This is a genomic window from Streptomyces sp. NPDC049837 (assembly GCF_040674455.1).
GTDB lineage: Bacteria > Actinomycetota > Actinomycetes > Streptomycetales > Streptomycetaceae > Streptomyces.
The window spans coordinates 1-115,343 of the sequence record NZ_JBFAMP010000003.1 but is presented as its reverse complement, the minus strand read 5'-3'; the positions used below and the strand labels follow the sequence as shown (position 1 = coordinate 115,343).

Sequence of the window (115,343 nt, the reverse complement as noted above, 5' to 3'; positions counted from 1 at the left end):
CGCGACGTGCCGGTGCCCCCCGTGCCCGGCCCGCCGCAGCGGTTCCTGGAGGAGCCGCGCGTCCACCAGCCGGGCGTCGAGCTGGTCGCCGACGCGCGGCTCGGCCCGCGCACCGACCCCTACCTGACCGGCCACCGGCTGGACGGCGTCGTCTGGCTGCCCGGCGTCCTCGGCCTGGAGGCCATGGCCCAGGCGGCCTCGGCCCTGGCGGGCGTCCCCCTCCGCGAGGCCCGCGACATCGCCTGGACGCGCCCGGTGACGGTACCGGACGAGGGCGTCCGGACCCTACGGGTGTGCGCGCTGCACCGGGGCGACCGCGTCGAGGCCGTGCTGCGCAGCGACGAGAGCGACTTCTGCGTGGACCACTTCCGCGCCGTCTTCCCGCTCGCCGCGCCCTCCCCGAACGGCCACCACCCACAGGCCGCGTCGAGCGACGCCGAGGAGCTGGGCGCCGACGAGCTGTACGGGCCGCTGTACTTCCACACCGGCCGCTTCCGGCGGGTACGCGGCCTGACGGCGCCCTCCGCGCGCACCTGCCTGGCCACCCTGGCGGCCGGGCGGCCCGTCCCGTGGTTCCCGCCGCCGCTCGCCGCGCCGCTGCTGGGCGACCCCTCCGCCAACGACGCCACGCTGCACGCGCTCCAGGCCTGTGTGCCGCACCGCAGACTGCTGCCGGTGGCCGCCGAGTCCCTGTCGGTCCGGCCGGGCGCGGGACCGGTGGAGCGCGTCCGGGGCACCGAACGCGCCGCCGTGGACGGCGAGTACACCTGGGACGCGGAGGGCCTGGACGCCACGGGCCGCCCCGTCATCCGGTGGCGCGGGCTGCGGCTCAAGGACGTCGGCCCGCTGCCGCGCGGGGAGCGCCCCTGGCCGGCACCGCTGCTGGGCGTCCTGCTGGAGCGGGCCACGACGGCACTCGGCCTGGGCGAGGAACTGCGCGTGACGGTCCGGCCCGGTGAACGGTCCGGGACCGCGCGACGCCCCGGCCCGGGCCTGTCCCGCAGCCACCTGGGCGGCCTGGTGCTCCAGGTCGGGAACGGTGCTCGCGGACCGGTGGCGTGCGACTGGGAGGCCGTGACGGCACGCGGCGAGGACGACTGGAAACGCGTCCTCGGTACGGAACGACTCGCCCTGACCGAGCTGCTGCTCCGGCAGAGCGGCGAGCCCTTCGACGTGGCGGCCACCCGGGTGTGGACGGCGCTGGAGTGCCTGGCCAAGGCGGGCCGGTCCCCCCGCGCGCCGCTCACCCTGGGCGGTGTCTTCGACGGCGGGTGGGTCCTGATGCGCTCCGGCGACGCCCTGATCGCCTCGGGGGTCCTGCGGGTGGAGCGGGTCGGGGAGCGGGTGGCGGTGGCGGTGCTCAGCGGTCCGGAGGAGGCCCCATGACGACGGTGACGACACCCACGTACACGTACGAGCACCTGGTCACGCTGGAGGAGACCAACCTCGTCGGGAACGTCTACTTCACCAACTACCTCCGCTGGCAGGGCCACTGCCGGGAGCGGTTCCTCGCGGAACGGGCGCCGGGGGTGCTGCGGGCGCTGAGCGGCGAGCTGGCCCTGGTGACCGTGGACTGCCACTGCGCGTACTTCAGCGAGCTGTACGCCATGGACCGGGTGGGCATCCGGATGTCGCTGACCGCGTCGGGCGACCACCAGGTGAGCATGGGCTTCGACTACTACCGCACCAACGCCCCCGTGCCCCAGCTCGTCGCGCGGGGCGGCCAGACCGTGGCGTGCATGCGCCGCACCGAGCAGGGTATGCGGCCGGTTCCGGTCCCGGACGAACTGCGCGCCGCGCTGGCGCCGTACCGGAGCGCGCGGTGACCCCCGAGGCGGACGCCTTCCGCGCCACGATGGCGCACATGCCCACGTGCGTCACGGTGGTCACCGCCGCCGCGTGCCACGGCCCCGTCGGCTGCACGGCCAGCGCCGTGCTGTCCCTCTCCCTCCACCCGCCCGGCCTGCTGGTCTCCCTGGCGGCGGCCGGCCGCACCGCCCGCGAGATCCGGCGCGTCGGTGCCTTCGCGGTCAACGTGCTGAGCTGGGAGCAGCGCGACCTGACGCGGCGGTTCGCGGAGGAGCCGCCGGGCCGGCGCTTCACCGGCGTGCCGTGGGCCGTCCAGGACGGCCAGCCGGTGCTGACGGGAGCGGTGGCCAGCGTCGTCTGCGCCGTCGACAGTTGCTATGACGTGTGGGACCACACGCTGCTGGTGGGACGGGTGGTGCACAGCGCCCATCACCCGGACCGTACGCCCCTGCTGTACCACCGCCGCACGCACGACCGCCCGGCGGCACTCGGGGTGCCACCGGGCGGCCGGTCATCCGCTCCCCGGCTTACGGGAAGGTCAGCTTGAAGCTGTTGATGTAGCCGGTGTCCTGCGCGGCCTTGTCCTGGACGCGGAGCTTCCAGCTCCCGTTGGCGACCTCGCTGGAGGCGTTCACCGTGTAGGTGGCCTTGACGTTGTCGGCCGAGTCGGAGGAGCTGAACGGCTTCAGGTTGTAGACCGAGCCGTCCGGGGCCACCAGGTCGACGACCAGGTCACCGCGCCAGGTGTGGACGATGTCCACGTCCGCCTTGAGCGTGGCGGGGGCGTTGCCGGCGATGCCGGTGACGTTCACCGTGGAGGTGACGGCGGCGCCGTTGTCCGGGATGGCGACGTCGGTGGTGTTCTCGAAGACCTTGCCGGTGCCGGGGTCGCCGCCGGGGCGGGAGCCGACGTTGATGCCGGCCCAGGCGTGCTCGACGGCCTTCACCTCGGCGCTGCCGGCGCCGTACAGCTCGGTGGCGACCGCGACGGTACCGGTGCGGGCGGCCGCGTAGTTGGTGGTGGAGGTGAACTTGGTGGTGAGCGCCTTGTACCAGATCAGCGCGGCCTTGTCGCGGCCGATGCCGGTGACGGGCAGGCCGTCGGAGGTCGGCGAGTCGTAGTTCACGCCGTTGACGGTCTTGGCGCCGCTGCCCTCGGAGAGCAGGTAGAACCAGTGGTTGGCCGGGCCGGAGGAGTAGTGCACGTCGATGCCGCCGATACCGGAGTACCAGTAGTCCTTCGACGAGCCGTCCTTGCTCGGCTTGTCCATGTAGCGCAGCGGAGTGCCGTTGCCCCGGATGTCGATCTTCTCGCCGACGAAGTAGTCGCCCTTGTCCTGGGCGTTGTTGGCGTAGAACTCGACGGCGGCGGCGAAGATGTCGGAGGTCGCCTCGTTGAGGCCGCCCGACTCGCCGCTGTAGACGAGCTTGGCGGTGTTGGAGGTGACGCCGTGGCTCATCTCGTGGGCGGCCACGTCGATGGACGTCAGCGGCTTGGCGTTGCCCGCGCCGTCGCCGTACGTCATGCAGAAGCAACTGTCCTGCCAGAACGCGTTGACGTACGCGTTGCCGTAGTGGACGCGGCTGTACGCGCCGACGCCGTCGCCCCTGATGCCCGAGCGGCCGTGGACGTTCTTGAAGTAGTCCCAGGTGACCCCGGCGCCGAAGTGGGCGTCGGCGCCGGCCGTCTCCAGGTTCTGCGGGGTGCCGTCGCCCCAGATGTCGTCGGGCCCGGAGAACAGCGTCCCGGTGCCGGAGGTGCCACGGTTGAGGTTGTACGTCTTGTGGTTGCCGCGGCCGGTGTCGGTCAGCGTGTACGAGGGCGCGGTGCCGAGCGTGACCTGGCCGCTGTACTGGGTGTTGCCGGTGCCGTTGTGGACGGCCTGCCACTCGAAGAGCTTGGCGCCCGTGGTGGCGTCGGTGACGACGTGCAGCTCGTTCGGGGTGCCGTCGTGCTGGAGGCCGCCGACGACGGTCTCGTACGCGAGGACCGGCTTGCCCTGCGCCAGCCAGACCACCTTGCGCGGCGCGCGCTCGGCGTCCGTCGCCTTGGAGCCCTCGGCGCGGGCGGCGCTCAGGGCCTGCTTCTCGGCGGCGGCCGGGGCGATGTCCGCCGTGGTGTCCACGCCCTTGAGCTCCGCCCGGGACGCCTTGCTGACCGCCTCGGTCCGCCCGGCCTTGGTCTCGGTGACGACGAGGTCGCCGCCGAGGACGGGAAGCCCGGCGTAGGTGCGCTCGTAGCGGGTGTGGGTGGTGCCGTCACGGTCCTGGGCGACATCGCGGACGGCGAGCTTCTCCTGGGCGCCGAGGCCGAGTTCCCTGGCCGTGTCGGCCTTGGTGGCCTCGGCCGCGCGTATCAGAGCGGTGCGCTGCGCGGGGGAGAGGTCGGCGGGCAGGGCGCCGGGGTCGGCCTTGCCGGCCGCCTGGGCCTTGGGGGCGGCGGTCCACGGGTCATCGGCGGCGGTGGCGGCACCGGTCTGCACGCCCACGGCGAGCATGGCGGCGGCGGCGATCAGAGCACCGGTCGCGGTGGCGCGACGGCTTGGCGTGGATCTCACGCAGACTCCTTATTGCGAGGGGGGTACCGGGCGGCTGGGTGGGCCGGCCGGGCGGAGCAGCCTGAACAAGCGCGGAACACGTGCGGAACGAACAAAGGAACACGCGTCGAACACGCGGTGCGGAGAACGGGGTAAGAGTGGCGCCCGCCAAGGCTCGCTGTCAGGAGCGCGTCAACAGATTGGCCGGAAATCGTCCGTTGCCCGAAAACCCGTGTTCGCTCAGCGGACGGATTCCGGCGGACGATTCCCGGCCCGGACGTTTCCCGGAGCGGAAGATTCCCGCGTGGGGCTACGCCTCCTCGTAGGGGAAGCGGGCGAGCGGGGCCTCGCGCTGGAAGAAGGTCTTGGCGCGGACCATCGCCCGCTCGTCGTTCCGCACCTGACCGGGCCGGGAGCCGTTGCCGAACAGCACCCCGCCGAAGCGCATCCCCATGTACGCCGCCGAGTTGTTCAGGGTCGTCACCAAGCCGTCGGCCACGGCCTCCTGCTCATGCGCCATGACCGTCACACCCCACAGCGTCCGGCCCGCCATCCGCTCCTTGAAGTCGGAGCCGGGCACTGTCAGCCAGCCCGACCAGTAGTCGAGGTAGCGCTTGGTCTGCGCGGAGACCGTGTACCAGTACAGGGGTGAGGCGATGACGACGTCGGTGGCGGCCAGGGTGGCCCGCCGCAGCTCCTCCTCGGTCTCCCCGGCCGACCAGGTGGTCTCGTGCCGCCCGTCCTGGAAGTCGGGCAGGGACAGCGTGTTGAGGTCCACCCAGTGCTGTGGGACGCCGGCGGGCAACTGCTCGGCGGCGGCCCGGGCCAGGATCTCGGTGTTGCCGTCGGCGCGGGAGCTGCCGAGGACGAAGAGGAACGAGCGGTCGGTGACAGGGGCGGTGTCGGTGGTCATGTCTGCTACCAACTCCATGCACGTGCACGGATATTCCGACGGGTGAACGACTCGGCTCACCCCACCAGGCTCTCCCGCCACGCCCGGTGCAGACCCGCGAACCTTCCCTTCCCCCCGGTCAGTTCGGCCGGCGAGCCGTCCTCCACGATCTTGCCGCCCTCCATCACCAGCACCCGGTCCGCGATCTCGACCGTGGAGAGCCGGTGCGCGATCACCACCGCCGTGCGGCCGTGCAGCACCGTGTCCATGGCGCGCTGCACGGCCCGTTCGCCCGGGACGTCCAGGGAGCTGGTCGCCTCGTCGAGGATCAGCACCGCCGGGTCGGCCAGCAGGGCCCGGGCGAAGGCGACCAACTGGCGCTGCCCGGCCGAGATACGGCCGCCCCGTTTGCGTACGTCGGTGTCGTAGCCGTCCGGGAGGCCGGCGATGAAGTCATGGGCGCCGATGGCCTTCGCGGCCCGCTCGATCTCCTCCCGGGTGGCGTCCGGCCGGCCGATCGCGATGTTCTCCGCGACCGTCCCGGAGAACAGGAACGCCTCCTGGGTCACCATCACCACCCCGCGCCGCAGCTCCGGCGTGGCCAGCTCCCGGAGGTCCACGCCGTCGAGCAGGACCCGGCCGCCGGTGGGGTCGTAGAACCGGGCCAGCAGCTTGGCCAGCGTCGACTTGCCCGCGCCCGTGGAACCGACCACCGCGACGGTCTGCCCCGCCGGGATCGTCAGCGAGAAGCGCGGCAGCACCTCGCCGCCCGTGCGGTACCCGAACCGGACATCCTCGAACACCACCTCGCGGCCCGGGCTCCCCGTGCGGGACGGGGGCAGGGCGCGGGGCACGGCGGGCTCCCGCACCGTCGGGGTCCGGGCCAGCAGCCCGGCGATCTTCTCCAGCGAGGCGGCCGCCGACTGGTAGGAGTTGAGGAACATCGCGAGCCGGTCGATCGGGTCGTACAGCCGCCGCATGTAGAGCACGGCCGCCGCCAGCACCCCGAGCGCCAGCGTCCCGGCCGCGACCCGGTAGGCACCCCACAGCACCATGCCGGCGACGGCCGTGTTCGCCACCAGCCGGGAGCCGACGACATAGCGGGCCATCTCCAGTATCGCGTCGCCGTTACGGCGCTCGTGGTCGTGGTTGAGCTCCTGGAACCGCACGTCGTTGGTCCGCTCCCGGCGGAACGCGCGCACCGGCCGGATGCCGTTCATGGTCTCGGCGAACTTCACGATGACGGCGGCGATGGCCGTCGACCGCGCGCTGAACGCGACGGCCGCGCGCCGCCGGTAGAGCCGTACGAGCAGGAACAGCGGGACGAAGGAGCCAACCGCCACTGCGCCGATGCCCGGGTCCAGCCAGAGCAGGAGCACGGAGATGGAGACGAACGAGAGGAACACCCCGATCAGCTCCTGGAGGCCCTCGCCGAGCAGCTCGCGCAACGACTCGACGTCCGTGGTGGAGCGCGAGATCAGCCGCCCGGAGGTGTAGCGCTCGTGGAAGTCGATGCTCAGCGCCTGCGCGTGCCGGAAGATCCGCCCGCGCAGGTCGAGCAGGACGTCCTGGTTGACGCGGGCGGCGGTGCGGACGAACGCGTACTGGAACAGCCCGGCGCCCGCCGCGCACACCGCGTACCCCACCGCCACGGCGACCAGCGGCCCGTGGTCGCCGCGCCGCAGGGCGGGCACGGCGCGGTCGATCGCGTACGCGACGAGCAGCGGCCCGGCCTGCACGGCGGCCTGCTGCAGCAGCAGCATCAGCGCGGCCGCCACCACCCGCCCCCACCGGGGCGCCAACAGCGACCCGAGCAACACCCGCGTGGCACCCTCCGCCACGGGCAACTCATCCCGGTCGAACACGTCCACCCCAGCCGCGCGGGAAGGCTCCCCCGGGCCGGCCGCCTCGCCCGGGCCGGCCGCCTCGCCCGCACCGGCGGCCTCGCCCGCGAGGGACGCCCCGCCCGTGTGGGACGCCTCGCCCGGTCGCGAGGGCTCGCCCCCGTCGGATGCCTCGCCCGCACCGGCCGCCCCGCCCGCACCGGCCGCCCCGCCCGTGTGGGACGCCTCGCCCGTGTGGGACGGCTTCACCGCGTCGGCCGTTCCGCCCCCGCCGCCCATTCCGCCCCCGTCGCCCGTTCCGCCCCCGCCGGCCGTCCCGCCCGCGTGGGACGGCTTTACCGCGCCGGGCGTTCCCGCCCGGCGGGAGGGCTCACCCTGGCGGGGACGACTGGTCGCACCGGCGACCTCGCCTGCACCGGGGGCCCCGCCGGCGCCGGACGTCCCACCCGAGTCGGCGGTCCCGCCATGCCCGGGAGCCTCGCCCGTGCCCGGCGCGCGGCCTTCGGCGGGCGCGCACCACTCCTGGGCGTCGTCCTGGGTCTGCGGGGGCGGGCCCCCGGCCGTGTTCGTCATCGTGTGCCCCCCGTCGTTTCGGCTCCCGACATGAGCCAGGCGTATTCCGCGCTGTCCCGGAGCAGTTCCTGATGGGTGCCCACCGCTGTGATGCGGCCCGCCGAGAGGAGGGCGACGCGGTCGGCCAGCATGACCGTGGACGGGCGGTGGGCCACGACCAGGGCGGTGGTGTCGCGCAGCACCTCACGCAGCGCGGCCTCGACCAGCGCCTCGGTGTGGACGTCCAGCGCCGACAGCGGGTCGTCCAGCACCAGGAACCTCGGCCGGCCCACCACCGCACGGGCCAGGGCCAGCCGCTGGCGCTGGCCGCCCGAGAGGCTCAGGCCCTGCTCGCCGACCTGGGTCGCGACCCCTTGCGGCAGGTTCCGGACGAACCCGGCCTGGGCGACCTCAAGGGCACGCCACAGCTCGGCCTCACCCGCGCCCCCGGGGCCGGCGCCCATCAGCACGTTCTCGCCGACGCTCGCCGAGAACAGCGTCGGCTCCTCGAAGGCCACCGACACCAGTTCGCGAAGCCGCTCCCTGGGCATGGCCGCCACGTCGGCCCCGTCCAGCAGGATGCGCCCGCCCGTCACCTCGTGCAGCCGCGGCACGAGCGCCGTCAGCGTCGTCTTGCCCGAACCGGTGGCACCGACCAGCGCCATGGTCTCGCCGGGGCGGACCACCAGGTCCACCCCGTCCAGCACCGGCGGCGCGCCCGCCGGCGCGTCCGGGTAGCGGAACGACACGTTCTCGAAGCGCAGCCCGCCGGAGGGAGACATGACCGCACCGCTCCCGCCCGCGTCCTCCTCCGCCTCGTCCATCACCTCGAAGAACCGCTCCACCGACGTCGCCGCCTCCTGGCTCATCGCCAGCAGGAACCCGATCGACTCCACCGGCCACCGCAGCGCCAGCGCCGTCGACAGGAACGCCACCAGCGTCCCGGCCGACAGGGCGCCGTCCGAGACCTGGACCGTGCCCAGCACCAGCGCCGCCCCGATGGCCAGCTCGGGCACGATCGTGATGACCGCCCAGATCCCGGCCAGCATCCGCGCCTTGGCCAGCTCGGTGCCCCGCAGCCGCTCCGCCAGCGCGCGGAAGCCCGCCATCTGGCTGCGGTGGCGGCCGAAGCCCTTGATGATCCGGATGCCGAGCACGCTCTCCTCGACGAGCGTCGTCACGTCACCGACCTGGTCCTGGGCCCGCCGCGCCACCAGCGAGTAGCGCGCCTCGAACAGGTGGCAGACCACGATCAGCGGCACCACCGGCACCAGGAGCACCAGCCCCAGCGTCCAGTCCTGCGCGAGCAGCAGCCCGCAGCCGGCCACCACCGTCACGCCGTTGACGAACAGGAACGTCATCGGGAAGGCCAGGAACATCCGGATCAGCGACAGGTCCGTCGTCGCCCGGGACAGCAACTGCCCCGACGGCCAACGGTCGTGGAACGCGACCGGCAGCCGCTGGAGATGCCGGTACAGGTCGGCCCGCATCGCCGCCTCGACACCCGCCAGCGGCCGCGCCACCAGCCACCGCCGCAGCCCGAACAGCGCCGCCTCCGCGAGCCCGAGCGCCAGCACCACCAGCGCCCCGAGCCACACCCCGCCCGGTTCCCGCCGGGCCACCGGCCCGTCCACGAGCCACTTCAGTACGAGCGGGATGACCAGGCCCAGGCAGGACGCCACGACGGCGACGACGGCCGCCGCCCCCACCCGGGCCCGCACCGGGCGCACGTACGGCCACAGCCGCAGCAGCGTGCGAACTACTGAACGTTCCTTGGTCGTTGCATCCTGTTCCGACATCAGCAGTGAGCCTACGGTTCGCCACTGACATCGCTCACGCGGTTTTCCGGAGCGGCGGCTAGGGTCTTTCGTTTGGATCAGGCTGGATCAGCGAGTGGCGCCTGGCGCCGTGCATCGCAAGGCGGAGGAGGGAGCCACTGCGGTGGGGGCACCTCCCGTGCCCGCAGGGCTACGGGGGACATTGGCGACCGACGACAACGCCGCGAGGTGCGGTGTCCAGGCGTCACGAGCCCAGCAAGATCCGAACGAGAGGCCCTAGTCCCGCACCCTCAGCAGCAGCACCGACCTCGCCGGCACCGTCACCACCTCCCCGCCCGGGTGCACCGTGCCCGGCGCACCGGACTGGTCCTCCCGCGCGGTGTCCACCACCAGCTCGTACGCCTCCGCCCACGGCGGGCCCGGCAGACGGAAGTCCACCGGCTCGGCGCCCGCGTGGAGCACCGCCAGGAAGCTGTCGTCCGTGACGGGCTCACCGCGCGCGTCCCGGCCCGGGATGTCCCGCCCCGACAGGTACATCCCGATCGTCGCGGTCCGGGCGTACCAGTCCGCCTCCGTCATCTCCGCGCCCGCCGCCGTGAACCACGCCAGGTCCCGCAGTCCGTCCGCGCCCTGGGGGCGGCCCGAGAAGAACGCCCGGCGGCGCAGCACCGGGTGGGCGTGGCGCAGTGCCAGCAGCCGGGACGTCAGGTCCAGCAGCCCGCGCGGCCCCGGCCGCTCCGGCAGCGACCAGTCGACCCAGCCGGTCTCGTTGTCCTGGCAGTAGGCGTTGTTGTTGCCGCCCTGGGTGCGGCCCATCTCGTCGCCCGCCACCAGCATCGGCACGCCCGTCGACAGCAGCAGGGTGGTGAGCAGGTTGCGCACCTGCCGCCGCCGCAGCGCGTTGATCTCCTCGTCGTCGGTCTCGCCCTCCGCGCCGCAGTTCCAGGACCGGTTGTCGTTCGTGCCGTCCCGGTTGCCCTCCCCGTTGGCCTCGTTGTGCTTGCGCTCGTACGACACGAGGTCCCGCAGCGTGAAGCCGTCGTGCGCGGTGATGAAGTTGACGGAGGCGTACGGCCGCCGGCCGCCCCACGCGTACAGGTCGCTGGACCCGGACAGCCGGTAGCCGAGGTCGCGTACGTCGGGCAGGGCGCCGCGCCAGAAGTCACGCACGGCGTCCCGGTAGCGGTCGTTCCACTCGGTCCACAGCGGCGGGAAGGCCCCCACCTGGTAGCCGCCGTTGCCCACGTCCCACGGCTCGGCGATGAGCTTCACCCGCCGCAGCACCGGGTCCTGGGCGATGGTGGCGAGGAACGGCGAGAGCATGTCGACGTCGTGCATCGAGCGGGCCAGCGCCGCCGCCAGGTCGAAGCGGAAGCCGTCGACGCCCATCTCCGTGACCCAGTACCGCAGCGAGTCGGTGATCAGGCGCAGCACGTGCGGCTGGACGACGTGCAGGGTGTTGCCGCAGCCCGTGTAGTCGGCGTACCGGCGGGCGTCGGCGGCCAGCCGGTAGTAGCCGCGGTTGTCGATGCCGCGCAGCGACAGCATGGGGCCCAGCTCGCTCGCCTCGGCCGTGTGGTTGTAGACCACGTCGAGGATCACCTCGATGCCCGCCGCGTGCAGCGCCTTCACCATCCGCTTGAACTCGCCCACCTGCTGCCCGGCCGTGCCCGACGCGCTGTACGCGGCGTGCGGCGCGAAGTAGCCGATGGAGTTGTAGCCCCAGTAGTTCCGCAGGCCCCGCCGCAGCAGGTGGTCCTCGTGCGCGAACTGGTGCACCGGCAGCAGCTCCACCGCCGTCACGCCGAGCGAGACGAGGTGCTCGATCGCGGCCGGGTGCGCGAGGCCCGCGTACGTACCGCGCAGCTCCTCCGGGATGCCCGGGTGGCGCTTGGTGAAGCCGCGGACGTGGACCTCGTAGATGACCGAGTCCGCCCACGGCGTCTTCGGCCGCCGGTCGTCGCACCAGTCGTCGGCATCGTGGACGACGACCCCCTTGGGCACGTACGGGGCAGAGTCGCGCGTGTCGCGCACGGTGTCGGCCACGTGCTGCTCGGGCCAGTCCCGCACGTGCCCGTACACCTCGGGCGGCAGAGTGAAGTCCCCGTCCACCGCGCGCGCGTACGGGTCGAGGAGCAGTTTGGCCGGGTTCCAGCGGGCGCCCGTCCACGGGTCCCAGCGGCCGTGCACCCGGTAGCCGTACCGCTGCCCCGGCCGTACGCCCGGCACGAAGCCGTGCCAGATCTCGTGCGTCAGCTCGGTCAGCGGCAGCCGGGTCTCGGTGCCGTCCTCGTCGAACAGGCACAGCTCGACCGCCTCCGCGCCGCCCGACCAGAGCGCGAAGTTCGTGCCCGTCGCCCCGCCCGGACCGGCCCGGAAACGGGCACCGAGCGGCGTGGGCGCGCCCGGCCATACGGGTGGGGCGGGCGTGTCGGGGTCCCTCTGGAGCCCGTTCAGCCCATGGCGCCGTGCCCCGGCGGGGGCGGGCCTCCCGTCCAGCAGTGCGTCACCCACCGCACGCTGCACTGCCTGCTGCTCGGCTGCGCTCGACACCTGCCGGCCTCCCGCGGCTCCCTTTTGCGGTGCCGTGGCGTCCCGGCCGCGGCCCCGCACATGGTCCTCCACCTGTTCTGCCCGGACTGCCCGGCTCCCAACATGACCCGCACTCACGTTTCCCCTGGAGGGTGGCAGTCGTTGGTCGCATCGTGAGACACGTACTGAAGCGGGCAGGGCTCTGCGTGGCCGCTGCCGTGACATGTGCAGGGCTGATGGCAGGGCTGGCCGGGTGCACCGGTGACGGCGGCCTGGACCTCGGCATGGGCGGCAAGGGGCGGTCGCCGGACGACACCATCCGGGTGACGCCGGAGGACGGGGCCAAGGGCGTGGCCCCGGACGGCGGGGTGGAGGTGCGGGTGCCCAGCGGGCGGCTGGAGCGGGTCAAGGTCGTGAAGGTCGAGGACGCGCAGCCGGTCCAGGTGCCGGGCGCGATCTCGGAGGACGGGCTGCGCTGGCGCCCGGCGCCGGGCGTCCGGCTCGCGCTGGCCGCCAAGTACAGCGTGGACGCGGTCGCGCTGGACGCGCACGGGCGGCGCTCGGCGCGGCACACCACGTTCACCACCGCGGTGCCCGAACACCGGTTCATCGGCTACTTCAAGCCGGAGAACCGCTCCACCGTCGGCACCGGAATGATCGTCTCCTTCTCCTTCAACCGGCCGATCGAGAACCGCGCGGCCGTCGAGCGCGCCATCCGCGTCACCTCCCGCCCGCCGGTGGAGGTGGTGGGCCACTGGTTCGGCAAGGAGCGCCTGGACTTCCGCCCGCGCGCGTACTGGAAGCCCGGCACCGAGGTCACCGTCGACCTGCGGCTGAGGGACGTGGAAGCGGCGCCGGGGGTGTACGGCATCCAGCACAAGACGATCGGCTTCACGGTCGGCCGCTCGCAGGTCTCCCGGGTGGACGCGGAGGAGCACACCATGGAGGTGCGGCGCGACGGCCGGCTCGTCACGACGCTGCCGATCACGGCGGGGGCGCCCAAGACCACCACGTACAACGGGAAGATGGTGGTGACCGAGCTGTTCGACGTGACGCGGATGAACGGCGCCACGGTCGGCTTCAAGAAGAAGGACGGCAAGGGCGAGTACGACATCAAGGACGTCCCGCACGCGATGCGGCTGACCGACTCGGGGACGTTCCTGCACGGCAACTACTGGGCGCCGGCGTCCACCTTCGGCTCGGCCAACGTCAGCCACGGGTGCGTGGGGCTGCGCGATGTGAAGGGCGGCGACCCGGAATCCCCGGCGGGCTGGTTCTTCGACCGGACGCTGATCGGGGACGTGGTGGAGGTGGTCAACTCGACCGACCGGAAGGTTTCTCCCGATAACGGTTTGGGCGGCTGGAACATGGAATGGAACCAGTGGAAGGCCGGTTCCGCCCTGCATTGACCCTCGCTGCCCCTCATTGTCCGTCGTTTGGGACTGAACGGTGACATGCGCGGGCGCTCGGGGGCGCCCGCGGTGTGATTATCTATCGCGGTGCACGCGCGAGTGGGGGCGTGCGGGGGTGCGGGCCGTGGCGGTGCCAGGCCGTGCGAGGGGAGAACAGCAAAGTGAACGTGCAGCCGATATCGGGTGCATCGGCCGGGGCGGGCAAGGGCCTGCTGGCTCTGGTGCTGGGGGCGTTGCTGCTGCTGGTGACGGCATGCGGGGGTTCCGGTTCCGCCGACGGCGGCAAGGGCGGGGACAAGGGCGCCAAGGGCGGCGGGAAGGTGGAGAACGCGGCCTCGCAGGCCGTCGTGACCATCACGCCCAAGGACGGCGCCGCGTCGGTCGCGACGAGCGGGGCCCTGAAGGTCACCGCCGAGAAGGGCAAACTGACGACGGTCACCGTCACCGACTCCAAGGGCAACCGGGTCGAGGGGAAGACGGCCGCCGACGGCACCAGTTGGGAGCCGGTGCGGCACCTGGCCGCCGCCACCAAGTACAAGGTGCACGCGGTCGCCAAGGACGCCGACGGGCGCGAGTCGGCGAAGGACACCACCTTCACCACCCTCGTACCGAAGAACACCTTCATCGGCCACTACACGCCGGAGGACGGCTCGACCGTCGGTGTCGGCATGCCGGTGTCGATCAACTTCACCCGTGGCATCACCAACCCGGAGGCCGTGGAGAAGGCCATCAAGGTGACCGCCGAGCCGTCCGTGCCCATCGAGGGCCACTGGTTCGGCAACGACCGCCTGGACTTCCGTCCCGAGAAGTACTGGGCCGCGGGCACCAAGGTGACCGTGCGGCTCGACCTGGACGGCGTCGAGGGCCGCCCGGGCGTGTACGGCAAGCAGGCCAAGACGGTGAAGTTCACCATCGGCCGCAGCCAGGTCTCCACGGTCGACGCGAGCGAGAAGACCATGAAGGTCGTCCGTGACGGGAAGCTGATCAAGACGATCCCGATCACCGCGGGCGCGCCGTCCACGACGACGTACAACGGCCAGATGGTCATCAGCGAGAAGTACAAGGTGACCCGGATGAACGGCGCCACCGTGGGCTTCGGCGGCGAGTACGACATCAAGGACGTGCCGCACGCGATGCGCCTGTCCACCTCGGGCACCTTCGTGCACGGCAACTACTGGGCGTCGAGCGGGACCTTCGGCTCGGCGAACGTCAGCCACGGCTGCGTGGGCCTGCGGGACGTGCGGGGCGCGTACGACGGCTCGACCCCGGCGGCCTGGTTCTACAACAACTCGATCATCGGTGACGTGGTGATCGTGAAGAACTCCAAGGACAAGCAGATCCAGCCGGAGAACGGTCTGAACGGCTGGAACATGGCCTGGTCGGAGTGGATCAAGTAACGCTCCCGGCGGACGGGCCCGGTGCTGTGAGGAACAGCACCGGGCCCGTTGTCGTTAACGCCTACTAACCTGCCTTCCATGACAGTCACTCTCGAAGTCTCCGAAGGCGTCGGCACCATCCGCCTGGACCGCCCGCCGATGAACGCGCTGGACATCGCCACCCAGGACCGGCTGCGCGAGCTCGCCGAGGAGGCGGCCCGCCGGGACGACGTCCGTGCCGTGGTGCTGTACGGCGGCGAGAAGGTGTTCGCGGCCGGCGCGGACATCAAGGAGATGCAGGCCATGGACCACGCGGCCATGGTGCTGCGCTCCAAGGCCCTCCAGGACTCGTTCACCGCCGTCGCCCGCATCCCCAAGCCCGTCGTCGCCGCCGTCACCGGGTACGCGCTGGGAGGCGGCTGCGAGCTGGCGCTGTGCGCCGACTTCCGGATCGCCGGCGAGAACGCCAAGCTGGGCCAGCCCGAGATCCTGCTCGGCCTCATCCCCGGCGCGGGCGGTACGCAGCGGCTGGCCCGCCTCGTCGGCCCGTCCAAGGCCAAGGACCTGATTTTCACGGGCCGTCACGTGAAGGCCGACGAGGCCCTCGCGATCGGGCTCGTCGACCGGGTCGTCCCGGCCGCCGAGGTGTACGAGCAGGCGCACGCGTGGGCCGCGAAGCTCGCCCAGGGGCCCGCGCTGGCGCTGCGCGCGGCCAAGGAGTCCATCGACGCGGGCCTGGAGACGGACATCGACACGGGCCTGACCGTGGAACGCAATTGGTTCGCCGGGCTGTTCGCCACCGAGGACCGGGAGCGCGGGATGCGCAGCTTCGTGGAGGAAGGCCCGGGCAAGGCCAAGTTCCTCTAACGAAAGGCGAGTTGTCAGCCGTGCGGGTGGTTTAGGGCAGCCTTAAAGAGACCTTAAGCGGTTCGGCTCGTATGGGCGGGGCACTCTTTCGTGTCTGTCGCGTCGCCGCAGGTCAGGTGCCCTTTTCCGGCCTCCTGGTGCCAGGGTCATATGCCGGGTGATGCCCCAGGAACCGTTCATTCCGGGGCATCGATTCCACCGGAACGGCCACGCGGAGGCCGCCGGGCGGCCATGATGGTGGGCATGGCGGGGCTGGAAGGTGTAGAGCAACCGGGGCAGCGCGGCAGCGCTACCGCCGCGCGGTGGGTACCCGCCGCGGATGACGAACAGGCGCTCAAGGCGCTGGAACTGTTCGGCAACCCGACGGAGGAGGAGGTGCGGCTGCCCTCCCGCCCCGAATCCGCCGCGACCGCCCGCCGGCTCACCCAGTGCGTGGTGCTCCGGCAGTGGGCGCTCACCCCGCAGATCGCCGAGCACGCGATCCTGCTGGTCTCCGAGCTCGTCGGCAACGCCGTCCGGCACACCGGCGCCCGGGTCTTCGGGCTGCGGATGCTGCGGCGCCGCGGCTGGATCCGGATCGAGGTGCGCGACCCCTCCCGGGGGCTGCCCTGCCTGATGCCGGTGCACGAGCTGGACACCAGCGGCCGCGGGCTCTTCCTGGTCGACAAGCTCTCCGACCGGTGGGGCGTGGACCTGCTGCCGCGCGGCAAGACCACCTGGTTCGAAATGCGGGTCTCCGACCGCTGAGCGCGAGCCCGACGCAAGGAAGCCCCCTGGCGCCGTGATGGGGCGCCCTCGGGGGCTTCCGTGTGGGGCGCCGTGGACTTGGGGGGTGTATCCACGGTCGCCGGAACGACCTGGCCCGGGTCAATGGGGGTCGTGTGTCTCCGACTATGGCAGACGGGGGGCCTTGCCACCAAAAGACCAAACCGGGACAGAATCAGCAAATCGGGCCAGCGGAGGAATGAATCGCAGGTGAGATGAGCCACGAGCCTCATAAACCATGAATAAATATGGGCTCTGGTGCGTGATTCATCGACCGGTCACGTTGTCCACGGGGACCGGCGGAGGCCGGGCCGAGCCGGCCGGGGAAGCGCGGCCGGGGGCCCGGCACCCTTAATGGGCGCGTGACCATGCCGCACCTGACGAAGCGATCGAAGAGCCTCCTCGCGGCCGCCGCCCTGCTCGCCACGGCGGCGGCGCTCCCGGGCTGCGGCAGCGGCGCCGACCGGCCCGAGGCGCGCGGCAGCCAGGCCGCCGTCCCCGTCTCCGTACCGAAGAAGGCCGCCCCGGCGGGCCTGCCGGGCATGCCGCCCGTCCTCGACCCCAAGGACGTCTACGCGGCCGACCGCCCCGGCAAGCTCTCCCCGGTGGTCAAGGGCTTCCCGTCCCGGGTGTACGTCCCCAACACCCTGTCCAACACCGTCTCGGTCATCGACCCCAAGACGTACAAGGTCATCGAGACCATCCCGGTCGGCGTCCAGCCGCAGCATGTCGTGCCGTCCTGGGACCTCAAGACGCTCTGGGTCAACAACAACCGGGGCCACACGCTCACGCCCATCGACCCCGCCACCGGCACCCGTGGCAAGGACGTCGAGGTGCACGACCCGTACAACCTGTACTTCACGCCCAACGGCAAGTACGCCGTCGTCATGGCCTCCCTCGACCGCGAGCTGGTCTTCCGTGACCCGCACACCATGGAGCGGCGCCACACCGAACCGGTCACCTGCTACGGCGTCAACCACGCCGACTTCTCCGCCGACGGCCGGTACTTCATCGTGAGCTGCGAGTTCTCCGGCGAACTGCTCAAGGTCGACACCGAGCGGATGAAGGTCGTCGGCCAGCAGAAACTGCCCTTCCAGGGCGCCATGCCGCAGGACGTGAAGGTCTCGCCCGACGGGAAGACCTTCTACGTCGCCGACATGATGGCGCACGGCGTGTGGGTGCTGGACGGCGACTCCTTCGCCATCCCCAGGCTCCTGCCCACCGGCAAGGGCGCCCACGGGCTGTACGTCTCGCGCGACTCCAAGGAGATGTACATCCCCAACCGGGGCGAGGGCTCCATCTCCGTGTTCGACTTCGCCCGGAACCGACTGACCAAGAAGTGGTGGCTGCCGGACGGCGGTTCACCCGACATGGGCGGAGTGTCCGCCGACGGCAAGGTGCTGTGGCTGTCGGGGCGGTACGACTCCGAGGTGTACGCGATCGACACGACGACCGGCAAGCAGTTGGCCCGCATCCCGGTCGGCGGCGGCCCGCACGGCCTCGCCGTCTACCCCCAGCCCGGCCGTTACTCGCTCGGCCACACCGGCGTCTTCCGCTGAGCGGACCATGGCCCCCGGACCGCGTCCACACCCCCTGCCGATAATCTGACCGGCGTCAGTTATGCACCAAGAAGGGGTGGACCAGTGGCGGACATCGAGGCGGCGCGCAAGGCGTTCGAGCGGTACGACGTGAACGGGGACGGGCTCATCTCGGCCGCCGAGTACAAGAGCGTCATGGCGCAGTTGGGCGACTTCAACGTCACGGAGACCGTCGCCCAGGCCGTGATCAACGCGCAGGACGGCAACGGCGACGGGCAGCTCACCTTCGACGAGTTCTGGGCGCACCTCAACAAGGCGTGACCGCGCACACCGACGGCGCTGCCCGGACCACCGGGCGGCGCCGTGGTCGTACCGCGCTCGTCGCCTGCGGGCTCGTGGCGGTGGCCGTGGCGCTGTCCGGCGCCGGGATCGCCATGCGTGGCACCGGGGAACTGCCCATCCCCGCGGCCGGCCCGACGACCGTGCTGCGCGCCGCCGTCTTCGCCGCCCTCGCCCTGCACGTGGGCGAACTCGCCGGTGCCCGGCTGGCCGGACCGGGACGCGTGCCCCGCCCCTGGGCCCTGTGGGCCGCCCTCGGCGGGGCCGCCGCCTCGGCCGGGCAGATCGTGCTGCTCGCCGAGGTCAGCGACCTGGACATCACCGCCACGTACGGGACGCGGGACGGCGCGCTGCTGCTGGCCACGGCCAACGGCTTCGCCCTGGCCGCCGGTTGCGTGGCGCTGGGGCGCCCGGGCTGGGCGGCCGGCCCGCTGGCGCTCGCCGTCGGCGCGGAGGCGCTGCGCGCCCACCCCGAGCCGTACACCCCGGAGTTGGGCACCGCCCTCACGGTCGTCCACCTGACGGCCGCCTCCCTGTGGGTGGGCGGGCTGCTGTACGTGCTGCGGACGGTGCGGCTGCGGCGCGGCGGCGGGGCGCGCGAGGTGCTGATGCGGTACGCCCGGCTCGCCGGCTGGCTGTACGCCGCGCTCGCCGTCACCGGCACCTGCTCGACGCTGCGCCGCCTCCCGGCCGAGGTGGTGTTCACGACGGCCTACGGCAGGGTCCTGATCGTCAAGCTGCTGCTGGTGGCCGTGGCGAGCGCGCTGGCCGTGACCGCCCGCCGGCGGCTGCGCCGGGGCGGGGACGCGACGGCCCCCGCCCGCACCGAGCTGGCGGTGCTGGCGGGGGTCGTCGTGGTGTCGGCGGTCCTGACGGTGGTGCCCGACCCCCACTGGCTCAGCGTGCACTCCGCGGTGCTCAGGTGACGGCCGAGGCCAGCACCGTCGCCGCACGGGCGACCAGGAGGTTGTCGGAGGGGGCGTCCCGCTCCGGCTTGGTGGTCAGGACGGCGAGGACGACCGGGGTGCCCTCCGGCGTCCAGGCGATGCCGACGTCGTTGTTCGTGCCGTACGAGCCGCCGCCCGTCTTGTCGGCCAGCCGCCAGTCCTCCGGCAGCCCCTCGCGGAACCGGTGGGTGCTGGTGGTGTTGCCCAGCAGCCAGCCGGTCAGCCGCTCCCGGTCGCCGCGGTTGAGCGCGTCACCGAGGACCAGCCGCTCGTAGGTGCCGGCGATGGCGGCGGGCGTGGTGGTGTCCTCGATACGCCAGGGCTCGGCGGTGTTCAGCTCGGGCTCCCAGCGGTCGAGCCGGGTCGCGGTGTCCCCGAGGGAGCGGCAGAACCGGGTGACGGCGGTGGGGCCGCCCAGCTCACGCAGCAGCAGGTTGGCGGCCGTGTTGTCGCTGAAGCGGATGGCGGCGTCGCACAGCTCGGCGACGGTCATGCCCGTGGCCAAGTGCTGCTCGCACGTGTCGGAGTTCTCCACGATGTCCGCCGCCGTGTAGCGGATGCGCTTGGCCAGCACCTCGCCGTGCCGGTCGAGGTCCCGCAGCACGGCCGCCGCCGCGAGCGTCTTGAACGTCGAGCACATGGGGAAGCGCTCGTCCGCCCGGTACAGCACCGTCGCGCCCGTGACCGTGTTGCGGGCGACCGCGCCCAGCCGGGCCCCGTGCCGCCGCTCCAGCGCCCGCAGCCGCCCGAAGGCGGCCGCGCGGGGCGCCCCGGCGCGAGGGGGAGCGGCAGAAGCGCCGGAAGCGCCCGTCGGCAGGAGCGCGGCGGCGCCCGCAGCGGCGGTCAGCAGGGTGCGGCGGGTGGCCCGGCCCCGTATCGTCGATGCGTTGTCGATCTCCGTCATGGGCCGAGCCCATCACGGGTGACACGCCGGAAGGAAACGTTCCGGCGGCGTGTCAGCACTCGATGATGTTGACCGCCAGGCCGCCGCGCGCGGTCTCCTTGTACTTCACGCTCATGTCGGCGCCCGTCTCCTTCATGGTCTTGATGACCTTGTCCAGGGAGACCTTGTGGCTGCCGTCGCCGCGCATGGCCATCCGCGCCGCCGTGACCGCCTTGACCGCCGCCATGCCGTTGCGCTCGATGCACGGGATCTGGACCAGGCCGCCGACCGGGTCGCAGGTCAGGCCCAGGTTGTGCTCCATGCCGATCTCGGCGGCGTTCTCCACCTGCTCCGGGCTGCCGCCCAGCACCTCGGCGAGCGCGCCGGCCGCCATCGAGCAGGCCGAGCCGACCTCGCCCTGGCAGCCGACCTCGGCGCCGGAGATGGAGGCGTTCTCCTTGAAGAGCATGCCGATCGCACCCGCGGCGAGCAGGAAGCGGACCACGCCCTCCTCGTCGGCGCCGGGCACGAAGTTCATGTAGTAGTGCAGGACCGCCGGGATGATGCCGGCGGCGCCGTTCGTCGGGGCGGTGACGACGCGGCCGCCCGCGGCGTTCTCCTCGTTCACGGCCATCGCGTAGAGCGTGATCCACTCCATGGAGAGGGCCAGCGGGTCGCCCTCGGAGCGCAGCTTGCGCGCGGTGTTCGCGGCACGGCGGCGGACCTTCAGGCCGCCCGGCAGGATGCCCTCGCGGGACATGCCGCGCGACACGCAGGCCTGCATGACCCGCCAGATGTCGAGGAGGCCCTCGCGGATCTCCTCCTCGGTGCGCCAGGCCTTCTCGTTCTCCAGCATCAGCGCGGAGATCGACAGCCCGGTCTCCTTGGTCAGGCGCAGCAGCTCGTCACCGGTGCGGAAGGGGTACTTCAGCACGGTGTCGTCGGGGACGATCGGGTTCTCGCCCGCCACCGCGTCCTCGTCCACGACGAACCCGCCACCGACCGAGTAGTACGTCTTCTCCAGCAGGGTGGCGCCCTCGGCGTCGTACGCCCACAGGGTCATGCCGTTGGCGTGGTACGGCAGCGCCTTGCGGCGGTGCAGGACCAGGTCCTCGTCGAAGTCGAAGCCGATCTCGTGCGCGCCCAGCAGGTTGATCCGCTTGGTGGCCTTGATCCGCTCGACCTGCTCGTCGGCGCTCTCGACGTCGACCGTGCGGGGCGAGTTGCCCTCCAGGCCCAGGAGGACGGCCTTGGGCGTGCCGTGGCCGTGGCCGGTCGCGCCCAGCGAGCCGTACAGCTCGGCGCGTATCGCGGCGGTCGGGGCCAGCAGGCCCTCGTTCTTCAGCCGGCGGGCGAACATCCGGGCGGCGCGCATGGGGCCGACCGTGTGGGAGCTGGACGGGCCGATGCCGATCGAGAACAGGTCGAAGACCGAGATGGCCACGGGGGAACTCCTTGGTTGGAAGACGTCGCTGTCTGCCGGGGTGGTGCAGGGGCAACGCGGGTGGGGCACGGGTGGTGCGGGGCGGGGCAAGGGACGGGGCACCGCACTCACTCTCCAGTGTGCGCGGTGCCCCGCATGTCGGTCTGTTACGTACGTAACGCCTGCGTACGTCCGTAATCCCTGCAGAGACTACAGACCAGGGTAAAGCGGGTGCTTCGCGGCCAGAGCCGACACCCGGGCCTTGAGCGCGTCGGCGTCGTACGACGGCTTCAGCGCCTCGGCGATGATGTCGGCGACCTCGGTGAAGTCCTCGGCCTGGAAGCCACGCGTGGCCAGGGCCGGGGTGCCGATCCGCAGGCCGGAGGTGACCATCGGGGGCCGCGGGTCGTTCGGGATCGCGTTGCGGTTGACGGTGATGCCGACCTCGTGGAGCCGGTCCTCGGCCTGCTGGCCGTCCAGCTCGCTGTTGCGCAGGTCGACCAGGACCAGGTGCACGTCGGTGCCGCCGGACAGCACGGACACGCCGTGCTCCTTGACGTCGTCCTTGACCAGGCGCTCGGCCAGGATGCGGGCGCCGTCCAGGGTGCGCTGCTGGCGCTCCTTGAACTCCTCGCTCGCCGCGACCTTGAAGGAGACCGCCTTGGCGGCGATCACGTGCTCCAGCGGGCCGCCCTGCTGGCCGGGGAAGACCGCGGAGTTGATCTTCTTGGCGAGCTCGGCCGTCGACAGGATCACGCCACCGCGCGGGCCGCCCAGCGTCTTGTGGGTCGTGGTGGTGACCACATGGGCGTGCGGCACCGGGTTGGGGTGCAGACCGGCGGCGACCAGGCCCGCGAAGTGCGCCATGTCGACCATCAGGTACGCGCCGACCTCGTCCGCGATACGGCGGAAGGCGGCGAAGTCGAGCTGGCGCGGGTAGGCGGACCAGCCGGCGACGATCAGCTTCGGCTTGGACTCCTTGGCCAGCCGCTCGACCTCGGCCATGTCGACCTGACCGGTCGCGTCGTCGACGTGGTAGGCGACGACGTTGTAGAGCTTGCCGGAGAAGTTGATCTTCATGCCGTGGGTCAGGTGCCCGCCGTGGGCGAGGTTCAGACCCATGATCGTGTCGCCGGGCTTCAGCAGCGCGAACATCGCGGCGGCGTTGGCCTGGGCACCCGAGTGCGGCTGGACGTTGGCGTGCTCGGCGCCGAAGAGGGCCTTGATGCGGTCGATGGCGATCTGCTCGACGACATCGACGTGCTCGCAGCCGCCGTAGTAGCGGCGGCCCGGGTAGCCCTCGGCGTACTTGTTGGTCAGGACGGAGCCCTGGGCCTCCATGACCGCGACCGGAGCGAAGTTCTCCGAGGCGATCATTTCGAGGGTGGACTGCTGACGGTGGAGCTCGGCGTCGACGGCGGCGGCGACGTCCGGGTCCAGCTCGTGGAGAGGGGTGTTCAGAAGCGACATCGGGGAGGGTCCTTAGCTGCCGGAGAACTCGGTGTACTCGTCGGCGGAGAGCAGGTCCTTCGGCTCCTCCGTGACGCGTACCTTGAACAGCCAGCCGCCCTCGAACGGGGCGGTGTTCACCAGCGACGGGTCGTCGACGACGTCCTGGTTCGCCTCGACGACCTCGCCGGTCACCGGGGAGTACAGGTCGCTGACGGACTTGGTCGACTCCAGCTCGCCGCAGGTCTCGCCCGCGCTCACCGTGTCACCGACCTCCGGGAGCTGGACGTACACCACGTCGCCGAGCGCGTTCGCCGCGTGCTCCGTGATGCCGACCGTCGACACGCCGTCCTCGGCGGCCGACAGCCACTCGTGCTCCTTGCTGTAGCGAAGCTGCTGGGGGTTGCTCATGACGGGAATTCTCCTGTACGCGGGGGAGTGGTGGTGAACGGGGTGGTGGTGCGGGAGGTCACTTCTGGCGCTTGTAGAACGGCAGCGCGACGACCTCATACGGCTCATGCGTACCGCGGATGTCGACGCCGACTCCCTCGGTACCCGGCGTGGCGTGCGCCGCGTCCACGTAGGCCATGGCGATCGGCTTGCCCAGCGTCGGCGACGGGGCGCCCGAGGTGACCTCGCCGACGACCTGGCCGCCGGCCACCACGGACATGCCGGCGCGCGGGACGCGGCGGCCCTGGGCGATCAGGCCGACGAGCTTGCGCGGCGGGGCGATCTGGGCCCGCTCGGCGGCGGCCGCCAGGGCCTCGCGGCCCACGAAGTCGCCCTCCTTCTCGAACTTGACCACCCGGCCCAGGCCCGCGTCGAACGGGGTCAGGGACGTGGTCAGCTCGTGGCCGTACAGCGGCATGCCCGCCTCCAGGCGCAGCGTGTCGCGGCAGGAGAGCCCGCAGGGGATCAGGCCCACCGGCGCCCCGGCCTCCAGCAGCGCCTGCCACAGCTTCTCGGCGTGCTGCGGCTCGACGAACAGCTCGAAGCCGTCCTCCCCGGTGTAGCCGGTGCGGGCGATCAGCGCGGGCACGCCGGCGACGGTGCCGGGCAGGCCCGCGTAGTACTTCAGCCCGTCCAGGTCGGCGTCCGTGAGCGACTTCAGGATGCCGGGGGACTCGGGGCCCTGGACGGCGAGCAGCGCGTACGCGTCGCGGTCGTCGCGCACCTCGGCGTCGAACCCGGCGGCGCGGGCGGTCAGCGCGTCGAGGACGATCTGCGCGTTGGAGGCGTTGGCGACGACCATGTACTCCCGCTCCTGGAGCCGGTACACGATCAGGTCGTCGAGGATGCCGCCGTCCTCCTGGCAGATCATCGTGTAGCGGGCGCGGCCGGTGCCGACGCTGCCGATGTTGCCGACGAGGGCGAAGTTCAGGAAGTCCGCGGCCTGCGGACCTGTGACGGTGATCTCACCCATGTGGGAGAGGTCGAAGAGTCCGGCCTTCGTGCGGACGGCGTTGTGCTCGTCGCGCTCGCTCCCGTACCGCAGCGGCATGTCCCAGCCCGCGAAGTCGGTCATGGTGGCGCCCAGCGCACGATGCACGGCATCGAGGGCGGTCAGGCGGGGGGCAGTGCTCATGGATGTGGCTCCCAGGGCATGGCTCGAAGACGATCCTCCCCATCTGTCATCGGAACCTGAGAGGTTCACCGTGACCGTACGGGGACGGCCTTCGGCTTGCACCTTGGGTGGAGCCGCCACGGCGGCCCGCTTTTCAGATCTGCCTCATCCACGCGGTACGGGGCCTGAGAGATTCAAGGGAGGAACTTGCTCCTTCGGCGCCCGGGCGGGACCCGGAACTCTCCCGCGCGGATTCAAGCGGCCGGTATGCGGTTGTGTACGCACATGGGTGCGTCGGCGGGCACATCATTGCACGCGGGGTCTCGTCGGCAAATCGCTTGTGGCTTATTACCCTTTCTTTACACTTCTTGGGCAAGGGTCGTCAGAAGCCGACCCAGGGACCCGCCGGGCCCTAGCAGGGGGAGTAGCGATGACGTTGCAGCGGACCGGGGCGTACGCGACGACCGCGGGAGTGCCCGCGCAGCCGGGCCTGCCCGCGCGGGGGCGGGCGGCGGCCGCCGCGCCCGCCCTGCCGGTCGTGCGCGACCTGCGGGACCGGGGCGGGCGCGGGCCCCGGGCGCTGACCTTCACGGACGGTGACCTGGTGGTCGTCTCGGGCCTGCCCGGCAGCGGCAAGTCGACCCTGATCGCCCGGACGGCCCAGGGGCGCGGCATCGACTCGCAGGACGCCCGGGAGCGCTGGGAGCGCCGGGTCCCCGGTTTCCTGCCGTACGCCGTCTACCGCCCCCTCGTCCGGCTCGCGCACTACGCGGGGCTGCGGCGGGCGCTGCGCGCCGGGCGGAGCGTCGTCGTCCACGACTGCGGTACGCAGGCCTGGGTGCGGCGCTGGCTGGCCCGCGAGGCGGCGCGGCGGGGCACGGCCCTGCACCTGTTCCTGCTGGACGTCACGCCCGGCACCGCCCGCGAGGGCCAGCGGGAGCGGGGCCGTGGCGTGTCCGGGTACGCCTTCGGGCGGCACCGCCGGGCGGTGAGCCGGCTGGTGCGGGACGCGGAGCGGGGCGTCGTGCCGCGCGGGTGCGCGTCCGCGATCCTGCTGGACCGGCCGGCGGCGTCCGCGCTGACGCGGATCACCTTCGACTGATCCGTACGGGCTGAATCCGTACGGGCGGGCCCGCGTTAGGGTGCTGCGGGCAGCGACAGCACGTACGCGCGGGAAGGACCGGAAGCACCAGTGGACACTGCATGGCCGGGCAACGAGCTCGAAGAGGTGCTCGCCGCCTCCCTCGGCAACCCCGCGGCCGGAGGCCGCCTCGTCGAGGTCCTGGGCCGCAGCCACGTCTGGGTGCCCCTGCCCAACGGCGGCGGCCCCGACAGCCCGAACCTGGACCTGCCCACCCTGGAGATCGATGGACAGGGGTACGTCCCGGTCTACAGCTCCGAGCAGCAGTTCACCCAGTGCGTCGGCGCCCACATGGCGTACGCCGTCGCCCCGGCCGTCGAGTTCGCCCGCGGCCTGCCGCCGCAGCTCGGCATCGCCGTGAACCCGGGCGGTGCCGTCGGCGCCCCGCTGCCGCCGCCCGCCGTGGCCGAACTGTGCCGGGCCGGACGCACCCCGCTGGACGGCCCCGCGAGCGGTGCCCGGGTGAAGCTGTTCGAGCCGGACTGGAAGGAGGACCCGGTCGACTTCCTGTCCGCCGCGGCCGCCGAGTTCGACGCCACCGCCACCGTCCTGACCGCCCGCCGCTGCCTCGCCAGCATCGAGGGGGACGCCCCCACCCTCTTCATCGGCGTCCAGCTCTCCTCCTGGGAGGGCGCCGACCGTAACGTACCGATGGACGCCCTCGGCCGGGCGCTGGGCCGCGTCCAGGTGCCGTGGCCGGTCAACATGGTCCTGCTCGACGTCGCGCAGGACCCGGTGGGCGACTGGATGCTGGAGAAGGTACGGCCCTTCTACCAGCGCGGGCACGCATAAGCTGGTCGGGTGGACGGAAGAGGGGCGGGACCCAGGGTGAGCGCGTCAGGCACCGCGGCGGCCGGAGCGGCGGCCGGGCAGGTCGAGCACCTGCTGAGCCAGGTGACGCCCGGACGCTACGACGCGTACGAGGCGCTCCTGCACGCCCTCGCCGAAGGACGGCTCTGGATGCTGCTCTGGCACGGCCAGGCCGGCTCGCCCGACGCCCAGTACGGGAACATGGAGGTCGACGGCCTCGGCTACGCCCCGTGCGTCACCTCCGCCCAGGAGCTCGCGGTCTCCGGCTGGAACCGCGCCCACGAGGTCATCGGCGGCCGGGACATCGCCCGCGCCCTCTACCCCGACCGCTGGGGCATCTGGCTCAATCCGCACGCCCCGGGCGGCGGCGTCGGCATCCCCTGGCCCGACCTGCGCCGCATCGCCACCGGCCTGGACCGGATGCCCGCCGGACCGCTCAAGCTGTCCGAACCGGCCATCCAGATCCCGCAGTTCTACGCCCTGCTCACGCAGAACGCCCACCGCACCCCCGCCGTCCGCTCGCTGCGCCGCGCCTGGGTCCAGCCCGCCCTCGGTACCCCGTACCTCGCCATCGGCCTGGACCTGTACGACACCGGCCAGGCGTCCGTCGACGCGGTCCGCGCGATGATGGCCCAGTCCGTCACCGCCGTCCCCGACGGCCTGCCCGTGTCGACGGTCGCGATGTCCGACGAGTACGACCCGGTGACGATGTGGCTGCGGGCCAACGCCCGCCCGTTCTACGACCGCGAGGCGCACGCCACCGCGCCCATCGTGCCCGGCACGGGGTACGGCTACCCGCCGCGAGGGTGACCGCGGGGGGACCGCTGGGGCGTCCCACGGAGTGACCGCGGGAGGTGTCCGTTTCGCTTCGATAGTGGCCGAGTTGGTCCGCTGAGGCGATCACTGCGTCCGGATAACGGAAGCCGACAACCCGCATCACGGTTGCGCAAACATTCCCGGTGAGGTCTGGCGGGTGATCGTGAACCCATTGAAGACTCCCCCCAACCAGGGGGCGTCGCACATGCGTGCAGCGCATTCGCGTACTCCCTGAACGGACCGTGCCGCAGACCCGGGCGGTTCGTCGAGCACTGCCGGCGACCGTCGGCACGGGCGAGCACGAGGGACGATGACCGCACCCATTGAGACCACCGGATCACAGGCCGAGGCGGCGCCTGAGGCCGTACTTGAAGGCGTCAAGTCCAAGCACATCGAGGGTCGTTCACTCGGTCAGATCGCCTGGACCCGCTTCAAGCGGGACAAAATGGCAGTGACCGGTGGAGTGATCGTCATCCTGCTCATCCTGGTCGCCATGCTCTCCCGGCCTCTCCAGGCGCTGCTCGGTCTGGACCCGAACGCCTTCCAGCAGGACCTGGTCGATCCCAACACCTCGCTCCCCAAGGGCGGGTTCGGCGGGATGAGCTGGGACCACCCGCTGGGCGTCGACCCGAAGTTCGGCCGCGACATCCTCGCCCGGATCCTGGAGGGCTCCTGGGTCTCGCTGGTCGTCGCCTTCGGCGCGACGGTCCTGTCCAACGTCATCGGCGTGGTGCTCGGCCTGATCGCCGGGTACTACGGCGGCCGTGTGGACACCTTCATCAGCCGGCTGATGGACACCTTCCTGGCGTTCCCGCTGCTGCTGTTCGCCATCGCCATCTCGGCGACCCTTCAGGGCGGTGCCTTCGGTCTGGAGGGCCTGCCCCTGCACATCGGCGTGCTGATCTTCGTCATCGGGTTCTTCAACTGGCCCTACATGGCACGTATCGTGCGCGGCCAGACCCTCGCCCTGAGGGAACGCGAGTTCATCGACGCCTCGCGCGGGATGGGGGCCCGTGGCCCGTACATCCTCTTCCGCGAGCTGCTGCCGAACCTCGTGGGGCCGATCACGGTCTACGCGACACTGCTCATTCCGACCAACATCATCTTCGAGGCGTCGCTCAGTTTCCTCGGCGTCGGAATCCAGCCACCGCAGGCTTCGTGGGGCGGCATGCTGAGGGAGGCGGTCAACTTCTTCCAGGTTGATCCGCAGTTCATGCTCGTCCCCGGCCTCGCGATCTTCATCACCGTACTGGCCTTCAACCTGCTCGGTGATGGCCTTCGGGACGCTCTCGACCCGCGCAGCCGCTGACGTCTGCCACGTCACCCACGGCGGCCGCACCACCGGACCGGGACCGTACCGACACGTTTCCGAAAACAAAGGGGAGTTCGACGAAAATGCGAAGGTCAGCAGTGGCCGCGATCGCGGTCGTCAGCAGTGCCAGCCTGCTTCTCGCGGGCTGCAGCAAGGCGGACGACGGCCAGAGCGCCAAGGGCAATGCCAAGGCGAACGCCGCGACGACCGGTGTCGTCAACGCCTCGGACAAGAAGGGCGGAACGGTCACCTACGCGATGGCCGACGCCCCCGAGTCGTTCGACCCGGGCAACACGTACTACTCCTTCATCTACAACTTCAGCCGCCTGTACGCGCGCCCGCTGACGACCTTCAAGCCGGGCCCCGGCGAGAAGGGCAACGAGCTCGTCGCCGACCTCGCCGAGGGCATGGGTACCCCCAGCGACGGCGGCAAGACCTGGACGTACAAGATCCGCAAGGGCGTCAAGTACTCCGACGGCACGCCGGTCACGGCCAAGGACGTCAAGTACGCCGTCGAGCGCTCCAACTTCGCGCGTGACGTGCTGTCCAACGGCCCGAACTACTTCCAGCAGCTCCTCGCCGACCCGGCCAAGTACAAGGGCCCGTACAAGGACAAGAGCGACAAGGGCCTGGAGTCCATCCAGACCCCGGACGACCACACCATCGTCTTCAAGCTCAACAAGCCGTTCGCGGACTTCGACTACCTGGTCAGCGCCCCGCAGACCGCCCCGGTGCCGAAGGCCAAGGACAAGGGCACGGACTACACCAAGTCCATCGTCTCCTCGGGCTCGTACAAGTTCGAGACCTACAAGGACGGCCAGCAGGTCGTCCTCGTCCGCAACGAGCACTGGGACGCCAAGACCGACCCGCTGCGCAAGCAGTACCCGGACAAGATCGTCCTGAACCTCAAGGTCAACCAGGCTACCATCGACAAGGACCTGATGTCGGGCGACATCATCGCCGACCTCAAGGGCGGTGGCGTCGACGCCCAGACGCAGGCGCAGGTCATGGCCAAGGAGGACCTGAAGGCCAACACCGACAACACCTACGGTGGCCGGCTCGTCTACACGGCGATCAACACCAAGGTGAAGCCGTTCGACAACGTCGAGTGCCGCAAGGCCGTGCAGTACGCCATCGACAAGGTCTCCGTGCAGACCGCGATGGGTGGCCCGATCCGCGGTGACATCGCCACCACCGTGATGCCGAACGACCTCCCCGGTCACCAGAAGTTCGACCTGTACCCCTCCGAGGGCAACAAGGGCGACGTCGCCAAGGCCAAGCAGCACCTGAAGGCCTGCGGCCAGGAGAAGATCTCCACCTTCATCTCCGCCCGCAGTGAGCGCCAGCCCGAGATCGACGCCGCCACCGCCGTCGTCGAGTCGCTGAAGAAGGTCGGCATCGACGCCAAGATCAAGCAGTACCCGGGCAGCAAGTACTTCAGCGACTACGCCGGTGTCCCGTCCTTCACCAAGAAGGAGAACATCGGTCTGATCATGATGCAGTGGGGTGCCGACTGGCCGACCGGCTACGGCTACCTCCAGCAGATCGTGCACGGCAAGGCCATCGGCCAGTCCGGCAACACCAACCTGTCGGAGCTGAACGACCCGGCGATCAACAAGTTGCTGGACGACGCCATCGCCAACACCGACGAGAACGCGCGCACCGCGGCGTACGTCGAGGTCGACAAGAAGGTCATGGAGCAGGCGGCCATCGTCCCGCTGTCGTACTTCAAGGTTCTGAACTACCGCTCGCCGCACGGCACCAACATGGTCGCCTCGGCGGCCTGGAGCGGTCAGTACGACTACCTCAACATCGGCACCACGAAGAAGTAGCCCCGGAAGGCAGGTGAAGGCATTGGTGCCCGCGGGCCCCCGCATCCACGGTGCGGCCCGCGGGCACCGGCGCCGGTCCCCGTGATCTCGTACATCATCCGCCGGCTGATCGCGGCAGTGATCCTGCTGCTGGTCGTCACGGCGGTCACCTTCGGCATCTTCTTCATCCTGCCGAAGCTGGCCGGCCAGACCGCCGATCAACTGGCCCAGCAGTACATCGGCAAGAACCCCACGCCCGCGGACATCGCGGCGGTCAAGCGGAATCTTGGCCTCGATGAACCGGTCTACGTCCAGTACTGGGACTTCATCAGGGGGATCGTCACCGGCGCCACCTATGAGCGGGGCCCCACCACCGTCCAGTGCGACGCGCCCTGCTTCGGCTACTCCTTCAAGACCAACCTGGAGGTCTGGCCGCAGCTCGTCGACCGGCTCCCGGTCACCATCTCCCTCGCCATCGGCGCGGCCGTGCTGTGGCTGGTCTCCGGCATCGTCGTCGGCGTCATCTCGGCCCTCAAGCCCGGCTCGTTCTTCGACCGGGCCGCCATGAGCGGCGCGCTCGCCGGCGTCTCCCTGCCCATCTTCTTCACCGCCCAGCTCTTCCTGCTGCTCTTCAGCTACGAGCTGGAGATCTTCGGCCGGACGTACGTCCCGTTCACCGAGAACCCCTCGCAGTGGGCCAACACCCTCTTCCTGCCGTGGTGTTCGCTGGCCCTGCTGTACGCGGCGATCTACGCCCGCCTCACCCGCTCCGGGATGCTGGAGGCGATGAGCGAGGACTTCATCCGCACCGCCCGCGCCAAGGGCATGCGCGAGCGGCGGGTCGTCGGCAAGCACGGTCTGCGGGCCGCGCTCACCCCGATCGTCACCGTCTTCGGCATGGACATCGGCCTGCTCCTCGGCGGCGCGGTGATCACCGAGTCGGTGTACTCGCTGCACGGCATCGGCGAGTACGCGGTGAAGTCGATCACCGACAACGACCTGCCGCCGATCCTCGGCGTCACACTGCTCGCGGCGTTCTTCGTCGTCTTCCTCAACCTCGTGGTTGACCTTCTGTACGCCGTCGTCGACCCGCGCGTGAGGGTGTCATGACCGAACTGTCCAAGACCGGCGCCGTGGTGGAGGACCGCCCCGGCACCTCCGAACCGCGCGCCTTCCTCGACGTACGCGACCTCAAGGTGCACTTCCCGACCGACGACGGCCTGGTCAAGTCGGTCGACGGGCTCTCCTTCCAGTTGGAGAAGGGCAAGACCCTCGGTGTCGTCGGCGAGTCCGGCTCCGGCAAGTCCGTCACCTCGCTCGCCATCATGGGCCTGCACCGGCTCGGCGCGCGCGGCAAGAACGTACGGGTGAGCGGCGAGATCTGGCTCGACGGCAAGGAGCTGGTGAGCGCCGACCCCGACGAGGTGCGGCGGCTCCGGGGCCGCGAGATGGCGATGATCTTCCAGGACCCGCTGTCCGCGATGCACCCGTACTACACCGTCGGCAACCAGATCGTGGAGGCGTACCGCATCCACAACAAGGTGCCGAAGAAGGTCGCCCGCGCCCGCGCCATCGAACTGCTGGACCGCGTCGGCATCCCCGAGCCCGGCAAGCGCGTGGACTCCTACCCGCACGAGTTCTCGGGCGGTATGCGCCAGCGCGCGATGATCGCCATGGCGCTGGTCAACAACCCCGAGCTGCTGATCGCCGACGAGCCGACGACCGCGCTGGACGTCACCGTCCAGGCGCAGATCCTCGACCTGATCCGGGACCTCCAGAAGGAGTTCGGCTCGGCGGTCGTCATCATCACGCACGACCTGGGCGTGGTGGCCGAGATCGCCGACGACATCCTGGTGATGTACGGCGGCCGGTGCGTGGAGCGCGGCCCGGTCGACAAGATCTTCTACGAGCCGCAGCACCCCTACACCTGGGGCCTGCTCGGGTCGATGCCCCGCATCGACCGGGACCAGACCGACCGGCTCATCCCGGTCAAGGGCCAGCCGCCGTCCCTCATCAACGTACCGAGCGGCTGCGCCTTCAACCCGCGCTGCCCGTACGCGGATGTGCCCAAGGGCGGGATCACCCGCACCGAGCGCCCGGAACTGCGTGAAGTGGGCTCCGGCCACTTCTCCGCCTGCCACATGGAGCAGGAAGAGCGCACGCGGATCTGGACCGAAGAGATTGCGCCGAAGCTGTGACCGACACCAAAGCCACGACGGATTCCGCCTCGTCCGAGACCCTGCTCAAGGTCGAGGGCCTGGTCAAACACTTCCCCATCAAGAAGGGCCTGCTCCAGCGGCAGGTCGGCGCCGTGAAGGCGGTCGACGGCATCGACTTCGAGGTGCGCCGGGGCGAGACCCTCGGCGTGGTCGGCGAGTCGGGCTGCGGCAAGTCGACGATGGGCCGGCTGATCACGCGCCTGCTGGAGCCGAGCGGCGGCAAGGTCGAGTTCGACGGCACCGACATCACGCACCTGAGCACGGGCGGGATGCGGCCGCTGCGGCGCGACATCCAGATGATCTTCCAGGACCCGTACGGTTCGCTGAACCCGCGGCACACGATCGGCTCGATCGTCTCCGCGCCGTTCCGGCTCCAGGGCGTCGAGCCGGAGGGCGGGGTCAAGAAGGAGGTCCAGGGCCTTCTGGAGCGGGTCGGGCTGAGCCCCGAGCACTACAACCGCTACCCGCACGAGTTCTCGGGCGGCCAGCGCCAGCGCATCGGCATCGCGCGCGCCCTGGCGCTGAAGCCGCGGCTCGTCGTCGCGGACGAGCCGGTCTCGGCGCTGGACGTGTCGATCCAGGCGCAGGTGGTGAACCTGCTGGACGACCTCCAGGACGAGCTGGGCCTCACCTACGTGATCATCGCGCACGACCTGTCGGTCATCCGGCACGTCTCGGACCGGATCGCGGTGATGTACCTGGGCAAGATCGTCGAGCTCTCGGACCGCACGTCGCTGTACGAGGCGCCGATGCACCCGTACACCAAGGCCCTGATGTCGGCGGTCCCGGTACCGGACCCGAGGCGGCGGGGGGCCAAGAGCGAGCGGATCCTGCTGAAGGGCGACGTGCCGTCGCCGATCGCCCCGCCGAGCGGGTGCCGCTTCCACACCCGCTGCTGGAAGGCCACGCAGGTGTGCCGTACCCAGGAGCCGCCCCTGCTGGAGCTGGCCCCGGGCCGCCGCGTCGCCTGCCACCACCCCGAGAACGCCCCGGACCAGGCCCCGGGCGACACGCCCCTGGCCTCGTCGGGCGAGGCGATCGAGATCGTGGCGGCGACGAAGCCGGCGGAGCCGGAGCCTTCCGCGGACGCCTCCGCCACGGCGGCGGAGCCGTCTCCGGAGACTTCCGCCCCGTCCTCGGAGGACGACGCCCCGAAGAAGCTCTGACCCGAGCGGGATGGTCCCTCGGGGCCGCCCCGCCGGTCCGGTTTCGGGGCGGGGGCTTCGGGGCGCACCGGCCCATGGGCGGGGGAAGGGGCCGGAGTGTGGGGGGTGCTCGGACGTAAAGGAGCGAAGCGACAGTCCGAGTGCTCCCCACCGGATGCCCTGGCTCCCGCCACCACACCACCGGCGCGAGCCCCCCGGGGCCGGCCCGCCACGGGGCCGCCCGCCACGGGGCCGGTGCGACGCGCGCGGGGGTAGCCGTCCGGCGGGGGCGGAGCCCCCGGGGGGAACCGGCACAATTGGGCGGTGCTCCAGGAATTCTTCACCCCCTCCGTGCAACACGCGCTCGACCTCGCGGGCATCTTCGTCTTCGCGATCTCGGGCGCCCTGCTCGCCGTACGCAAGAACTTCGACGTCTTCGGCATCGCCGTCCTCGCCGAGGTCACCGCCCTGGGCGGAGGGCTGTTCCGGGACCTGGTCATCGGCGCCGTACCGCCCGCCGCGTTCACCGACCTGGGGTACTTCCTCATGCCCCTCGTCGCGACCGTGCTCGTCTTCTTCCTCCACCCGGTCGTCGAGCGGACGCAGGCGGCCGTGAACGTCTTCGACGCCGCCGGGCTCGGGCTCTTCTGCGTCGCGGGCACGACCAAGGCGTACGAGCACGGCCTCGGCCTCACCTTCTCCGCCGTGCTCGGGCTGGCCACCGGCGTCGGCGGCGGCGTACTGCGCGACGTGCTGGCCAATGAGGTGCCGTCGCTGCTGCGCTGGGACCGCGACCTGTACGCCGTGCCGGCCATCGTGGGCGCCACCATGGTCGCGCTCTGCATCCGCTTCGAGATGCTGAACCCTTTCACCAGCGCCCTCGCCGCCCTGACCACGTTCCTGTTGCGCCTGCTGGCCATGCGCTTCCACTGGCGGGCGCCCCGGGCCTGGAACCGCCGCTCCGCCGCCTCCGAGGAGCAGCTCCCAGAGAAAGCTACCGCTTAGTAGTTTCCTGTTGTACTGTGCCGGGCATGGACAGCGAGTTCGACCGCGACACCGCGGTGACCCTCCGGGAGCCCGGCGTCTACGACGCGGAGCTCTCCGCCGGCTGGACGATCATCCAGGCCGTCAACGGCGGCTACCTCCTCGCCCTGCTCGGCCGCGCACTCGGCGACGCCCTGCCGCACCCCGACCCGTTCACGATCTCGGCGCACTATCTGACGCCGTCCGTGCCGGGCCCCGCCGTGATCCGCACCGAGACGGTGCGCACCGGCCGCACGCTCTCCACCGGTCAGGCCTCGCTCTTCCAGTACGCGGAGGACGGCACCGAGGTCGAGCGCATCCGGGTCCTCGCCTCCTACGGCGACCTCGACTCCCTGCCCGACGACGTACGGACGACGGCCAAGCCGCCCGCCATCCCGCCGCGCGAGCACTGCCTCGGCCCGTCCGACGGCCCGGCGCCCATCCCCGGCTCCTCCGCCATCACCGAGCGCCTCGACATCAAGCTCGACCCCACCACCCTGGGCTGGGCCGTCGGCGCCCCGTCGGGCAAGGGCGAGATGCGCGGCTGGTTCGGCCTGGCCGACGGCCGCGAGCCCGACCCGCTGTCCCTCTTGCTCACCGTGGACGCCCTGCCCCCGACCTCCTTCGAGCTCGGCCTCACCGGCTGGACGCCCACCGTCGAGCTCACCACCCACATACGGTGCCGCCCCGCCCCCGGACCGCTGCGGGTCTCCATCACCACCCGCAACCTCGCGGGCGGCTTCCTGGAGGAGGACGCCGAGGTCTGGGACAGCGCCGACCGTCTGGTCGCCCAGTCCCGTCAACTCGCGCGCGCACCACGGGGTTAATGTCCCTGGAGTGAAGTCCGACCGGCTGCTCTCCATCCTCCTGCTCCTCCAGACGCGGGGCCTCGTCCCCGCCACCGAGCTCGCCGAGCGCCTCGACGTCTCCGTACGCACCATCTACCGGGACGTCGAGGCGCTCTCCGCGTCCGGCGTGCCCGTCTACGCCGAGCGCGGCCGGCACGGCGGCATCGCCCTGCTGCCGGGGTTCCGGACGGACGTCACCGGGCTGACCGCCGACGAGTCGCGCGCCCTGTTCGTGCTCGCCGCCCACGGCACCCACGCCGCGCTGGGGCTCGACCGGGCCCTCGGCTCGGCGCTCCGCAAGGTGATGGCCGCGCTCCCGGAACCGCACCGCCCGGCCGCCGAGTTGACCAGCCGCCGCATCCTCGTCGACCCGGACCGCTGGCTGCGCGGGCCGAGTCCCGCTGTGGAGCTGGACGCCCTGCACGACGCCGTCTTCACGGACCGGCGGCTGCGGCTGCGGTACCGCCACAGTGGTACGGAGGAGGCGCGGACGTACACCGTCGACCCGTACGGGCTCGTGGCGAAGGCGGGTGTCTGGTACCTGGTCGCCGACCACCGCGGCGCACCCCGCCTCTACCGCGCCGACCGGATCCGGCGCGCGACGGTCACCGACCAGCGGGTGCGGCGGCGGGCCGGGGTGGAGCTCGCGGACGTGTGGGAGGTGCTGCGCCGACAGGTGGAGGAGCGCCCGGCGGGGCTGCGCGTACGGGCCAGGGTCCACCTGTCGCGCCTCGACCTCTTCATGCGCCTGCACGGCGGGCTGTTGACGGGCGAGCCGGAACCGGAGCCGGCGGGGGAGTGGGCCCAGGTCGGGCTCGCCTTCCCGGACGTGCCGCACACCCGCGCGCTGCTGGCCTTCGGGGCGAACCTGGAGGTCCTCGACCCGCCCGAGGTGCGCGCCGAACTGGCGCGGCGGGCGGCGCGGGTGCTCGCCCTGTACGCGGACGTCAGTCCAGCCAGTGACGGCGCCCCAGACTGACCAGCCGCAGTTGCCGCCGCGCGGTGCGCGCCACGCGGTCCCAGGCGTCGGGCGGTGTCGCCAGGAACGCCGAGGCGGTCATCACCATGTGGTCGACGTACAGCCCGGCGAGCATGAGCAGGTCGTCCCGCTCCCACCCCGTGCTCTCGGGGTGCCCGGCCAGCTCGTCGGCCACCTCCCGTGCGAACCGGTCGAGTTGGCCGCCGATCGCCTCGCGTACGGGTGCCACGCCTCCGTGCCGTTCGCGGGCGATGAACCGGACGTGGGCGGGGTACTCGCGTACGAGCCCGGCGATCAACTCGACGGTGGCGGCGATCCGTTCGTCGCTGTCGCCAGTCGCCGCGAGGGTCGTGCGGATCGTGCCGTGCAGACTGCCGAGGGCCTCGTCGACGAGGGCGACGCCGAGGTCCGCGGTGTCGCGGAAGTGCCGGTAGAAGGCCGCCGGGGCGACGCCGACCGCGCGGGTCACCTCACGCAGGCCGAGGCTGCTCAGGCTCTGGTCCTCCAGGAGCTGGAGGGCGGCGTCCAGGAGGGCCTGACGGGTTTTCTGTTTCTGGGCCTGCCGGATCCCGGAGGTGTGACTCATGCCATTCAGTAAACAACCGTTCTCCGGACCACTCCAGTGATGGCACTCGCTAGACTGGGTAGTCAGTGAACAACTGTTTTCCAATTCAACCCCACAGAGGACCGAGGGAGGTCATCGGATGTTCTTCATCGTCGCCGCCCTGCTCATGCTGGGTGTCGTCCTCGGGACCGCGGCCCACGTACCGGTCCCGGTCACTCTCGTCGCCGCCGCCGTCATCGGCGCCTGGCTGCTGATCTTCGCCATCCGGGAACGACAGCACCGCTGAGGAGACCGTCATGGAACTCGCCACCTCCACCCCGCGGCGCCGGAGCCGCACGTATGACGCCGACGGAATGGCCGTCGCGGCGTTCGTCCTGGGGCTGGTGGGCCTGCTGGTGATGAACATCCTGCTCGGGCCCATCGCCATCGGCCTCGCCGTCCTCGCACTGCGGCGCGGCACCACCCGCCGTGGGCGGGCCCTGCTCGGCCTCGGTCTCGGCATCGCCGACCTGGCCGTGCTCGCCACGCTGGTCACCCTGGACGGCACGGTCTCCTGGAGCATCGCCTGACGCCGGGTGCCATACGGCCGATACGGTGCTGATACTCCGTCCGCGGGGGGCTCGTAGAATCGTTGCACCATGGCTTACCTCGACCACGCCGCGACCACTCCGATGCTGCCGGAGGCGATCGAGGCGATGACCGCCCAGCTCGCCGTGACGGGCAACGCGTCCTCGCTGCACGCCGCCGGCCGCCGGGCCCGCCGTACCGTCGAGGAGGCCCGCGAGGCCCTCGCCGAGGCCCTGGGCGCACGGCCCAGCGAGGTCGTCCTGACCTCCGGCGGCACCGAGGCGGACAACCTCGCCGTCAAGGGCCTGTACTGGGCGCGCCGGGACGCCGACCCGCGCCGCGTCCGGGTGCTGGCCAGCCCCGTCGAGCACCACGCCGTCCTCGACGCCGTCCACTGGCTCGGCGAGCACGAGGGCGCCACCGTCGAGTACCTGCCCGTCGACCGCTACGGGCGCGTGCACCCCGAGGCGCTCCGGGAGGCCATCGAGCGCGACCCGTCGAACGTCGCCCTCGCCACCGTGATGTGGGCCAACAACGAGATCGGCACCGTCATGCCGGTCGCGGAACTGGCCGCCGTGGCCCGCGAGTTCGACGTACCGCTGCATTCCGACGCCGTCCAGGCCTTCGGCCAGGTCCCGGTCGGCTTCGCCGGCTCCGGCCTCGCCGCCATGACGGTTTCCAGCCACAAGATCGGCGGCCCGTACGGCATCGGGGCGCTGCTGCTGGGCCGCGAGTACAGCCCGGTGCCGGTGCTGCACGGCGGCGGCCAGGAGCGCCACGTCCGCTCCGGCACGCTCGACGTCCCCGCCGTCGCCGCCTTCGCGGTGGCGGGCCGGCTGGCCGCCGAGCGCCGCGAGGAGTACGCCCGCGAGATCGGCGCCCTGCGCGACGAGCTGGTCGAGGCCGTCCGCACGGCCGTCCCGGACGCGATCCTCGGCGGCGACCCGGCCCCGGAGGGGCGCCTGCCCGCCAACGCCCACTTCACCTTCCCCGGCTGCGAGGGCGACTCGCTGCTGCTGCTCCTGGACGCCCAGGGCATCGAGTGCTCCACCGGCTCGGCGTGCACCGCCGGCGTGGCCCAGCCCAGCCACGTCCTGCTGGCCACCGGAACCGACCCGGACCTGGCGCGCGGCACGCTGCGTTTCACGCTCGGCCACACCTCGACGCGCGCCGACGTCGAGGCGGTCGCCAAGGCCATCGGGCCGGCCGTGGAGCGGGCCCGGACGGCGGGCCTCAGCTAGCGGTCGGCCTCGCGGCCGTCCGCGGCGCCCGGGAGGCGTCCCGGACCAGCTTCATGTACCGGTCCCAGTCCCAGTGCGGCCCCGGATCGGTGTGGTCGGTCCCCTCCACCTCCACATGGCCGATGATGTGCTCCCGGTCCACCGGAATGCCGTACCGGGCGCATATCCCGGCCGTCAGCTTGGCGGACGACGCGTACATGGCGTCCGTGAAGTCCTGCGGCCGGTCCACGAACCCCTCGTGCTCGATGCCGATGCTCCGCTCGTTCATGTCCCGGTTGCCCGCGTGGAACGCCACGTCCAGCTCGCGGATCATCTGCGCGACGTGCCCGTCCTTGCGGACGACGTAATGCGTCGCCGCACCGTGCTCCGGGTCCTTGAACACCTTCAGGGCGGTCGGGAAGTCGCCCTGGACGACATGGATGACGACCCGGTCGATGGTGAAGTCGTCCGGCCGGTCGGCGTACCGCCAGTTCGCCCGCGACGCCGCCGTCCACTGCGCGCCCGGATGGTCCAGCGCACCCTCGACGCGGTCCTTCTCCACCCCCGGCACCCGGTACCAGGCCCGCCGCAGCTCGTCCCGGGCCAGCACCGCGGCGCCGACGACGGCCGCCCCACCGCCGATCAGCACCGCGCGACGGCCGACCGTCCCCCGCTTTTTCCCGTCCATGTGATCGTCAACGCCTACGCACGTGAGCATGGTTCCCGGGGCCCGTACCCTGGTAGGGCTATGACTCAGACTCCCCAGCGCCCCCTCCGTGTGCTCGCCGCCATGTCGGGCGGCGTGGACTCCGCCGTCGCCGCCGCCCGCGCCGCCGAAGCCGGCCACGACGTCACCGGGGTGCACCTCGCCCTGTCCGCGAACCCACAGTCCTTCCGTACCGGCGCCCGTGGCTGCTGCACGATCGAGGACTCGCGCGACGCCCGCCGCGCGGCCGACGTGATCGGCATCCCCTTCTACGTCTGGGACCTGGCCGAGCGGTTCCGCGAGGACGTCGTGGACGACTTCATCGCCGAGTACGAGGCCGGTCGCACCCCCAACCCGTGCCTGCGCTGCAACGAGAAGATCAAGTTCGCGGCGCTGCTGGACAAGGCCCTGGCGCTGGGCTTCGACGCGGTCTGCACCGGCCACTACGCGACGATCGTGACCCGCGAGGACGGCACCCGCGAGCTCCACCGGGCCTCCGACATGGCCAAGGACCAGTCGTACGTCCTCGGCGTCCTGGACGAGAAGCAGCTCGCCCACGCGATGTTCCCGCTGGGCGACACCCTCACCACCAAGGACGAGATCCGCGCGGAGGCGGAGCGGCGGGGCCTGGCCGTGGCCAAGAAGCCCGACAGCCACGACATCTGCTTCATCGCCGACGGCGACACCCAGGGCTTCCTCGCCTCCCACCTGGGGACGATGGAGGGCGACATCGTCGACGAGTCCGGCGCCAAGGTCGGCACCCACGAGGGCGCCTACGGCTTCACCATCGGCCAGCGCAAGGGACTCCGCATCGGCCACCCCGCCCCGGACGGCAAGCCCCGGTACGTCCTGGACATCTCGCCGGTGAACAACACCGTGACGGTGGGCCCCGCCGAGGCCCTCGACGTCACCGCCCTGACCGCCATCAAGCCCCGCTGGTGCGGCACGCCCCCCTCCGGCCCCGGCACCTACACCGCCCAGCTCCGCGCCCACGGCGGCGAGACCCCGGTCACGGCCACCGTCGTCGGCGACGAACTGCACGTCACCTTCACCGACCCCGTCCGCGGCGTCGCCCCCGGCCAGGCGATCGTCCTCTACGACGACACCCGCGTCGTCGGCTCGGCGACCATCGCGGCGACGACCCGGCGGGCGTCGGTCTCGGCCTGACCCCGTCCCGGTCCGGCTCCGTTCAGTCCAACTCCGCCAGGAAGCTCGCTCGCCGTCACACCACCTCTGTTTCGTAGAAACAGAGGTGGTCCTTGATCGCGGCGACGTCGGGCTTGGGGTCGGGGTACGCCCATGCCGCGTCCTTCGCGCCCGGCAGCGACCAGTAGGACGCGGTGCCCTTGAACGGGCAGTACGTGTGGGTCTCCGAGGGGGACAGGAGGTCCATCCGTACGTCCGTCACCGGCAGGTAGTACCGCACGGGGTAGCCCGTCTCGCGCAGTAGGAGGGGACGGCGGCTCTCCGCGACCACCTGTCCGTCGTGGACGACGCGTACGAGGTCGGTGCCCTGCTCGATGGTGATGCGGTGTCCTGTCGTCATGGCCGGTTCAACAGCCGTGCCGGGCGCCGGATTCCCCGTACCGCTGCCCCTGACCGGCCTGGAGGAGAGCGCCGGGATCCGGTAGACGCCGTCCGGATGCGAGCATGGCCCGTATGGCTACACACATGATCACCGGGGCGGGCTCCGGCATCGGCGCGGCCGTCGCCCGCCGCCTGCACGAGCGGGGCGACGACCTGGTCCTGCTGGCCCGTGACGCCGGGCGCGCCAAGGAACTGGCCGACACCTACCCGGGTGCCCGCACGCTCGTCGGCGACCTCGCCAACCCCGACCGGCTCTCCTGGGCCTTCTCCCACCAGACCCTCCCCGACCGGCTCGACTCGCTGCTGCACATCGCGGGCGTCGTCGACCTCGGACGGGTCGGCGACCTCACCACCAAGGCCTGGCGCAGTCAGCTGGAGGTCAACCTCATCGCGCCCGCCGAGCTGACCCGGCTGCTCCTGCCGCAACTGCGGGTGTCCCAGGGGCACGTCGTTTTCGTCAACTCCGGCGCCGGTCTGAACGCGCACGCCGAATGGTCCGCGTACGCGGCCTCCAAGCACGGCCTCAAGGCGCTGGCCGACTCGCTGCGCCAGGAGGAGCACGGCAACGGCGTACGCGTCACGTCCGTCTACCCGGGCCGCACGGCCAGCCCCATGCAGGCCAAGGTGCACCAGCAGGAGGGCAAGGAGTACGACGCCTCGCGCTGGATCGACCCCGAGTCGGTCGCCACGACGATCCTGATGGCCATCGATCTGCCGCGCGACGCGGAGATCAACGACGTGACGGTGCGGCCGGGACGATGACCGACAGCGACGACTTCAGTTGGGGCCCGGCCACCGGGGTCGGGTCCATGCCCGGCGGCGACGCGCGCGAGGCCGCCAGGACCGTCACCGGGACCTTCGAGGACTTCCCGCACCTCGCCGAGCTGCCCGCGCGCGGGCCGGGCGCCGACATGATCGGGCGGACGATCGGGCTGCTCGTCGAGATGTACGCGCACGTCGAGCCGAGCGGCTGGCGGGTCAGCGACCGGCCGGGCCGGGACACCCGGCGGGCCAGGTCCTGGATGGGCGAGGACCTCGACGCCCTGGAGGAGTTCACGCAGGGGTACGAGGGCCTGCTGAAGGTCCAGGCCGTGGGGCCGTGGACGCTGGCCGCCGCCCTGGAGCTGCGGGGCGGCGAGGCCGCGCTCGGCGACCCCGGGGCCTGCCGGGACCTGGCGGCCTCGCTGGCGGAAGGGCTGCGCGCCCACCTCGCTGAGGTGCGGCGCCGGGTGCCGGGCGCGCGCGTGGCGCTCCAGCTCGACGAGCCGTCCCTCACCGCCGTGCTGCGCGGGCAGGTGCAGACCGCGAGCGGCTACCGCACCTACCGGGCGGTGGACCGGCAGGTCGTGGAGAGCGCGCTGCGGGACGTCATGGCCGTGAACGACGGGCCGGTGGTCGTGCACTCGTGCGCCCCGGACGTGCCGTTCGCGCTGCTGCGGCGGGCCGGCGCGGCGGGCATCTCGTTCGATTTCGGGCTGCTCACCGAGCGTGACGAGGAGTCGATCGGGGAGGCGGTCGAGGGCGGCACGAAGCTCTTCGCGGGCGTCGTGGGGTCCACCGACGGCCCATTGTCAGACCCTGCCGGTAGCGTCATGGGTGTCAGGACGCTGTGGCGCAGGCTGGGGCTGAATCCGGGGACTCTGGCGGAGTCGCTCGTGGTCACCCCGTCGTGCGGGCTGGCGGGCGCCTCGCCCGCGTACGCCCGCGCCGCGCTCGCCCACTGCGTCAAGGCGGCGAGATCGCTCGCGGACAACCCTGAGTGACGTCAGTAACGGAGGAATGACGGTGGCTGTCGAACAGCACGATGTCGTGCCGGCGGAGGCACGGGACAAGCACGCGCAGCTTGCCGAGCAGGTCGAGGAGCACCGCTTCCGGTACTACGTGAAGGACCAGCCGGTCATCAGCGACGCCGAGTTCGACCGACTGCTGCGTTCCCTGGAGGCGTTGGAGGAGGAGTATCCGGAGCTCCGGACGCCCGACTCGCCGACGCAGAAGGTCGCCGGGTCGTACGAGACGGAGTTCACAGCCGTCCAGCACCGCGAGCGGATGCTGTCGCTGGACAATGCCTTCGACGACGAGGAGCTGGCCGCCTGGGCGGACCGCGTCGCCAAGGAGGTCGGCACCTCGGCGTACCACTTCCTGTGCGAGCTCAAGGTCGACGGCCTCGCCGTCAACCTGACCTACGAGAAGGGCCGCCTCACGCGCGCGGCCACGCGCGGCGACGGCCGCACGGGCGAGGACATCACGCCGAACATCCGCACCATCTCGGACGTGCCCGACCGGCTGAAGGGCGACCGTATCCCGGACCTGGTGGAGATCCGGGGTGAGGTCTACTTCCCGATGGAGAAGTTCGAGGAGCTCAACGCCCGCTTGGTGGAGGCCGGTGACAAGCCGTTCGCCAACCCGCGCAACGCGGCGGCCGGTTCCCTGCGCCAGAAGGACCCCAAGGTCACCGCCACGCGCCCGCTGCACATGGTGGTGCACGGCATCGGCGCGCGTGAGGGCCTGGAGATCACCCGGCTGTCGGAGGCGTACGGGCTGCTGCGCGAGTGGGGCCTGCCGACCGCCCGGCACAACAAGGTGGTCGACGACATCGACGGCGTACGGGAGTTCATCACGTACTTCGGCGACAACCGGCACTCGGTGGAGCACGAGATCGACGGCGTGGTCGTCAAGCTCGACGAGATCCCGCTCCAGGGCCGGCTCGGCTCCACCTCGCGGGCGCCGCGCTGGGCCATCGCCTGGAAGTACGCGCCGGAGGAGGTCAACACCAAGCTGGTCAACATCCGGGTGGGGGTGGGCCGGACGGGCCGGGTGACGCCGTACGCGCAGGTGGAGCCGGTCACGGTCGCGGGCTCGGAGGTCGAGTTCGCCACCCTGCACAACCAGGACGTCGTGAAGGCCAAGGGCGTCCTCATCGGGGACACGGTGGTGCTGCGCAAGGCCGGTGACGTCATCCCGGAGATCCTCGGGCCCGTGGCGGACCTGCGGGACGGTACGGAGCGGGAGTTCGTGATGCCGGCCGAGTGCCCCGAGTGCGGGACGCCGCTGCGGCCGATGAAGGAGGGCGACGTCGACCTGCGTTGCCCGAACAGCCGTACGTGCCCCGCGCAGTTGCGTGAGCGCCTCTTCTACCTCGCCGGCCGCAAGTGCCTCGACATCGAGAACTTCGGCTATGTGGCGGCGGCCGCGCTGACCAAGCCCCTGGAGCCGGCCGAGCCACCGCTGGTGGACGAGGGCGACCTGTTCGACCTCACCATCGAGCGACTGCTGCCCATCAAGGCGTACGTCCTGGACCAGGACAGCGGTCTGCCCAAGCGTGACCCCAAGACGGGTGAGGAGAAGATCGCCACGGTCTTCGCCAACCAGCAGGGCGAGCCGCGCAAGAACGCCCTGGCCATGCTGGAGAACATCGCGGCGGCCAAGCAGCGCCCGCTGGCCCGGATCATCACCGGTCTTTCGATCCGTCACGTCGGGCCGGTCGCGGCGGAGGCGCTGGCCCGCGAGTTCCGCTCGATCGACCGCATCGAGCAGGCGAGCGAGGAGGAGCTGGCGGCCGTCGAGGGCGTGGGCCCGACCATCGCGGCGTCCCTGAAGCAGTGGTTCGAGGAGGACTGGCACCGGGAGATCCTGCGCAAGTGGCGGGCGGCCGGCGTGCGGATGGAGGAGGAGAGCACGGGTGAGGACGAAGGGCCGCGCCCGCTGGAGGGGTTGACGGTCGTCGTCACCGGCACCCTCCAGAACTACACCAGGGATGGCGCAAAAGAGTCCCTCCAGAGCCGCGGAGCGAAAGTGACCGGTTCCGTTTCCAAGAAGACCGCCTTCGTTGTTGTGGGTGACAACCCCGGCTCCAAGTACGACAAGGCGATGCAGTTGAAGGTTCCGGTTCTGGACGAGGACGGCTTCCAAGTCCTGCTCGAACAGGGTCCGGACGCGGCGCGCGAGGTGGCGGTTCCGCTCGAACAGTAGGCCGGGAATCGGTGTCCGGAGGTCACCCGTTCGGCGCATACCAGATGGATAAGGGTGGCCGGGCCGCATTCGGGCAAGAGCTGTAGAGCGCTGCCCGTCGAAGCCTTCCGCGGCCTACTGTTGAGACGGCGCATGTCGTGCACGGCCGCAGGGTGGATTCCGGCCGTGGCGGCATGACAACGGGCCATCGCGAGGCAACGGCACCGCCGGCTGTGAGAGGGACGGAATGAAACCGACCGAGAGTGCCGCCCCGGTCTCACGGCCGCGTGCGTACGCGGCCAGCACGGGCATCGCATCCAGGCTCCGGACCGTCGTCGTGGCCGTCGCCGCCTTCGTCCTCCTGGCCGGGCTGTACGGCGCCGTGAGCGGCGGCCACGCGCTCTTCCCCGGCTCCACGGCGGGCTGGTCGCTCGCCGTGCTCACCGGCATCATCGTCGGCCACCTGGTCGCGCTCGGCCGCGACCGGTGGTGGGGCGGCACCGGCTCCGGCGCCGCGCTCACCATCGCCGTCCTGCTGCTGTACGGGTGGGTGCCCGCCGGACTGGTCAGCCTCGCCGTCGTCGTCCTGGTCGGCGCGGCGCGGCGGCACCGCTGGCGGCAGGGCCTGCTGCACGGCGCGGCCGACATCCTCGGCATCGGGGCGGCGGCACTGGTCCTCGCCGCGTTCGGGGACGTACCGACGGTCGAACGGCCGTGGCGGCCACTCGAATGGGGTATCGAGGCGGTGCCGGAACTGGCGCTGGCGGCCACCGCGTACCTGGTGGTGACCCGGCTGCTGCTGTGGTACACGCTGGCCCCGCAGAGCGGCGGCCTGCCCACGGCCGCCCGTACCGCGCTGCTGCGGCAGGGACTGGTGGCGGTCGCGCTGCTGGGCATCGCGCCGCTGATCTGTGTCGTCGCGGTCTCCCTGCCGGTGGTGCTGCCGCTGTTCGCCGTGCCGCTGATCGCCCTGGACTCCACGCTCTGGATCGCCCGTGCGCGGGCGGAGGAACAACTGCGCGACCCGCTCACCGGGCTGCCGAACCGTCAGTGGCTGCTGGAGCGGACCTGGACCGCGCTGGAGGAGGCGGAGGGCGAGGGCGTCAGGGCGGCGCTCGTGCTGATCGACCTCGATCGTTTCCGGTCGGTCAACGACACGCTCGGTCACTTGGCGGGCGACCGGCTGCTGCTCCAGATCGCCGACCGGCTGCGGCTCGCACTCCCGCGCGGGGCGGAGGCGGCGCGGCTGGGCGGCGACGAGTTCGCCGTACTGCTGCCGACCGCCGACTCCACGACGAGCGCCCAGCGGGTGGCGCGGCAGCTCGCCGCCGAGCTGTCCTCGCCACTCGACCTCGACGGGCTCACGCTGGTCCTGGAGGCCAGCGCGGGCGTCGCCGTCTTCCCCGACCACGCGCTGGACGCCGAAGGGCTCCTCCAGCGCGCCGACGTGGCGATGTACCAGGCGAAGCGGGACCGCACGGGCGTCGAGGTGTACGAGTCGAAACGCGACTCCAACACCCCCGACCGGCTCGGTCTCCTCGGCGACCTGCGGCGCGCCCTGGACGCCGGCGACGTCGAGCTCCACTACCAGCCGAAGGTCCGCTTCGACGGACACGTCGCCGGGCTGGAGGCGCTGGTGCGCTGGGTGCACCCGGAGCGGGGGAAGGTCCCGCCCGACGAGTTCATCGCCATCGCCGAGTCCTCCGGACTGATGCCGCACCTCACGGAGTACGTCCTGGAGACCGCGCTCGGCCAGGTCGCCAAGTGGCGCGCCCAGGGTCTGAACGTCCCCGTCGCCGTGAACGTCTCCCCGCGCGACGTCCACACCCCCGGCTTCGCGGGCGCCGTCGCCGCACGGCTCGCCCGGCACGGGGTCCCGGCGGGCGCGCTCCAGCTCGAGATAACGGAGCACGTCCTGCTGGAGGACCCGCAGCGCGCCGCCGACACCCTGGCGGGGCTCACGGGCCACGGCGTGAAGATGTCCCTCGACGACTTCGGCACCGGGTACTCGTCCCTGGTCCACCTGCGGCGGCTCCCGGTGAGCGAGCTCAAGATCGACCGCTCGTTCGTGGCGCGCCTCGCGGTCGACAACGAGGACGCCGAGATCGTCCGGTGCACCGTCGACCTGGCGCACTCGCTGGGACTGCTGGTGGTCGCGGAGGGCGTCGAGGACGACGAGACCTGGGAGCGGCTGCGGGACCTGGGCTGCGACGCGGTACAGGGCTGGCTGGTCGCCGCGGCGATGCCGCCGGCGGAGACGACGGCCTGGCTCCGCGCCCGCGGCGAAGCCGGCTGGCACCGCCCGCCCCGCGAACTGCCGCCCGCGCCCCAGGACGCGGACCAGGTGGTCCAGTAACGCGCTGCCCCGCCCGGCGGGCTCCCCCCCCGTTGTGGGCAGTCGTCCCGCAGGGCGATGGGGGTTCCCCCTGCTCGAGCGAAGCCGAGAGCTTGGGGGAGGGTGGGCACAACGGGACGGGGCGGTGCCTTTGCCCGGTGCCCCCTGGGGCGGTGCCTGTTCCCGGTGACCCGGGTGCGGGCCCGGTGGGCGGTGCGGTCGCTGCCCGTGGGTGGGGGGCGGGGCCCCTCCGGGCTCGCCTCCTCGAGGCCGGCGGCCTTGGGTCACGCGCAAGGGAGCCCCGGCTTCGCCGCCAACCTCTGCGGGGGCGACCCTGCACGGCCCCGCCCGGCCGCACGCCGGCTTCGGGTCGGTGGATGGTGGGCACGGCCCCGCCCCGGACGCCCGCGCGGGGGCCTCGGGCAACCGTTTAACGGGTAGAGGGCCCGGCCCCATAGGATTGGGCCAAAACCATCACACTCACCCCTGAGGATCGCTGCATGCCTGGCATCACGCGCGAGGAGGTCGCCCACCTCGCCCGGCTGGCACGTCTGGAGCTGAAGGACGAAGAGCTCGACCACTTCGCCGGACAGCTCGACGACATCATCGGCGCGGTCGCCCGCGTCTCCGAGGTCGCCGATCAAGACGTACCCCCGACCTCCCACCCGCTGCCGCTGACCAATGTCATGCGCGCGGACGAGGTCCGTCCGTCGCTCACCCCCGAGCAGGCGCTTTCCGGCGCCCCGGCCCAGGAGCAGCAGCGTTTCAAGGTGCCGCAGATCCTGGGGGAGGACTAAGAACATGACGGACATCATCAGGCTCACCGCCGCCGAGATCGCCGAGAAGATCGCGTCCGGCGAGCTCACCGCCGTCGAGGTGACCGAGGCCCACCTGGCCCGGATCGACGCCGTCGACGAGAAGGTGCACGCCTTCCTGCACGTCGACCGTGAGGGCGCGCTGGCTCAGGCGCGTGCCGTCGACGAGAAGCGGGAGCGGGGCGAGAAGCTCGGCCCGCTGGCGGGTGTGCCGCTCGCGCTCAAGGACATCTTCACCACCCAGGACATGCCGACGACCGTCGGTTCGAAGATCCTGGAGGGCTGGATCCCGCCGTACGACGCGACCGTGACCAAGAAGCTCAAGGACGCGGACGTCGTCATCATCGGCAAGACCAACATGGACGAGTTCGCCATGGGGTCGTCGACGGAGAACAGCGCGTACGGGCCCACCGGCAACCCCTGGGACCTGACCAAGATCCCCGGCGGCTCGGGCGGTGGCTCCAGCGCGGCGCTGGCGTCGTACGAGGCGCCGCTGGCCATCGGTACCGACACCGGCGGCTCCATCCGGCAGCCCGCCGCCGTCACCGGCACGGTCGGCGTCAAGCCGACGTACGGCGGTGTGTCCCGGTACGGCATGGTCGCGTTCTCCAGCAGCCTCGACCAGGGCGGACCGTGTGCGCGGACCGTGCTGGACGCGGCGCTGCTCCACGAGGTCATCGCCGGGCACGACCCGTTGGACTCGACGTCCATCGACGCGCCCGTACCGCCGGTCGTCGAGGCCGCGCGCAACGGCTCCGTGCGGGGCATGCGGGTGGGCGTCGTCAAGCAGTTCCGCGGCGAGGGCTACCAGGCCGGTGTGCTCCAGCGGTTCGACGAGTCGGTCGAGCTGCTGAAGGAGCTGGGCGCCGAGGTCGTCGAGCTGGACTGCCCGTCCTTCGACCTGGCGCTGTCGGCGTACTACTTGATCGCGCCGTCGGAGTGCTCCTCCAACCTCGCCCGGTTCGACGGCCTGCGCTACGGCCTGCGGGTCGGCGACGACGGTACGAAGTCGGCCGAGGACGTCACCGCCCTCACGCGTGAGGCCGGGTTCGGCGACGAGGTCAAGCGCCGCATCATGCTCGGTACGTACGCGCTCAGCTCCGGCTACTACGACGCGTACTACGGCAGCGCGCAGAAGGTCCGGACGCTGATCACCCGGGACTTCGAGAAGGCCTTCGAGCAGGTCGACGTGATCGTCTCGCCGACGACGCCGACCACGGCCTTCCCGATCGGCGAGCGCGCCGACGACCCGATGGCGATGTACCTCGCCGACCTGTGCACCATCCCGACCAACCTGGCCGGCAACGCCGCCATGTCGCTGCCCTGCGGTCTGGCGCCGGAGGACAATCTCCCGGTCGGTCTGCAGATCATCGCCCCCGCCATGAAGGACGACCGCCTCTACAAGGTCGGCGCGGCCGTCGAGGCGGCCTTCGTGGCACGCTGGGGCCACCCGCTGCTGGAGGAGGCTCCGTCGCTGTGAGCGCACTGACCAAGGCCAAGGGCTTCAAGAAGTCGAAGGCCGGTACGTATCTGTCCATCGGCACCACCGCGTTCGGCGCGCTGAGCGTGGTCAAGCAGGTCCGCAAGGCGCGTGGCGAGAGCGACACGCTTCTGCTGATCGACGCCGCCGTGTCGGCCGCCGCCATCGTGACGGGCCTCGCCATTCTGGTGCGTGAACTGAAGCGCATCGGCGACGACGACGTCCTGTTCAGTTGAGAGGGAAAGTTTCACCGTGACCGTCATCACTGAACTGGTGTCGTACGAGGACGCCCTCGCCGCCTACGACCCCGTCATGGGGCTCGAGGTGCACGTCGAGCTCGGCACCAGGACCAAGATGTTCTGCGGCTGCTCCACCGAGCTGGGCGCCGAGCCCAACTCGCAGACCTGCCCCACCTGCCTCGGCATGCCGGGCTCGCTCCCGGTCGTCAACGCGGTCGGCGTCGAGTCCGCCATCAAGATCGGCCTCGCGCTCAACTGCGAGATCGCCGAATGGTGCCGCTTCGCCCGGAAGAACTACTTCTATCCGGACATGCCGAAGAACTTCCAGACCTCGCAGTACGACGAGCCGATCGCCTTCAACGGCTACCTGGACGTCCAGCTCGAGGACGGCGAGGTCTTCCGCGTGGAGATCGAGCGCGCCCACATGGAGGAGGACACCGGCAAGTCCACGCACGTGGGTGGCGCGACCGGCCGTATCCACGGCGCCTCGCACTCGCTGCTGGACTACAACCGCGCCGGCATCCCGCTGATCGAGATCGTCACCAAGCCGATCGTCGGCGCCGGCGAGCGTGCCCCCGAGGTCGCCAAGGCGTACGTCGCCGAGCTGCGCGAGCTCATCAAGGCGCTCGGCGTCTCCGAGGCCCGCATGGAGATGGGCCAGATGCGCTGCGACGTGAACCTGTCGCTGCGCCCCAAGGGCGTGGAGAAGTTCGGTACGCGCTCGGAGACGAAGAACGTCAACTCGCTGCGGTCCGTCGAGCGGGCCGTGCGGTTCGAGATCAGCCGCCACGCGGGCGTGCTGAACGCGGGCGGCACGGTCATCCAGGAGACCCGCCACTTCCACGAGGACGACGGCTCCACGACGTCCGGCCGGGTCAAGGAGGAGGCCGAGGACTACCGGTACTTCCCGGAGCCCGACCTCGTACCCGTGGCCCCGTCCCGCGAGTGGGTGGAGCAGCTCCGCAAGGAGCTGCCGGAGCTGCCGCGCGTGCGCCGCAACCGGCTGCGCGAGGAGTGGGGCGTCTCCGAGCACGACATGCAGTCCATCCTCAACGCGGGCGCCGTCGACCTGATCGTCGCCACGACCGAGGCGGGCGCCCCGGCCGACCAGGCCCGCAAGTGGTGGATGGGCGAACTGGCCCGTAACGCCAACGAGTCGGGTACGTCGCTCGACGCGCTTCCCATCACCCCGGCACAGGTCGCCCGGGTGACCCAGCTCGTCGCGTCCGGCGACCTCAACGACAAGCTGGCCCGCCAGGTCATCGAGGGCGTGCTGAACGGCGAGGGCGACCCCGACACCGTCGTCGAGAAGCGCGGCCTGAAGGTCGTCTCCGACGAGGGCGCGCTGGGCGCGGCCGTGGACGAGGCGATCGCCGCCAACGCCGCCATCGCGGACAAGATCCGCGGCGGCAAGGTCGCGGCGGCCGGCGCCCTGGTCGGCGCCGTCATGAAGGCCACCCGTGGCCAGGCGGACGCGGCCCGCGTGCGCGAGCTCATCCTGGAGAAGCTCGGCGTCGAAGGCTGACACCGGCTCCGCAGGCGCCACTCGGCCCCCGTACGCAGGACATCCTGGGTACGGGGGCCGAGTCGTGGCACGGGGGCCCCGCCACCGGGGGGAGGGGTGTGGCGGGGCCTGGTGCCGTCCCGTGGGGGGAGCGTTGGTGCTTCTGCCCCCGGCTTCGCGGCTCATGCGCACCTGGCGTGTTGTGGCCATGGCGGTTTCCGGCAAAGCGGGGTGCAGTCGGGCGAAACGCTTGGATTCTTTGGTCCATGCCTTGGACATTCACGCCACTGTCGTCGCCAGGTCTTCCCGTCGACACCCGCCCTCACTACCGTCCCGGCCGTACCACTCAATGGATCAAGGGCGAACCATTGAGCCGTCGACGGGAGGTCGAGCTTGTCACCGGACAATTCGAAGCAGCAGGACATGTCGCGCCGAAGGATGCTCGCGCTGGGTGGCGGTGCCCTCGGCGCCGCCGCGGCCGGGTCGCTGCTGCCGCCCTCGCTGCGGGCGGCGATGGCCGCCGCTCCGCCCTCCGGCGGGCTGCGGGCGGTCAGGCACGTGGTGATCCTGATGCAGGAGAACCGTTCCTTCGACCATTACTTCGGCACCCTGCGCGGCGTTCGCGGCTTCGGTGACCGCAACGCCGTCGAACTGCCCTCGGGCAAGCCGGTGTTCGAGCAGCCCGGACCGCTCGGCCGTACCGTGCTGCCCTTCCCCATCCGCGACGCCGCCGAGACGCAGAAGAAGGACCTCCAGTACATCGGCGACCTCGACCACTCCTGGGGCGGCGGCGCCAAGGCGTGGCGCGACGGGTGGATGGACGGCTGGGTCTCCGCCAAGACGGCCGCGACGATGGCGTACTACGACCGCCGTGACATCCCGCTCCACTACGAGCTCGCGGACACGTTCACGATCTGCGACGCCTACCACTCCTCCATCCACACCTCGACGAGCCCCAACCGCAACCACCTGTGGAGCGGTTGGACGGGGTACGAGGCCGACGGCTCCCGTGCCGTGACCAACGCCGCGTACGCGGAGGGCAGCCACCCCGGCTACCCGTGGCCGACGTACGCCGAGCGCCTGGAGAAGGCGGGCCGGAGCTGGAAGACGTACACGGAGTGGGAGAACTTCACCGACAACAACATCGAGTTCTTCACCACCTTCAAGAAGATCGCCCGCAAGGCGCTGGCCAAGACCGGCGGCCACACCTACATGGAGTCCTTCTACGCGGCCGTCCGCGACACCGACGACGCCGCCGAGCGGGCCCGGCTCCTCGCCGCGCTGGAGGAGGGCGTCGCCACGCTCACCGCCCAGGAGCGCTCCCTCTTCGAGCGCGGGCTGCGCCGGGTGGAGACCGGCACCCTCGCGGACGCCTTCCGGGCGGACGTCGCCGCCGGGACGCTGCCGGAGGTCTCCTACCTCGTGCCCTCCGCGATCGACTCCGAGCACCCCGGCTCCTCGTCCCCGATCGCCTCCGCCACCCTCGTCTACAAGGTGCTGGACGCCCTCGGCTCCCACCCGGACGTCTGGCGGCACACCGTCGTACTGATCAACTACGACGAGAACGACGGCTTCTTCGACCACGTCCCGCCGCCCGTGCCGCCCGCGGACAACACCGACGAGCGGTACAAGGGACTGCCGACGGGGCTCGGCATCCGGGTGCCGCTGCTGGTCGTGTCGCCGTGGACGGTGGGCGGTTACGTCTGCTCCGAGGTCTTCGACCACACCTCGGTGATCCGCTTCCTGGAGAAGTGGACCGGGATCGAGGAGCCCAACATCACGCCGTGGCGGCGCCAGGTCACCGGCGACCTGACGTCGGCGTTCGACTTCCGGCGCGGCCGCCCGCAGCCGGAGGTGGAGCGGCCGGGCGCCATTCCGCCGTTCACCGGCCGCTGGCGCCCGCAGCCGCCGATGGTGCAGCACATGCCCGCCCAGGAGCCCGGCACGCGCCCCGCGCGGCCCCTGCCGTACCAGCCGGACGCGCACGGGCGCCTCCGGGACGGCGCCCTGGAGGTCACGCTGAGCAACACCGGCAGGGCGAGCGCGCACCTCGCGCTGTATCCGTACGCCGGGGAGTTCCCGGTGCCGCAGCACCGCGATGTAAGGGGCACGGCGCAATGGAGGGTGCCCCTTACCCGGGAGGCGTACCGCTTCACGATCACCGGCCCGAACGGCTTCCGCCGCGAGTTCGCCGGCAAGGCGGCGGGCGGCGCCGAGGTCACCTCGCGCATCGATCCGCACGAGCGCGACCTGCACCTCACCCTGGCCGCCACCGGTGACGCCCCGGTCACCTTCACCGTCCGCCCCCTCGGCTACGTCGACGAGGCCGACCTCGACGGCTGGACCCGGCAGGTCACCGTGAAGGCCGGCCGCAGCCGTACGGTCGTCCACTCCGCCGCCGACGCGCACGGCTGGTACGACGTCGAGATCACCGGCCCCGACGGCTTCCGGCGCAGGCTGATGGGCCACATCGAGAACGGCCGCGCGAGCGTCTCCGGCTGAGCCCGCCCATGGGTGCGTGGCAGCCCGAGCCCTTTGGCCCGGGCTTCCACGCACCGTCGCGCTCGGGCTGTGAGTATCGCCACGAAACGGACAATCGATCTCTTTAGGCTGCCAGAGTGGCGGTACGTAGGTCATGCGTTCTTTACGGGCAATCCCCGATAGAGACCTCGAACCACTCAGGGAGTACACCCGTTGGCAGCCCTCGCCCGATGGTGCATCACGCACCGCCTCGCCGCCGTCCTGCTCTGGCTCTGTGCCTTGGTCGGTGTCACGGCGGCCGCCGGGATCGCCGGCTCCGCGTACTCCAACGACTACGAGGTCCCCGGCACCGAGTCCGGACGCGCCGCAGCGCTCCTCGAGGACGGCTTCCGGGGCCAGGGCGGTGACGGCGACACCATCGTCTGGCACACCACCAAGGGCAGCGTCCGCGCGGCCGCCGTCGAGGACCGCATGACCGCCATGCTCGACGACGTCGCCGAGCTGCCCGGCGTCGCCGCCGTGACCGGCCCGTACGACACGCTTCCCGACGCCCCAGCCGCCCAGGGCTCCCAGGCCCCCAAGGGCGCCCCGGCCGACGCCCACACCGCCGCGGGCGCCGCCACCCAGGACTTCGCGCCCGGGCAGATCAGCCAGGACGGCCGCACCGCCTACGCCACGGTCGCCTTCGACCGGCCCGCCGACGAGCTCCCGCCCGCGCAGATCCAGGCCGTCGTCGACGCCGCCCGCGCGGCCGCGAGCGACGGCGTCCAGGTGGAGCTCGGCGGCAGCGCCGTCGCGGTCACCGAGGCCCCGGCCTCCCACACCGCCGAGATCGTCGGCGTGGCCGTCGCCGCCGTGGTCCTCTTCCTCGCCTTCGGCTCCCTCGCCGCCAGCCTCCTGCCGATCGCCACCGCCCTCGTCAGCGTCGGCACCGCCTACGCGGGCATCGGCCTGCTCGGCCACGTCATGACGGTCGCCGACTTCGCCCCCATGCTGGGCATGCTCATCGGCCTCGGCGTCGGCATCGACTACGCGCTGTTCATCGTCACCAGGCACCGCAAGGGCCTCAAACGCGGCCTCCCGGTCGCCGAAGCGGCCCAGAACGCCGTCGCCACCACCGGCCGGGCCGTCGTCTTCGCCGGCGCCACGGTCTGCATCGCCCTGCTGGGCATGCTGATACTGCGGCTCGGCTTCCTCAACGGCGTCGCCATCGCGGCCTGCCTCACCGTCGTCCTCACCGTCGCCGCGTCCGTGACGCTGCTGCCCGCGCTGCTGTCGTTCATCGGCATGCGCGCCCTGTCGCGCCGCGAGCGCGCCCGGCTCGTCGAGCACGGCCCGGAACCCGAGCTGCCGACCGGGTTCGCCGCCCGCTGGTCGGCGTTCGTCGAGCGCCACCCCAAACTGCTGGGCGCCGTCGCGGCCGTCGTCATGCTGGTCCTCGCCCTGCCCACGCTCGGCCTCCACCTCGGCACCTCCGACCAGGGCAACAACCCGGCCGCCACGACCACCCGCAAGGCCTACGACCTGCTCGCCGACGGCTTCGGCCCCGGCGTCAACGGCCCCCTCACGCTCGTCGCCGAGCTCGACGGCGCCGACGACCGGGTCGCCCTCGCCGCGCTCCCCGACGCCCTGCGCGCCACCAACGGCGTCGAAACGGTCAGCCCGGTCACGTACAGCGGCAGCGGCAACACGGCCGTCCTCACCGTCGTACCGGAGTCCGCGCCGCAGTCCCAAGCGACCAGCGACCTCGTCGACCGGCTGCGCGACGACGTGCTGCCGACCGCCGAGCACGGCACCTCCCTGGACGTGTACGTCGGCGGCGTCACCGCCGGCTACGACGACTTCGCCCAGGTCATCATCGGCAAGCTGCCGCTCTTCGTGGGCGTCGTCATCGCCCTGGGCTGCCTGCTGCTCCTGCTCGCCTTCCGCTCGATCGGCATCCCGCTCAAGGCCGCCCTGATGAACGTGGCCGCCGTCGCCTCCGCCTTCGGGGTCGTCGTCGCGATCTTCCAGTGGGGCATGGGCAGCGAACTGCTCGGCCTCGGCCGGGCCGGGCCCATCGAACCCTTCCTGCCGGTGATCATGGTGTCCGTGCTCTTCGGGCTCTCCATGGACTACCAGGTCTTCCTGGTCAGCCGGATGTACGAGGAGTGGCTGGAGACCGGTGACAACCGGCGGGCCGTACGGGTCGGCCTCGCCGAGACGAGCCGGGTGATCAACTCCGCCGCCGTCATCATGATCGCCGTCTTCCTCGCGTTCGTCCTCTCCGGGGACCGGGTCATCGCGATGTTCGGCATCGGACTGGCGGCCGCCGTCGCCCTGGACGCGTTCGTCCTCCGCACGCTCCTGGTCCCCGCCCTGATGCACATGCTCGGCGGCGCCAACTGGTGGCTGCCCGCGTGGCTCGACCGCATCCTGCCGCGCATCAGCATCGAAAACCCCGAGTCCCGCGATTCCGACCGTGCGAAGATCCCCTGGCAGCGCTCGAGCGACGACGGACAGCTCGTGCCATAGCCGAGGAGGGCCACGACGGTGTTCGCGATATCCCTGGGTGACGACGGAGCCGAACTGCGGCCGCTGGAGCCGTGGCAGGCAGCGGAGTTCCTGGCCCACATGGACCGGGGCAGGGAGTACATCGGACGGTACGTCGCCCTTCCGACCGTCTGCACGGACCTGCCCTCGGCGCGCGCCTTCCTCCAGTCGTACGCCGACAAGGCGGCCGCCGACACGGGCCGCGTCTTCGGTATCCGGCTGGACGGCACCCTGGTCGGCGGGGTCCTCCTGCGGGTCATGGACACCGCCGCCGGCACCTGCGAGGCGGGCTGCTGGCTGGAGCCCTCGGCGTCCGGCCGGGGCCTGGTCACGCGCGCGGTCCGCGTCCTGATCGACTGGGCGGTGAACGAGCGCGGCATGCACCGCGTCGAGTGGCAGGTCTCCTCGGCGAACACCGCGAGTATCAACGTCGCCAAGCGGCTCGGCATGACCAAGGACGGCGTCCTCCGCGAGAGCTACCCCTACCGGGGCGTACGGCACGACATGGAGGTCTGGTCCGTGCTCGCCCCGGAGTGGCGCGAGGCACGCCAGGGGACGCGTGATCAAGAGGCACGTTAAGGGGCCTCTCAGAAACGGCACCTAGCGTGCCGCGCATGAACCCCACGACGACGAAGACCGACACCGACACCACGCCCGGGACCACCCCCGACACGGCCGCCGACCACCAGGACCACCAGCCCGAGTACGACGACGAGCACGCCGCCGAGTTCGAGCAGGAGGCGCCGGAGCCCGCCGAGCAGGCCACCGGCCTCGCCGCAGCGGCGGCGGCCGTCGTGGCCACGGCGCTCGGGATCGCCTCCCTCACCGGCACCTGGATGGGCCGCGTCGCCTCCGAGCGCGAGACGCTGATGGGCCAGATCGCCACCGCCCAGGGCGGCTCTCCCACCCAGCAGATCGCCGAGATCTACGGGGACGCCTGGCACACCACCGCCCTCGTCAACGGCCTGTTCGCCGTCGTCGCCCTGATCACCGGCCTCATCGTGCTCACCCGCCCCCAGCGCCCCCTGTGGATCCGGGCGATGGCCCTGGCCGGAGCCGTACTGGGCGGGCTGGGGCTGATCCTGTCCGCCGGCATGTACGCCGACCTGTTCCTGGCCCTGCCCACCACCGGCTCCTGAGGCGTCCTTACGCGCGTCTAAGGACCCCCGCCCGCCCAAGATGCGGCAGTCTCCCGATGTGGCCGACCCCCCTGGGGCGCGAGAGTTGAGGCACCAAGAAACGCCCCGACACCACCACGGAGACCACGATGTTCACGTACGAACTCCAGCACGCCGCCCGTCACGCCGACCTCGTCCGCGAGGCCGAGGCACGGCGGCTGGCGAACCTCGCGCGGGCCGCCCGCAAGGCCGACCGCGCCCTTGCCCGCCGTTCCGGCCACCAAGCCCCCGGAGGGCGGGTGAATACCGACCCCGACCGCTTCGCGACAGCGGCCTGACGGACGGGCGGGGCCCGCGCCATGGCCGTCGTGCCGATATCCGGTGCCGCGTTGTCACAGGGCTGTGCGATGCTCGGCGACGTGGAGAACAGGTCCGTCAGTCCCGTCTTCGTCGGCAGAGCCGGTGAGTTGACGGCACTCACCGAGGCGCTCTCCCGCGCCACCGCGGGAGAGCCGCAGGCGTTGCTCGTCGGCGGCGAGGCGGGCGTCGGCAAGACGCGCCTGCTGGAGGAGTTCCTCGGCGAGGCGTGCGCCCAGGGCGCCGTCGTCGCCGTCGGCGGCTGCGTCGAGATCGGCGCGGACGGGCTGCCGTTCGCGCCGTTCTCCACCGCCCTGCGCTCCTTGCGCCGCACGCTGCCCGACGAGCTCGCCGCCGCCGCGGAGGGCCAGGAGGGCGAACTGGCCAGGCTCCTGCCCGAGCTGGGCGACGCGGCCGGCCCGGAACCGTACAACGAGGACAGCACCGCCCGGCTCTTCGAGCTGACCGTCCGCCTCCTGGAGCGCATCGCCACCGACCGCACGGTCGTCCTTGCCCTGGAGGACCTGCACTGGGCCGACACCTCCACCCGCCACCTGCTCGCCTACCTCTTCCGCACCGTCACCCGCGGCCGGCTCGTGGTCGTCGCCACCTACCGCGCCGACGACATCCACCGCCGCCACCCGCTGCGGCCCCTGCTCGCCGAGCTGGACCGGCTGCGCACCGTCCGCCGGATCGAACTGCCCCGGTTCACCCGCACCGAGGTCCACCGCCAGCTCACCGGCATCCTGGCCGCCGAGCCCGCCGCCGCCCTCGTCGACGACATCTTCCGCCGCTCCGACGGCAATGCCTTCTTCGTCGAGGAGCTCGTCGTCTGCCAGGAAAGCGGCTGTGAGCCCGGCGGGCTCAGCGAGTCCCTCCGCGACCTGCTCCTCGTGCGCGTGGAGCAGCTCTCCGAGGACGCCCAGAAGGTCGCCAGGATCGTCGCCGAAGGCGGCTCCACGGTGGAGTACGGCCTGCTCGCCGCCGTCGCCCGGCTGCCCGAGGACGACCTCATCGAGGCGCTGCGCGCCGCCGTCAACGCCAACATCCTGCTCGCCGTGCCCGACGGCGAGGGCTACCGCTTCCGCCACTCCCTGGTGCGCGAGGCCGTCAGCGACGACCTGCTGCCCGGCGAGCGCTCCCGCCTCAACCGGCGGTACGCCGAAGCGCTGGAGGCCGACTGCGGTCTCGTACGGGCCGACGAGCGGACCACCCGGCTCGCCAGCTACTGGTACCACGCGCACGACGCCGCCAAGGCGCTGCCCGTCGTGCTCCGGGCCGCCGTGGAGGCCCGCAAGCGCCACGCGCACGCCGAGCAACTGCGCCTGCTGGAGCGGGCCATGGAGCTGTGGGACGACGTGCCCGAGGACGTCCGCGCGTCCCTTCGGCCCATCGACTACGCCGAGGCGTACCCGGCGTGCGGCTGCCCCGACACCACCCCCTTGAGCTACCTCGACCTGCTGGCCGAGGCGGCCGTCGCCGCGCGGCTGTGCGGCGAGCGCGAACGGGCCCTGAAGATCGTCAAGCGCGCTCTGCGGCTCCTCGACGACGACACCGACCCCGCCATGGCCTCCGGCGGCAAGGACCCCCAGCGCGCCGCCTGGTTCTGGACCGAGCGTTCCCGGCTCATGTCGAACCTCGGCCGGGGCGACGGATGGCCCGAGATCGCCACCGCGCAGGAGCTGGTGCGCGGCCTGCCGCCGTCCGCCGTCCACGCGAAGGTCCTCGCCGTGGCAGCCGGCTGGGGCATGCTCCACGCCCCCGGCCTGGAGAGCCTCGCCGCGGCCGAACGGGCCGTCGAGTACGCCCGTCTGGTCAAGGCCGAGCCGGTCGAGCTCAACGCCCGCCTCACCCTGGGCGGTCTGATGGTCGACGCGGGCGACATCGAGGCCGGTCTCGCGGAGATGCACGCGGTCCTCGACCGCGCCCGCGAGCTGTGCGTGCGCAACGAGGCCGGACGCGCCTACGTCAACATCCCCTCCTGCCTGGAGGCCGTCGGGCGCTCCCGGGAGGCGGTCCGGATCGCCCAGGAGGGACTGGCGTTCTCCCGCGAGTGCGGTCTGCGGGACAACGAGGGCTGGGTGCTGAACAACCTCGTCGAGTCACAGATATCGCTGGGCCACTGGGACGAGGCGAGCGAGGGCGCGCACCGGCTCCAGCGCATCGCCTACAGCACCAAGCCACGCGCCGGGGCGCACCTGAGGCGCGCCCAGCTCGCCTGGCTCCGCGGTGAACTGTCCGTCTCCGCCGAGCACTTGGCGCTCTCCAGGGACACCTACGGCAAGCACGACCCGATGCTCCAGTACCTGCTGCCGCTGGCCGAGATCGAGCTGGGCGTCGCGGCGGCGCAGGGGCGCATCGCCGACGTACGGGCCGGACTGGCCGAGGCGGCACAGGGCGGCTTCCCGATCGGCAGCCAGCGGTACGCCTGGCCGCTGCTGCTCACCGCGGCCACGGCCGAGGCGGAGGCGCGCGGGCTGCCCGCGGCGGAGGAGGGCCGCGCCGAGTCCCTGGCGCTGATCCGCTCCTACGCGAAGCGGCTGGCCACCCCGGTCCCGGTGTGGCAGGCGTACGCGCTGTTCGTCGCCGCCGAGCTGGCCCGCGCCGAGGGCCGCGACGACGCCGACCGCTGGGCGGAGGTCGTGGTCGCCCTGGGCGCGCTGGAGCGCCCCTACGAGCTGGCCCGCGCCCGGCACCGCTGGGCGGACGCGCTGCTCGCCCGGGGCGGCAACCGCGACCGGTCCGCCGAGCTGGTGCGCGAGGCGCACCTCGTCGCGGTCCACCTGGGCGCCCGGCCCCTGCGCGAGGACCTGGAACTGCTCGCGGCCCGCGCCCGCCTGTCCCTCGCGGCCCCGCGGGCCGCCGAGCCGGAACCGGACGACGAGGGCTTCGGCCTCACGCCCCGCGAACAGGATGTGCTGCGCCTGGTCGCGGTGGGGCGCACCAACCGTCAGATAGCCGAGGAGCTGTTCATCTCCCCGAAGACGGCGAGCGTGCACGTGTCCAACATCCTCGCCAAGCTCGGCGTCTCGGGCCGTGGCGAAGCCGCCGCCCTGGCCCACCGCCTCCGCCTCCTGCCCGAGGTCCCGGCCTGACCCCTGCCCGGCCGGGAAGCGGCGGGGTCAGGAACCCTCCGGCGCGCGGGGTGCGCGGATGGTGACCGTGCCCGACGCGAGGTCTATGGGGCCGCGCGCCGGGTCGTTGTCGCCGAGGTCCTCCCGGGTCAGTTCGAGGCGCTGACGCTCGTCGTCGGTGTGCTTGCGGCCCGGCGCGAAGAGCTGTTCCATCAGGTTGAACACTGGCTGCCGCCTCTCATGTCACCTCCACCTGGAGGATCCGGTCGTCGCCCGCTTCCGGGGTGCCCCGCCCGTCCGTCTCGCTGGTGACCAGCCAGAGCTTGTTGCCGCCCGCCGCCAGGACCGTGCGCAGCCGGCCGTACCGCCCTTCGAGGAACGCCTGGGGCGCCGCCGAAGGTTCCGCCCCGGCCAGCGGGATGCGCCACAGCCGCTCGCCGCGCAGCCCGGCCATCCAGACGGACCCCTCCGCGAAGGCGATCCCGCTGGGGGACGCGTCGGCGGGCTCCCACTGGGCGACCGGGTCGACGAAGCCGGGCCTGCCGCCCTTGCCCTCCACCTCCGGCCAGCCGTAGTTCTTGCCGGGCTCGATCAGGTTCAGCTCGTCCCAGGTGTTCTGCCCGAACTCGGCCGCCCAGAGTCGCTTCTCGGAGTCCCAGGCCAGCCCCTGCACATTGCGGTGGCCGTACGAGTGGACGACCGAGTCCGCGGCGGGGTTGCCGGGCGCGGGCTGCCCGTCCGGGGTCATCCGCAGGATCTTGCCGCCCAGCGAGTTCTTGTCCTGCGCCAGGCCGGTGTCACCGGTCTCGCCCGTGCCCGCGTACAGCATCTTGTCCGGCCCGAACGCGATCCGGCCGCCGTTGTGGACCGAGCCCTTCGGGATGCCCCGCAGCACCGTGTCGGGCGCCCCGAGCTGCTGGCCGGCCGGCTTCTTCTCGTCGTACAGCATGCGGGCGATGCGGTTGTCCGACTCGGTGGTGAAGTACGCGTACACCAGGTGGTCCGAGGCGTACGACGGCGAGAGCGCGAGGCCCATCAGGCCGCCCTCGCCCGCCGGAGCCACCCCCGGCACCGAACCGATCACGGTCTTCGCGCCGCTCTCCCCGTCGATCCGGGTGATCGTCCCCTCGTCGCGCGAGGAGACCAGCAGGTCGCCGTCCGGCAGGGCGGCCAGGCCCCACGGCGACGCCAGGCCCTCGGTGAGCGTGGACACGACCCGCACCGTGCCCTTCGCGGGCGGCGCGGACGGGGAGGGCGACCCCGGCGGTGTGGCGGACGCGGACGCGGGGGGCGGCGAGGCGGCGCTCCGGTCGTCCGCGGGGCGTTCGCCCCCGTCCGACGAGCACCCGGCCACGAGCACCAGGGCGGCAGCGGCCAACACGGCCGTCACAGCAGGACGTTGCACAGTTCCGATCCCTTCAACGGCGGTGTGAGCTGCGTGTCCACCCTTGATACACCGCCAGGGCCGATCACGTTCCCCTCTCCGGCCCGAAGATCCCGGCCCGTCGGCGCGGGAATCAGCCGGGGAAGCCGGGGAAGCCGGGGAAGCCGGGGAAGTCGGGAAGCCGAGGAAGCAGGGGGATCAGTCCCACGACCCCCGCGCCGGCGGCAGCGCCGCGATCTCCGCCAGGTCCTCGGCCGTCAGCGACAGCTCCGCCGCCCGTGCGTTCTCCACCGCCCACCGCTCGTGCTTGGTCCCCGGCACCGGTACGACGTGCCGGCCCCGGCCCAGCACCCACGCCAGCGCCACCTGGGCCGGTGTCACCCCGGCCGCCTCGCCGCCGTGCCGCCGCGCCACCCGCCGCAGCCCCACCACGATGGGCTGGTTCGCGGCCATCATCTCGGCCGTGAACCGGGGGTGCCGGGCCCGCAGGTCCTCGGGCTCGAAGCCGCCGCCCGGCGTCAGGGTCCCGGTCAGGAAGCCGTTGCCGAGCGGCATCGCCGCCAGGAACCCCACGCCCCGCGACTCGCACCACGGCAGCAGCCGCACCAGCGCCTCCCGGGACCACACCGACAGCTCGGCCTGCACCGCGCTCACCGGGAACACCTGCTGCACCCGCTCCAACTGCCGAATCGTTCCCTCGTACAGATCCGTACCGGGACCGGCGCGGCGCGACGAGCGGACCGCCATCGCGCACAGGCCCAGCGCCCGCACCTTCCCCGCCGACACCAGCTCCGCCATCGCGCCCCACGTCTCCTCGACGGGCACCTCAGGATCGGCGCGGTGCAGTTGGTACAGGTCGATGACATCGGTCTGGAGCCGCCGCAGCGAGGCGTCGCACGCCCGCCGCACATAGCCGGGCCGCCCGTTGGCCACGATGTGCTGCTCCCCGACGAGCAGCCCGCACTTCGTGGACACGAAGGCCTCCGCCCGCCGCTGCCTGAGCACCCGGCCCAGCAGCAGCTCATTGGTGAACGGCCCGTACATGTCGGCGGTGTCCAGCAGCGTCACCCCGGCGTCGAGCGCGGCGTGCACGGTGCGCAAGGATCGGTCGCCGCGCTGTTGCGAGGCGCTGTACGCCCAGCTCATCGGCATACAGCCGAGACCCACAGCACCTACGCCGAGCGCCGTCGCCCCGATCGTCCTGCGCTCCAACTCCCCGTACCCCTCCTTGTGCCGCTCCCCAAACTAACCTCCTGACCATGACTGCTGACGTGTGGCTCCCCATTCCGGCCGACGAGGTGGACGGCCTCCCCGCACCCGCCGAGTCCGGCCTCACCTACCGCTTCTGGGACGGCGGCCCGGACTTCCCGGCCGACCCGGCCGACTGTGTCTTCTACGTCGTCCCCTACATGAAGAGCAGCGAGATCTCGGTGCGCCCGCTGGCCGCCATGACCTCCGTACGCGTCGTCCAGACGCTCTCGGCCGGGATCGACCACGTGACCCCCGGGCTCGGCGTCCTGCCGCCCGGCGTGGCGCTGTGCAACGCCAGGGGCGTCCACGAGGCCAGCACGGCGGAGCTGACCGTCGCGCTGGTCCTCGCCTCTCTGCGGGGCATCCCCGACTTCGTGCGCGGGCAGGACCGGGAGGAGTGGCGGGCCGACTTCTACCCGGCGCTCGCCGACAAATCCGTGCTGATCGTGGGGTACGGATCGGTCGGCGCGGCGATAGAGGACCGGCTCGCGCCGTTTGAGTGCGCGCGGGTGGCGCGCGTCGCGCGCTCCGCGCGCACCACCGAGCGCGGTCCGGTGCAGGCGCTCGCGGATCTGCCCGCCCTCCTCCCGCACGCGGACGTCGTGATTCTGTCCACGCCCCTGACGCCTGACACCCACCACCTCGCGGACGCCGCCTTCCTGGCCCGGATGAAGGACGGGGCCCTGCTCGTGAACGTCGCACGCGGCCCCGTGGTCGACACCAAGGCGCTCCTCGCCGAGACCCAGAGCGGCCGGATCACCGCCGCCCTGGACGTCACGGACCCCGAACCGCTGCCCCAGGGGCACCCGCTGTGGCATTCCCCTGGCGTACTGATCAGCCCTCACGCGGGCGGCCGCACGTCCGCCTTCATGCCCCGCGCGAAGCGTCTCGTCGCCGCGCAAGTCACCCGATTCGCCGAGCGTGAGCCGTTGCGGAACCTCGTCCTCACCACCGGCTGAACACGCTCCGAAGCGATCTGGGCGCCCTCCGTGCCCATAACACTGATGATCGTCACGGAGCGTAGAGCACCCCTGTCCCTGAGTGACGATCCTGGTGTATCGTCCCGATCTGGGGGCCGCGTCGAGCACGGAGCGGCGCAGGGGAGCGACGTGATTGCCGATCAGAATCCGAGGGGGGCGACGGGCGATGCACGGTCGATGGGCGAACGAACCGACGCGACGGGGCAGCCGACTGCGACCCCCGACCGCGTCCCGGCCACCGAAGCCGCAGCCACCGTCGCCGGTACAGCAGCGGCCGGCCGGGCAGTCGCCGATGCGGCAGTCGCCGGCACACCGGTCGGCGGCGCGGCCGTCGCCGACGCCGCGGCGGCCGCACCGGCCCGAGGCGCGTACGGGGGCGTTCAGGTGAGCGCCCCGGGAGTGCTCATCGAGCGTCCGGCCGTCGCGGGCGGCGGCTCCGGCGGCACGGCGGACGGCGGCACGGGCGGCTCCGGCGGCCTGATGTGTCAGGTGCTCCTCGCCGTGCTGTGCGGAGCCTACGCCGCCGGCGCCGCCGTCGGCTGGGGCTCCGAGCAAATGGCCCTGATCATGGGCGACTTCGGGCTCAGCGCCGCCGCGCTGACCGCCGCCGTCTCGTGCTTCCTCTACGCACGCACGGGTGGCAGCGGTTTCCGCCCCGCCTGGTTACTGTTCGCCTTCTCCTCCGCGATGGCGGCCGGCGGGAACACCGTCTGGGGGTGGTACGAGGTCGTGCTCGACCGTGACGTGCCACAGCCGTCCCTCGCCGACCTGTTCTTCCTGCTCTTCGCGCCGCCCGCCATCGTCGGGCTGCTCGTCCTGGCCAAGCGGCCGGTCTCCCGGGCCGGATGGATCTGCCTGGCACTGGACTCCTGGCTGATCGGCGGTTCGCTGCTGACTCTGTCCTGGAGTCTCGCCCTCGCCCACACCGCCCGGTTCGAGGGGGAGAGCGTCGCGCGGGCCGCCCTGTCCCTCGCGTACCCGCTCCTGGACATCGTGCTGGTGAGCATGGTGCTCGCCCTGCACTTCCGGCGCTCCCAGGCCAACCGGTCGGCCGTCCACACGGCGATCGCCGCCCTGGCCCTGACCGTGCTGTGCGACGCCCTGTTCACCTCGCCGCTGCTGCGCGAGCACTACCGCTCCGGCCAGCTCCTCGACGCGGGCTGGTTCGCCGGCTCGCTGCTCCTGGCCTACGCCCCCTGGGGCGCCAACCGCACCACCGACGGACCCGCCCCGCCGCGCGGGCCCCGTCAGCCCACCCGTCCCATCGCCGGGTCGCTCACCGCCCTCACGCCGTATCTGGCGGCCGCGGTCTGCACGCTCGGCATTCTCTACAACGTCATCGAGGACCGCACGGTGGACCGCGTCGTCGTCTTCACCGGATGCACGGTCGTGCTCGCCCTGGTCGTGCGCCAGGGGATCATGCTGCTCGACAACATCGCCCTGACCCATGAACTGGCCCAGAAGGAGAACCACTTCCGGTCCCTGGTGCAGGGTTCCAGCGATGTCATCATGATCGCCGCCCCCGACGGGGTGCTGCGCTACGTCAGTCCGGCCGCGTCCGGTGTGTACGGGCGGGAGGCCGACGAGCTCATCGGCTCCGAACTGGCCTCCCTCATCCACCCCGACGACCTCGGCGGCGTCGTCCACGAGGTACGGCGGTTCCTGGCCGCTCCTCCTTCGGAGGAGCCCACCACCCGCATCGAATGCCGCTTCAAGTCCGGCACCGGCGAGTGGCTCAACGTCGAGTCCACCGTCAACCGCCACCAGGGCGGCCTGATCTTCAACAGCCGGGACGTCACCGAACGGGTCCGCCTCCAGGCGCAGCTCCAGCACAACGCCGAACACGACCCGCTCACCGACCTGCCCAACCGCGCCCTGTTCACCCGGCGCGTCCGCCAGGCGCTCAGTGGGCGCCGGGCGGGCGACGCGGGCACGGCCGTGCTCTTCATCGATCTGGACGGCTTCAAGGGCGTCAACGACCGGCTGGGCCACCAGGCGGGTGACGACCTGCTCATCCAGGCCGCCCGCCGGCTCCAGGACTCGGTACGGGCCGGAGACACCGCCGCCCGCCTCGGCGGCGACGAGTTCGCCGCCCTGATCCTCGGCGACGGCAGCCACGACCAGTCCGCCCGCGAGCAGCGGGTCCACGAGATCGCCGACCGGCTGCGGCTCACCCTGTCGCAGCCGTACCGGATCGAGGGCCAGGAGGTACGGGTCGCCGCGTCCATCGGTGTGGCCTTCGCCGAGGCCGGCATCAGCGCCGGAGACCTCCTCCGCAACGCCGACCTCGCCATGTACCGGGCCAAGGCCGGCGGCAAGAACCGCGTCGAGCTGTACGCGCCCCAGATGCAGGCCGACGTGGTACGCCGCACGGAACTGGCCACCCGGATGCGCACCGCCGCCCAGGACGGCGAGTTCGTCCTCCTGCACCAGCCCGTGGTGGACCTCGCCACCGGGCGGATCGCCGCCGTCGCCGCCCAGGCCCGCTGGCGCTCCGCCCAGGGCATCCTGTTCACCCCGGCCGAATACCTCCGGGTCGCCGAGGACGGGGAGCGGGCCGCCGGGCTCGGCGGCCGCCTCCTCGAAGAGGCCGTCGAGCAGGCCGCCGAGCGCGCCCGGCTGGGCCACCACGCGCCCGTCTCGGTCCGCTTCCCGGCCCGCAAGCTGGTCGACAGGTCCATGCCCCTCGGCACCGTCGAAGCCCTGCTGACCAAGTACGAACTGCCCTCCGGGTCGCTGATCATCGAGCTGTCCGACAGCGACCCGCGGATCTCCTTCGACGAGCTGGAACGGCGCCTGGCCGGCCTGCGCAGGCTCGGCGTACGCATCGCGCTCGACGGATTCGGCAGCGGATACGCCGCCATCAACGCGCTCCGGCGGCTCCCGGTCGACATACTGAAATTGGACAGAGGCCTGGTCGAGGGCGTCGTCGAATCGGCCCGGCTGCACAAGATCACCAGCGGACTGCTCCGCATCGCCTGTGACCTCGGCATGCAGTCCGTGGCCGACGGGGTCGACGTACCGGAGCAGGTCCTGGCGCTACGCGCGATGGGGTGCACCCATGGGCAGGGAATGGCCTTCTCAGGCCCCCTGGACGAGTACCGGCTGCGCCGCGCCCTCGTCCGGGAGGAGTTCCCCGTGCCCGGCGGGGTCGCCCTGCCGGCGCTCACCCGGGGTGCCCTTCCGGACGCCCTCCCGAGCAGCCTCCCCGACACCGTTCCCGACACGCTCACCGACACGGTCCCCGACAGCCTGCCGAGCGCCCTCCCGGGGATGCGCTCACCTCACCCACTTCGCTCACATAATGAGACTCGCGTCCCACCCACTTGACACTGATGGTGCGCCGGGGGGAGGGTCAATGCCATGCGCACCCGAATTCTCGTACTTGGAAAGCGCGTCGGCTGAGCACGGCCTGATCACGGCCCTGCAGACCCACACCGGCGCGCTCCCCTCGCTTGCCTCACGGCACGAGGGGTTTTTTGTTGCACTGGCACCCCGCCAAACCAGCTAAACCTCGCGAAAACCCTCAGCTTCGAGAAGAGAATGCCGATGACCGAGCAGGCCACCGGGGCCCACCATCCGCAGCCGCGGGCCCGTACCGGCGGACAGACCTCCGCCACCGTTGAGCACGTCACGGGTGCGCAGTCCCTCATCCGTTCTCTCGAGGAAGTGGGCGCCGAGACGGTATTCGGCATCCCCGGCGGCGCCATCCTCCCCGCGTACGACCCGATGATGGACTCCACCAAGGTCCGTCACATCCTCGTCCGCCACGAGCAGGGTGCCGGCCACGCCGCGACCGGTTACGCCCAGGCGACCGGCAAGGTCGGCGTCTGCATGGCCACCTCCGGCCCCGGTGCCACCAACCTGGTCACCCCGATCGCGGACGCGCACATGGACTCCGTCCCGCTGGTCGCGATCACCGGCCAGGTCGCCTCCAAGGCGATCGGCACGGACGCCTTCCAGGAGGCGGACATCTGCGGCATCACCATGCCGATCACCAAGCACAACTTCCTGGTCACCAAGGCCGAGGACATCCCCAAGACGATCGCCGAGGCGTTCCACATCGCCTCCAGCGGCCGCCCCGGCCCGGTCCTGGTCGACATCGCGAAGGACGCCCTCCAGGCGAAGACGACCTTCAGTTGGCCGCCGCAGCTCGACCTGCCCGGCTACCGCCCGGTCACCAAGCCGCACGCCAAGCAGATCCGCGAGGCCGCCAAGCTGATCACCCAGGCCAAGCGCCCCGTCCTGTACGTCGGCGGCGGCGTCCTCAAGGCCGGCGCCACCGCCGAGCTGAAGGTCCTGGCCGAGCTGACCCAGGCCCCGGTCACCACCACCCTGATGGCCCTGGGCGCCTTCCCCGACAGCCACCCGCTGCACGTCGGCATGCCCGGCATGCACGGCAGCGTCACCGCCGTCACCGCCCTCCAGAAGGCCGACCTGATCGTCGCCCTCGGCGCCCGCTTCGACGACCGCGTCACCGGCAAGCTGGACAGCTTCGCGCCCTTCGCCAAGATCGTCCACGCGGACATCGACCCGGCCGAGATCGGCAAGAACCGCGCCGCCGACGTGCCGATCGTCGGTGACGCCCGCGAGGTCATCGCCGACCTGGTCCAGGCCGTCCAGGCCGAGCACAACGAGGGCAACACGGGCGACTACAGCGCCTGGTGGAAGGACCTGAGCCGCTGGCGCGACACCTACCCCCTCGGCTACGACCAGCCGGAGGACGGCAGCCTGTCGCCGCAGCAGGTCATCCAGCGCATCGGGCAGCTCGCCCCCGAGGGCACCATCTACGCGGCCGGTGTCGGCCAGCACCAGATGTGGGCCGCCCACTTCATCAACTACGAGAAGCCCGCCACCTGGCTCAACTCCGGCGGCGCCGGGACCATGGGCTACGCCGTGCCGGCCGCCATGGGCGCCAAGGCCGGGATGCCGGACCGCACGGTCTGGGCCATCGACGGCGACGGCTGCTTCCAGATGACCAACCAGGAGCTGGTCACCTGCGCGCTGAACAACATCCCGATCAAGGTCGCCATCATCAACAACGGCGCCCTCGGGATGGTCCGCCAGTGGCAGACCCTGTTCTACAACCAGCGCTACTCCAACACGGTGCTGCACTCCGGCCCCGAGGCGGACGGCAAGCAGCCCAGCGCCGGCACCCGCGTCCCGGACTTCGTCAAGCTGTCCGAGGCCATGGGCTGCGTGGCGATCCGCTGTGAGCGCCCGGAGGACCTGGACAAGGTCATCCAGGAGGCCAACGCCATCAACGACCGCCCGGTCGTCATCGACTTCATCGTCCACGAGGACGCCCAGGTCTGGCCGATGGTCGCCGCCGGCACCTCCAACGACGAGGTCATGGCCGCGCGCGGCGTCCGCCCCGACTTCGGCGACAACGAAGACGACTGAGAGAGAGCTGAGTCAAGAAACATGTCCAAGCACACGCTCTCCGTCCTGGTGGAGAACACGCCCGGCATCCTCGCCCGGATCGCCGCCCTGTTCTCCCGCCGCGGCTTCAACATCGACTCGCTCGCCGTCGGTGTCACCGAGCACCCCGACATCTCCCGCATCACCATCGTGGTCAATGTCGAGGACCTGCCGCTGGAGCAGGTGACCAAGCAGCTCAACAAGCTGGTCAACGTCCTGAAGATCGTCGAACTCGAGCCCAGCGCCGCCATCCAGCGCGAGCTCGTCCTGGTGAAGGTCCGCGCCGACAACGAGACCCGCTCCCAGATCGTCGAGATCGTCCAGCTCTTCCGCGCCAAGACCGTGGACGTCTCGCCCGAGGCGGTCACCATCGAGGCCACCGGTTCGAGTGACAAGCTCGACGCGATGCTGAAGATGCTGGAGCAGTTCGGCATCAAGGAGCTGGTCCAGTCCGGCACCATCGCCATAGGGCGTGGCGCCCGGTCCATCACGGACCGCAGCCTGCGCGCCCTGGACCGTTCCGCGTAGCGAGACCCCTCGACTTCCACATCCCTCCCCACCGTACGGTGGGACGCAACACCAGCACACCAAGGAGAAGACCCAGTGGCCGAGCTGTTCTACGACGACGACGCCGACCTGTCCATCATCCAGGGCCGCAAGGTCGCGGTGATCGGTTACGGCAGCCAGGGCCACGCCCACGCGCTGTCGCTCCGTGACTCGGGTGTCGACGTCCGCGTCGGTCTGCACGAGGGCTCCAAGTCCAAGGCGAAGGCCGAGGAGCAGGGCCTGCGCGTCGTCACGCCGGCGGAGGCCGCCGCCGAGGCCGACGTCATCATGATCCTGATCCCGGACCCGATCCAGGCCCAGGTCTACGAGGAGTCCATCAAGGGCAACCTGAAGGACGGCGACGCGCTGTTCTTCGCCCACGGCTTCAACGTCCGCTTCGGCTTCATCAAGCCCCCGGCCGGCGTCGACGTCGCCCTCGTCGCCCCGAAGGGCCCGGGTCACCTGGTCCGCCGTCAGTACGAGGAGGGCCGCGGCGTTCCGGCGATCGCCGCCGTCGAGCAGGACGCCACCGGCAACGCGTTCGCGCTCGCCCTGTCGTACGCGAAGGCGATCGGCGGCACCCGCGCGGGTGTCATCAAGACGACCTTCACCGAGGAGACCGAGACCGACCTGTTCGGCGAGCAGGCCGTGCTGTGCGGCGGCACCTCGGCGCTGGTCAAGGCGGGCTTCGAGACCCTGGTCGAGGCCGGCTATCAGCCGGAGATCGCGTACTTCGAGTGCCTCCACGAGCTGAAGCTCATCGTGGACCTGATGTACGAGGGCGGCCTGGAGAAGATGCGCTGGTCGGTCTCCGAGACCGCCGAGTGGGGCGACTACGTCACCGGCCCGCGGATCATCACCGACGCCACCAAGGCCGAGATGAAGAAGGTCCTCGCCGAGATCCAGGACGGCACGTTCGCCAAGAACTGGATGGACGAGTACCACGGCGGCCTGAAGAAGTACAACGAGTACAAGACGCAGGACTCCGAGCACCTGCTGGAGACCACCGGCAAGGAGCTGCGCAAGCTCATGAGCTGGGTGGACAACGAGGAGGCGTAAGCCTCATGGCGGCGGGTCCGGACATGATGTCCGGGCCCGCCGGTCTTCATTGGACCGAGTGTCCAACCACGGATGGGTGATCCTTCCGCCGCGGCGGAAAAGATGTCACCCACCACCACTACACTTCTCAACACATACGCGTCAGGCCCACAGCGTCGTGCGTCTTCCACGCGGCAAGCCCCCTCCACCGCCTGCGGCCGTCGGGACGGCCGTCCGCACTGGACTTGTGAGGACCCACGTGAGCTCGCATCCCCCCGTAAAGCCGGTAGTTCTGATCGCTGAAGAGCTGTCGCCCGCCACGGTCGACGCGCTCGGCCCCGACTTCGAGATCCGGCACTGCAACGGCGCCGACCGGGCGGAACTGCTGCCCGCCATCGTGGACGTGGACGCCATCCTGGTGCGCTCCGCCACCAAGGTGGACGCCGAGGCCATCGCCGCCGCCACCAAGCTCAAGGTCGTCGCCCGTGCGGGCGTGGGCCTGGACAACGTCGACGTGGCCGCCGCCACCAAGGCCGGCGTGATGGTCGTCAACGCGCCGACGTCCAACATCGTCACCGCGGCCGAGCTGGCGTGCGGTCTGCTGATCGCCACCGCGCGCAACATCCCGCAGGCCAACACCGCCCTGAAGAACGGCGAGTGGAAGCGCAGCAAGTACACGGGCGTCGAGCTCAGCGAGAAGACCCTCGGCGTCGTCGGCCTCGGCCGCATCGGCGTCCTGGTCGCGCAGCGCATGTCGGCCTTCGGTATGAAGATCGTCGCGTACGACCCCTACGTGCAGCCCGCGCGCGCCGCCCAGATGGGCGTCAAGCTGCTGACGCTGGACGAGCTGCTGGAGGTCTCCGACTTCATCACCGTCCACCTGCCGAAGACCCCCGAGACGCTCGGCCTGATCGGCAACGAGGCGCTGCACAAGGTCAAGCCGACCGTCCGCATCGTCAACGCCGCGCGCGGCGGGATCGTCGACGAGGCCGCGCTGTACTCGGCCATCAAGGAGGGCCGGGTCGCGGGCGCGGGCCTCGACGTGTACGCGAAGGAGCCCTGCACGGACTCCCCGCTGTTCGAGCTCGACCAGGTCGTCTGCACCCCGCACCTGGGCGCGTCCACGGACGAGGCGCAGGAGAAGGCCGGTATCGCGGTCGCCCGTTCGGTGCGCCTCGCGCTCGCGGGCGAGCTGGTCCCGGACGCGGTCAACGTCCAGGGCGGTGTCATCGCCGAGGACGTCAAGCCCGGTCTGCCGCTGGCCGAGCACCTCGGCCGCATCTTCACCGCGCTGGCGGGCGAGGTCGCGGTCCGGCTCGACGTCGAGGTGTACGGCGAGATCACCCAGCACGACGTCAAGGTGCTGGAACTGTCCGCGCTCAAGGGCGTGTTCGAGGACGTCGTCGACGAGACGGTGAGTTACGTCAACGCGCCGCTGTTCGCGCAGGAGCGCGGCGTCGAGGTCCGGCTGACCACGTCGAGCGAGTCCCCCGACCACCGCAACGTGGTCACCGTGCGCGGCACCCTCTCGGACGGCGAGGAGGTGGCGGTCTCCGGCACGCTGGCCGGCCCCAAGCACCTCCAGAAGATCGTCGCCGTCGGCGACTACGACGTGGACCTGGCGCTCGCCGACCACATGGTCGTCCTGCGCTACGAGGACCGTCCCGGCGTCGTCGGCACGGTCGGCCGCATCCTCGGCGAGGCGGGCCTCAACATCGCCGGCATGCAGGTCGCCCGCTCGACGGAGGGCGGCGAGGCGCTCGCGGTCCTCACCGTCGACGACACGGTCCCGCAGCACGTGCTGACGGAGGTCGCGGAGGAGATCGGCGCGACGTCCGCCCGCTCGGTGAACCTCGCCTGATCGACCGTACGATCGTTCGAGACCGGCCCGGTGCGTCAGCGCACCGGGCCGGTCTCGTTCATGAACCGGTGCTTCACAGCCGGGCCGCCTTCAGGGCCATGTGGAGCAGCAGGCGGTCCTCGCCGTCGTCGAGGTCCAGGCCGGTGAGCTGCTCCACGCGGGAGAGCCGGTAGTAGAGCGTCTGGCGGTGGATGCCCAGGGCCGCCGCGGTGCGGCCCGCCTGGCCCGCGCTGTCGAGGAACACCTCGGCGGTGCGGGCCAGTTCCGTGTGGGCGGGCGCCAGCAGGGTGCGGACCGCCTGGTCGTGGGGCGGGGCCGCCGGGAGCGCCGTGAGGAGACGGTACGGGCCGATCGACGCCCACTGGGCCAGCGGCCCGAGCCGGGGCCGGGCCATGGCCGCGCGGGCGGCGGACGTCGCCTCCCGCCACGCCTCCGCGAGGTCGCCCAGCCCTCGCCGGGGGTCGGCCACCCCGGCGACGACGCCGTGCCCCGGCGCGGCGCCCGGTCCCGCCCCGCCGCGCGTCGCCCACGCGGCCGTGGGCGTGGCGGCGGCGGACGGTGCCGGGGCGCCACCGGCCGCGTCCCGGAGGCGGGTGGCCGCGGTGAGCGCGGGGGCCGGGGAGTCGGCCGAGCGGAGCCGGATCAGGGCGGCGAGCCCGTGGGCGCCCGGCCCATGGGTGCCCGGCCCCTCCGGGCGGGTGCCCGTCTCCGCCCCCTCCCGCCCCGGCCACGGCACCGTGCACAGGGCCGCCGCGGCCGGGGCGGTGCGGACCGAGGGGGTGTCGGGGCCCGGCCAGGGGGCGACGCACACCAGGGCGTGGAGGCCGTCCGCGTCGTGGCCCAGTGCCGTGCGCAGGGCGGCGAGCGCCATGTCGTACTGCCAGCCCCGCTCCGCCGTCAGAACCGCGCGCAGCTCGCGCGAGAGGTCCGCGTCCGCCCGTTCCTCGTCCGCCAGCAGCGCCCCGATCCGCTCCGCCACCTCCATGGCCGCCGTCAGCCGGTCGGGCGAAGGCCCCGGGTCGGCGTCCAGGAGCCACACGTACCCGAGCACGACACTCCGGTGGCGTACGGGGAGGCAGATCCGGTCCCGGAAGACGCCCGCGTCGGGGGAGGCGGGGATGCGCACCGGGCCGGTCGCCCGGGTGATGCCGAAGCCCTCGAACCAGGCACGGACGGCGGGGGTGGACTTCCGGGTGAGGATCGACCGGGTCCGGACCGGGTCCATGGCCGTGTCGTCGTCGCTGTCGTGGGCGCCGAAGGCGATCAGCCCGAAGTCACGGTTCTCCAGCGTCGCGGGGGCGCCCAGCAGCGCCGAGATCTCGTCGACCAGGTCTTGGTAATCGCCCTTCACCCGGACATTCTGCCACCGGGCGGGTGTCCGCTCAGACATCTGTATGAGATGTGGGGCACGGATGCGTGACAGGTGTCGATGGCCGAGCATCGGAGCGATCCTTAGGTTTCACGGTGGTTCTCCGTGCCGATACGGATCCGTTCGGATTCGTTCCGACAGATCCGCTTCGGCCCCCTTCAACACCTGTTCCGTGGAGGTGCCCCGTGCTGGGTCCCGTGATCCTTGCCGCGTCGCGCAGTGACAAGATGCGCCGTTTTGTCTCTGCCGCCCCGGGCACCAAGCAGGTCGTCGGCCGGTTCATCGCCGGTGAGACGGTCGACCAGGTGATCCCGATCGTCCGGGAGACGACGGCCAAGGGCCTGGAGGTCACCCTGGACGTGGTGGGCGAGGACATCACGACCCGCGAGCAGGCGTTCGCCGCGCGCGACGCCTACCTGGAGCTGATCGACCGCCTCAAGGCCCTGGACCTGGGCACCAGGGCCGAGATGTCGGTCAAGCTGTCGATGTTCGGCCAGGCGCTGGAGGGCGGCCATGAGCTGGCCCTCGCCAACGTCCGGCCGGTCGTCGAGGCGGCGGCCGCGATCGGTACCACGGTCACGCTCGACGCGGAGGACCACACCACCCTCGACTCGATGTTCGCCATCCACGAGGAGCTGCGGAAGGACTTCCCGCAGACCGGCTGCGTCATCCAGGCGTACCTCTTCCGCACCGAGGAGGACGCCCGCCGCCTCGCCGCGAACGGCAGCCGCGTGCGTATCGTGAAGGGGGCCTACAAGGAGCCCGCCTCCGTCGCGTACCAGGACAAGCACGAGATCGACAAGGCGTACGTACGGATCCTCAAGATCCTCATGGAGGGCGAGGGCTACCCGATGATCGGGTCGCACGACCCGCGGCTCATCGCCATCAGCCAGGAGCTCGCGCGCCGCGCCGGGCGCAAACTGGATGAGTACGAGTTCCAGATGCTGTACGGGATCCGCAGCGACGAGCACGTGCGGCTCGCCGCCGAGGGTCACCGGATGCGCGTCTACACCGCGTACGGAACCGACTGGTACGGGTACTTCATGCGCCGCCTCGCGGAGAAGCCGGCCAACCTGCTGTTCTTCGTCCGCTCGATGATCACCAAGAACTGAAGGAGTTACGGAACTCATGGACGCTGTGACCCAGGTCCCCGCTCCGGTCAACGAGCCGGTCCACACCTACGCTCCCGGCTCGGCCGAGCGCACCCGCCTGGAGGCCAAGCTCAAGGAGCTGGCCGAGAACCCCATCGACCTGCCGATGACCATCGGCGGCGTCAAGCGGATGGGCGGCGGTGAGCGCGTGAACGTCGTGCAGCCGCACAACCACGCCAAGGTCCTCGGCACCTTCGCGGGCGCCACCCAGGCGGACGCCCAGGACGCGATCGACGCGGCCCTCGCCGCCGCCCCGGCGTGGCGCGCGATGTCCTTCGACGACCGCGCCGCGATCATCCTCCGCGCCGCCGAGCTGCTGGCCGGCCCCTGGCGCGAGACCATGGCCGCCTCGACCATGCTGGGCCAGTCGAAGACCGTCCAGCAGGCCGAGATCGACACGCCGTGCGAGCTCGTCGACTTCTGGCGCTTCAACGTCAAGTACGCCCGTGACCTGCTCGCCGAGCAGCCGCCGGCGAACTCCCCGGGTGTGTGGAACCGCCTCGACCACCGCCCGCTGGAGGGCTTCGTCTACGCGATCACGCCCTTCAACTTCACCGCCATCGCGGGCAACCTCCCCACCGCCCCCGCCCTGATGGGCAACGTGGTGGTCTGGAAGCCGTCCCCGACGCAGACCCATGCGGCCGTACTGCTCATGGAGCTGCTGGAGGAGGCCGGGCTGCCCAAGGGTGTCATCAACCTGGTGACGGGCGACGGCATCGCGGTCTCCGAGGTGGCGCTGAACCACCCGATGCTCGCCGGTATCCACTTCACCGGCTCGACCAAGACCTTCCAGCACCTGTGGAAGACGGTCGGCAACAACATCGAGAAGTACCGCTCCTACCCGCGCATCGTCGGCGAGACGGGCGGCAAGGACTTCGTCGTCGCGCACCCGAGCGCCGACCGCGCGGTCCTGAAGACCGCGCTGACCCGTGGCGCGTTCGAGTTCCAGGGCCAGAAGTGCTCGGCGACCTCGCGCGCGTACATCCCGGCCTCGATCTGGAACTCCGGCTTCAAGGAGGAGTTCGCCACCGAGGTCGACGGCATCAAGATGGGTGACGTTACCGACCTGACGAACTTCATCGGCGCCGTCATCGACGAGCGTGCCTTCGCCAAGAACAAGGCCGCCATCGACCGCGCCAAGGCCGACCCGGCCTGCACGATCGTCGCCGGTGGCACCTACGACGACTCGGTCGGCTACTTCGTCCGCCCGACGGTCGTCGAGTGCTCGGACCCCGAGAACGAGGTCTTCACGACCGAGTACTTCGGCCCCTTCCTGGCGGTGCACGTCTACGAGGACGACCAGTACGACGCGATGCTGGAGCAGATGGAGTCGGTGTCGGCGTACGCGCTGACCGGTTCGGTCATCGCGGGCGACCGCGCGGCGGCCGCGTACACGATGGAGAAGCTGCGGTACGCCGCGGGCAACTTCTACATCAACGACAAGTCGACCGGCGCCGTCGTCGGCCAGCAGCCCTTCGGCGGTGGCCGCGCCTCCGGTACGAACGACAAGGCGGGCGCTCCGCAGAACCTGATGCGCTGGACGCTGACCCGCGCCATCAAGGAGACGCTGGTCCCGCCGACGGACTACACGTACCCGCACATGGGCTGACGCCCACCCCGTAGGCACCGCCCCCGTCCCGGCCCCCACGCCGGACGGGGGCGGTTCTCTGTGCCCGCGCGTGCACGCGCCCTTGCGTTCATGTGGTGGACATGTCAAATTCCCGAGTACCCCACCCGTCACACGACGAAGGAGACCCGGGATGAGACGCACCACCCGTGCGCGCATCACCCTGTCCGCCGCTCTCGTCTTATCCACGCTGGGCTCGCTCGGCTTCGGTGCCACCCCCGCCGGAGCGGCCGACCCCGTCAACCTCTACGCCCTCGACTCCGCCGTCGAACGGCAGCTCGGCGCCGACAGCGCCGGTACGTACCTGGAAAACGGCCGGCTGATCGTCACCGTCACCTCCGAAGCCGCCGCCGAGCGGGCCCGTGCCGCCGGGGCCACGCCACGGATCGTCGAGCGCGGGGCCGCGCAGCTCGACGCCGCCATGGCCGCGCTGGAGTCCCGCGCGAAGATCCCCGGCACCTCCTGGGGCCTGGACCCGCGCACCAACCAGATCGCCGTGGAGGCCGACTCCTCCGTCTCCGCCCGCGACATGGCGCGGCTGCGGAAGGTCGCCGCCTCGCTCGGCGGCGCCGTACGCGTCAGCCGCGTACCGGGCACCTTCACGCGCGAGGTGGCGGGCGGTGACGCCATCTACGGCGGCGGCTACCGCTGCTCGGCCGCCTTCAACGTCCAGAAGGGCTCGACCAAGTACTTCCTGACGGCCGGTCACTGCACCAATGAGGCCTCCAGTTGGTCCGCGACCTCCGGCGGGGCACAGATCGGGGTACGGGAGGGCACCAGCTTCCCGACCAACGACTACGGGCTCGTGCGCTACACCAACACGGCGAACACCCCCGGCACCGTCAACCTCTACAACGGCAGCTCCCAGGACATCTCCTCCGCCGCCAACGCCGTCGTGGGCCAGGCCATCCGCAAGAGCGGCTCCACGACCAAGGTGACCAGCGGCACCGTCACCGCCGTGAACGTCACCGTCAACTACAGCGACGGCCCCGTCTACGGCATGGTCCGTACGACGGCGTGCTCGGCCGGCGGCGACAGCGGCGGCGCCCACTTCGCCGGCTCGGTCGCCCTCGGCATCCACTCGGGCAGCTCCGGCTGCACGGGGACCAACGGCTCGGCGATCCACCAGCCGGTGCGGGAGGCGCTGAGCGCGTACGGCGTGACGGTGTACTGAGCCTGGACAGTCACGAAACGCACGAACCTGCCGAGGCCGCACCGGCCTCCGCCGGTGTGAAGCTCCGGTGATCTTCCGTACCGCCCCCGGGGGCCGGTCACGGGAACTAGCGTCCCCCCGTCCATTCCAGACGGGGGTACGCCAATGTCCGCACCGACGGGTCTTCCGGCCGTCTTCTCCATCGCGGGCGCCGGCCTGCCCGTGATCTCCTTCCTGGCGCGGCTCCCCGCCGCGCTGTGCCCCATCGGCACCCTGCTGATGCTCACCGAACTGAACGGCATCGGGCAGGCCGGTCTCGTCGCCGGGATGCTGTGGACCGGCCAGGCCGTAGGCGGCCCGCCCATCGGGCGGCTCGCCGACCGGCTCGGCCACCGGCCGGTGATCCTGGTGGCCTCGCTGGCCAACGCGGCCGCGATCGCCGCCCTGGTGGCCTCGGTCCTGGCGGAGGCGGCGGTCGTCGTGCAGGCGGTGCTCGCCGCGCTGGTGGGGCTGACGATCCCACAGGTGGGGCCGCTGTCCCGGACCCGCTGGATCGTGCTGACCAGGGAGCGGCCGGCCGAACTGACCGGGCGGGCGCTGTCGTTCGACACCATGGTCGACGAGGTCGGTTTCATGGTGGGACCCGCACTCGCGGGGACGGTGGTGGTGCTGGTCCACCCGGTGGCGGGGATGGTGCTGGCAGGGGTGCTCATCGCGGTGTTCGGCGTGCTGTTCGCGGTGCATCCGACGGCGCCGCGCGGTACGCCTCAGGCACGGGTGGCCGCCGTGCGGCTGCTGTCGCCCGGGCTGCTGGTGCTGTTCGCCATGGCGCTGCTCCAGGGGCTGGTCCTGGGCGGTGCCAACGCGGGCGTCAGCGCGCTGGCCAAGCACCTGGGCGACTCCGGAATGGCCGGGTTCGTCTGGGGCGCCATGGCGGTGACCAGCGTCCTGGCGGGTCTGGCCACGACCGCGATGCCGGGCCCCTGGGACCTGACCGTCCGGCTGCGGCTGGCGATGGTGGCGCAGGCGGCCCTGCTGTTCCCGCTGCTGGTGGCGGACGGTTACGTCGGTGCGGCGGTGGTCCTCGCCGGGGTCGGCATCGCCGTGGCGCCGCACCTGATCGCCGTGTTCGCCCTCGCCGAGCGGGTGGCGCCCATCGAGCGGATGGGCGAGGCGATGGCGCTGCTCGGCAGCGGCCTCATCATCGGCCAGGGCGTCGCGGCCCTGGCCTCCGGCCAGTTGGCCCAGCGCTGGGGCCACGGCGCGGCGTTCGCCTTCAGTTGCGCCGCGGGCGTGGTGGCGGTCGCGGTGGCGCTGGCCTTCGTCCGCCGCGCGCCGTTCGCCGTGCCGGACGCCGCGCCCCGGCCCGTACCGGCGCCGCAGCAGGCTTGAGCGGCCGTCAGTTTGGCGGGGCGCCGACCGGTTACCCGCACACCATGGCTGACACGACGAACAAGACGACGGCAACGAAGGACCGGGCCCAGGGCGCGGCCAAGAAGGCATCGACCACCGCCTCGCAGTCCGCGCGCGGCGGCAAGGAGGCGCTCGCCGGGCTCGGTGAGGTCACCACGCAGAAGGCCAGGTCCGCCGCCAGGACCGTCCAGTCGGCCGTCGGCACGGCGGCCGGCCAGACCGTCGGCAAGGCGGGGCAGGCCTGGACGCTGGTGAAGGCCAGGAAGGCCATCGCCACCGGGGCGGGCGCGGGCGTGGTGACCGTGGTGGCGTCCTCCTACGCCCTCGGCCGCCGCGCCGGGCTGCGGCAGCGCGGCCCGCTGTCCCGGCTCACCGGAGGACGGCTCTAGCGGCGCGCACGGCTCTAGCGGCGCGCACGGCTCCAGCGGCGCGGACGGCTCCAGCGGCACCGTGACGCGGGCAGGGGCGCGGGTGGGTGGCCGGATCTCCACCACGCGCCCCGCCGCCGCTGGAAGATGGGCCGTATGACCGACTCCTTGCAGATGGCCCACACCTACGAGCTGAGCCACGCCGAGCTCGCCGCGATACGGGTGATGCTGAACGCCGCGTTCGGCGGGGACTTCACCCACGAGGACTGGGACCACGGGCTCGGCGGTGTCCACGCGTACGTCGAGGACGAGCACGGCATCGCCGCGCACGGCAGCGTGATCATGCGGCGCGTGTCGCACGCGGGGCGCTCGTACCGCGTCGGGTACGTGGAGGCGGTCGCCGTCCGTGCCGACCGCCGCCGCCAGGGGCTCGGCGGCTGGGTCATGGCGGCACTGGAGGAGGTCGTCGACGGGGCGTACGCGTTCGGCGCGCTGTCCGCCTCCGACGACGGGGCCGAGCTGTACCGGGCGCGCGGCTGGCAGTTGTGGAACGGCCGCATCGAGGCGTACGGCCCCGACGGGGTGGTGCACCTGCCGGACGAGGAGGACACCACGTACCTGCGCCCCGCGGCGGGCCGCCCGCTGCCGGCCGCGGACGCCGGGGCGCTGCTCTTCGACTGGCGCGACGGTGACGTTCTGTAGCCGGGGACGGTCCCCGTCTCAGATAGTAGGAAGTCCGAGTAATTGTGGAGACAGACGCTCCGGCACGGCTTAGCTTTGTAGGAGCCGAACGTCTCGCTCCATCAAGCGAACGGCGGACGTGAGCGCCGTGCCCCCGGCAGGCAACCCCTGCGGCCGCGCTCCCCGCCCCTTCCGGCGCCTCGAATCTCGTCTCGTGATCTTAGGAGTCGATCGTCATGGCCGCTGAGACCGTCGTTCGCCGCCGCCGCCACACCGCCCCGCGCCCCACCGACACCGAGCGCCGCAACGCCGCCGCCGCACTTCAGCGGGCCCTCGACCGGCGGGACAATGGCGGGGCCACGGGGCACTGAAGCCCGCCGACCCCGCTGACACACCGAGGCCGTCCACATCCTGGAACGCTCATGTCAGGCAATGGGACGGGGAGTAGGGTGCCGACATGTCTCGCAGCATCAATCTCGCAGTGGTTCCCGGTGACGGCATCGGCCAGGAAGTCGTGGCCCAGGGCCTGAAGGTCCTTCGCTCCGTCCTCCCGCAGGATGTGAAGCTGGAGACCAAGGAGTACGACCTCGGCGCCCGGCGCTGGCACCGCACCGGGGAGACCCTCCCCGACACGGAGCTGGAGTCCCTCAAGGCGCACGACGCCATCCTGCTCGGTGCGATCGGCGACCCGACCGTCCCGTCCGGCGTCCTGGAGCGCGGGCTGCTGCTCAAGCTGCGCTTCGCCTTCGACCACTACGTCAACCTGCGTCCGTCGAAGCTCTTCCCGAACACCGCCACCCCGCTGGCCGGCCGCCCCGACATCGACTTCGTCGTCGTCCGCGAGGGCACCGAGGGCCCGTACACCGGCAACGGCGGCTCGCTCCGTACGGGAACGGAGCACGAGGTCGCCACCGAGGTCAGCGTCAACACGGCGTACGGCGTCGAGCGCGTCGTCCGTGACGCGTACGAGCGGGCCAACGCCCGCCCGCGCAAAAAGCTGACGCTGGTCCACAAGAACAACGTGCTCGTCTACGCCGGCCACATGTGGAAGAAGATCTTCGACAAGGTCGGCGAGGAGTACCCCGAGGTCACCACCGACTACCTGCACGTCGACGCCGCGACGATCTTCTTCGTCACGCAGCCCGAGCGCTTCGACGTCATCGTCACCGACAACCTCTTCGGTGACATCCTGACCGACCTCGCCGCCGCCGTGACCGGCGGTATCGGCCTGGCCGCGTCCGGCAACATCAACCCGACGGGTGAGTTCCCGTCGATGTTCGAGCCCGTCCACGGTTCCGCGCCCGACATCGCGGGGCAGGGCAAGGCCGACCCCACCGCGACGATCCTGTCCGTCGCGCTGCTCCTGCGCCACCTCGGGTACGAGGCCGAGGCCGTCCGTATCGAGGAGGCGGTCGCCGCCGACCTGGCCCAGCGGGACGGCTCGGCGCCGCGCACGACCGACGAGATCGGCGACGCGCTCGCGGTACGCGTAGCGAGCTGACCCGCCGACTGACGACATCAGACACAGCCGCCGGGTCGCATCCGCACCCGGCGGCTTCTCCTGTGCGGCCCCGGGTGCCACCATCAACCCTGGACCGCACTCCAGCCGTTTCATTGCACGGGGCCACGCGAGCGATAATCGAACGCGGGGCCGCGGCATGCGGGAAAGCTCGGACGTCCTAGCAGATGTAGCGGCGTGAGCGCGGTCCGTCACACACAACGGTGAAGGACACAGCACTCATGACGACGACGCCCACGATCGAGCTCAAGCCCTCCTCGAACCCGCTGTCCGACGCGGAGCGCGAGGCGATTCTGGCCAACCCCGGATTCGGCCGCCACTTCACCGACCACATGGTGACGATCAAGTGGACGGAGGGCCGCGGCTGGCACGACGCCGAGCTGACGCCGTACGCGCCGCTGTCGATCGACCCCGCGAACATGACGCTGCACTACGCGCAGGAGATCTTCGAGGGGCTGAAGGCGTACCGCCGCCCCGACGGCTCGGTCTCGCTCTTCCGGCCGGAGGCCAACGCCGAGCGGTTCCAGATCTCGGCCCGGCGCCTGGCGATGCCGGAGCTGCCCGTCGAGACGTTCGTCGCCGCGTGCGACGCGCTCGTCCAGCAGGACCAGGCGTGGGTGCCGCCGCACGGCGGCGAGGAGTCGCTGTACCTGCGCCCCTTCATGATCGCCAATGAGGTCGGGCTCGGCGTCCGCCCGGCCAACGAGTACCTGTTCATCGTCATCGCCTCGCCGGCCGGCGCGTACTTCCCCGGCGGCGTGAAGCCCGTCTCCATCTGGCTCTCCGAGGACCGCGTCCGCGCGGTCCCCGGCGGCATCGGCTTCGCCAAGACCGGCGGCAACTACGCCGCCTCCCTGCTCGCCCAGGCCGAGGCCGCCGCCAAGGGCTGCGACCAGGTCGCCTACCTCGACGCGGTCGAACACAAGTGGGTCGAGGAACTCGGCGGCATGAACCTGTACTTCGTGTACGGCGCTGCGTCTGATGGAAAGACGAGGATCGTCACCCCCGAGCTGACCGGCTCCCTCCTCGCCGGCATCACCCGCGACTCGCTCCTCCAGCTCGCCCGTGACCTCGGGTACGAGTCCGAGGAGGGCCGCGTCTCGATCGACCAGTGGAAGCGGGACACCGAGAACGGCACCCTGACCGAGGTCTTCGCCTGCGGTACGGCCGCCGTGATCACCCCGGTCGGCACGGTCAAGTCGGCCGGCGGCGAGTGGACGCAGGGCGACGGCACGCCGGGCGAGGTCACGCTGAGGCTGCGCAAGGCGCTGCTGGACATCCAGACGGGCGCCGCCGAGGACGTCCACGGCTGGACCCACAAGGTCGGCTGACCCCTTCCGCGTACGTACGGAAGTACGGAAGTCCGGAAGTACGGAAACGCCCGCGCCCCCCGCTCGGAGGCGCGGGCGTTCCGCGTCGCCGCGCGTCAGGACGCGGCGGTCTCGGGGGCCGGGGCGGCCACAGCGACGGGCTGCGCCTTGGAGGTGGCCGTCAGCGCCGCGTACGCCACGCCGCCCACCAGCCCGGACAGGACGAAGCTCACGTCGACGCCGCCCGTCAGCGCCAGCAGCGGGCCCTCGTAGAGCGGCGTCGAGACGGCCGCCAGGCCCACCGCCGCGCCCAGCGCCCAGGACGCCGTCGCACGGGGGTGCCAGCCGGCCCGGAACCAGTAGATCCCGCCCTTCGCGCGCCGGTAGTAGACCTGGAGCGCCTCCGGGTCGTACGCCCCGCCGCACCGGCGGTGGCCCATCAGGGTGATGACCGCCCACGGCGTACCGAGCGCGGTCAGCAGCAGCACGAACGACGTCATCGCCGACTGCGCGTCCCAGGCGAAGTGGCCCACGAAGACCAGGACCGTCGCGACGGCCGCCACCACCAGCGTCGCCGTGGCGCGCGTGGCACGCGGCACGATGGCGTCCAGGTCGAGGCCCATCGAGTAGAGCATCAGCCCAGCGTTCCCCACCGAACCGGCGCTCGCCGCGAGCAGCAGCGGCAGCAGGTACCAGGGCGCCGCCGTCTCGACGAGCGGCCCCGCGTAGTCGAGCCCCGCCCGCGCGGCCAGCGCCGTGAACGTACCGAAGAGCTGCGGCACCAGCAGGCCGAGGCACAGGCCCACGCAGGTGGCTCGCAGCACCTTGCGCGGGCTGTGCCGCCGCGGTGAGACGTACCGCGTGTAGTCGCCGAGCAGGGTGATGAAGGCGACCGGTCCGCTCAGCCCCGCCGCGACGGTGGACAGCAGCCACGTCGGCCAGAAGGAGCCCAGCAGGTACGGGGTGTCCGGCGGCGGCGCGGTCGTGAAGTCACCCGCGTAGGCGAGCACGCCGAGCAGGAGCAGCAGCGTCATGCCGACCGCCAGGTAGCGGCTGATCCGCAGGAGCAGCCGGTAGCCGTACACGGCGGCGACCACCGTGGCGCCGGCCAGCAGCACGTACACGAGCGTGTGCGCCACGGGGCCGGTCGGCACGTCGAACAGCCGGGACAGCGTGCCCAGCATCACGTCGCCGCCGATCCACAGCGTCAGCGCCGTGTACCCGAGCGACAGCAGCAGGCCCACCACCGAGCCGACGAGCCGGCCCCGCACGCCGAAGAAGGCGCCGCTCGACGTCGACAGGTTCGTCGCCGTGCGCAGCGAGACGAGCGCGAGCGGGGCGGTGACGGCCACGCCGACGAGCGTCCCCACCAGGATCGAGCTGACCGAGGCCCACAGCCCGAGCCCGAAGGACACCGGCAGCCAGCCGAAGACGATCACGCCGAGGCACAGGTTGGAGCCCAGCAGGATCGAGACGAGGTCGCGCGGCCCGCTGGTGCGCTCCGCCTCCGGGATGGTGTCGACTCCGCGCTGTTCAATCGTCGGCATGGGCGTTCTCCCTGCTCTGCTCGTCGACGTGTGGGGACGTGTGGGGATGCTTTTAGAGTGACGTTCAATGTGACTGACGCCCGGCCGTCACGTCAATGGTTTCCTCCATGGAATCCTGTGGTTAGAGTGGTGCTCAAACAGGAAGGTGTGGTGACGTGCGACTGACCCCCACGGAACGCGACCGGCTGCTGATCTTCGGTGCCGCCGAGCTCGCCCGGGCCCGCCGGGCCCGTGGTCTGAAGCTCAATGTCCCCGAGGCGACCGCCCTCATCGCGGACACCGTCTGCGAGGCGGCCCGCGACGGGCGACGGCTCGCCGAGGCGATCGAGCAGGCCCGCTCGGTGCTCGGCCCCGACGACGTCCTGCCGGGCGTCGCGGACGTGGTGACCGAGGTCCACGTGGAGGCCGTCTTCGACGACGGCTCCCGGCTCGCGGTGGTCAGCGACCCCATCGGCGGAGGCCTGGGCGAGCAGGGCCCGGGCGCGCTGCTGCCGGGGCCGGAGCACTCGGACCCGGAGCCCGTGGTCCGGCTGCGGGTCGCCAACACCGCGAGCGTGCCGGTCTCCGTCACCTCGCACTTCCACTTCTTCGAGGCCAACCCCCGGCTCGACTTCGACCGCGTCCAGGCCTACGGCATGCGGCTCGCCGTCCCCGCCGGTTCGTCCGTGCGCTTCGGGCCGGGCGAGAGCGACGAGGTCGGGCTGGTGCCGATCGGCGGCGACCGGATCGCGATCGGCTTCGCCGGACTGGTCGACGGGCCGCTGGACGCGCCCGGCGCCCGCGAGGAGGCACTGCGCCGCGCCGCAGCCTGCGGCTACCTCGGCGTACCGGAAACGACTGAGCAGGAGACCGAGCGATGAGCCGCCCCGGAGGCCACCCCGCCGAAGCGCGCCGCCTCAACCCCTACGAGTACGCCGCCACCCACGGCCCCCGCGCCGGCGACCGCGTCCGCCTCGGCGACTCGGGCCTCACGGTCCGCGTCGAGTCGGACGCCCAGAAGCCCGGCGACGAGTTCCTCGCCGGCTTCGGCAAGACCGCCCGCGACGGGCTGCACCTCAAGGCGGCGGCCGTCCGCGAGACCTGCGACGTGGTCATCAGCAACGTCCTCGTCATCGACGCCGTGCAGGGCATCCGCAAGGTGTCCATCGGCATCCGCGAGGGCCGTATCCACGCCATCGGCCGCGCCGGCAATCCCGACACCCTCGACGGCGTGGACGTCGTCGTCGGCACGGGGACCAGCATCGTCTCCGGCGAGGGCCTCATCGCCACCGCCGGCGCCGTCGACACCCACGTTCACCTGCTGTCGCCGCGCATCATGGAGGCCTCCCTCGCCTCCGGTGTCACCACGATCATCGGCCAGGAGTTCGGCCCGGTCTGGGGCGTCGGCGTCAACTCGCCGTGGGCGCTGCGCCACGCCTTCAACGCCTTCGACGCCTGGCCGGTCAACATCGGCTTCCTCGGCCGCGGCTCCTCCTCCCACGAGGCGCCGCTGATCGAGGCGCTCGCCGAGGGCGGCGCCTCCGGCTTCAAGGTCCACGAGGACATGGGCGCGCACACCCGGGCGCTGGACACGGCGCTGCGCGTCGCCGAGGAGTACGACGTCCAGGTCGCCCTCCACAGCGACGGCCTGAACGAGTGCCTGTCCGTCGAGGACACCCTCAAGGTCCTCGAAGGCCGCACCATCCACGCCTTCCACATCGAGGGCTGCGGCGGCGGGCACGTCCCCAACGTCCTGAAGATGGCGGGTGTCCCCAACGTCATCGGCTCGTCGACCAACCCCACCCTCCCCTTCGGGCGGGACGCGGTCGCCGAGCACTACGGAATGATCGTCTCCGTACACGACCTGAAGACCGATCTGCCCGGCGACGCGGCCATGGCCCGCGACCGGATCAGGGCCGGGACGATGGGCGCGGAGGACGTCCTGCACGACCTCGGCGCGATCGGCATCACGTCGTCGGACGCGCAGGGCATGGGAAGGGCCGGCGAGACCGTACGCCGGACCTTCGCCATGGCCGGGAAGATGAAGGCCGAGCTGGGCCCCCTGGAAGGCGACGGGGACGGCGACGACAACGCGCGCGTCCTCCGCTACATGGCCAAGCTGACCATCAACCCGGCGATCGCCCACGGCCTCGCGCACGAGGTCGGCTCGATCGAGGTCGGCAAGCTCGCCGACATCGTGCTGTGGCGGCCGGAGTTCTTCGGTGCCAAGCCGCAGCTCGTGCTCAAGTCGGGCTTCCCCGCGTACGGGGTCGTGGGCGACCCGAACGCCGCCACCGACACCTGCGAACCGCTGGTCCTCGGGCCGCAGTTCGGCGCGTTCGGGGCGACGGCCGCCGACATCTCGGTGGCGTTCGTCTCCGGTGCCGCCGCGCAGGCGGGCAACGACCTGATGCCCACCCGCCGCCGCCGGGTCGCCGTGCGCGGCACGCGCGGCATCGGCCCCGGCGACCTGCTCCTCAACGACCGCATCGGGCAGGTCCAGGTCGACGGCCGCACCGGACTCGTCACCCTCGACGGCGATCCGGTCCGCTCGGACCCGGCCGACTCCGTCTCCCTCAACCGTCTCTACTTCCTCTGAGGACACCCACCCATGACTTTCCGCATGCCCGCCGAGTGGGCCCCCCACGAGCGCACCTGGATGGCCTGGCCGGGGCCGAACCCGACCTTCACCAACGACGACGAGCTGCGCGAGGCCCGCGAGGCATGGGCGTCGGTCGCCCGCGCCGTACGCCGCTTCGAGCCGGTGACCGTGGTCCACGCCCCCGGCGACGAGGCGTCCGCCCGTGAGCTGCTCGGCCCGGACATCGACCTGGTCGAGCGCGACCTGGACGACGCGTGGATGCGCGACATCGGCCCCACCTTCGTCACCAACGGCCGGGAACTGGCCGCCGTGGACTGGGTGTTCAACGGCTGGGGCGCGGCGGACTGGGCGCGCTGGGAGCACGACTCGAAGATCGCCCGCCATGTGGCCGACCTCGCCGGTGTCCCCGTCCACCCCTCCACCCTCGTCAACGAGGGCGGCGCCATCCACGTGGACGGCGAGGGTACGGTCCTGCTCACCGACACCGTCCAGCTCGGCCCCGAGCGCAACCCCGAGTGGACGCGCGAGCAGGTCGAGGCGGAGATCCACGCCAAGCTCGGCACCACCAAGGCGATCTGGCTGCCGCGCGGCCTGACCGGCGACTACGGCATGTACGGCACGCGCGGCCACGTCGACATCGTCGCCGCGTTCGCCCGCCCGGGCGTGGTCGTCGCCCACACCCAGCCCGACCCGTCCCACCCGGACCACGAGCTGTGCAAGGCCAACGTCGACCTGCTGCGCAAGCAGACCGACGCCAAGGGCCGCCGGCTGGAGGTCGTGGAGGTCCCGGCCCCCACCGTCCTCCAGGAGGACGGCGAGTGGGTCGACTACTCCTACATCAACCACTACATCTGCAACGGCGGCGTGGTGCTCTGCGCCTTCGACGACCCGCGCGACGAGATCGCCGCGGGCATCTTCCGCCGCCTCTTCCCGGACCGCACGGTCACGCTGGTCGACGCCCGGACGATCTTCGCGGGCGGCGGCGGCATCCACTGCATCACCCAGCAGCAGCCCAAGGTCTGACGCCGGGGACCGGGACGATCGGGTACAACGTACGAGTGAACGAACCCCGTACGACACCGGCCGCACGGCGGCGCAACGCCGCGCCGCCCAGGGAAGAGGTGCTCGCCGCCGCCATGGCGACCATCGCCGAGCGCGGGCTCGACGGGCTCACCATGGCGGGGCTCGGCCGCGAGGTCGGGATGAGCAGCGGGCACCTCCTCTACTACTTCCGCACCAAGGACGAGCTGCTGCTCCAGACCCTGGAGTGGAGTGAGGGCCGCCTCGGCGCCGAGCGCAGCGCCCTGCTGTCGCGCCCGGCGCCGGTGCGGGAGCGGCTCGGGGCGTACGTCGACCTGTACGTGCCCGACGGCCCGCGCGACCCGCACTGGACGCTCTGGCTGGAGGTCTGGAACCGCTCGCAGAACGCCGACGCCGACGCCCGCGCCCGCCAGGCCGCGATCGAGGGCGCCTGGCACCGCGACCTGGTCGCCCTCCTCGCCGAGGGCATCTCGCGCGGCGAACTCCGCCGGGTCGACCCCGACCGGTACGCGGCCCGCATGCGCGCCCTGCTCGACGGCTTCAGCGTCCACGTGGCGGTCGGCATACCCGGCACGGGCCGCGCGGCGGTCCTCGCCCACGTACGGGAGTTCATCGAGGAGACCCTGGTGCCCTGACGCGGGGCGCCGGCCCGGGGGCGACCGCATCGTGAGACTCGGGTCCAGCGGCGTTCACATCTGTGGCAGACTGCGACCGTGCTTGCTACCGCCATGATTATGGGCAGCAGCGCGCCGGTCCGCAGTGACCACTGAATCGCGGCAGAACCCCCGCGGCAGTGGACACCGTGTCTCAGACCCGCGCGCAGACCTCTCGCACCCGCGAGGGGTCTTTTCGTTTTCCGGCCCCACCCCGGCCGGGAACGGCGGCGCGCGAGAATGGGGACAGGTGGATCCCCGCAGTCCGGAGCCACATCACACAGGAGCCAACACAGTCATGACCACGGAGACCGACAGTCTTCATACCGTCGCCGCCGGTGCCGCCGCCGTCGACGACAGCTTCCACGTCTTCGACACGACGCTGCGCGACGGGGCCCAGCGCGAGGGCATCAACCTCACCGTCGCCGACAAGCTGACCATCGCCCGGCACCTGGACGACTTCGGCGTCGGCTTCATCGAGGGCGGCTGGCCCGGCGCCAACCCGCGCGACACCGAGTTCTTCGCCCGCGCCAAGCAGGAGATCCGCTTCAAGCGCGCGCAGCTCGTCGCCTTCGGCTCCACCCGCCGGGCCGGCGCCACCGCCGCCGAGGACCCGCAGGTCAAGGCGCTCCTGGACTCCGGCGCCCCCGTGATCACGCTCGTCGCCAAGTCCCACGACCGGCACGTCGAGCTGGCGCTGCGCACCACGCTCGACGAGAACATCGCCATGGTCCGCGACACCGTGAGCTACCTGCGCGAGCAGGGCCGGCGCGTCTTCGTCGACTGCGAGCACTTCTTCGACGGCTACCGGGCCAACCCGGAGTACGCCAAGTCCGTGGTCCGCGCCGCCCACGAGGCCGGTGCCGACGTCGTCGTCCTGTGCGACACCAACGGCGGCATGCTCCCCGCCCAGATCCAGGCCGTGGTCTCCACCGTCCTCGCCGACACCGGCGCCCGCCTCGGCATCCACGCCCAGGACGACACCGGCTGCGCCGTCGCCAACACCCTCGCCGCCGTCGACGCGGGCGCCACCCACGTCCAGTGCACCGCCAACGGCTACGGCGAGCGCGTCGGCAACGCCAACCTCTTCCCGGTCGTCGCCGCCCTGGAGATCAAGTACGGCAAGAAGGTCCTCCCCGATGGGGCCCTCAAGGAGATGACGCGCATCTCGCACGCCATCGCCGAGGTGGTCAACCTGACCCCCTCCACCCACCAGCCGTACGTGGGGGTCTCCGCCTTCGCCCACAAGGCGGGCCTGCACGCCTCCGCCATCAAGGTCGACCCGGACCTGTACCAGCACATCGACCCCGAGCGCGTCGGCAACACCATGCGGATGCTGGTCTCCGACATGGCCGGCCGCGCCTCCATCGAGCTCAAGGGCAAGGAGCTCGGCGTCGACCTCGGCGGCGACCGCGCCCTGGTGTCCCGGGTCGTCGAGCGCGTCAAGGAGCGGGAGCTCAAGGGGTACACCTACGAGGCCGCCGACGCCTCGTTCGAGCTGCTGCTGCGCGCCGAGGTCGAGGGCCGCGCCCGCCGCTACTTCCGCACCGAGTCGTGGCGCGCGATCGTCGAGGACCGCCCCGACGGCACCCACGCCAACGAGGCCACCGTCAAGCTGTGGGCCAAGGGCGAGCGGATCGTCGCCACCGCCGAGGGCAACGGCCCGGTCAACGCCCTGGACCTCGCCATGCGCGCCGGCCTGGAGCGGATCTACCCGCAGCTCGCCAAGCTGGAGCTGGTCGACTACAAGGTCCGCATCCTGGAGGGCAAGCACGGTACGCAGTCCACGACCCGCGTGCTGATCACCACCACCGACGGCGAGGGCGAGTGGTCGACGGTCGGCGTCGGCGAGAACGTCATCGCCGCCTCCTGGCAGGCGCTGGAGGACGCGTACACGTACGGCCTGCTGCGGGCGGGTGTCGAGCCGGCCGAGTAGTCGTTCGCGCCTATGTCCTCTTTACCCCCTTTTGGGGTAGCGTCGATGGTATGAGGACCAGGCCGTTCACCCTCCTGTCGGCCCTGTCCGTGGTGGCGGGGCTGATGCTGATGCTGCTCCTGGCCCTGGCCCCCGGTGCGGGGGCCAAGGCCACGGGGCTCCAGGACGCGGCCCAGGCCCTGAAGCAGGGCCCGGTGTACGTCCACCCCGGGGCCGCCGACCAACTGCCCAAGGCCGAGGCCGACGCGCTCGCGGACAAGATCAAGGACGCCGACAAGCCGGTCTTCGTGGCGGTCCTGCCCGCCACGGCGGAGTTCCCGAAGGATGGTCTGCTTCAGAACCTCCGTACGCAGACCGGCATCACAGGCCTGTACGGGGTACGCCTCGGTGACGAGTTCGCCGCGGGCGCCGACCGTGCCGTGATGTCCAACCAGGCCGTCCAGAACGTCGTCCAGTCCGTCCGCCAGCCCGGTGTGGACGCCACCACCGAGCTGAACAACTTCGTCGACCAGGCCCTGCCACAGGTGCGCGGCGACGCGCCCGGCACCTGGTCCGGAGTGCCCGGCAAGGGCGCCCCGGTCGCCGGGCTGATCATGCTCGGCGCGGTGGCCGCCACGGGCGGCGCGACCGTCCTCACCGTCACCCGCCGCAGGCGGCGCGTGCGCGAGCAGCAGGAGCAGGAAGCCCTGGAGAAGCTGAGGGTCGTCGTCGACGAGGACATCACCGCGTACGGCGAGGAGCTCGACCGGCTGGACTTCCACCCCGGCGAGAAGGGCGCCGACGACGCGATGCGCGCCGACTACGAGCGTGCCCTCGACTCCTACGACAAGGCCAAGACCCTGATGGGCCGGGCCAGGCACCCCCACGACGTACGGGGGGTGACCGAGGCCATCGAGGACGGCCGGTACGCCCTGGCCGTCCTGTCCGCCCGCCGCGAGGGCCGCCCGCTTCCCGAGCGGCGGGCACCTTGCTTCTTCGACCCGCGCCACGGCCCGGCCGCCACCGACGTGGACTGGGCCCCGGCCGGTGGCGCGGTGCGCCAGGTGCCGGTCTGCGCGGCGGACGCCGCACGGCTGGCCGAGGGCGAGGACCCGATGACCCGCACGGTGGACACCCCGTACGGCCGCCGCCCCTACTGGGAGGCCGGACCGGCGTACGGCCCCTGGGTCGGCGGGTACTTCGGCGGCGGCATCCTGCCGGGCCTGCTGATGGGCACCATGCTCGGCTCGATGCTCTCCACCCCGGCGTACGCGGCCGAGTACGGCGGCGCCGGATACGAGGGCGGCGACTTCTCCGGCGGCGACTTCAACGCCGGGGACTTCGGCGGCGGCGGAGGCTTCGGGGGCGGCGACTTCGGCGGCGGCGGCGACTTCGGCGGCGGGTTCTGAGGATGCCGCTCCGGGAGCCCGGGGACCGGGGCGACGAACTGGCGGACGTCGTGGCCGAGTGGGCGGCCGCCATCGTGGCGAACGACGCCGCCCGCATCGGCGCGTACATGGCCGACGACTGGGTGATCGTGTCCGAGTCGGGCGTCGCCACCCGCCAGCACTTCCTGTCGCTCGTCGAGTCGGGCGAGCTGACCCACTCGGCGATGGAGCTGGTCGGCGAGCCCCGCGTCCGGATCGACGGCGACACGGCACTCTTCACCGGACGGATCACGAACACGGCCCACTACCGGGGCGAGCGGTTCGACGCGGACGAGTGGACGACGGACGTGTTCCTGCGGCGCGACGGCCGCTGGCGCTGCGTCCTCAGTCACGTCACGCCGGCGTCACCCGACTGAGCAGCGCCCCGCCGATCACCCGCGCGGGCGGGCACAGGGTCTGGCCGTGGGCGGCGAACAGCTCGTCGCGCGACGAGAACCGCCCGAGGTCCCGGCGGACCTTCGCCGACAGGTCGTACGCCGCGCAGCCGTCCGTGCCGCACACCGACGCCGAGCCGTCCCAGTCCACGGCGGTCGAGGACAGCGCCTCGAACAGCGTCTGCGACCCGGTGTTGGTGAAGCCCCCGGGGTTACGGGCACCGAGGACGCCGAGCGGCGCGTACAGCTCGGAGACGTTCACCCACTCACCGTCGATGCGGAACTCGGGCCACGCGAGGACCACCGCGTCGGGCACCAGACGGCGCATGCGCGGGAAGCGCGGGTACCAGAACGAGCCGTCGACCAGCAGGCCCCGTACGCGGGTGGGCACCCCGGCCGCCCGGGCGACGGCCTCCAGGACGGCCAGCCGCTGACTGCACGAACCACGGCCGCGCGCGAGGGTGCGGGAGGCGGGCTGGGCGTCGTTCATGGCGTAGACGGGCCGGACGCGCTCGCTGATGAGCCGGTGGGCGGAGAGCAGCAGCGTCCGCTCTTCCTGGCTCCGGGCAGCCGCGCGCGCGTCCGCCAGCAGCGCCCGGATCCCGGCGTGACGCCAGTCGAGGATGCGGGTCGCGGCTATGGACCCCTCGGCCGCGTTCGCGGGTGCGGGGCGCCGGTGTCGCCACCACGGGGTCAGCACGGTGCTCGTCATGGCCGGATGCTACGGCACGGGTGCTGGATACCGACCGGATGGTGACGGAAAGTAGCGAGTCGATGCTTTCCGTAACCGATCATGGAGGTGGCCGCATGGCCAACAGCCCGACGACGAACGTCTTCTTCAGCCTTCGGGTCCCGCCGGGCCTGGTGGACGCCCTGGTCGACCTCCAGGGCACCTGCTCGGACCGGGTCGAGCCGCAGGAGCGCGACCACATCCACATCACGCTGGGCTTCATGCACGACGCCGACGCGGGCAGGCTCGCGGACGCGGCCGCGCTGCTCAGCGGACGTGCGTGGCCCACCCCGGCCATCACGCTGACCGGCGAGGTACGGCACGGAAGCTGGAAACTGAGCAAGGACCCGGCCTACCGCTACGACGAGGACGTCATCCAGCGGCAGGAGCAGGTCCGGCTCGGGGTCGAGCACAACCCCGAACTGGCCGAGATCCAGACGGAGATCACCCGGGGCCTGGGGATCGAGGAGGACGGGTTCTGGCCCCACGTCACCCTCGGCCTGGCGCGGGAGGACTTCCCCACCGCCGAGGTGAAGGGCATGACCCTCCCGTCCGTCAAGGAGCCCGCGCCGAGCGTGGACCTCCAGCAGGAGATGTCCGTCACCGACTTCAGGGTCCTCGTCCGACGGGAGCTGGGCCGCCCCGCATAATCGCTGGATGTGCCGCCCCACGACCCTGCTGCCGTCCCTGACCGGGCTCCGCTTCTGGGCGGCCCTGCTGGTGGTGCTGTACCACCTGTCCCGGCAGGCCGGTGAGATCCCCGGGGTGAGCGAGGCGGTCCGGTACGGCCGCAGTGGGGTGACATTCTTCTTCGTCCTGTCCGGGTTCGTGCTGGCATGGACGTACGACGGGAAGCGCGTGCCGGTGAGGGTCTTCCTCTGGCGGCGCTTCGCCCGCATCTGGCCGCTCCTCGCCGCCACGACCGTGCTGTCGGTGGGCGTCTGGATCGCCCTGGGCAAGGAGGTCTCCGCGAAGGCGGTGGCCGCGTCGCTGCTCCTGGTCCACGCCTGGATACCCGACCCCGTCGTCCTCAGGGGTGGCAATCCGGCGGCCTGGTCGCTCAGCGACGAGGCGTGGTTCTACCTGATCTTCCCGCTGCTGATGGCCCTCCCGGCCGTACGCTCGGCGCGCGGCCGGCTGTGGATCGCGGGCGCGGTCTGCGCGGGCGTATTGCTGCTGTGGCTGTCCGGGGCCCTGATCGCCGACAGCGGCACGCGCGCGTGGGCGCTGGACTACCTGCCGCTGACCCGGACGCTCCAGTTCCTCCTCGGGGTGGTCACCGGCCTGGCGGTGGCACGCGGCTGGCGCCCGCCCATCGGGCTGTGGCCGGCGGTCGCCCTGGTGCTCGGCTGGCACCTGGTCCTGGTGCCCTGGTCCTCGGCGGTGCCCGACGCCCTCTGGTACAGCCCGTACACCGCCTCCCAGTTGCTCGCCACGCCCCTGTTCGCGCTGTTGGTGGCGGCCGCCGCGCGAGCCGACCTCGACGGCCGCCCGACCGGCCTCGGCGGTACGTGGCCGGTACGGCTCGGCCACTGGTCGTACGCCTGGTACCTCATCCACGAGATCGTCATCCGTGCGGTCGTGGGCCGCACCGGCGACACGGTGACGACCTGGCTCCTGGTGCTCGCCCTGAGCCTCGCCCTGTCGGCGGCCGCCTACCACTGGGTCGAGCACCCGCTGGAGCGGTGGCTGCGGAAGGTGGGGCCGCGATCGGTGCCCGATTGTCGCGGGGTCACCGCCGGGCTCCGCAATTGACCCATATGGGCAGCGAGTTGCATCCTCGCGAACTGCTTGGAACACTCCGCTCCGCTTCGTGCTCGATCACACCCGGCCCATCGGGCCGGGCCCCTCTCGGAGGAGAATCCAATGCAGCGCACCGCGTCATCCGGCGACACGATCGGTCGCAGACTGGCCCGTGCCACCGCGGTTCTCGCGGCGGCCCTGACCCTGGTGGCGACGGCCGGTCCGCTCACGGGCACGGCCTCCGCCTACGCGGCCGACTCGGGATCGCTCACCTTCAGCGGCGACCCGGGCGAGAAGATATCCGACGGACAGTCGCACCAGTTCACGACCGACGCGGGCGATGCCTTCGACGTCTCCGGTTCCAACGACCAGAACAGCGTCTTCGTCCAGGTCCTCACGCCCGACGGCAACCGCTGGGCCCTGCACATGGCGGCCCCGGACGGCGAGAAGCTCACCAGCGGCACGACCTACACCGGGACGCGCTGGCCCTACGCCGCACCCGCCGACCCGGAACTGAGCTTCAGCGGCACCGACCGCGACTGCATGACCGGCAGCACCGGCTCCTTCACCATCTCGAACATCAGCTTCGGCCCGTACAACTCGGTACGCGCGCTCGACGCGACCTTCGAGCAGTACTGCGACGGCTCCGCACTGGCTCTGCGCGGCGAGATCCACGCCGTCATGCCCGAGCCGCCGGCCGCCCTCGCCCTCGGCCTCACCCTCGACCCGCGGGGCACGGTGCCCGCACGCGGCGGCCAGCCCACCGTCGGTGGGACGGTGACGTGCAACAAGCCGGCGCAGGTCACGGTCGACGGCCGCGTCACCCAGGTGCAGAAGCGCGGGACGGTGAGCAACTGGTTCAAGACCACGGTCGCCTGCCTCCCCGGCGCCCCGGTCCGCTGGACCGCGACCCCGGCGGACTCGCAGGACGCCCTCCCGTTCCAGCCGGGCCCCGCGGACCTGTCGGCGACGGCGAAGGCGGACGACCGTGACTACGGAGTGACGGTGACGACCAGCCAGTCCGCGGTGGTGGACCTCACCAGGGCCTGACGGCCAGGAACGCCGCCCAGGAGGTGGGGGAGACGGTGAGGACGGGGCCGGTGGGGTTCTTGGAGTCGCGAATGTGGACGGCACGGGGGTGGGCGGAGACCTCGACGCATGCGCCGCCCTCGCTGGCGCTGTAGCTGGACTTGCGCCAGTCGTAGGCGACTTCGACGCAGTCCCCGCCCTCGCTGCCGCTGTAGCTGGACTTGAACCACGTGAGCGCTGCGGGTTTCATGCTTCTCCTGCCAGATCGTCCAGCAGGCCCATGCTCTCCTCGGGCGTCAGGGCCTGTGATCTGAGCATCCCATATTTCTGCTGGAGGACACTGACCTCGTCGGGGTCGTCGACGAGGAAGCTCACCCGCTGCCCTTCGATGTAGGCCAGGTGCTGGTGGTCAGGCGTCTCCAGCAGCACCATCGGCCCGTCGAGGCCCGCGTGCTTCGCCCGCGTGGTCGGCATGATCTGGAGGCCGATGTAGGGGTGTTCGGCACTGCGGCGCAGATGGCGGATCTGGTCGCGGAGGACGGACGGGCCGCCGATGGGCCGGTGCAGGGCGGACTCCTCGATGAGGAAGCTCATCATCGGAGGTTCGGGCTTGCGGTCGAGGAGCTTGTGGCGGTCGAGGCGGGCGGAGAGCCGTTCCTCGGCGTCCTCGGGGCGGATCGGCGGGATGAGGCAGGAGAAGACGGCCGACGCGTACTCCTCGGTCTGGAGCAGGCCCGGCACCACCTGGTTCTGGTACGAGAGGTAGGTCACCGCCTCCTGCTCGTACTCGATGAAGTCCTGCGCGAAAGCCGGATATCGCTCCCGCTCCGGTACCCGGGCGACGCCCGCCGCCAGGACACCCTTCGTTTCCAACACATCGTCCAGTTGGAGCGCCAGGTCGTACTTGAGGCGTCTGCGGCCCTGTTCAATGGAGGCGATCGTCTCCTGGTGGATGCACAGCTTCTCGGCGAGCTCGGGCTGGGTGAGCCCGGCCGCCCGCCGCAGTTGGCTGACTTGGGCGCCGATGAGGTGCCAGGACGTGTTCTTGTGGGGCCTGCTCGAAGGGTGCATGGTCGCCCTCTTCCCACCCGGCGAAGTACCTGATCCCGCACAAGCCGTACAAAGCGTTTGTACGGCCTGGCTCGCTGGCCCACTTTAGTGACGCACGGTGACATGACGTGCATGAATCAGGAACTTCAACTCCCCTACCTCTACGAGGCGTTCTACCGGCGTGAGCGGCGGTCCGTGCCGGCGGCCAGGCGGTTCGCGGCGGCGGCGCTGGCGGAGTGGGGCGTGCGGGAGCGGGCCGGGGACGTGCTGCTCTGCGTGAGCGAACTGGCGACCAACGCACTGGTGCACGGGGTGCCGCCGGGGCGGGGGTTCCGGCTGCTGCTGCACCGGGAGCAGGGCGGCGGGCTGCTGCGCGTGGAGGTGCACGACAGCGGGGAGGGGGAGGTGCGGGCGGCCCGGGCTCCCGGCGCGGACGCGGAGTGGGGGCGCGGGCTGGTGCTCGTCGAGGCCCTGGCCGACACGTGGGGGGTGGGGGAGCGGGACCCTGGCAAGGTGGTGTGGTGCGAGTTCGTAAAGTGACGGTATGTCACGTACATTCGACGATCTCGTCGCCGAAGCCGACGCGGTGGACGTCTCCGGCTGGGACTTCTCCTGGCTCGAGGGCCGGGCGACCGAGGAGCGCCCTTCCTGGGGCTACCAGCGCCTGCTGAGCGAGCGCCTGGCCGCCGCGTCCGCCGGGCTGGACATCCAGACGGGCGGCGGGGAGGTCCTGGCGGGGGTCTCCACGTACCCGCCCACCATGGCCGCCACGGAGTCCTGGCCGCCGAACATCGCCCGGGCCACCGAGCTGCTGCACCCGCGCGGGGTCGTCGTGGTCGCGGACCCGGACGAGCCGCCGCTGCCGTTCGCGGACGGGGCGTTCGACCTGGTCACGAGCCGTCACCCGGCGACGGTGTGGTGGGCGGAGATCGCCCGGGTGCTGCGCCCGGGCGGGACGTACTTCGCCCAGCACGTGGGGCCGGAGACGGTCTTCGAGCTGATCGAGTTCTTCCTCGGCCCGCTCTCCGACGACCTGCGCCGCAGGCGGCACCCGGACGAGGAGACGGCGGAGGCGCGGGCGGCCGGGCTGGAGATCGTGGACGTACGCATGGAGCGGCTCCGGATGGAGTTCTTCGACGTCGGCGCGGTCGTCTACTTCCTCCGGAAGGTGATCTGGACGGTGCCGGGCTTCACGGTGGACAAGTACCGGGAACGACTGAGGGACCTGCACGGCCTCATGGAGGTCGAAGGTCCCTTTGTCGCTCACTCGTGCCGGACGCTCATCGAGGCCCGTAAGCCCTTTACTCAGCGTTCTTGATCGCGGAGATCTCGAACGTCAGCTTGATCTTGTCGCTGACCAGGACGCCGCCGGTCTCCAGCGCGGCGTTCCAGGTCAGGCCCCACTCGGAGCGGAGCAGCTCGGCCTTGCCCTCGAAGCCGACGCGCTCGTTGCCGAACGGGTCCTTGGCGGCGCCGTTGAACTCCAGGTCGATGGTGATCGGCTTGGTGACGCCCTTGATGGTCAGGTCACCAGTGATGCGGTAGTCCGTACCGCCCAGCGCCTCGGCGCTGGTGGAGCGGAACGTCATCAGCGGGAACTGCTCGGCGTCGAAGAAGTCCGCGCTGCGCAGGTGGGCGTCGCGGTCGGCGCTGCCGGTGTCGATGGACGCGATCTTGACGTCGATGGCCGCGCCGGAGGCCGCCGGGTCCGAGCCGTCGAGGTCCAGGGTGCCCTCGTACTCGGTGAAGGTGCCCCGGACGTTGGTGACCATGGCGTGACGGGCGGTGAAGCCGACGCCGCTGTGGGACGGGTCGATCGTGTACGTCCCGGTCAGGGCGGCCAGGGCCGGGTCCACGGCGGTGGCGGTGGCGACGGGCGCGGTGGCGATGTTGCGGCTGAACAGACCCATGATGACGATGCTCCTTCGTGTGTTGGTTTAACCTTCAACAACATCGACCGTAGACCCATTCCGTTCAAATTTCAACCAGTAAACGCCAGACAGATCATCACGGGCGTGGTTATGATGCGCGGGATGATGAACAACTCCTCGTACGGATTGGGGGAATCGTTCGCTCAGGGTGAGTGCTGATGGCACACCACTCCGCGAACGGGATTCCGACCCACCTGTTGATGTGGCAGCGCGTACGTGAGTACGCCGTGCCACCGTCCATGATCGAGACCGCCACCGCACGACGTGCCGTCGGTGACTGGGCGGGCGCCTGTGCGGCCGCCCGGATCGACGCCGATCTCGATCTGCGCGCCGTGCGCGAGCGCCACGGCACCGAACTGGCCAGCCGCCTCCGCGCGGACTTGCGCCGACTGGCGCCGGATCTGCTCCGCTGGCACATGCCCCGGATCGCCCCCGGCGGGCGGCTCCGGCCCGGTCTCACCCTGTCCCTGGCCCGCTATCCGGGTCGAGCCGACGGCACCGTGCACCTGGTCGTGCGCACGCCGCCGGCCTGGGCGGATGCCGGGCAGCGGATGTCCCTCGCCCTGTGGGACGGGTCCGGCGGCGGTGCCTCCCGTCACCACCCGCACCCGCATCCCGACCGGCGTTTCCGGCTCGACCTGCACCGGCACCTCTGGGACGCCGGACGGAGTGGCGAACTGGCCCGGCGGTGCGGCGGTGACCGTGGCGGCCCCTGGGCGACGGCGCGCTGGGCCGCCGAGGCCGAGCTGCTGCTACGCGCCGAAGGCCGCCCTCGCGGAGCCTTCACCGTGCGGCTCGGCGCCCGGAGCCGGGCCGTGCTGGAGCTCGTCGCCCCCGACGACAGCCACGCCCCGACGTTCCGGCCGCTGCCCGGCTCGCTGCCGCCGCAGGAGCTGGCGGCGCTCCCGGTGCTGCCGGAGGCGGCCGCCCGGGTCCTGCCGGACCTGGAGCTGCTCCGTGCGGGGCTCGTCGAGGCCGGGCGGCTGCATCCGCTCGTCGCCGCGGCGCTGGGCGCGTCCGGCCCGGCGCCGGCCGCCGGCCCCGTACCCCGGTCCGGCGATCCGCACCGCGTGGAGTGCCGGGGCGAGGTCCACCGGATCGCCCTGCGGGACGGGGCGCTGGCGGCGGTCGACCACGACCCGGACCAACTGCGGCGCGAGGAGCTGCTGGTGGCGCTCGGCGGGCCGCCACTGCCCTGCCTGCGGGCGATCGACGCGGCGCACCGGGAGCCGGAGGCCCTGCCCGCGGTTCGCGAACGGCTCACGCACGGTGACGTCACCGGGGCGCTGGCCGTCGTCGAGGGGCTGCTCGGCCCCGGCGCCGTTCTGCGCGCCGGGCCGCTGCGGGACGCACTGGAGGCGGCCGCCACTCGCCGCGTCGACCACGGGCTCTTCCGCTCGGGGCTGGTCGCCGTGCACCCCGCCGCCGGTGGTCACCGACCGCGGCTCGACCGCCGCAAGCGCGCCAACCGGGCCCGGCGCCGTACCGGCCTGCACAACTGACCGCATCCGCCTCCGCATCCGCCTCCGCCTCCGCCTCCGCCTCCGCATCGGCATTCGCATCCGCAGACGCACGACGGCCGGGGCGGGGCCGTGCAGGGTCGCCCCCGCAGCGGATCGGCGGCGACGCACGGCTCCCCGACCGTTCGGGCACCCCGCCGACCGCGAGGAGGTGAGCCCGGAGGGGCCCCGCCCCACCCCCACCGGGCCTACCGCGTCGCCCCCGCGCACGTCCCGTTCCCTCTCTCACACACCCAGGTGATCCCATGACTTCTTCCGCCCAACTCTCCCTCGCCGACGACCTCCTGACCCTCCTCCGGACGACCACTACCGAGCCGCGCCCCGACGAGCAGCTCGAAGCGCTCACCCTGGCCGTCGCGGCCGACCTGCCCGTACTGCTCTGGGGCGAGCCGGGCATCGGCAAGACCGCGGCCCTCACCCAGCTCGCCATGACCCTCGACCTGCCGCTGACGACCGTGATCGCCAGCGTCCACGAACCCTCCGACTTCTCCGGGCTGCCCATCGTGGGCGACGACCCGGCCGTGCAGGGGGTGCCGATGGCGCCGCCGCAATGGGCCGTGGAGTTGGTACGGGCCGGGCGGGGCCTGCTCTTCCTGGACGAACTGTCCACCGCCACCCCGGCCGTCCAGGCCGCACTTCTCCGGGTCGTCCTGGAGCGGCGGGTTGGCGCCCTGCAACTGCCGCCGGGCGTACGGATCGTGGCCGCCGCCAACCCGCGCGCCTCGGCGGCGGACGGGTGGGAGCTGAGCCCGCCGCTGGCCAACCGGTTCGTGCACCTGCACTGGGTGCACGACCGGGAGGTGGTGGTGCGCGGACTGGGCGGCGTCTGGCCCCGCGCGGAGCTGCCCCGGCTGGAACCGGAGCGGCTCCCGGAGGCGGTCGCCCTTGCCCGGCGGGCGGTCTGCGGCTTCCTGAAGGCCCGGCCGACGCTGATCCACCGGCTGCCGAGCAGCGAGACCCGGCGCGGCGGCGCCTGGCCCTCGCCCCGGAGCTGGGAGGCCGCGATGACGCTGCTGGCCTTCGGCACGGCGGCCTCCGTCTCCCGGGACGTGCTGGCCCTGCTGGTGCGGGGCGCGGTCGGCGACGGGCCGGGGCTGGAACTCCTCGCCCACCTGGACCGGATGGACCTGCCCGACCCGGAGTCGCTGCTGGCCGACCCGGCCTCCGCCGAGCTGCCGGACCGGGGCGACCTGCGGCAGGCGACCCTGGAAGCGGTGGTCGCGGCCGTCGGGGCGCGGCCGGAGCGGGAGCGGTGGGAGGCCGGCTGGGCGGTGCTGGTCCGGGCGCTGGAGACCGGCGCCCCGGACCTGCTGGTCGCCCCGGCGTCGGCGCTGGCCGGGCTGCGGCGCGACGACTGGGAGGTACCGGAGGCGGTGGAGCGGCTCACCGGAGTGATCGGCCTCGCACAGCGGGCGGACCGCTCGGTGGGCCGGGTCGCGGCGGCGGCCGGCGCGGGACGCGCGGCGGGGTCGCGATGACGGCGCCCGAGCGGCGCCCCCTGCCACGCCCCGTGCCGCGCCCCGTGCCGCGCCCCCGGCCGCGTCCGATGCGCCCGCCGGCGCCGCCGCGCCCGGTGCGGGCCACCCCGCCGGAGCGGCCAGGCGGCCCGGGTGGGCCGACCGGCCCCGGCGTACCGCTGGACACGGAGAAGTTGCTGGCCGCCCGGCTGCACGCGGTGAAGGTCCGCCCCTACCTGGCCGACGCGCTGTTCGCGCTGCACGTCGTGGAGGACAGGACGGTGCCGACGATGGCGGTGGACGCGTACTGGCGCTGTTACGTCTCGCCCGGCTTCGTGGCGCGCATGCCGGTGGAGGAGCTGGCGGGCGTCTGGGTGCACGAGGTCTCCCACCTGCTCCGGGACCACCACGGGCGGGGCGAGCGGTACGCGCGGGAGCACGAGGAGTATGGTCCGGGCGAGCGAAGCGAGATGGGGGTCCCCCCGGGCGAAGGCTGGGGGAGGCTGCGGCGGAACATCGCCGCCGACTTCGAGATCAACGACGACATCTACGGCGAGGGACTGCCCCGGCCCAAGGGGGCGGTGCTGCCGTCGCTGCTGCGGCTGCCCTCCGGGCTGCTGATGGAGGAGTACCTGCGGACCGCGTCGATGTCCGGGCTCACCACGGACCTGGCCTGGCTGGACTGCGGCAGTGGTGCCGACGGGCAGGAGCGGCCCTGGGAGCTGGGTCCCGACGGGGCGCAGGGGCTGACCGGACAGCAGCGGGACGCGGTCCGCTTCCGGGTCGCGGAGGGGATCAAGGGCCGGCCGGGCAGCGCGCCGGACGGGTGGCGCCGCTGGGCGGACGAGGCGTTCCACCCGCCGCAGCCGTGGCGGCAGTTGCTGGGCGCGGCGGTCCGCTCGGCGGCCGGCGCGCCGGGGGTGGGCGAGGACCACAGCTACCGGCGTCCGTCCCGGCGCTCGGCGAGTGTGCCCGGGGTGGTGCTGCCGAGCCTGCGCCGTACGCCACCCCGGGTGTGCGTCGTGATCGACACCTCCGGGTCGGTGAGCGACGCCGAGCTGGGCAGCGCGCTGCTGGAGGTGGCGGCGATCTCGCGGGCGGTCGGCGGGCGGCGTGACCTGGTCTCCGTGATCTCCTGCGACGCGGCGGCCGGGGTCGCCGTCCCGCTCTGCCGCGCCGAGAACATCGAGCTGCTCGGCGGCGGGGGAACGGATCTGCGCTCGGGTTTCGCACGGGCGCTCCGCTCCCGGCCACGCCCGGACGTGATCGTCGCGCTGACGGACGGCCAGACGCCGTGGCCCTCCGCGCAGCCGCCGTGCCGCACCGTCGTCGGCCTCTTCCCCCGGCCTGCCACCGGCGGCAACGAGAACGACCCCGACTATGTCCCGGACACTCCGCCGCCCTGGGCGCGGGTCGTCACCATCGGCTGAGAATGGGCGGCTGAGAACGCCGGGCGGCCTAGGGGCTGACGACCGGCTACGACCCGACCGACACCGTGAAGCGGCGCGGGTTGCCGTCGTGGGCGGCGCCCGAGACGTCCGGCCGGCCGTCCGGCCGGACGTCGTCGTACGGGAAGGCGTACCCGATCGGCGTGTTGGCGTGGAGCACGCGCGCGTAGTGGTTGGTCGACGGGTCGCGGTAGTAGTCCGAGGGGGCCGGACCGTTCGGCTGGTCGGGGTGGGTGAGCAGGGTCGTACGGTTGAAACCGGCGGCGAGCCGGGCGAGCAGCGCCTTGCGGTCGTCGGAGTCACCGGGGTTGTTGGCGAACGGCCCGTGGTTGCAGGTGAAGACGTCCTTGGAGGTGGGGCGCGCGAAGCTGTGGCCGCCGGTGAAGGTCAGAACGTCCCCGTTCACCCGGCCGACGCGCACCCCGCGCCCGCCCTGGAGGTCGATGCGCAGGTCGGTGGTCCGGTACTTCTGCCAGACGCGGTCGATGTAGCCGGTGAAGGCGTCGCGGAACGGCATTTGGTCGGGGCGGTCGAAGTACGGGGCCATGAGGTTCTGCGGCGAGATCACTCGCAGGACCGAGCCGTTCGAGGCGCGGATGACGAGCTTGTCCCACGGCCGGCCGTCCCGCGCGGCCTGGGCGGCCAGCCCGTCCGCGATCCGCTGGAGGGCGCCGGCCGGCAGCGGGGCGACGGTGTGGGTGGCGTCTCCGGTGAGGGTGAGGCCGATGGGGAGGGCGGTCACGAGGTCGACGTAACTGATGTTGGCGTACAACTGCTGCGGGTTGAACGTGAACTCGGCGAAGGACCAGATCCGGCCGTAGTTGGGGTCGGAGGGTGTGGCGAAGGCGGGTTCGACGAGGGCGGGGCCGGGGTTGAGGAAGAAGTCGAGCCTGTTGTCCCGTACGAAGTAGACGCGGGCGCCGAACATCTGAGGCAGCGTCAGCACGACAGGGCCGGAGCCGGCCGGGCGCAGCGGTATCGCGCAGTCGACGGGGAGCGGGGTCAGCGGGGTGGCCGGGGACTCGGGGCGGTAGACGCCGCCGCCCGGGCGCAGCAGCACCCAGCGGCCGGTGCCCTGCTCGTGGCCGGTGACGTAGGCGCGGACGGTGCCTGGCAAGGACCGGTTCTCCAGGGCCAGTTCACAGGTCGCGGGGGCGGCGGAGGCGGTCGCGCCGCCGCGGAGCCCGAAGGCGGCCGCCGCGGCGGCGGCCGCGGTGCCGGTGAGGAGGGCGCGGCGGGAGAAGGATCGGGAGTACGCGTGGGACGCCATGGTGGCACTCCAGGTTGGGGTGGGGGGTGGGTGCCGCTCACTCTCGCGCTGCCCGGAAGGGGCGTCAAGAGTTGTGACTGAGAGCGCTCTCAGATTTTTTGTTCCTTCACAACTTGGCAGTGGGGGACCGGACTTGGATTAACCGGAAGGCGTTGTTGGACTGGCGTCGCCGCACCGCGTCCGTTTCGTTGACGGTGCTGTGAGGCGACCGTTACCCCAGTGGCCATGTCGCCACGATTCCGTGCGGTGTGCGCCCTCGCCGCCGCCTCATCCGCCGTGTTCGCCCTGGCGGGACCCGCCGCCGCCGGACCCGCCGCTGGACCGCCCGCCGCCGGACCGCCGCCCAGCGCTTCCGCCGCCCCCTCCGAGACCCTGCTCATCGGCTCCCCGGAGCTGTCCGTCGCCGTCGCCCGGGACTTCCCGCGCGTCGTCTCGTACACCGACCGCGCGAGCGGGGCACGGCTCCTCGGCAGTACGAGCCCGGTCACCGCCGTCACCCTCAACGGCAGGGCTTATGCCGTCCGGCTCACGGCCGGGCCCGTCGTCACCGCCACGAGCGCCCGCTACACGCTGGGCTTCCCCGACCTGCCGGGCGTCGAGGTCGACGCCACGCTCACCGTCTCCGGGCGGGCCACCACCTTCAAGGTGACGGCCGTCCGCGACACCGACGCCTTCCGGGTGGGGACCATCGACATACCCGGGCACGACCTGGTGTCGGTCGGCTCCGCCGAGCCGGGTGCCGCGACCGCGTTCACCCGGCTGGACCCCGACTCGACGCGCACCGCCGACGTCTTCGGCGCGGTGACGGAGGGGACGGCCGCCGACGCCGCACCCGTGGGGGCGAGCTACGCGATCGTCAACACCGGCTCGCTCGCCGCCGCCGTCGAGTCGAACTCCAGCTACGACAAGCCCTCCGGCCCCACGAACGGCGACGACGCCCGCTTCTGGCACCAGGCCCGCAAGACGGCGGACGGCGGCGTCCGCGTCGGGGTGTGGTCCGGGCAGTGGACCTACCGGGGCGCGGGAGCCCCGCAGCCCGAGAGCGGCGACCACCTGCCGTGGGCCAAGGTCGTCGTCACGCCCGACGCCAACGGGGACGCGCGGGTCGACTGGCAGGACGGTGCCATCGCCTTCCGTGCGATCGGGATCAAGGCCCCGGGCAGCGCGCAGACGCCGGACCGGGTCGTCACCCACATTCCGTTCAACTTCGCCAGCCAGGCCACCCACCCCTTCGCCCGCACCCTCGACGACGTGAAGCGGGTGTCGCTGTCCACGGACGGGCTCGGGCAGTTGGCGGTGCTGAAGGGGTACGGCTCCGAGGGCCACGACTCCGCCCACCCCGACTACGGCGGCAACTACAACAAGCGCGCCGGGGGCCTCGACGACCTCAACAACCTCCTGCGCAACGGCAAGAAGTGGGGCGCCACCTTCGGCGTCCACGTCAACGCCACCGAGTCGTACCCGGAGGCCCGCAACTTCAGCGAGACCCTCGTTGACAAGACGAAACCCGGCTGGAACTGGCTCAACCAGAGCTACTACATCGACCAGCGCCGGGACATCAACAGCGGTGACCTCGCCCGCCGGTTCCAGCAGTTGCGGGACGAGACCGACCCCAACCTCGGCTTCCTCTACATCGACGTCTACTACACGCACGGCTGGATCGCCGACAAGACCATCCAGGCCGTGCAGGCGCAGGGCTGGAACGTCGGCACGGAGTGGGCGGACAAGTTCGAGCGGGCGTCCCTCTGGTCGCACTGGGCCAACGACCTGGACTACGGCGGCGCGACCAACAAGGGCCTCAACTCGCGGATCATCCGGTTCATCCGCAACGGCGAGAAGGACATCTGGAACAACCACCCGGTCCTCGGCCAGACCGCCCTGGAGGACTTCGAGGGCTGGACCGGCGAGACCGACTACACCGCCTTCCTCGCCAACGTCTGGCAGAAGAACCTGCCCGCCAAGTACCTCCAGCAGCACAGGATCCTCCGCTGGAACGAGGAGGGGAAGAGCGCCGACATCACCTTCACGGGCGGGGTGCGCGGCACGGTCGAGGACGGCAGGCGGACCTTCTACGCCGGCAGCCGCAAGGTCCTGGACGGGGACCGGTACCTGCTGCCCTGGAAGGGCAAGCTGTACCACTACAACAAGGGCGGCGGTACGAGCACCTGGGCGGTGCCCGGCGGCACGTACACGGTCTACCGGCTGACCGACAACGGGCGGGTGCGGACCGGGACGGTACGGCCCGCGCCGGACGGGCGGATCACGCTCACGGCCGCCGCCGGACAGGCGTACGTCCTGTACCGGGACGCGGCCCCCGCCGCCGCCGACCCGGCATGGGGCGAGGGCACGCCGGTGAAGGACCCGGGCTTCAACGACGCGCGGCTGGGCTCCTGGACCAGGACCGGGGCGGTCACGCGCCACACCGACGAGCAGGGGCGCAACAGCGCGGTGCTCACCGGTGAGGCCCGCGCCGGGGTGGCCCAGCGGATCGCGGGGCTGACCCCGGGGAAGCGGTACAGCGCGTCCGCCTGGATCGAGGTCCAGCCCGGGGCGGCCCGGCGTACGACGCTGGCGGCGGGCGGCGCCTCCGTGGCCGTCGAGCGCTCCACGGTGCCGAACCGTATCGCGGCCTCCGACTGGCACGGGACGTCGATGCAGCGCGCGAAGGTCCACTTCACCGCGCCCACCAATGGCGAGACGACCCTGTCCGTCACGGCCGAGGGCGGCAGCCCCGCGAGGGTGCGCCTGGACGACGTACGGCTCGTCGAGAACGCCCCCACCGTGAAGGAAGGGGTGTACGAGGACTTCGAGGCCGTCGACCAGGGATGGGGACCGTTCCTGAAGGGCGACGCGGGCGGCGCCAACGACCCGCGCACCCATGTGAGCCAACTGCACGCCCCGTACACCCAGGCGGGCTGGAACGGGAAGCTCGTCGACGACGTACTGGAGGGCGGCGAGTCCCTGAAGGCCCACGACGAGAACACCGGCCTCGTCTACCGCACCGCGCCCTGGACCGTGCCGATGAAGGACGGGCACAGCTACCGGGTCGAGTACGACTACCAGTCCAGCCACGCGGGCGCGTACGAGTGGGCGACCGGGTACGACCGGCCGAACGGCACCTCCGCCGAGACCCGCCGTACCCCGATCGGGCAGCAGCGCACCACCGGCCGCTTCAGCGAGACCGTGACGGCCGGGTGCGGCGACACCTGGACCGGGCTGCGCAAGCGCGCCGGCGCCCCGGACGGCGCCGACTTCGTCCTCGACCGGTTCACCGTCACCGACCTCGGCCCGGCCACCGCCCGCGCCGCCTGCGGCACGCTCGCCCTCACGGCCGGCGAGACCCTGGAGCCGGGGCGCGCGAACGACGTCACGGCGACCTTCACCAATGACGAGACGGCCGCCGTGACCCCGTCCGTCACGCTCACCCTGCCGGAGGGCTGGACCGCCGAGCCGTCCGGCCCGGTCACGCCCGGCGCGGTCGAGCCGGGCGGCAGGGCCACGGCGACCTGGCGGGTGACGCCGCCGGTGGACGCCCCGTACCGGGCGTACCAGCTCGGGGCATCGGCCTCGTACACGGCCGGCGGCACGCCCCGGACGCTCACCGCCGACACGTCCGTCCGCACCCTGCCGTCCCCGCCGTCCGCCGACGCGTGGGCGAGCGACCTGGAATGGGCGTCGGCGCGCAGCGGCTGGGGCCCCGTCGAGCGGGACATGTCCAACGGCGGGACGGCGGCCGGAGACGGCACCCCGCTGCGCGTCGGGGGAGTGGCGTACGCCAAGGGCCTGGGTACCCACGCCCCGGCGACCGTGCGCTACTACCTGGGCGGCAAGTGCACCTCGTTCACCGCCGAGGTGGGGGTGGACGACGCCCAGGCGACGCGCGGGACCGTGCAGTTCACCGTCACGGCGGACGGCACGGAGAAGGTGAAGTCGCCGGTGCTGAAGGCGAGCGACGCGCCCTGGTCGCTGAACGCGGACGTCACGGGCGCGTCGTACGTCGACCTGGTCGTCGGCGACGGCGGCGACGGCAACGGCAACGACCACGCCGACTGGGGCGACGCCCGCTTCCACTGCGGCTGAACCCGCCCGGGGAAGAGGGCGCAGCTCTTCTGCCGTGATCGAACGATCAATTCGCGCACGCCTTGCGCGATTCATTGACTGTTCGCTCGGTCGTGTGGGAGAAACCGCTTACCCCCGTGTGGGCTCTGGTCTCACCACCCCGCCCTCTTCCCCCGGAGGTCCGTCCGCCATGCCTCCCTCCCCCTCCCCGTCCCCCTCTCCCTCCCGCCGCACCGTCCTCCTCGCCGCAGCCGCCGCGCCACTCGCCCTGTCCGCGTCCCCGGTCGCCCACGCCGCTGAAGCCGACGCGTACGACACCCTCCGCCTCACCTGGCGCGGCCTGATCCTCGGCACCGGCTTCACGCCCACCGACGAGCCGTACGCCACCAAGCTCGCCGGCCTCGGCGACACCGCCCGGGGCCTCCGCTCCACGATGGCCCCGGCCAACGGCTCCCTGTGGCCCGACCTCCCGTACGCCGACCCCGAACCGGACACGGACGCCGAGTCGTACACGTACTCCGGCAACCTCGGCACCAGCTTCAACCGCCTCCGCACGATGGCCGAGGCGTACGCCCAGCCCGGCACCGGCCTCACCGGCGACCCCGCCCTCCGGGGCCAGATCCTCACCGCCCTCGACCACCTCCACGACCAGGCCTACAACGCCTCCCAGGCCCGCTACGGCAACTGGTACAACTGGCAGATCGGCATCCCGCAGGCCCTCCTCGACATCGACGTCCTGCTGTACGACCACCTCGGCGCCGCCCGCGTCGCCGAACACTGCGCCGCCGTCGACCACTTCGTCCCCGACGGCGCGGTCGCGGACTACACCGGCACGTCCACCGGCGCCAACCGCGTCGACCTGTGCCGCGTCCTCGCGCTGCGCGGGGTCGTCGGCAAGAACTCCGCCAAACTGACCCTGGCCCGCGACGCGCTCTCGCCCGTCTTCCCGTACGTCACCTCCGGCGACGGGCTCTACGCCGACGGCAGCTTCATCCAGCACCGCTACGTGCCCTACGCCGGGTCCTACGGGGCCGTGATGCTCGGCGGCCTGTCGCTGCTGTTCGCCCTGCTCAAGGGGTCGGCGTGGGAGGTCACCGACCCCGGCCGGCAGATCGTCCTCGACTCGGTCGAGAAGGCGTACGCGCCGTTTCTCTTCAACGGCCTGGCCATGGACGGGGTTTCCGGACGAGCCATCAGCCGTGGCGTACAGAAGGCGGACACGCGAGGCATCCGGCAGGACGACCACCTGCGCGGGCACGGCATCATCGCGTGCGTGGCGCTGCTCGCGCGGAGCGCGTCCACGGCCGAGAAGGCCCGCTGGGACGGCATGGTCAAGGGCTGGATCGCCCGCGACTACTTCAGCCCGGTCCTGTCCAGCCCGGCCCTGGGCGTCGCCCAGTTGTCGCGGCTCAAAGCCGTCGCCGACGGGCCGGCGGCCGTGAGCGCGGAACCCGCCGGTCACCGGCTCTTCCCCGCCATGGACCGGGCCGTCCACCGCCGCCCCGGCTGGGCGGCCGCCCTGTCCATGGCGTCGAACCGGATCACGTACTACGAGAACGGCAACGGGGAGAACCTCCGCGCCTGGCACAGCGGCTCCGGAATGCTCTACTGGTGGGGAGACACCTTCGCCAACGGCCAGTACAGCGACGACTTCTGGCCGACCGTCGACCCCTACCGGCTGCCCGGCACCACCGCGTCCCGCAAGGCGCTCGCCGACGGGGAGGGCGGCACCTGGGGCGCGGCCCGGCCCGACGTGCGCTGGGTGGGCGGGGTGACGGACGGGACGTACGCGGCCGTCGGACAGTACCTGAAGGGGCTGTCCTCCACACTGCTGGCCAAGAAGTCCTGGTTCTTCCTGGACGACGCCGTGGTCTGCCTCGGCGCCGGCATCCGCTGCTGGGACGGCACGGGCGTCGAGTCGGTCGTCGAGAACCGGAACCTGGGCGCGTCCGGGACCCACGCCTTCACCGTCGACGGCTCGGCCCAGTCGACCACGCCCGGCTGGAGCGCCACGCTGACGGGCGCGCGCTGGGCACACCTGGCGGGACACGCGGGGTACGTCTTCCCGGGCGGGGCCACGGTCAGGGCGCTGCGGCAGGCCCGCACGGCCGCCTGGTCGGACATCAACAAGGGTGCCGTCACCGACCCCGTCACGCGCCGGTACCTGACCCTGTGGTTCGACCACGGCACCGATCCGACCGGGGGCACGTACGCGTACGTCCTGATGCCGGGCGCGAGCGCCGCGCAGACCTCCGCGCGGGCCGCCGACACCGGGTGGCTCACCGTCCTCGCCAACACGAACGACCAGCAGGGTGTTCGAGTGCCGTCCCTGGGCCTCACGGGCGTGAACTTCTGGTTCGGCGGGACGGTCGGAGCGGTCACGGCCTCCGCGCCCGCGAGCGTGATGATCCGCGAGAGCGGCGGCACGGCCTCCGTCTGCGTCTCCGGCCCGCTGCGGGACGGTGCCGCCATCGACCTGACGTGGAACCGTCCGGTGCCGGAGGTGACGTCCAAGGACCCCTCCGTCCAGGTGATCGCGACCGGGCAGGCGCTGAAACTCCGCGTCACGCCGGGCACGCTGGGTGCGGTCCACAAGGCGGTGGTGCGACTGGGGTAGAGCCCCTGTGTGTCATGTCCACTGCGATCCCCTCCCGGGAGGCTCTCCGTGCCACCGACAACGCCCGACTGGTCCCGCCGCCTCTTCCTCGCCACCACCTCCACCGCAGCCCTGGGACTCGCCGTGCCCGCACAAGCCACCACCCGAGCCGCCACCCGGGCCGACGACTTCGAGGCGCTCCGGCTCCGCTGGCTCGACCTCCAGCTCGGCACCGGCTACGACCCGGCCGCCGAACCGTACGCCTCCCGCCTCGCCGAGACCGGCGACCTCGCCGCCCGCTACCGCGCGTCCATGGCCCCCACCGACACGTCCCTGTGGCCCGGGTACGCCTTCAACCCGCCCTCCGGGATCACCCAGAGCTACCACCGCCTGTGGACCATGACCCAGGCGTACGCCCAGCAGGGCACCGGCCACACCGGCGACCCCGGCCTCCTCGCCGATGTCCTGCGCGGGCTCGACCACCTCTCCGAGCGGGTCTACAACCCCTCCACCACCCGCTACGGCAACTGGTGGGAGTGGCAGATCGGCAGCCCCCGCCTCCTCATGGACATCGTCGCCACCCTGTACGACGACGCCGGTCCCGCCCGCGTCGAGGCCGCCTGCGCAGCCGTCGACCACTTCATCCCCGACGCGATGCTCCGCGACTACAGCGGCACCTCCACCGGCGCCAACCGCGTCGACCTGTGCCGCTCCGTCGCGCTGCGCGGCCTCCTCGGCAGATCCCCGGCCAAGCTGGCCCTCGCCCGGGACGCCCTCTCGCCGGTCTTCCCGTACGTCACCAAGGGCGACGGGCTCTACGCCGACGGGTCGTTCGTGCAGCACACCTGGGTCGCGTACTCCGGTACGTACGGACAGGTCATGCTCGACGGGCTGGGACGGCTGTTCGCCCTCCTCGCCGGGTCCCCGTGGGACGTCACCGACCCGAACCGCCAGATCGTCCTCGACAGCGTCGAGCACGCCTACGCGCCCCTCCTGTACAACGGCCTGATGATGGACAGCGTCAACGGCCGCGCCATCAGCCGGGGCATCCTCCGCAACGACCCGCGCGGGATCATGCGCAGCGACCACTTCCACGGCCAGGGCATCATCGCCGCCATAGCGCTCCTCGCCGGCGGCGCCTCGGCCGCCGAGCGCGACCGGTGGCACGCGCGCGTGAAGGGGTGGATCGAGCGGGACACGGTCTCCCCGGTCCTCATGGCGGGCCAGTTCGGGGTCGCCGACCTCGCCCGGCTGCACGCGGTCGCCGCCTCACCCGTCCCCGCGGCGCCGGAACCGGTCGGCCACAAGCTGTTCGCCGCCATGGACCGGGCCGTGCACCGCCGCCCCGGCTGGGCGGCCAACATCTCCATGGCCTCCGAGCGGATCTCCTACTACGAGTGCGGCAACGGCGAGAACCCGCGCGGCTGGCACACCGGTGCCGGAATGCTCTACTGGTGGGGCCCGGGAGGCGATGGCCAGTACACCGACTGGTTCTGGCCGACCGTCGACTTCTACCGGCTGCCCGGCACCACCGTGTCCACCAAGCGGCTGCCCGACCGGGCGGGCGGCGAGTGGGGCGTGCCGAAACCGGCCGTGCAGTGGGTCGGCGGGGTGACGGACGGTGAGTTCGCCGCCGTCGGGCAGCACCTGAAGGGCCTCGGCTCCACCCTGGAGGCCCGCAAGTCCTGGTTCTGCGCCGCCGACACGGTCATCTGCCTCGGCGCGGGCATCAGGTGCGCCGACGGCGTCCCCGTCGAGACGATCGTCGACAACCGGAACCTCGGGGAGGCGGGCGAGGAGCGGCTCATCACCGGACCCGGCTCGCGCTGGGCGCACCTGGAGGGGCACGGGGGGTGGGTGTTCCCGGGCGGCGCCCCCGTCAAGGCCCTGCGGGAGGACCGGACCGGCGCGTGGCGGGACATCAACACCACGTCCACCACCGAGCGCCGCACGCGCCGGTACCAGACCCTGTGGCTCGACCACGGCACCGATCCGATGGATGCCTCGTACGCGTACCTGCTGATGCCGGGCGCCTCGCGCCGGGCGGTCGCGGCCCGGGCGTACGACCCCCACTGGCTGGAGATCCTCGACAACACCGCCGCCCGCCAGGCCGTCGCGGTGCCCTCGCTGGGCCTGACCGCCGCGAACTTCTGGCAGCCCGGTACGGTGGGGCCGCTCACCACGAGCGCGCCGGCGAGCGTGCTCGTACGCCGCCGGGGCCGTACGGTGACGGTCTGCGTCAGCGAGCCGCCGCGTACCGGGCGGCCCCTGGAGATCACCTGGCACCACCCGGTCCACCACGTCGACGCCCACGACCCGTCGGTCGAGGTCCTCGCGACGGGCCGCACGCTCCGGCTGCGGATCGCCCCGGGCACGGCGGGCGCTGGACACCGCTGCACGGTGATCGTCTGACCCTATTGTGGGATCTCCACAATGCCCGGGGGCTCTGGGCTGGCACTTCGGCTGCATTGCCGAATGGTTCTGTCCAGGGCTCACAGGAGATGGGTCGGGAGACTGTACGGAGTCGACGGCGGGTTTTTCTTGGTCGGCTCCGTAGGGTCGATGCATGACCGTTGTGGACGAAACCCAGGGCGAGCCGACCGATGCCCGTGGGCGTGTGGCCGAGCTGCACGCCTTGCGTGAGGAGGCTCTGCGTGGCCCGAGCGACCGGGCGACCGAGGCGCAGCACGCGAAGGGCAAGCTGACCGCTCGTGAGCGCATCGAGCTGCTGCTGGATGCG

General features: G+C 71.9%; 95 protein-coding genes, 1 pseudogene and 1 riboswitch (1 of these 97 running past the window's edge). Of the genes and pseudogenes, 73 read left to right on the top strand and 23 right to left on the bottom strand.

Annotation, left to right across the window (positions count from 1 at the left end; genetic code table 11):
- The 3 genes in view from AB0J57_RS08495 to AB0J57_RS08485 are tightly spaced (each overlapping or abutting the next) and all read left to right on the top strand, a layout consistent with a single transcriptional unit that may run on beyond the window.
- Positions 1-1,386, top strand: the final stretch of a protein-coding gene (locus AB0J57_RS08495) for an SDR family NAD(P)-dependent oxidoreductase (protein ID WP_366127268.1). 4,215 nt of this gene lie to the left of the window's left edge; only the last 1,386 of its 5,601 coding nucleotides appear in the window; its start codon lies off the left edge, out of view; it ends in the stop codon at positions 1,384-1,386.
- Entirely contained in the window at positions 1,383-1,826 is a 444-nt protein-coding gene (locus AB0J57_RS08490) for a thioesterase family protein (RefSeq protein ID WP_366127267.1), read from the top strand. Before AB0J57_RS08495 ends, AB0J57_RS08490 begins: the two co-directional genes overlap by 4 nt.
- The gene (locus AB0J57_RS08485; protein WP_366127266.1) at positions 1,823-2,356 is read left to right on the top strand and encodes a flavin reductase family protein; all 534 of its coding nucleotides are present in this window, start codon (positions 1,823-1,825) and stop codon (positions 2,354-2,356) included. The genes AB0J57_RS08490 and AB0J57_RS08485 overlap by 4 nt, the downstream gene beginning before the upstream one ends.
- On the opposite strand, the gene AB0J57_RS08480 is transcribed toward AB0J57_RS08485, so the two are convergent.
- The 5 genes from AB0J57_RS08480 to glgX all read right to left on the bottom strand — a co-directional run bounded on the left by AB0J57_RS08480 (position 2,337) and on the right by glgX (position 11,869).
- A complete protein-coding gene (locus AB0J57_RS08480) occupies positions 2,337-4,367 on the bottom strand; it encodes a M4 family metallopeptidase (RefSeq protein ID WP_366127265.1) in 2,031 nt (676 codons plus the stop codon). The two genes, AB0J57_RS08485 and AB0J57_RS08480, sit on opposite strands and share 20 nt — an antisense overlap.
- Positions 4,368-4,656: 289 nt before the next feature.
- Entirely contained in the window at positions 4,657-5,259 is a 603-nt protein-coding gene (locus AB0J57_RS08475; protein ID WP_366127264.1) for an NAD(P)H-dependent oxidoreductase, read from the bottom strand.
- Between the two features lie 56 nt (positions 5,260-5,315).
- On the bottom strand, positions 5,316-7,655 hold the full coding sequence (locus tag AB0J57_RS08470) for an ABC transporter ATP-binding protein (protein ID WP_366127263.1): 2,340 nt from the start codon (positions 7,653-7,655) through the stop codon (positions 5,316-5,318).
- Complete coding sequence (locus AB0J57_RS08465; RefSeq protein WP_366127262.1) at positions 7,652-9,433, bottom strand: ABC transporter ATP-binding protein; 1,782 nt, start codon at positions 9,431-9,433, stop codon at positions 7,652-7,654. The genes AB0J57_RS08470 and AB0J57_RS08465 overlap by 4 nt, the downstream gene beginning before the upstream one ends.
- Before the next feature lie 255 nt (positions 9,434-9,688).
- Entirely contained in the window at positions 9,689-11,869 is a 2,181-nt protein-coding gene (glgX, locus tag AB0J57_RS08460) for a glycogen debranching protein GlgX (protein WP_366127815.1), read from the bottom strand.
- A gap of 248 nt (positions 11,870-12,117) precedes the next feature.
- On the opposite strand from glgX, the gene AB0J57_RS08455 reads away from it, so the two are divergent.
- From AB0J57_RS08455 to AB0J57_RS08425, 7 genes are all read left to right on the top strand, one after another.
- Entirely contained in the window at positions 12,118-13,353 is a 1,236-nt protein-coding gene (locus AB0J57_RS08455) for an Ig-like domain-containing protein (RefSeq protein WP_366127261.1), read from the top strand.
- Between the two features lie 164 nt (positions 13,354-13,517).
- The gene (locus AB0J57_RS08450) at positions 13,518-14,753 is read left to right on the top strand and encodes an Ig-like domain-containing protein (protein WP_366127260.1); all 1,236 of its coding nucleotides are present in this window, start codon (positions 13,518-13,520) and stop codon (positions 14,751-14,753) included.
- A gap of 78 nt (positions 14,754-14,831) precedes the next feature.
- Positions 14,832-15,599, top strand: coding sequence for an enoyl-CoA hydratase-related protein (locus AB0J57_RS08445; protein WP_084905648.1), 768 nt, complete (start codon positions 14,832-14,834; stop codon positions 15,597-15,599).
- A gap of 231 nt (positions 15,600-15,830) precedes the next feature.
- Positions 15,831-16,346, top strand: a complete 516-nt coding sequence (locus AB0J57_RS08440) for an ATP-binding protein (protein ID WP_366127259.1) — start codon at positions 15,831-15,833, stop codon at positions 16,344-16,346.
- Between the two features lie 386 nt (positions 16,347-16,732).
- Positions 16,733-17,923 (top strand): hypothetical protein, encoded by a 1,191-nt coding sequence (locus tag AB0J57_RS08435; protein WP_366127814.1) that lies wholly within the window; start codon positions 16,733-16,735, stop codon positions 17,921-17,923.
- Between the two features lie 84 nt (positions 17,924-18,007).
- Complete coding sequence (locus AB0J57_RS08430; RefSeq protein ID WP_073754467.1) at positions 18,008-18,223, top strand: EF-hand domain-containing protein; 216 nt, start codon at positions 18,008-18,010, stop codon at positions 18,221-18,223.
- A complete protein-coding gene (locus AB0J57_RS08425) occupies positions 18,220-19,167 on the top strand; it encodes a CopD family protein (protein ID WP_366127258.1) in 948 nt (315 codons plus the stop codon). Before AB0J57_RS08430 ends, AB0J57_RS08425 begins: the two co-directional genes overlap by 4 nt.
- Here the strand turns inward: AB0J57_RS08425 and bla are convergent.
- The 5 genes from bla to gcvT all read right to left on the bottom strand — a co-directional run bounded on the left by bla (position 19,160) and on the right by gcvT (position 24,528).
- Positions 19,160-20,092 (bottom strand): class A beta-lactamase, encoded by a 933-nt coding sequence (bla, locus tag AB0J57_RS08420; RefSeq protein WP_366127257.1) that lies wholly within the window; start codon positions 20,090-20,092, stop codon positions 19,160-19,162. The two genes, AB0J57_RS08425 and bla, sit on opposite strands and share 8 nt — an antisense overlap.
- Before the next feature lie 52 nt (positions 20,093-20,144).
- Positions 20,145-21,515, bottom strand: a complete 1,371-nt coding sequence (locus AB0J57_RS08415) for an L-serine ammonia-lyase (RefSeq protein WP_366127256.1) — start codon at positions 21,513-21,515, stop codon at positions 20,145-20,147.
- Between the two features lie 189 nt (positions 21,516-21,704).
- Positions 21,705-22,964: a serine hydroxymethyltransferase gene (gene glyA, locus AB0J57_RS08410; protein WP_366127255.1), complete on the bottom strand. Its 1,260-nt coding sequence runs from the start codon at positions 22,962-22,964 to the stop codon at positions 21,705-21,707.
- A gap of 12 nt (positions 22,965-22,976) precedes the next feature.
- Complete coding sequence (gene gcvH / locus AB0J57_RS08405; protein ID WP_366127254.1) at positions 22,977-23,354, bottom strand: glycine cleavage system protein GcvH; 378 nt, start codon at positions 23,352-23,354, stop codon at positions 22,977-22,979.
- Between the two features lie 58 nt (positions 23,355-23,412).
- Positions 23,413-24,528, bottom strand: a complete 1,116-nt coding sequence (gcvT, locus tag AB0J57_RS08400) for a glycine cleavage system aminomethyltransferase GcvT (protein WP_366127253.1) — start codon at positions 24,526-24,528, stop codon at positions 23,413-23,415.
- 143 nt (positions 24,529-24,671) lie between these two features.
- A riboswitch (glycine riboswitch) is annotated at positions 24,672-24,764 on the bottom strand.
- A 173-nt stretch (positions 24,765-24,937) separates the two neighbouring features.
- Between gcvT and AB0J57_RS08395 the strand changes: the two genes are divergently transcribed.
- The 11 genes from AB0J57_RS08395 to AB0J57_RS08345 all read left to right on the top strand — a co-directional run bounded on the left by AB0J57_RS08395 (position 24,938) and on the right by AB0J57_RS08345 (position 36,611).
- Positions 24,938-25,609, top strand: a complete 672-nt coding sequence (locus tag AB0J57_RS08395) for an AAA family ATPase (RefSeq protein ID WP_366127252.1) — start codon at positions 24,938-24,940, stop codon at positions 25,607-25,609.
- Positions 25,610-25,699: 90 nt separating this feature from the next.
- Positions 25,700-26,440, top strand: coding sequence for an enhanced serine sensitivity protein SseB (locus tag AB0J57_RS08390; RefSeq protein WP_366127251.1), 741 nt, complete (start codon positions 25,700-25,702; stop codon positions 26,438-26,440).
- 36 nt (positions 26,441-26,476) lie between these two features.
- On the top strand, positions 26,477-27,268 hold the full coding sequence (locus AB0J57_RS08385) for an enhanced serine sensitivity protein SseB C-terminal domain-containing protein (RefSeq protein ID WP_366127250.1): 792 nt from the start codon (positions 26,477-26,479) through the stop codon (positions 27,266-27,268).
- A gap of 316 nt (positions 27,269-27,584) precedes the next feature.
- Entirely contained in the window at positions 27,585-28,583 is a 999-nt protein-coding gene (locus tag AB0J57_RS08380; protein WP_366127249.1) for an ABC transporter permease, read from the top strand.
- Between the two features lie 86 nt (positions 28,584-28,669).
- Positions 28,670-30,418, top strand: coding sequence for an ABC transporter substrate-binding protein (locus tag AB0J57_RS08375; protein WP_366127248.1), 1,749 nt, complete (start codon positions 28,670-28,672; stop codon positions 30,416-30,418).
- A gap of 81 nt (positions 30,419-30,499) precedes the next feature.
- Entirely contained in the window at positions 30,500-31,507 is a 1,008-nt protein-coding gene (locus AB0J57_RS08370) for an ABC transporter permease (RefSeq protein WP_366127247.1), read from the top strand.
- Positions 31,504-32,595 (top strand): ABC transporter ATP-binding protein, encoded by a 1,092-nt coding sequence (locus tag AB0J57_RS08365; RefSeq protein ID WP_366127246.1) that lies wholly within the window; start codon positions 31,504-31,506, stop codon positions 32,593-32,595. The genes AB0J57_RS08370 and AB0J57_RS08365 overlap by 4 nt, the downstream gene beginning before the upstream one ends.
- Positions 32,592-33,782, top strand: a complete 1,191-nt coding sequence (locus AB0J57_RS08360) for a dipeptide ABC transporter ATP-binding protein (protein ID WP_366127245.1) — start codon at positions 32,592-32,594, stop codon at positions 33,780-33,782. The genes AB0J57_RS08365 and AB0J57_RS08360 overlap by 4 nt, the downstream gene beginning before the upstream one ends.
- Before the next feature lie 303 nt (positions 33,783-34,085).
- A complete protein-coding gene (locus tag AB0J57_RS08355) occupies positions 34,086-34,766 on the top strand; it encodes a trimeric intracellular cation channel family protein (RefSeq protein WP_366127244.1) in 681 nt (226 codons plus the stop codon).
- Between the two features lie 26 nt (positions 34,767-34,792).
- Positions 34,793-35,611 (top strand): thioesterase family protein, encoded by an 819-nt coding sequence (locus AB0J57_RS08350; RefSeq protein ID WP_366127243.1) that lies wholly within the window; start codon positions 34,793-34,795, stop codon positions 35,609-35,611.
- A 10-nt stretch (positions 35,612-35,621) separates the two neighbouring features.
- A complete protein-coding gene (locus AB0J57_RS08345; RefSeq protein WP_366127242.1) occupies positions 35,622-36,611 on the top strand; it encodes a WYL domain-containing protein in 990 nt (329 codons plus the stop codon).
- Here AB0J57_RS08345 and AB0J57_RS08340 read toward each other — a convergent pair.
- A complete protein-coding gene (locus AB0J57_RS08340) occupies positions 36,580-37,197 on the bottom strand; it encodes a TetR family transcriptional regulator (RefSeq protein ID WP_366127241.1) in 618 nt (205 codons plus the stop codon). The genes AB0J57_RS08345 and AB0J57_RS08340 overlap by 32 nt on opposite strands.
- Before the next feature lie 118 nt (positions 37,198-37,315).
- Here AB0J57_RS08340 and AB0J57_RS08335 point away from each other — a divergent pair, with 118 nt between their 5' ends.
- From AB0J57_RS08335 to AB0J57_RS08325, 3 genes are all read left to right on the top strand, one after another.
- Positions 37,316-37,462, top strand: coding sequence for a hypothetical protein (locus tag AB0J57_RS08335; protein ID WP_366127240.1), 147 nt, complete (start codon positions 37,316-37,318; stop codon positions 37,460-37,462).
- A 10-nt stretch (positions 37,463-37,472) separates the two neighbouring features.
- On the top strand, positions 37,473-37,745 hold the full coding sequence (locus AB0J57_RS08330) for a DUF4190 domain-containing protein (protein WP_366127239.1): 273 nt from the start codon (positions 37,473-37,475) through the stop codon (positions 37,743-37,745).
- A gap of 69 nt (positions 37,746-37,814) precedes the next feature.
- Positions 37,815-38,984 carry a cysteine desulfurase family protein gene (locus tag AB0J57_RS08325; protein WP_366127238.1) on the top strand — a complete coding sequence of 390 codons (1,170 nt, stop codon included), beginning with the start codon at positions 37,815-37,817 and terminating at the stop codon, positions 38,982-38,984.
- Here AB0J57_RS08325 and AB0J57_RS08320 read toward each other — a convergent pair.
- A complete protein-coding gene (locus AB0J57_RS08320) occupies positions 38,977-39,651 on the bottom strand; it encodes an N-acetylmuramoyl-L-alanine amidase (RefSeq protein ID WP_366127237.1) in 675 nt (224 codons plus the stop codon). The genes AB0J57_RS08325 and AB0J57_RS08320 overlap by 8 nt on opposite strands.
- A gap of 60 nt (positions 39,652-39,711) precedes the next feature.
- Between AB0J57_RS08320 and mnmA the strand changes: the two genes are divergently transcribed.
- Complete coding sequence (gene mnmA, locus AB0J57_RS08315; protein WP_366127236.1) at positions 39,712-40,836, top strand: tRNA 2-thiouridine(34) synthase MnmA; 1,125 nt, start codon at positions 39,712-39,714, stop codon at positions 40,834-40,836.
- 55 nt (positions 40,837-40,891) lie between these two features.
- Here the strand turns inward: mnmA and AB0J57_RS08310 are convergent, their stop codons facing one another.
- Entirely contained in the window at positions 40,892-41,215 is a 324-nt protein-coding gene (locus AB0J57_RS08310; protein ID WP_366127235.1) for a DUF427 domain-containing protein, read from the bottom strand.
- A 113-nt stretch (positions 41,216-41,328) separates the two neighbouring features.
- Here AB0J57_RS08310 and AB0J57_RS08305 point away from each other — a divergent pair, with 113 nt between their 5' ends.
- The 14 genes from AB0J57_RS08305 (at position 41,329) to AB0J57_RS08240 (ending at position 61,160) form a co-directional block, all read left to right on the top strand.
- Positions 41,329-42,018, top strand: coding sequence for an SDR family oxidoreductase (locus AB0J57_RS08305; RefSeq protein ID WP_366127234.1), 690 nt, complete (start codon positions 41,329-41,331; stop codon positions 42,016-42,018).
- Complete coding sequence (locus AB0J57_RS08300; RefSeq protein WP_366127233.1) at positions 42,015-43,019, top strand: methionine synthase; 1,005 nt, start codon at positions 42,015-42,017, stop codon at positions 43,017-43,019. Before AB0J57_RS08305 ends, AB0J57_RS08300 begins: the two co-directional genes overlap by 4 nt.
- Positions 43,020-43,041: 22 nt before the next feature.
- Positions 43,042-45,225: an NAD-dependent DNA ligase LigA gene (gene ligA / locus AB0J57_RS08295; RefSeq protein ID WP_366127232.1), complete on the top strand. Its 2,184-nt coding sequence runs from the start codon at positions 43,042-43,044 to the stop codon at positions 45,223-45,225.
- A gap of 226 nt (positions 45,226-45,451) precedes the next feature.
- Positions 45,452-47,560: a bifunctional diguanylate cyclase/phosphodiesterase gene (locus AB0J57_RS08290; protein ID WP_366127231.1), complete on the top strand. Its 2,109-nt coding sequence runs from the start codon at positions 45,452-45,454 to the stop codon at positions 47,558-47,560.
- Positions 47,561-48,039: 479 nt separating this feature from the next.
- Positions 48,040-48,336, top strand: a complete 297-nt coding sequence (gene gatC, locus AB0J57_RS08285) for an Asp-tRNA(Asn)/Glu-tRNA(Gln) amidotransferase subunit GatC (protein WP_016642027.1) — start codon at positions 48,040-48,042, stop codon at positions 48,334-48,336.
- 4 nt (positions 48,337-48,340) lie between these two features.
- Positions 48,341-49,834: an Asp-tRNA(Asn)/Glu-tRNA(Gln) amidotransferase subunit GatA gene (gatA, locus tag AB0J57_RS08280; protein WP_366127230.1), complete on the top strand. Its 1,494-nt coding sequence runs from the start codon at positions 48,341-48,343 to the stop codon at positions 49,832-49,834.
- On the top strand, positions 49,831-50,070 hold the full coding sequence (locus AB0J57_RS08275; protein WP_366127229.1) for a hypothetical protein: 240 nt from the start codon (positions 49,831-49,833) through the stop codon (positions 50,068-50,070). The genes gatA and AB0J57_RS08275 overlap by 4 nt, the downstream gene beginning before the upstream one ends.
- Positions 50,071-50,086: 16 nt before the next feature.
- The gene (gatB, locus tag AB0J57_RS08270; protein WP_366127228.1) at positions 50,087-51,598 is read left to right on the top strand and encodes an Asp-tRNA(Asn)/Glu-tRNA(Gln) amidotransferase subunit GatB; all 1,512 of its coding nucleotides are present in this window, start codon (positions 50,087-50,089) and stop codon (positions 51,596-51,598) included.
- Positions 51,599-52,000: 402 nt separating this feature from the next.
- The gene (locus AB0J57_RS08265; RefSeq protein ID WP_366127227.1) at positions 52,001-54,079 is read left to right on the top strand and encodes a phosphocholine-specific phospholipase C; all 2,079 of its coding nucleotides are present in this window, start codon (positions 52,001-52,003) and stop codon (positions 54,077-54,079) included.
- Positions 54,080-54,271: 192 nt separating this feature from the next.
- On the top strand, positions 54,272-56,572 hold the full coding sequence (locus tag AB0J57_RS08260) for an MMPL family transporter (protein WP_366127226.1): 2,301 nt from the start codon (positions 54,272-54,274) through the stop codon (positions 56,570-56,572).
- 18 nt (positions 56,573-56,590) lie between these two features.
- Positions 56,591-57,169: a GNAT family protein gene (locus tag AB0J57_RS08255; RefSeq protein ID WP_366127225.1), complete on the top strand. Its 579-nt coding sequence runs from the start codon at positions 56,591-56,593 to the stop codon at positions 57,167-57,169.
- A 35-nt stretch (positions 57,170-57,204) separates the two neighbouring features.
- Positions 57,205-57,729, top strand: a complete 525-nt coding sequence (locus tag AB0J57_RS08250) for a hypothetical protein (protein ID WP_366127224.1) — start codon at positions 57,205-57,207, stop codon at positions 57,727-57,729.
- Between the two features lie 128 nt (positions 57,730-57,857).
- A complete protein-coding gene (locus AB0J57_RS08245) occupies positions 57,858-58,046 on the top strand; it encodes a hypothetical protein (RefSeq protein ID WP_366127223.1) in 189 nt (62 codons plus the stop codon).
- Between the two features lie 21 nt (positions 58,047-58,067).
- Positions 58,068-61,160: an AAA family ATPase gene (locus tag AB0J57_RS08240; protein WP_366127222.1), complete on the top strand. Its 3,093-nt coding sequence runs from the start codon at positions 58,068-58,070 to the stop codon at positions 61,158-61,160.
- Positions 61,161-61,187: 27 nt separating this feature from the next.
- Here the strand turns inward: AB0J57_RS08240 and AB0J57_RS08235 are convergent, their stop codons facing one another.
- The 3 genes from AB0J57_RS08235 to AB0J57_RS08225 form a co-directional block, all read right to left on the bottom strand.
- Entirely contained in the window at positions 61,188-61,352 is a 165-nt protein-coding gene (locus AB0J57_RS08235; protein ID WP_366127221.1) for a DUF6191 domain-containing protein, read from the bottom strand.
- A 25-nt stretch (positions 61,353-61,377) separates the two neighbouring features.
- On the bottom strand, positions 61,378-62,529 hold the full coding sequence (locus AB0J57_RS08230) for a PQQ-dependent sugar dehydrogenase (protein ID WP_366127220.1): 1,152 nt from the start codon (positions 62,527-62,529) through the stop codon (positions 61,378-61,380).
- A 192-nt stretch (positions 62,530-62,721) separates the two neighbouring features.
- A complete protein-coding gene (locus AB0J57_RS08225; RefSeq protein ID WP_366127219.1) occupies positions 62,722-63,735 on the bottom strand; it encodes an aldo/keto reductase in 1,014 nt (337 codons plus the stop codon).
- Between the two features lie 47 nt (positions 63,736-63,782).
- Between AB0J57_RS08225 and AB0J57_RS08220 the strand changes: the two genes are divergently transcribed.
- The 6 genes from AB0J57_RS08220 to serA all read left to right on the top strand — a co-directional run bounded on the left by AB0J57_RS08220 (position 63,783) and on the right by serA (position 73,620).
- Positions 63,783-64,733 (top strand): 2-hydroxyacid dehydrogenase, encoded by a 951-nt coding sequence (locus AB0J57_RS08220; RefSeq protein WP_366127218.1) that lies wholly within the window; start codon positions 63,783-63,785, stop codon positions 64,731-64,733.
- Positions 64,734-65,234: 501 nt separating this feature from the next.
- A complete protein-coding gene (locus AB0J57_RS08215) occupies positions 65,235-68,084 on the top strand; it encodes an EAL domain-containing protein (protein ID WP_366127813.1) in 2,850 nt (949 codons plus the stop codon).
- Positions 68,085-68,297: 213 nt separating this feature from the next.
- The gene (locus AB0J57_RS08210) at positions 68,298-70,157 is read left to right on the top strand and encodes an acetolactate synthase large subunit (protein ID WP_366127217.1); all 1,860 of its coding nucleotides are present in this window, start codon (positions 68,298-68,300) and stop codon (positions 70,155-70,157) included.
- Between the two features lie 21 nt (positions 70,158-70,178).
- Positions 70,179-70,703: an acetolactate synthase small subunit gene (ilvN, locus tag AB0J57_RS08205; RefSeq protein ID WP_019889675.1), complete on the top strand. Its 525-nt coding sequence runs from the start codon at positions 70,179-70,181 to the stop codon at positions 70,701-70,703.
- A gap of 75 nt (positions 70,704-70,778) precedes the next feature.
- Positions 70,779-71,780 (top strand): ketol-acid reductoisomerase, encoded by a 1,002-nt coding sequence (gene ilvC, locus AB0J57_RS08200; RefSeq protein ID WP_366127216.1) that lies wholly within the window; start codon positions 70,779-70,781, stop codon positions 71,778-71,780.
- Positions 71,781-72,018: 238 nt separating this feature from the next.
- Positions 72,019-73,620 (top strand): phosphoglycerate dehydrogenase, encoded by a 1,602-nt coding sequence (gene serA / locus AB0J57_RS08195; protein ID WP_366127215.1) that lies wholly within the window; start codon positions 72,019-72,021, stop codon positions 73,618-73,620.
- 73 nt (positions 73,621-73,693) lie between these two features.
- Here the strand turns inward: serA and AB0J57_RS08190 are convergent, their stop codons facing one another.
- Positions 73,694-74,971 carry a helix-turn-helix domain-containing protein gene (locus AB0J57_RS08190; RefSeq protein WP_366127214.1) on the bottom strand — a complete coding sequence of 426 codons (1,278 nt, stop codon included), beginning with the start codon at positions 74,969-74,971 and terminating at the stop codon, positions 73,694-73,696.
- A 203-nt stretch (positions 74,972-75,174) separates the two neighbouring features.
- On the opposite strand from AB0J57_RS08190, the gene AB0J57_RS08185 reads away from it, so the two are divergent.
- The 9 genes from AB0J57_RS08185 to AB0J57_RS08145 all read left to right on the top strand — a co-directional run bounded on the left by AB0J57_RS08185 (position 75,175) and on the right by AB0J57_RS08145 (position 84,232).
- The gene (locus AB0J57_RS08185; protein WP_366127213.1) at positions 75,175-76,101 is read left to right on the top strand and encodes a proline dehydrogenase family protein; all 927 of its coding nucleotides are present in this window, start codon (positions 75,175-75,177) and stop codon (positions 76,099-76,101) included.
- Positions 76,102-76,117: 16 nt separating this feature from the next.
- Entirely contained in the window at positions 76,118-77,749 is a 1,632-nt protein-coding gene (pruA, locus tag AB0J57_RS08180; protein ID WP_366127212.1) for an L-glutamate gamma-semialdehyde dehydrogenase, read from the top strand.
- A gap of 151 nt (positions 77,750-77,900) precedes the next feature.
- The gene (locus AB0J57_RS08175; protein WP_366127211.1) at positions 77,901-78,941 is read left to right on the top strand and encodes a S1 family peptidase; all 1,041 of its coding nucleotides are present in this window, start codon (positions 77,901-77,903) and stop codon (positions 78,939-78,941) included.
- Between the two features lie 144 nt (positions 78,942-79,085).
- Positions 79,086-80,312, top strand: a complete 1,227-nt coding sequence (locus AB0J57_RS08170; RefSeq protein WP_366127210.1) for an MFS transporter — start codon at positions 79,086-79,088, stop codon at positions 80,310-80,312.
- 44 nt (positions 80,313-80,356) lie between these two features.
- The gene (locus tag AB0J57_RS08165; protein ID WP_366127209.1) at positions 80,357-80,722 is read left to right on the top strand and encodes a hypothetical protein; all 366 of its coding nucleotides are present in this window, start codon (positions 80,357-80,359) and stop codon (positions 80,720-80,722) included.
- Positions 80,723-80,857: 135 nt separating this feature from the next.
- The gene (locus AB0J57_RS08160) at positions 80,858-81,403 is read left to right on the top strand and encodes a GNAT family N-acetyltransferase (RefSeq protein ID WP_366127208.1); all 546 of its coding nucleotides are present in this window, start codon (positions 80,858-80,860) and stop codon (positions 81,401-81,403) included.
- Positions 81,404-81,618: 215 nt separating this feature from the next.
- Entirely contained in the window at positions 81,619-81,753 is a 135-nt protein-coding gene (locus tag AB0J57_RS08155; protein ID WP_366127207.1) for a hypothetical protein, read from the top strand.
- A gap of 86 nt (positions 81,754-81,839) precedes the next feature.
- Entirely contained in the window at positions 81,840-82,883 is a 1,044-nt protein-coding gene (locus AB0J57_RS08150; protein ID WP_366127206.1) for a 3-isopropylmalate dehydrogenase, read from the top strand.
- 239 nt (positions 82,884-83,122) lie between these two features.
- Positions 83,123-84,232 carry a branched-chain amino acid aminotransferase gene (locus AB0J57_RS08145; RefSeq protein WP_366127205.1) on the top strand — a complete coding sequence of 370 codons (1,110 nt, stop codon included), beginning with the start codon at positions 83,123-83,125 and terminating at the stop codon, positions 84,230-84,232.
- Between the two features lie 95 nt (positions 84,233-84,327).
- Here AB0J57_RS08145 and AB0J57_RS08140 read toward each other — a convergent pair whose 3' ends face one another.
- Positions 84,328-85,758 (bottom strand): cytosine permease, encoded by a 1,431-nt coding sequence (locus AB0J57_RS08140; protein ID WP_366127204.1) that lies wholly within the window; start codon positions 85,756-85,758, stop codon positions 84,328-84,330.
- Between the two features lie 155 nt (positions 85,759-85,913).
- Here AB0J57_RS08140 and ureA point away from each other — a divergent pair, with 155 nt between their 5' ends.
- The 7 genes from ureA to AB0J57_RS08105 all read left to right on the top strand — a co-directional run bounded on the left by ureA (position 85,914) and on the right by AB0J57_RS08105 (position 93,752).
- The gene (gene ureA, locus AB0J57_RS08135) at positions 85,914-86,618 is read left to right on the top strand and encodes an urease subunit gamma (protein WP_366127203.1); all 705 of its coding nucleotides are present in this window, start codon (positions 85,914-85,916) and stop codon (positions 86,616-86,618) included.
- Positions 86,615-88,336: an urease subunit alpha gene (locus AB0J57_RS08130; protein WP_366127202.1), complete on the top strand. Its 1,722-nt coding sequence runs from the start codon at positions 86,615-86,617 to the stop codon at positions 88,334-88,336. The genes ureA and AB0J57_RS08130 overlap by 4 nt, the downstream gene beginning before the upstream one ends.
- Before the next feature lie 12 nt (positions 88,337-88,348).
- The gene (locus tag AB0J57_RS08125) at positions 88,349-89,362 is read left to right on the top strand and encodes an agmatine deiminase family protein (protein ID WP_366127201.1); all 1,014 of its coding nucleotides are present in this window, start codon (positions 88,349-88,351) and stop codon (positions 89,360-89,362) included.
- A gap of 113 nt (positions 89,363-89,475) precedes the next feature.
- Positions 89,476-90,015, top strand: a complete 540-nt coding sequence (locus AB0J57_RS08120) for a TetR/AcrR family transcriptional regulator (RefSeq protein WP_366127812.1) — start codon at positions 89,476-89,478, stop codon at positions 90,013-90,015.
- Between the two features lie 316 nt (positions 90,016-90,331).
- Positions 90,332-91,969 (top strand): citramalate synthase, encoded by a 1,638-nt coding sequence (gene cimA, locus AB0J57_RS08115; RefSeq protein ID WP_366127200.1) that lies wholly within the window; start codon positions 90,332-90,334, stop codon positions 91,967-91,969.
- Between the two features lie 50 nt (positions 91,970-92,019).
- Positions 92,020-93,357, top strand: a complete 1,338-nt coding sequence (locus AB0J57_RS08110; protein WP_366127199.1) for a hypothetical protein — start codon at positions 92,020-92,022, stop codon at positions 93,355-93,357.
- A gap of 2 nt (positions 93,358-93,359) precedes the next feature.
- Entirely contained in the window at positions 93,360-93,752 is a 393-nt protein-coding gene (locus AB0J57_RS08105; protein ID WP_366127198.1) for a nuclear transport factor 2 family protein, read from the top strand.
- On the opposite strand, the gene AB0J57_RS08100 is transcribed toward AB0J57_RS08105, so the two are convergent.
- Positions 93,730-94,482, bottom strand: coding sequence for a transglutaminase domain-containing protein (locus AB0J57_RS08100; protein ID WP_366127197.1), 753 nt, complete (start codon positions 94,480-94,482; stop codon positions 93,730-93,732). The two genes, AB0J57_RS08105 and AB0J57_RS08100, sit on opposite strands and share 23 nt — an antisense overlap.
- Positions 94,483-94,577: 95 nt before the next feature.
- Here AB0J57_RS08100 and AB0J57_RS08095 point away from each other — a divergent pair, with 95 nt between their 5' ends.
- From AB0J57_RS08095 to AB0J57_RS08085, 3 genes are all read left to right on the top strand, one after another.
- Positions 94,578-95,150 (top strand): hypothetical protein, encoded by a 573-nt coding sequence (locus AB0J57_RS08095; protein WP_366127196.1) that lies wholly within the window; start codon positions 94,578-94,580, stop codon positions 95,148-95,150.
- Between the two features lie 7 nt (positions 95,151-95,157).
- Positions 95,158-96,255, top strand: a complete 1,098-nt coding sequence (locus tag AB0J57_RS08090) for an acyltransferase (RefSeq protein WP_366127195.1) — start codon at positions 95,158-95,160, stop codon at positions 96,253-96,255.
- Positions 96,256-96,366: 111 nt separating this feature from the next.
- The gene (locus AB0J57_RS08085) at positions 96,367-97,293 is read left to right on the top strand and encodes a hypothetical protein (protein WP_366127194.1); all 927 of its coding nucleotides are present in this window, start codon (positions 96,367-96,369) and stop codon (positions 97,291-97,293) included.
- Here the strand turns inward: AB0J57_RS08085 and AB0J57_RS08080 are convergent.
- Positions 97,280-97,522: a DUF397 domain-containing protein gene (locus AB0J57_RS08080; RefSeq protein WP_366127193.1), complete on the bottom strand. Its 243-nt coding sequence runs from the start codon at positions 97,520-97,522 to the stop codon at positions 97,280-97,282. The two genes, AB0J57_RS08085 and AB0J57_RS08080, sit on opposite strands and share 14 nt — an antisense overlap.
- The gene (locus tag AB0J57_RS08075; RefSeq protein ID WP_366127192.1) at positions 97,519-98,343 is read right to left on the bottom strand and encodes a helix-turn-helix transcriptional regulator; all 825 of its coding nucleotides are present in this window, start codon (positions 98,341-98,343) and stop codon (positions 97,519-97,521) included. Before AB0J57_RS08075 ends, AB0J57_RS08080 begins: the two co-directional genes overlap by 4 nt.
- Before the next feature lie 111 nt (positions 98,344-98,454).
- Here AB0J57_RS08075 and AB0J57_RS08070 point away from each other — a divergent pair, with 111 nt between their 5' ends.
- Positions 98,455-98,862 (top strand): ATP-binding protein, encoded by a 408-nt coding sequence (locus AB0J57_RS08070; RefSeq protein WP_366127191.1) that lies wholly within the window; start codon positions 98,455-98,457, stop codon positions 98,860-98,862.
- A 4-nt stretch (positions 98,863-98,866) separates the two neighbouring features.
- On the top strand, positions 98,867-99,640 hold the full coding sequence (locus tag AB0J57_RS08065; RefSeq protein WP_366127190.1) for a methyltransferase domain-containing protein: 774 nt from the start codon (positions 98,867-98,869) through the stop codon (positions 99,638-99,640).
- Here the strand turns inward: AB0J57_RS08065 and AB0J57_RS08060 are convergent.
- Positions 99,624-100,232, bottom strand: a complete 609-nt coding sequence (locus AB0J57_RS08060; protein ID WP_366127189.1) for a YceI family protein — start codon at positions 100,230-100,232, stop codon at positions 99,624-99,626. The genes AB0J57_RS08065 and AB0J57_RS08060 overlap by 17 nt on opposite strands.
- A gap of 179 nt (positions 100,233-100,411) precedes the next feature.
- Here AB0J57_RS08060 and AB0J57_RS08055 point away from each other — a divergent pair, with 179 nt between their 5' ends.
- From AB0J57_RS08055 to AB0J57_RS08045, 3 genes are all read left to right on the top strand, one after another.
- Positions 100,412-101,755, top strand: coding sequence for a hypothetical protein (locus AB0J57_RS08055; RefSeq protein ID WP_366127188.1), 1,344 nt, complete (start codon positions 100,412-100,414; stop codon positions 101,753-101,755).
- 263 nt (positions 101,756-102,018) lie between these two features.
- Positions 102,019-103,251 carry an AAA family ATPase gene (locus AB0J57_RS08050; RefSeq protein ID WP_366127187.1) on the top strand — a complete coding sequence of 411 codons (1,233 nt, stop codon included), beginning with the start codon at positions 102,019-102,021 and terminating at the stop codon, positions 103,249-103,251.
- On the top strand, positions 103,248-104,660 hold the full coding sequence (locus AB0J57_RS08045; protein WP_366127186.1) for a VWA-like domain-containing protein: 1,413 nt from the start codon (positions 103,248-103,250) through the stop codon (positions 104,658-104,660). The genes AB0J57_RS08050 and AB0J57_RS08045 overlap by 4 nt, the downstream gene beginning before the upstream one ends.
- Positions 104,661-104,706: 46 nt before the next feature.
- Here AB0J57_RS08045 and AB0J57_RS08040 read toward each other — a convergent pair whose 3' ends face one another.
- Complete coding sequence (locus tag AB0J57_RS08040) at positions 104,707-105,948, bottom strand: glycoside hydrolase family 64 protein (RefSeq protein WP_366127185.1); 1,242 nt, start codon at positions 105,946-105,948, stop codon at positions 104,707-104,709.
- 225 nt (positions 105,949-106,173) lie between these two features.
- Between AB0J57_RS08040 and AB0J57_RS08035 the strand changes: the two genes are divergently transcribed.
- From AB0J57_RS08035 to AB0J57_RS08020, 4 genes and pseudogenes are all read left to right on the top strand, one after another.
- A complete protein-coding gene (locus AB0J57_RS08035) occupies positions 106,174-110,028 on the top strand; it encodes an endo-alpha-N-acetylgalactosaminidase family protein (protein ID WP_366127184.1) in 3,855 nt (1,284 codons plus the stop codon).
- A 169-nt stretch (positions 110,029-110,197) separates the two neighbouring features.
- The gene (locus AB0J57_RS08030) at positions 110,198-112,624 is read left to right on the top strand and encodes a polysaccharide lyase 8 family protein (protein WP_366127183.1); all 2,427 of its coding nucleotides are present in this window, start codon (positions 110,198-110,200) and stop codon (positions 112,622-112,624) included.
- 123 nt (positions 112,625-112,747) lie between these two features.
- A complete protein-coding gene (locus AB0J57_RS08025) occupies positions 112,748-115,015 on the top strand; it encodes a polysaccharide lyase 8 family protein (protein WP_366127811.1) in 2,268 nt (755 codons plus the stop codon).
- Positions 115,016-115,169: 154 nt separating this feature from the next.
- Positions 115,170-115,343, top strand: a pseudogene (locus AB0J57_RS08020) (methylmalonyl-CoA carboxyltransferase); the annotation flags it as partial.

Excerpts from the sequence above, each read along its gene's own strand:
- AB0J57_RS08490 (WP_366127267.1), top strand. The coding sequence starts at position 1,383 with ATGACGACGGTGACGACACCCACGTACACGTACGAGCACCTGGTCACG.
- AB0J57_RS08475 (WP_366127264.1), bottom strand. The coding sequence starts at position 5,259 with ATGACCACCGACACCGCCCCTGTCACCGACCGCTCGTTCCTCTTCGTC.
- AB0J57_RS08470 (WP_366127263.1), bottom strand. The coding sequence starts at position 7,655 with ATGACGAACACGGCCGGGGGCCCGCCCCCGCAGACCCAGGACGACGCC.
- AB0J57_RS08465 (WP_366127262.1), bottom strand. The coding sequence starts at position 9,433 with ATGTCGGAACAGGATGCAACGACCAAGGAACGTTCAGTAGTTCGCACG.
- AB0J57_RS08445 (WP_084905648.1), top strand. The coding sequence starts at position 14,832 with ATGACAGTCACTCTCGAAGTCTCCGAAGGCGTCGGCACCATCCGCCTG.
- AB0J57_RS08440 (WP_366127259.1), top strand. The coding sequence starts at position 15,831 with ATGATGGTGGGCATGGCGGGGCTGGAAGGTGTAGAGCAACCGGGGCAG.
- AB0J57_RS08435 (WP_366127814.1), top strand. The coding sequence starts at position 16,733 with ATGCCGCACCTGACGAAGCGATCGAAGAGCCTCCTCGCGGCCGCCGCC.
- bla (WP_366127257.1), bottom strand. The coding sequence starts at position 20,092 with ATGACGGAGATCGACAACGCATCGACGATACGGGGCCGGGCCACCCGC.
- glyA (WP_366127255.1), bottom strand. The coding sequence starts at position 22,964 with ATGTCGCTTCTGAACACCCCTCTCCACGAGCTGGACCCGGACGTCGCC.
- gcvH (WP_366127254.1), bottom strand. The coding sequence starts at position 23,354 with ATGAGCAACCCCCAGCAGCTTCGCTACAGCAAGGAGCACGAGTGGCTG.
- gcvT (WP_366127253.1), bottom strand. The coding sequence starts at position 24,528 with ATGAGCACTGCCCCCCGCCTGACCGCCCTCGATGCCGTGCATCGTGCG.
- AB0J57_RS08395 (WP_366127252.1), top strand. The coding sequence starts at position 24,938 with ATGACGTTGCAGCGGACCGGGGCGTACGCGACGACCGCGGGAGTGCCC.
- AB0J57_RS08380 (WP_366127249.1), top strand. The coding sequence starts at position 27,585 with ATGACCGCACCCATTGAGACCACCGGATCACAGGCCGAGGCGGCGCCT.
- AB0J57_RS08375 (WP_366127248.1), top strand. The coding sequence starts at position 28,670 with ATGCGAAGGTCAGCAGTGGCCGCGATCGCGGTCGTCAGCAGTGCCAGC.
- AB0J57_RS08365 (WP_366127246.1), top strand. The coding sequence starts at position 31,504 with ATGACCGAACTGTCCAAGACCGGCGCCGTGGTGGAGGACCGCCCCGGC.
- AB0J57_RS08350 (WP_366127243.1), top strand. The coding sequence starts at position 34,793 with ATGGACAGCGAGTTCGACCGCGACACCGCGGTGACCCTCCGGGAGCCC.
- AB0J57_RS08340 (WP_366127241.1), bottom strand. The coding sequence starts at position 37,197 with ATGAGTCACACCTCCGGGATCCGGCAGGCCCAGAAACAGAAAACCCGT.
- AB0J57_RS08335 (WP_366127240.1), top strand. The coding sequence starts at position 37,316 with ATGTTCTTCATCGTCGCCGCCCTGCTCATGCTGGGTGTCGTCCTCGGG.
- AB0J57_RS08330 (WP_366127239.1), top strand. The coding sequence starts at position 37,473 with ATGGAACTCGCCACCTCCACCCCGCGGCGCCGGAGCCGCACGTATGAC.
- AB0J57_RS08325 (WP_366127238.1), top strand. The coding sequence starts at position 37,815 with ATGGCTTACCTCGACCACGCCGCGACCACTCCGATGCTGCCGGAGGCG.
- AB0J57_RS08320 (WP_366127237.1), bottom strand. The coding sequence starts at position 39,651 with ATGGACGGGAAAAAGCGGGGGACGGTCGGCCGTCGCGCGGTGCTGATC.
- mnmA (WP_366127236.1), top strand. The coding sequence starts at position 39,712 with ATGACTCAGACTCCCCAGCGCCCCCTCCGTGTGCTCGCCGCCATGTCG.
- AB0J57_RS08310 (WP_366127235.1), bottom strand. The coding sequence starts at position 41,215 with ATGACGACAGGACACCGCATCACCATCGAGCAGGGCACCGACCTCGTA.
- AB0J57_RS08305 (WP_366127234.1), top strand. The coding sequence starts at position 41,329 with ATGGCTACACACATGATCACCGGGGCGGGCTCCGGCATCGGCGCGGCC.
- AB0J57_RS08300 (WP_366127233.1), top strand. The coding sequence starts at position 42,015 with ATGACCGACAGCGACGACTTCAGTTGGGGCCCGGCCACCGGGGTCGGG.
- AB0J57_RS08290 (WP_366127231.1), top strand. The coding sequence starts at position 45,452 with ATGAAACCGACCGAGAGTGCCGCCCCGGTCTCACGGCCGCGTGCGTAC.
- gatC (WP_016642027.1), top strand. The coding sequence starts at position 48,040 with ATGCCTGGCATCACGCGCGAGGAGGTCGCCCACCTCGCCCGGCTGGCA.
- gatA (WP_366127230.1), top strand. The coding sequence starts at position 48,341 with ATGACGGACATCATCAGGCTCACCGCCGCCGAGATCGCCGAGAAGATC.
- AB0J57_RS08265 (WP_366127227.1), top strand. The coding sequence starts at position 52,001 with ATGTCGCGCCGAAGGATGCTCGCGCTGGGTGGCGGTGCCCTCGGCGCC.
- AB0J57_RS08250 (WP_366127224.1), top strand. The coding sequence starts at position 57,205 with ATGAACCCCACGACGACGAAGACCGACACCGACACCACGCCCGGGACC.
- AB0J57_RS08245 (WP_366127223.1), top strand. The coding sequence starts at position 57,858 with ATGTTCACGTACGAACTCCAGCACGCCGCCCGTCACGCCGACCTCGTC.
- AB0J57_RS08240 (WP_366127222.1), top strand. The coding sequence starts at position 58,068 with ATGGCCGTCGTGCCGATATCCGGTGCCGCGTTGTCACAGGGCTGTGCG.
- AB0J57_RS08235 (WP_366127221.1), bottom strand. The coding sequence starts at position 61,352 with ATGGAACAGCTCTTCGCGCCGGGCCGCAAGCACACCGACGACGAGCGT.
- AB0J57_RS08220 (WP_366127218.1), top strand. The coding sequence starts at position 63,783 with ATGACTGCTGACGTGTGGCTCCCCATTCCGGCCGACGAGGTGGACGGC.
- AB0J57_RS08215 (WP_366127813.1), top strand. The coding sequence starts at position 65,235 with ATGTGTCAGGTGCTCCTCGCCGTGCTGTGCGGAGCCTACGCCGCCGGC.
- AB0J57_RS08210 (WP_366127217.1), top strand. The coding sequence starts at position 68,298 with ATGCCGATGACCGAGCAGGCCACCGGGGCCCACCATCCGCAGCCGCGG.
- ilvN (WP_019889675.1), top strand. The coding sequence starts at position 70,179 with ATGTCCAAGCACACGCTCTCCGTCCTGGTGGAGAACACGCCCGGCATC.
- pruA (WP_366127212.1), top strand. The coding sequence starts at position 76,118 with ATGGACGCTGTGACCCAGGTCCCCGCTCCGGTCAACGAGCCGGTCCAC.
- AB0J57_RS08175 (WP_366127211.1), top strand. The coding sequence starts at position 77,901 with ATGAGACGCACCACCCGTGCGCGCATCACCCTGTCCGCCGCTCTCGTC.
- AB0J57_RS08170 (WP_366127210.1), top strand. The coding sequence starts at position 79,086 with ATGTCCGCACCGACGGGTCTTCCGGCCGTCTTCTCCATCGCGGGCGCC.
- AB0J57_RS08165 (WP_366127209.1), top strand. The coding sequence starts at position 80,357 with ATGGCTGACACGACGAACAAGACGACGGCAACGAAGGACCGGGCCCAG.
- AB0J57_RS08160 (WP_366127208.1), top strand. The coding sequence starts at position 80,858 with ATGACCGACTCCTTGCAGATGGCCCACACCTACGAGCTGAGCCACGCC.
- AB0J57_RS08155 (WP_366127207.1), top strand. The coding sequence starts at position 81,619 with ATGGCCGCTGAGACCGTCGTTCGCCGCCGCCGCCACACCGCCCCGCGC.
- AB0J57_RS08150 (WP_366127206.1), top strand. The coding sequence starts at position 81,840 with ATGTCTCGCAGCATCAATCTCGCAGTGGTTCCCGGTGACGGCATCGGC.
- AB0J57_RS08145 (WP_366127205.1), top strand. The coding sequence starts at position 83,123 with ATGACGACGACGCCCACGATCGAGCTCAAGCCCTCCTCGAACCCGCTG.
- AB0J57_RS08140 (WP_366127204.1), bottom strand. The coding sequence starts at position 85,758 with ATGCCGACGATTGAACAGCGCGGAGTCGACACCATCCCGGAGGCGGAG.
- AB0J57_RS08130 (WP_366127202.1), top strand. The coding sequence starts at position 86,615 with ATGAGCCGCCCCGGAGGCCACCCCGCCGAAGCGCGCCGCCTCAACCCC.
- AB0J57_RS08125 (WP_366127201.1), top strand. The coding sequence starts at position 88,349 with ATGACTTTCCGCATGCCCGCCGAGTGGGCCCCCCACGAGCGCACCTGG.
- AB0J57_RS08120 (WP_366127812.1), top strand. The coding sequence starts at position 89,476 with ATGGCGACCATCGCCGAGCGCGGGCTCGACGGGCTCACCATGGCGGGG.
- cimA (WP_366127200.1), top strand. The coding sequence starts at position 90,332 with ATGACCACGGAGACCGACAGTCTTCATACCGTCGCCGCCGGTGCCGCC.
- AB0J57_RS08110 (WP_366127199.1), top strand. The coding sequence starts at position 92,020 with ATGAGGACCAGGCCGTTCACCCTCCTGTCGGCCCTGTCCGTGGTGGCG.
- AB0J57_RS08105 (WP_366127198.1), top strand. The coding sequence starts at position 93,360 with ATGCCGCTCCGGGAGCCCGGGGACCGGGGCGACGAACTGGCGGACGTC.
- AB0J57_RS08100 (WP_366127197.1), bottom strand. The coding sequence starts at position 94,482 with ATGACGAGCACCGTGCTGACCCCGTGGTGGCGACACCGGCGCCCCGCA.
- AB0J57_RS08095 (WP_366127196.1), top strand. The coding sequence starts at position 94,578 with ATGGCCAACAGCCCGACGACGAACGTCTTCTTCAGCCTTCGGGTCCCG.
- AB0J57_RS08090 (WP_366127195.1), top strand. The coding sequence starts at position 95,158 with ATGTGCCGCCCCACGACCCTGCTGCCGTCCCTGACCGGGCTCCGCTTC.
- AB0J57_RS08085 (WP_366127194.1), top strand. The coding sequence starts at position 96,367 with ATGCAGCGCACCGCGTCATCCGGCGACACGATCGGTCGCAGACTGGCC.
- AB0J57_RS08080 (WP_366127193.1), bottom strand. The coding sequence starts at position 97,522 with ATGAAACCCGCAGCGCTCACGTGGTTCAAGTCCAGCTACAGCGGCAGC.
- AB0J57_RS08075 (WP_366127192.1), bottom strand. The coding sequence starts at position 98,343 with ATGCACCCTTCGAGCAGGCCCCACAAGAACACGTCCTGGCACCTCATC.
- AB0J57_RS08070 (WP_366127191.1), top strand. The coding sequence starts at position 98,455 with ATGAATCAGGAACTTCAACTCCCCTACCTCTACGAGGCGTTCTACCGG.
- AB0J57_RS08065 (WP_366127190.1), top strand. The coding sequence starts at position 98,867 with ATGTCACGTACATTCGACGATCTCGTCGCCGAAGCCGACGCGGTGGAC.
- AB0J57_RS08060 (WP_366127189.1), bottom strand. The coding sequence starts at position 100,232 with ATGGGTCTGTTCAGCCGCAACATCGCCACCGCGCCCGTCGCCACCGCC.
- AB0J57_RS08055 (WP_366127188.1), top strand. The coding sequence starts at position 100,412 with ATGGCACACCACTCCGCGAACGGGATTCCGACCCACCTGTTGATGTGG.
- AB0J57_RS08050 (WP_366127187.1), top strand. The coding sequence starts at position 102,019 with ATGACTTCTTCCGCCCAACTCTCCCTCGCCGACGACCTCCTGACCCTC.
- AB0J57_RS08045 (WP_366127186.1), top strand. The coding sequence starts at position 103,248 with ATGACGGCGCCCGAGCGGCGCCCCCTGCCACGCCCCGTGCCGCGCCCC.
- AB0J57_RS08040 (WP_366127185.1), bottom strand. The coding sequence starts at position 105,948 with ATGGCGTCCCACGCGTACTCCCGATCCTTCTCCCGCCGCGCCCTCCTC.
- AB0J57_RS08035 (WP_366127184.1), top strand. The coding sequence starts at position 106,174 with ATGTCGCCACGATTCCGTGCGGTGTGCGCCCTCGCCGCCGCCTCATCC.
- AB0J57_RS08030 (WP_366127183.1), top strand. The coding sequence starts at position 110,198 with ATGCCTCCCTCCCCCTCCCCGTCCCCCTCTCCCTCCCGCCGCACCGTC.